This window comes from Desulforhabdus sp. TSK (genome assembly GCF_022836495.1).
Classification (GTDB): domain Bacteria; phylum Desulfobacterota; class Syntrophobacteria; order Syntrophobacterales; family Syntrophobacteraceae; genus Desulforhabdus.
Map to the genome: position 1 here is coordinate 61,514 of NZ_BQXM01000003.1, position 115,343 is coordinate 176,856.

Below are 115,343 nucleotides of genomic sequence, written 5' to 3' on the forward strand. Positions count from 1 at the left end.
CGCGTGAACGAGCACATCGCCTACCTTTATGAACCGTTGCATCCCGCAGTCCTGCGGTTTATCCGGCAAACGGTGGACGCAGCCCATAAGGCGAAAATCCGGGTCTCCATCTGCGGGGAGATGGCGGGTGAATCCCTCTACGTTCCCATCCTGCTGGGACTGCAGCTCGACAGTTTGAGCATGAATCCCCAGTCCATTCCCCGAGTCAAGAACCTCATCTGCCGCTCCAAAATGCGGGAATGCCGACGCTTTGTGGCCAAGGTGCTGCAAATGAGCACGGCCGAGGAGATCAGCGCCGTATTGCAGGAAATGGTGGTCAAGACCTTTCCCGAAGAGTTCAAGGTCTTTGACCCCAGCACTCTGACCATCGATGAAAGCAATTCTTACAAACGGAAGAAGCGCATGAAAAACAAAGTGCGAAAATCTGAGGAAACATCCTGAGCCGGTACGGACCCCTATGACCAAGAAGACCCCCACTGTCAACACTGCAAACCGTCTCGTCTGCCAGAACAAAAAGGCTTACCATGATTATGAAATCATGGAAAAATTGGAAGCCGGAATCGTTCTCCTGGGAACGGAAGTCAAATCCCTGCGAGAGGGACGCGCCAACCTGAAGGACAGCTATGCCAAAATAACCCGGGGGGAAGTCTTTCTCCACGGCCTCCACATCAGTCCCTATTCCCATGCATCCTATGACAACCACGACCCGGAAAGGGTGCGCAAACTGCTCCTCCACAATACCGAAATCAAGCGACTTGTGGGAAAGACTCAGGAACGGGGATTTTCACTCATACCCCTGAAAATCTACTTCAGCCAGGGCCGAGCCAAGGTCGAGCTGGGCCTGGCGCGAGGCAAGAAGCTCTACGACAAGCGGGAAAGCATGAAGCGGAAGGAAGAGACACGCGAGATGGACCGCCTTCGCAAGCAGCGCCGGGAATCCTGAAGGAGAAGGCCATTGTGGGTATCCGGGAAAAGATCAAACGCCTTCAAGAGCTTTACAGTCAGTTTAAAACTGAGGCCCAGCCGTACCTGGCCGCTGCTGTCTGTGCCCCTGGCTGTGCGGATTGTTGTACGAATGTCGGCAGTGTGGATGCCACCACTCTCGAGGCGTGGGTCATTCTGAGGCACCTGCAGTCCTGCCCTCCAGCCCGGCAGAAGGATTTTGCCAAGCGGCTGAAGCAAAACCGCAAGGCAAAAATGGAATCCAAGTATGCGCGCTGTGCCTTTATGGAGAAGGACAACAGGTGCGGCATCTATGCGGTCCGTCCTTTCAGCTGCCGCCGTCTCTATTCCATCAGGAAGTGCGGTGAAACGGGCCCCACCGTGCACCGCCAGGCCTGGGAACTGGCCGAAAACACCGTAACCGCCATTCAATCCCTCGACGACACCGGCTATTCGGGCCACATCTCCTACGTGCTTCAGCTTCTGAATGACACCGCATTTCGGAAGGTTTATCTCGACGATGTGTTTTCCCCCGAAGCCATCCGGGACTATGCCCGGAGTCATGGCCTCGTCATCAACCGATTTGCCAACCTTTCTTCATCACCTGCCCCGCGGTGATTCAATAACGAACCGGAACTCCCCATGCGATCCCTGCAGTTGAAGGCTATTCAACAACTTCGTCTTTTCGAAAGCCCCATTCCCGACCCCGGCCCCGGGGAAGTGCTGATCAAAGTGTCCCATTGCGCGTTGTGCCGCACGGATGCAAAAATGTTGCAGCAGGGCCAGAGGGACCTGGTGCTCCCGAGGATCCTCGGACATGAAATTTGCGGCACCAGCGTGGAAACGGGCGAACGCTTTGTCGTCTGGCCCGGCCAGTCCTGCGGCGTATGTCCACCCTGTACCAGGGGATGGGAAAACCTCTGCTCCCGGATGAAGATCGTCGGTTTTCACACGGATGGCGGCTTTGCCGAGTATGTGAAGGTTTCAAAATCGAGCCTGTTGAAGGTCCCCGAAAGCCTGCCGGATCCCCTGGCCTGCCTGGCAGAGCCCCTTGCCTGTACCCTCAATGCTCTCGAACAGGGCAGGGTGAGCAAGGATCAAACCATCCTGATCTACGGCGGGGGGCCCGTGGGGCTGATGATGGCCATGGCCGCAAAATCTTTGGAGGCAACCCCCTTCGTCGTGGAACAGAACCCGGTGAAATTTCAAAGGAGCGAAAAGTTTCGTGGAGCATTGGGGATCGAGGGCGCCCTGGATGGTTATTCTTTCCGCTCTTCCACCTTCGACGTCGTCGTCAACGCTGCTCCCTCTCCAGGAATCCTCCCCGAGGGAATCCACAGGCTGAAGGATGGAGGATGCCTCTGCCTCTTCAGCGGGTTGACGGGCGATACTGCATATCCCGCATCGCTGCTCAATGAAATCCATTATCGACAGCTGCACCTTGCCGGTGCGTACGGATGCACCCGACGACAGATGGAATGGGCACTGACGGTGCTGAATGCTCTACCGGAGGCGGCTGCCTGCCTCATCGATGGAATCATCGATCTGGAAGAGGTCCCGGCAGCCCTCGAGGCCATTCTTGCAGGAAATGCGATGAAATTCATCGCCAAATTGTAGAAAGGATCACACCCATGGCTTCAGAGGCTCAATTGCGTGAATTCGGGCGCCTCATCTGCTCGGTGGCCGCCGGCAGGCTCATGTCCCGACAAGAATCGGCGGACGCATACCGCCAGGTCATTTTGAACGAACAGCCGGAGTTGCAGCAGGGAGCCTTCCTCATGGCCCACATCACGCGAGGGCCATCCACCGAGGAACTGTCGGGAGCATGGGATGCCCTGGACCTCCATGACACGGCCAAGATCCACGCGCAGGTGGCGGGCCCCGTCTGCGATATCGTGGGCACGGGATCGGACCCTCTCAAGACCATCAACTGCTCGACACCGGCGGCCCTCATTGCCGCGGCCTGTGGGCTGCCCATCGCTAAAAAAGGGGCTCGACTGGTCACCGGTGTCTCCGGAGCCTCTGATATACTCGAAATCTTTGGCATCGATCTCAATGCTCCCCTTTCTCTGGCCGAGAAAGCCCTCAACACGCATGGACTTTGTTACCTCCCCGGAGAGAGCTTTCTCAAATCCGGCTGGGCGAGACTGATTCAGTCCATGCGGTTCACTTCGGCCTTCAATATCATCGGCCCCCTCACCCGGCCCTGCGGCAAGACCAATTCCATCGTGATCGGCGCTTACGCTCCGCATGTCTGCGATCAACTGATCGATGTGCTCAAGGAGATCGCCATGCCGGCGGCCCTGGCCCCTTTCGGCATGGTGGAGGGGATGGATCCGGGCCTCGGCATGGACGAGTTTTCGCTCTCCGGTCCCACACGCGTCGTGGAACTGCGCGGGGATCAAACACAGGTTTACGAGGTCACTCCGCACGACTTCGACTTGAAGCGTGTTCCGTTTTCGCACATTGCAAGCCTTGGAACCGCAGGCGAAAATGCGCGGGCCATCCTGGAAGTCCTTTCGGGCCGATACGATATCCCCCGGGCTGATTTCTTCTGCATGAACGCGGCGGCGGCCCTGTACATTGCAGGGTGCGTCCCATCCTATTCCAAGGGCACGGCACTGGCAAAAGAAGCTTTGGCCACGGGAAAGGCCCTCCAAAAACTGAACGAATTGCGTAAAGTTCAGGGAAAGCATTGAGGGAAGATCGGCAGAGGAAGCGTCAGGCTGGAAGAAATCTTTGCATGGATTGCACTGGAGGGGATCCGGCCGAAGGTTCACGCCCGCTGCCGGCCCGGAAAACTTGAACCCTCACCGGAGCGGACGCATCCTCATGCCTGAAAGGAATTTAAAAGGATGCCGCGATGCGTATCCCACCGAAAACGTGATCAGCGTCTCCATCCCAGGAGGTGGCTTCGATCCGATCGGAAGCCTCGTCCGACAGAGGGAATGCATAGCCGATTCTCGGCGACAGAGTGAGATACTTGCCGACGGGAATATTCAGCGCGGTGGACAGTGTCCCCGCGGTGAACGCGGAATAATCCCCCTCCTTGCCGGATGAATTCAGGAGAGTGTCATCGTCATCGAGGGTCTGATAGCCGAAGCTGGTTCCCAGATCGACGCTCATCCCGCACCAGGGCAGCGGGAAATTTCGGGAAAGATCCAACTGCACCCACCAGCCCGGGAAATGTCCGACTTCACGATAGGCCGTCAGTGCGATGTTCACCCACGGAAAGGCGTAGGAAAGCCCCCCGAAGACTTCAAAGGAATCGTCCCCCACCAGTGAATAATAGACGGTCCCTACGATTCCGTTGATACCCATGAACAACTCATGCGTGTAGGATGCCGTCACATCGGTTTCGTTCCAGTTGGCACCGCCAGTACCCTCTCCAAACCCCTCCGCCTCGTCCGTGTCCAGGTTTCCCCAGAAATTGACCGCAAACCCCTTGTAACTTGCCGTAAAGGACGGCTGGATGACGACGCTGTCTTTGCTGAACGCTACGCCTCTGAAGATGTATTGGCTCAGGGGCCGGCGGCCCCGAATTCAAAGTGAAAAGCCGGGGCTTCCCATCACATTCGCAGGGTGGCCGTCAACCGGAGGGGATGCAGGAGCAGATCCAGCGCATCCGTGATTCGGGAGGCTACCACGTCTGCAGCGAGAAGGGCTTCCACTGCAGCTCCCTCTTCCTGCATGACGATTATACCGAGAGCCGCACGTTTCAGCATGAGCTGGTCGTTGCGACCGTTGCCGATGCAGACACAATGGTCGTAACCCAGGGCTTCCACGAAATCCGCTTTGGCCTCGGCTTGATCTTCCTGAGCAATGACCAGGAGCTCACAGGGAAGATCCGAAAACTGAGAGCGAACGTCGCCAAAAGTATCGGCCGTGAGAACACATATTCTCAGATGTGACGCGAGCTCCCTGATCCTTTCAGGAACCCCCTCCATGAGCGCGCCATCGCACGCGAGTGTTCCATTATAATCCAGAATCAAACAGGACAGCTCCAAAGGCCCATAACCCGGTATGTCGATTCGCAGCATTTCACAACCTCCACCTCTCCACAACAATGCATTCCGTAAAGAAACGCCAGGCAAGAATATCGTGCCCGTCGGTTTGTCCTTCCTCCAGGAAAGGGAGCAATCTTACCATGCATGACGGGCACCGCCCTGTCTTAAAATTTACCACCTCACAACACTTTCCTGAAAATGCCGGCCTAAAGGCTCTTCAAACAATTCCCTTCCCCTGTTATCATGTTTTGGATGCAATATGCTCCAAGTAACTCGAAAATATTTCCTCTCACGGGCCGAAGCCGCTCTGTGCCGCTCCAGCTGTCATCAGATTTCTCTTGACACCCGCGTGAGGGTATTTATAGTGGCGCTCTATTATGTTATTTTTAACATAATAGAGCGCCAGAACCATTAACGCGTGCACTCGAGGCACGCTCCCCCCGGCAATCCACGGGGGTGCCCGCGCCGGCCCAAAAAATCTGGAGAATTCACGACAATGCCTATCGGTACCTACTCTTATGACGAATATTTGCATCTTGTGGAATCATTTCATGGCTATACAGCGCCAGGAGTGATTATCGGCGGATTCATGGTGGATCTGGCCAGGAAACATCTGCCGGAAGGGACTCTCTTTTACGCTATTTCCGAAACAAACAAATGCCTTCCAGACGCCATTCAACTCCTCACCCCATGTACCACGGGGAACGGCTGGCTCAAAGTGATCCATTTGGGACGCTATGCCCTGTGTCTCTATGACATGAACGAGGGCAGCGGCGTACGCGTCTTCATGGATGTCCGAAAAATGGATCAATGGCCGGAAATCAAAAGCTGGCACTTGAAGCTCAAACCCAAAGCGGAGCAGGACAAGGACCGGCTTCTGGATGACATCAGGCGGGCGGGCGAGGAGATTTTGAGTGTTCAGCGTGTGACGGTTCAGCCTCAATACCTCAAAAAACCGAAGGGAAGACGCATCGATGTCTGCCCCTTGTGCGGCGAGCCTTACCCGATTGGAGACGGAGCCATCTGCCGTGGATGCCAGGGAGAGGCCCCCTACCTGAGCACCGATGAACAAACGGCGCAGCCCGCTGCACCTCCCAATTTGAAGCCAGTCCCCGTGGAACAGGCTGTCGGAAAGGAACTGCTCCACGACATGACCCAGATCATTCCGGGAGAGAGCAAAACAGCGGCTTTCCTCCATGGACAGAGGGTTTCCGTTGGAGACCTTTGCCGGCTCCAGCAAATGGGACGGCAGCATGTCTACACTCAGGACGATATTCCCCCGCAAAGTGACTGGGTCCACGAAAACGAAGCCGCCATCGCCTTTGCCGAAGCCATGGCAGGGGAAGGTGTTGCATGCGCGGGCGCACCCCACGAAGGAAAAGTCGCGCTGGTTGCCTCCCGAAAAGGCCTCTTTGTCGCCGAAGTGGAGCGACTGGAGCAATTCAACACGCTGTCGGGCGTCATGTGTGCCAGTCTGAAAAGCTACAAGATGGTGGATGAAAAGCGGGCTCTCGCCGCAACCAGGGCCATTCCCCTCTATCTGCCCAAAACCGATTACCTCCGAGCCATGGCCATCCTTCAGAAGGGGCCGCTCTTTCGGGTTCTGCCGGTACGGAAAGCCAGGGTCGGCATTCTGGTGACCGGGAGTGAGGTCTTCCAGGGATTGGTGGAGGACAAGTTTATTCCCATTATCGGATCGAAAGTCGAAGCATTCGACTGCACAGTGGTTCGTTCAGAGATCGTTCCGGACAGCCGGGAAGCCATCAGTCGGGCGACTCGCGATCTCATCCAGGCCGGCGCAGACCTCGTCATTACGACAGCCGGGCTTTCCGTCGATCCCGACGATGTCACCAGGCAGGGGCTGGTGGATGCAGGAGCCACGGACATGCTTTACGGCACTCCCATCCTCCCCGGTTCCATGACCCTTCTGGCAAGGATCGGAAACGTCCAGGTCATGGGGGTGCCCGCCTGCGCCCTCTATTTCAAAATCACCAGCTTTGACATACTCCTCCCCCGCCTGCTCGCCCGAATTCCCATCCAGCGGGGCGACTTGGCAAAACTCGGGCACGGTGGCCTCTGCATGGAATGCAAGTCCTGCACTTATCCCAAGTGCGCCTTCGGGTACTGAGTACAGGCCTGCGAAAGGCTTCAATCCATAACTTCCCTGGTTCCTGCCTTCAGAGTGGGAGCCAGGGCATCACCAAGGCCTTTCAAGGTGAACTACCTGTCATTGCCGACAGCCACCATCTAAAGACCAACAGCTGAACACTCACGGATGCAGGTGCCCCATTTTGACTCATTTTAATAACATCCTCTATTAACTATAAAAAAAGCTTTAAATATTCCTCTGGAACAGAAATCGTTGTTGCTAAATGACCCATTCGCTCCGGCCACAGACACCGCTTTGGTTCTCAGACTTAGATAATACCTCGATTTTAATACTGAAACATTCAGTGGCGTGAATATGGCAAGCTGCGGGGGTGAGGCGCTTTTCTGTTTAGGAAAACGGCTCTCTGGAGGCTTTTTATTGTGGCAATTTGTGCCAATATTGGCATAATTCAAGCTCATAACAGGCTTTAGAACTGTTGCGGAGCCACGGTGACCCGGTCTGCGCTAACCCACAAAACAGTCAGGAGATGAGGATGGAGAAAAAGGCCCTCACAATCAATGGAATCCCCAGTATGATCATCGCCGATCCGGAGGCCTCGCTCGCGGATGTTCTCCGCAGGCAATTGGGGCTCACGGGGACGAAAGTCGGTTGTGGAACTGCGCAATGCGGCGCTTGTTCAGTTATCATGGATGGAAAGGTGGTCCGTTCCTGCGTCACTAAAATGAAAAAAGTCGAGGAAGGGGCACGGATTACGACGATTGAAGGGATCGGCTCCCCAGAAAACCTGCACCCGATTCAGGTGGCATGGATGGTCCATGGGGGTGCTCAATGTGGATTCTGCAGCCCCGGATTCATCGTTTCCGCCAAGGGGCTTCTGGATCAGAATGTCCATCCGACACGGGAAGACGTGCGCGACTGGTTTCAAAAGCACCGGAACGCCTGTCGATGCACGGGGTATAAGCCGCTGGTGGACGCGGTCATGGATGCGGCCCGAGTGCTGCGTGGAGAAATCAGCAAAGAGGATCTGGTCTACAAGCTTCCGGCGGATGGAAGAGTATGGGGAGGATCTCACCCAAGGCCATCGGCTGTCGCCAAAGTGACCGGGACCTGCGATTACGGCGCGGACCTGGGACTCAAGCTCCCGCCCAATGCCCTTCAGCTGGCGCTGGTCCAGGCTAAAGTCTCCCATGCAAACATTCTTTCCATCGATGCCTCCGAGACGGAAAAAATGCCCGGCGTCTACAAAGTGGTCACCCACAAAGACGTCAAAGGGAAGAACCGCATCACCGGCCTCATCACGTTCCCCACCAACAAGGGTGATGGCTGGGACCGTCCTATACTGTGTGACACGAAAATCTTCCAATTCGGGGACGCTATCGCCATTGTCTGTGCCGACACCATTGAAAACGCCAGAGCCGCAGCGGACAAAGTGAAGGTCGAACTGGAGGAGCTGCCGGCTTACATGAGCGCCCCTGCAGCCATGGCCGACGATGCCATCGAGATTCATCCCGGCACACCCAACATCTACTTCGAACAGAAGATCGCCAAGGGTGAAGAGACCGGCCCCCTCATGGCCCAGGCGGCTCATGTGGTAGAAGATGATTTCTTTGTGGGACGGCAGCCTCACCTTCCCATGGAGCCCGATGTAGGATTCGCGTATTTCGACGACCAGGGACGGTTGACCATCCATTCCAAGAGCATCGGAATTCATCTCCACCACGCCATGATCTGCCCCGGCCTGGGGATCGAGCCCGAAAAGCTGCGCCTTGTTCAGAATGCAGCGGGCGGCACCTTCGGTTACAAGTTCAGCCCCACCATTGAGGCACTCCTCGGAGTGGCCTGCATGGCCACCGATCGGCCCGTCTTCCTGAACTTCGATTACTATCAGCAGATCACCTATACGGGAAAACGCTCGCCCTTTTTCTTGAAGCTCAAATACGGGGCGAATGCGGACGGCAAGATCATCGCCATGGAAAGTGACTGGTCCGTTGACCATGGCCCCTACTCTGAATTTGGAGACCTTTTGACGGTACGGGGCGCACAATTCATTGGCGCCGGCTACGGCATTCCCAACATTCGGGGCATCGGGCGGACCGTCTGTACGAACCACGCCTGGGGGTCGGCTTTCAGATCGTATGGTTCGCCTCAGAGCGAGTTCGCCTCGGAAGTCCTCATGGATGAGCTGGCAGAAAAAATGGGGATCGATCCCCTCGAACTCCGTTACAAGAATGTCTACCGCCCCGGCGACACCACGCCCAGCGGTTGTGCGCCGGATGTCTACAGCCTGCCCGAACTGATCGACAAGATCCGCCCCCTCTACGAGGAAGCATTGGAAAAAGCGAAGAAGGAATCCACTGCGGAGAAAAAACGGGGGGTAGGAGTGTCCATCGGTGTTTACGGATGTGGCCTCGATGGTCCCGACTCATCGGAAAGCGCCGTAGAACTGACGCCGGATGGAATCACGGTTTATAGCTCCTGGGAGGACCACGGCCAGGGAGCCGACATGGGCTGTCTCGCAACCGCCCACGAAGCGCTGCGCCCCATGGGGATTCAGCCCGACAAGATCAAACTGGTCATGAACGATACGGCCATCACACCCAACAGCGGTCCTGCCGGCGGAAGCCGCTCTCAGGTTGTGACCGGCCAGGCGATCCGGGTCGGTTGTGAGATGCTGGTGAACGCCATGAAAAAGGCGGGGGGCGGCTACAGGACTTATGATGAAATGGTGGCCGAAAAGATCCCCCTTAAATACGAGGGCAAGTGGACGGCGTCCGCCTGTACCGCCTGCGATGAAAACGCTCAGGGAAATCCATTTCCCGCATACATGTATGGGGTTTTCCTGGCCGAAGTTGAAGTGGATGTCAAAACGGGGAAGACTCAGGTCCTGAAGATGACCTGTGCCTGCGATGTGGGCAAGATCGCCAACAAGCTGGTGGTGGATGGACAGATCTACGGTGGTCTCGTTCAAGGGATCGGACTCGCCCTCTCGGAAGACTTCGACGATCTGAAGAAGCATGTCAGCCTCGTGGGATGCGGCCTCCCTTACATCAAGGACGCCCCCGATGCCTTGAGCGCCATCTACGTGGAAACGCCACGGGAAAATGGCCCCTTCGGAGCATCCGGAGTGGGAGAGCTGCCGCTGACTTCGCCGCACGCATCCATCATCAACGCCATTTATAACGCCTGCGGCGTGCGCATCACCCGGCTGCCGGCTCTGCCGGAAAAGGTGCTTGCAGGGCTCAAGTCCGCCTGAATCGACTTTTGCCCATATCCTCTGAACAACGACATCTGATCAGGTTTCAGATATTCCAAAATGGAAACCTGATCAGGTGTTTCCGTTTTGGGGAACTGCAGTGACAAACGGATGAGACAATGCCAGTGAATGGGAAAGAAGCATGGACCAAAACGAGCTTCGGGAGCTTGAAAATCGTTGCATCCAGGAGCAGCCGCCGGCTTGCGCCGCCGCCTGTCCCGTTCATCTCGACGCACGGGCCGTCATGGCGGAGGTCGCCCGTGGAGATTTTACCGCCGCTGCCAAAATCCTGAAAAAGAGCATTCCCTTCCCCGGAATCATCAGCCGCATCTGTGACCATCCCTGCCAAGCGGCTTGCAGGCGAGGCGATGCAGGGGATCCTGTGTCCATCAGGGCCATTGAAAGGGCATGCCTGGACCATGCAGGCGAATTCTCTGAAAAATCTCTTCCCCTGCCCGGGAGGGACGGCCGGGCGGCCATCATTGGTGGCGGGCTGAGTGGCTTGACCGCCGCGTTCGACCTCGCTCGCAAAGGCTATTCCGTCGTCGTATTCGAACAAGCCCCTCAGCTGGGGGGGAGCCTGGGAATGTTTCCGGAAGAAATCCTTCCCTCTCACGTCATCGCCAGGGACCTGGAGGTCCTGGCGCAGGTCGGCATTGACATTCGACTTGGTGTGGAAGTAGGGACGGACATCTCACCCGAAACGATCTTTTCCGAATTCGATGCCGTGTACCTGGCTATGGGCGCTGACTTCAACAATAGTTTCGAGCTCCCCCTCAACAGCGCCGGGCTGCTGCCCGTTCATCCCGTCACCTTTGCCACAGGCCGGGAGAAAATCTTTGCGGGTGGGGGAATGACTCGAAACGAATCGGAACGATCTCCCATCCAGTCCATCGCCGATGGACGCCGAGCGGCCATCTCCATGGACCGTTACCTGCAGAAGGTCTCCCTTACGGCGTCCCGCATGGACGCAGGATCCCACTCGACGCGCCTTTATACTCGCACGGAGGGGCTTGTTCCCTCCGCCGCCGTTGTTCCCGAGAACACCTCCCAGGGCTACTCTGATGAAGAGGCCGTGCGGGAGGCCAGGCGCTGCATCCAGTGTCAATGCCTGGAGTGCGTGAAAGTCTGCGAATATCTGAACAGCTTTGGAGGTTACCCTAAGCAGTACGTCCGCCAGATCTACAACAACCTTTCCATCGTCATGGGACACCGGCACGCCAACAAACTCATCAATTCCTGCAGCCTCTGCGGTCTTTGCCGTGAAGTCTGTCCCGAAGACCTGCACATGGGCATGGTCTGCAGGAAGGCCCGGGAGCTCATGGTGGAACAGGGCAGGATGCCTCCCTCCGCCCATGATTTTCCCCTGCGGGATATGGCCTTCAGCAACAGTGAAAAATGCACGCTCATTCGCCATCAGCCCCGCACGCAGCGAAGCCGATTCCTTTTCTTTCCCGGATGTCAATTGAGTGGCTCCTCTCCAGACCACGTGCGGAAAGCATACGAAACACTGACGGAGAAGCTGACGGGGGGCGTCGGCTTGATGCTGCGCTGCTGTGGGGCACCCGCAGACTGGTCAGGAAGAACGGAGGCTTTCCAGGATATTCTGGAGGCATTCTCCGCGGAATGGCGGAGGATGGAAGAACCGGAAGTAATCCTCGCCTGTTCGACCTGCTATGAGATCTTCAAAACGCATCTTCCGGATGTTTCCATTCTATCGCTTTGGGAGCTGCTGGATCGATTCGACCTTCTCCCTGCGTCCGGACTGGAGCAGGGCCGGTCTGTTGCAGTCCACGACGCCTGTGCCACGCGCCATGAGCATCACATCCATGAAAGTGTCCGCAGTATTTTGAAGAAATGCGGACTCCAGGTGGAAGAGCTCCCCCTCAGCCGGGACAAGACCGAGTGCTGCGGCTTCGGAGGCCTCATGTTTTTCGCCAATCCGGAGCTTGCAAAAAGGAGCATCGAACGCCGGGCTGCGGAAAGCAGTGCGGACTATGTCGCCTACTGTGCCATGTGCCGGGATTATCTGGCTTCGAGGGGCAAGCGAACCTTGCACCTGCTGGATCTCTTTTTCGGAGCATCCATGGATGCCGCCGCTGAAAAAAGAGGACCGGGGTATTCCCAGAGACAGGAAAACAGGGTGCGGCTCAAGAGTGCACTCTTAAAAGAGGTCTGGAGGGAATCGCCGGCCCCAAAGGAAGACTACGAGAAAATTCAATTGAATGTGTCGGATCATGTGCGGGAGCTCATGGAAGCGCGTATGATTCTGGAAGACGATATCCGCCGGGTGATCGCTCATGCGGAAAACACAGGCAACAGGCTTTCAGACTCAAAAACGGGTCGTTTTTTAGCCCATCACAAGCCCGACAGCGTCACTTACTGGGTGGAGTATTCCCGAATCGAGGACACCTTCGTCATCCACAACACCTACAGCCATCGCATGGAAATCGTCGAGGACGCAAAGCCATGAAGGAAAACGAGCAGCACCCCCAAGAGAGGAGCTGGACCTGCGCCAGGTGCTCGATTCCCCTCGAGCAGGGAACAGTCAACATCTCCTATCTTGGCAGCATGTTCCCGGTGGAGCTTCTGAGATGCCCCCAGTGCGGTCAGGTCCTCATTCCGGAAGATCTGGCCCTGGGAAAAATGGCGGAAGTGGAAAAGCTCCTCGAAGACAAGTAGCAGGCAATCCAAAGAATGGGCAGGTGCGACAACCCTGGGGAACCATTTGCCACCTTGAGATTGTTCCACAAAAAAGTTACATTCATCGCCAGTTTCGAGGCGGTAAGAAAACTCGAAAAGATTAACATTGGCAGCAGTCTGCTCGAACACACACCCTGGGACAACGAAATCGCCTATGCATACCATGAATCTTTTCCAATCCATTGTGGAGCTCTTGAAAGGCCGGGAGAATTTCGCTCTTGCCACGATCCTGACGCGCTCCGGTTCGGCTCCTCGGGCCGTCGGGACGCGCATGGTCGTCCGTTCGGACCGGTCGATTCTGGGCACCGTGGGGGGAGGCATTCTGGAAGCCCAGGTGCAGAAGCTTGCGGCACAGGTCCTCCTCGACCGAACCACGATCCTCAGGGAATTCGACCTCACGGCGGAAGACGCCTCCAATATGGGCATGATCTGTGGCGGTGATCTCCAGGTCATGATCCAGTTCGTCGATGCAGACGATCCTTCCAACCTTCAGCTCTATGAAGCCGCTGTCAATGCGCTCAAAACCCGCAGGCGATCCTGGCTGATCACCGGCATTCCGACAAACGGCAGTGAAGCCTCTCCCAGGCAATCCCTGGCGACCAAAGATGGCTCCGTGGTCGGGTGGACTGGGGCACCGGACATCGCCTCCCTGACGCCCGCCCCCCTTCAGCCGCAACGCATCCGCCACAACGGGAGCGAATACCTTTTGGAGCCCCTGTGCAGCGGAGGGATCGTGTACATTTTCGGGGCAGGTCATATCTCTCAAAAGCTGGCTCCCCTGACACAGCTTGTCGGTTTCCATACCGTGGTGTTGGACGACCGCCCGGAATTTGCCAACCGCCGGCACTTTCAAGCCGCTGATGAGATCATCGTGCTCCATTCTTTCGAGAGTGCACTGGAGGGATTGGAACTGGATGACGCGAGCTACCTGGTGCTGGTGACCCGCGGCCATGCCCACGACAAGACGGTTTTGAAACAGGCACTCGCGTCCGGGGCCGGATATATCGGTATGATCGGAAGCCGGCGGAAACGGGATGGAATATACAGGGATCTCGCTTCCGAGGGGTTTGATGCCTCTCATTTCAGCCGCGTCCATTCACCCATCGGCCTGGACATTGGTGGGGAAACGCCGGAGGAGATCGCTGTCAGTATTGTGGCGGAACTGATCCAGGTGCGTGCGGGGAAGGGCCGGTGACCCACCCCTCCAAGCTCTGCGCCCTGGTGCTGGCGGCTGGATACTCCTCGCGCATGGGGGCCTTCAAGCCCCTTCTTCCCCTGGGGTCGACCACCCTTCTGGAAAGAGTTGTCAAGCTCTTCCAGTGTGCGGGCGTTGAAGATGTCCGGGTCGTGGTGGGACACAAGGCCGAATCAATCGAGTCTTTCGCGAGAGATCTCGGGGCCAGGGCCATTTTCAATCCTGACTACCCTCAGGGGATGTTTTCTTCCATCGTTGCCGGGGTGAAAGCTCTGGAGGCCGATGTCCGCGCGTTCTTTCTGCTCCCGACGGATATTCCGCTTGTCAGGCAGGCCACCATCCGGGCTCTCACGGAAGCCCACCGCCACCATCCCGGACGTATCATTTATCCCCGATTTCTGGACCTCCGAGGGCATCCGCCACTCATCCCCGTCGATGTCCTTCGTGACGAGCTTTCCGCCAATCCCCGGGGCGGTCTGCGCGACATTTTGAGCCGCCACGAAGGAGAGGCTGTGGATTTGGACGTGATCGATGAAGGAATCCTCACGGATTGCGACACCAGGGCGGACTTTGAGCGGCTTCAGGCGCGGTTGCTGGAGGAGCATTTCCCGTCGAGACGGGAATGTGAAGCTCTGTGGGCCAAATACGATGCTCCTGAAAAAGTCGTGAACCATTGCTGCATGGTGGCCGAATGGAGCCGGATTCTGGCGATTCGCCTCAACCAGGTCGGCCTCCCACTGGATGCCGGCCTCACCGCTGCGGCCGCCCGTGTGCACGACCTGCTGAAAGGTCACAAGGATCATGCTCGCGCTGGAGGCAACATCCTCCGAGAGCTGGGCTTTCCAAGGGTTGCCGACATTGTGGCCTCCCACATGGAGCTCCCATCGAAAGACGGAAGCTCCCGGGCCGAATTTTTGGACGAAAGCCATCTGGTCTACCTGGCGGACAAGCTCATCCGCGGAGACGAATTCGTTTCCCTCGAAGAACGCTTCAGAGGTTCCATCTCCAGGTTCTGCAGCAATCCTGAAATCCTGAGGGCTGTCCTGCGGCGCTACGAAGACGCCCGGAGAATCAAGATCCGCATCGAAGAGCTTCTGCAGACTCCGCTGGAAGATTTGGCCGTCGTGCATGAACGAAACCTGCGTGCCTGCCTTCACGGAAGGCACCGCACGCTTTACCTGGCGCGTCACGGAGCCATCGAGACAAACGGAAGGGGGCGTTCCTACATCGGCCAGCTGGAGCTGCCTCTCAGCGCCGAAGGCACTCGCCAGGCGGAAGGACTGCGGGAAAAACTCCGTGATACGCCCCTCGCGGCCATCTATTGCAGCGACTTGCAACGTTCGATGGATACGGCGGAAATCGTGGCAGAACCCCATGGGATAAAACCCCAGCCCCTGCCCGAGCTGCGGGAAATCCACCTGGGAAAATGGGAGGGGATGGATTTCGAAACAGTTCGCCGAGATTTCCCCGGGGAGTTTGAGGCCCGTGGGCTGGATATCGTCGGGTACCGGCCCCCGGGGGGAGAAAGTTTCCAAGACTGCGCCCTGCGCGTCATACCGGCACTTTACCATATCTTTCACAGCACCCGCGGCGATATCCTCATCGTCGGCCACGCCGGCGTCAACCGCATCATCCTCTCCCAGGCCATGGGAGCCGACCTGAAGGACCTCTTCAAGATCCGCCAGGAATACTGCTGCCTGGACCGGATCCTTTACAACGATCACCAATTTTCCATGGCGTGATTGTTCAGGGAACCGCTGTGGGGAGTCATTCCTGCACGGGCAGCACCGCCGAGGAAGACGCCCGCGCTCACCGGTGAAACCCCGACTTCAATATCTCCAACCAACCTGTTTCAGCACTTGCCCCATCTTTCATTCCTGACCGACCCTCGAAAAATTAATGTCAAAACCTAGTAAATTCCCGAGCTGTATTGGCTCCAGGTCTCTGGTTTAATGCAAATCACGATAAGGGATTGCATTGATCGCCGGAAGGAATGCGAAGGACTCTTACCGTTCGACCGGAAAAGACGCGGACAGAAAAGAGTCCTTCTTACAGCAGGCTGCTCTGAAACATACAGACCCACCCAATGATTACGGAATAGAAACAGAAACAGTGTTGAAAACCTGGAACATCAACGAGGAGAATGGAAAATGAGTGACAACGGCGCCACCAAAGCCCCCATCAAGAATGTCGTGTTCATCATGCTGGACACCCTTCAGTTCAACTACCTGGGCTGCTACGGGAATAACGCGGTCAAGACGCCCAACATCGACCGTTTCGCCCGCAACGGCATTTTGTTCGAAAACGCCTACAGCGAGGGGCTTCCCACCGTACCCGTCCGCCGCGCCCTCATGACCGGCCGATTCACCCTGCCGGTTGCAGGCTGGCAACCCCTGTCCCACGACGACACCACCATCACCGACATCTTGTGGGGCCGCAAAGTACAAACCGCTCTTGTATACGACACGCCTCCCATGCGCCTTCCCAAGTACGGTTATTCCCGCGGCTTCGACTATGTGAAGTTCTGCCCGGGCCATGAGCTCGATCACACCACATACAAGGATGATCCCCTCGATCCCGGCATGCGGGCTATCGATTACACCTCCCCCACCATGGTCTACAACGAAAAGGGCGAGCTCATCGATGACGCCAGCAAGGCTCTGCTGGACGAGATCGACTGTTTCCTGCGCTTCCGGCAGAACTGGCGTTCCGAAGACGACAACTACATCAGTGTCGTGGCCAGAGAAGCCGATCACTGGCTGCGGGAAAAACGCATCAAGAACCGCCCCTTCATGCTCTGGATCGATTCCTTTGACCCGCACGAACCCTGGGATCCACCGTCTGTTTGGACCGGTGAGCCTTGTCCCTACAATCCCGATTATGAAGGGAATCCCATCCTCCTGGCTCCCTGGACACCCGTTGAAGGCCGCATCACCGACGCCGAGGCCGCTCACGTCCGCGCCTTGTACGCCGAAAATATCACTCTCGTGGACAAACAGATCGGCAAGCTCCTGGACTCCATCAGAGACCAGGGCATCTGGGATGAAACCATGATCATCATCACCTCCGACCACGGTCAGCCCATGGGCAAGGGAGAGCACGGGCATGGCATCATGCGCAAATGCCGTCCCTGGCCCTACGAAGAACTGGTGCACGTTCCCCTCATGATGCACATCCCTGGGCTGGATGGAGGAAAGCGCATCAAGGGCTTCGTCCAGAACGTCGACATCGCTCCCACCATCCTGGACGGCCTGGGACTCCTCGAAGCGGAAAGTCTCGACAGCGGGCACGGATTCCCGGTTTACGACGCCATCGACATGCAGGGAGAGAGTCTCTTCCCCCTCATCAAGGGCGAGGTGGACAAGATCCGTGACTACGCCATTGCCGGGTACTTCGGCATGTCGTGGTCCCTCATCACCGAGGAGTACAGCTTCATCCACTGGATCCTCAAGGATGCGAGTCAAAGGGATTACACCAGCATCACCAATCCCGGCAAAGATACCATGAAAGACGAAGCCATGTGGTCCTGCACGGCTGGAGCGAAGCAGGAAGTTCCCGACAGCGACGAAATGTACGACCGCCGCAGCGATCCCTTCCAGCTGAAAAACATCATCAAGGAACAGCCCGAAAAGGCGGAGGAGCTCCTCCGACAGCTGAAGCTGGTCATCGGGGAACTGAAGACATCCTGAAATCCGCCGCCCTTCATGAAAGGGTGGACGACAACACACCATGAAGCTGCAGGCAGGGAAGCACTCCCCGAATCAGGTGCTCGGGCTCCCATGCCCTGCCTGCGGGTTCAACACAGACAACAAAAAGGAGAATCCATGTATCCAGCCGTCACAGACAGCGAATTTTCCTCCACAGTCCAGGCTCTCGACAGCGGAGTTGTCATTTTCGTCAAGAAGCTCTGCCCCCATTGCAAGAACATGCTGAAAATGTTCGAAAAATTTCAGAAAATCGTTCCAGGTGTTTCCATTTACACGGCGGACATCGAGGACTGCCCCCAATCCATGGCCAGCTTGGCGGTGGATCGGGCGCCGACGGTCTGCGTGGTGAAGGGGGGCAAGGTCACGGCCCAAAAAACCGGCCTGATGAACCCCAGGGAAATGGCGGACTTTTACCAGACCGCCTGAGGCATGCGTTTGCAATGAAGAAAGGGCTGAACCATGAAAGAAACCCGTTCCTTTGATGTCGTAATCATCGGGGGTGGCATCGCCGGCATGACGGCGGCCATCTACCTGGCCAGGGCCAATGTCAAAGCCGTCATCCTGGAGAAAGCCATCTGCGGTGGGCTCTGCAATTACACGTACGTAGTTGAAAACTTCCCTTCCTATCCCTCCATCCATGGAATGGACCTCATGCAAAAGGTGCGTGAGCACGTGGACCACCTGGGAGTGCCCGTCGAAGAGGTGTGCGAGATCGAGCGCATGGATATCGCCGGACGTGAAAAAATCATCGAGACGGACGAAGCGATTTACAAAAGCACAGCCGTCATCGTGGCCACCGGGCGAAAGCCCATCATCCTCGATGTTCCGGGAGGCGAAGCGATCCATTACTGCTCCGTCTGCGACGGATTCGCCTATGCAGGCAAACGCGTCCTCGTGGTGGGGGGCGGGAACAGCGGGTTTGACGAAAGCCTGTACCTCCTGCGGATCGGCATCAAGCACCTCACCCTGGTGGAAGTGATGGATCGCTTCTTTGCGGCCCAGTCTGCCCAGGACGAGCTGCTGAAATGCGGCAATGCCGTGGCCCGCAAGAGGACCAAGGTCCTCGAGGTTCTCCTGGAGAATGGCAAAGTGAAAGGCGCCGTGCTGGAGAATGTGGCGACGGGTGAAAAGGAAACCATCGAGGTCGACGGTGTGTTCGTGTTCATGGGCCAGAACCCCACGACGGAATTCCTGAAAGGCATCGTGGATCTCGACGACTACGGGTATGTTCTGGCCAGGGAGGACATGAGCACCAACGTTCCCGGGGTGTTTTCCGCGGGAGACCTCAACCGCAAGCAGTTTCGACAGCTCACGACGGCTATGAATGACGGCACCATTGCTGCCCTGGTTTGCGAGCGCTATGTCCGTGCCAATCAAACATGCAGTGCCTAGTACCACCAGAAGGAATAGTATATGTCGGAAAACGCAACGGCCATCCCTGCTGACGGCAGGATCAAAATGGGCGAGCTCGAAACAACGGCAAGGATGGTCAACAACTATTTTGACGGTATTCCGGTGACCGGTATACACAAGCTCCTTTTCTTCATTATCATGGGGGCCTACTTTTTCGAACAGCTCGACAACTGGAACTTTGGGTTCATTGCTCCGGCCATCGCCCAGTCGTGGAATCTCCAGATGACCGATATCGCCACGATTGTATTTTGGTATTTCGTCGCCATGACCACCGGCGGCTTCCTCGGCGGTGTCATTTCCGATTTCATCGGCAGGCGAAAGACATTTCTCGGCGCCATACTTGTCTTTTCCATTGCCTCCGTTGTAACTGGATTCACCAACAATTTCGTCGTTTTCACCATCTTCAGGGCTCTGACCGGCTTCGGCGTTTTTTGCCTCATGGTCACTTCACAGGCCTACATTGCGGAAATGGCGCCGGCCGAAAGTCGTGGGAAGTGGCAGGGACGCGTAGCGGCAGTAGGCTTTTGCGCGGTTCCCGTGGTCGCCTTTCTATGTCGGATCATCGTCCCCATGTCACCCGAAGCATGGCGCATCATTCTCTATGTCGGCGGCATCGGACTCATCGGTTTCTTTGTGGGATTGAAGTATCTCAAGGAATCGCCGCGATGGCTCGTTTCCCATGGGCGCATTGCGGAGGCCGAGGAGATCATGAGGTTCTTGACTCATAAGAACATCAACCTGTCGGAAGCCTCGAAGAAAGTTGAAACAAAAATAAAGGTCTCCGAGGTACTCGTCGGCATGTTCACGAAGCGCTATATTGTCAGAACACTCTTGCTCATCTTGCTCTTCATCACGATCACACCAGCCGGCTTTCTTTTTACGACCTGGACGACACAGCTCATCAAGATGAAGGGATTTTCAGTCGCTGACAGCCTCACAGCCACGACCATCATCAGCATTGGAGTACCGGTGGGCTGCTACCTCGCATCCCTTGTGTCCGACCTCGGGGGCAGAAAGATCCCTCTCATGGTGATTGGAATCCTCTGCGGTCTTGGGGGATTGACCTTCGCCTACATGGACGGCCTGACGGGTCTGACCGCTGCCGGCTTTACCCTGAGCGTCTTCAACCTCGCCGTTAATTTCATTCTCTTTTCCTACACGGCTGAATCGTATCCCACGAGAATGCGCAACACGGCTACCGGTTTCCACAATGGCCTGGCACGGCTTTCGGTTTCAGCGTCCCAGCCGCTGATTCCCATCATTCATCAATCCTACGGGTTCGCCGGTGTCTTCAATTCGGTGGGCATTCTGTACCTGATTCCCGTCATCCCGCTGCTCATCTGGGGCATGAGGACGGGGGGAAAGAGCCTCGAAGAAATCGAATGAGGACCGCCTGAGGGAATCGTCTTTCTTACTGGAGCGATCCGAGGTTTCCGAAAAAACAGGCTGAAGGGAGAGGCACGCAGGATGCATCTCCCTTCAGTCCATCGCGGCAGCATGGCTTCAACAGATCAATGAACGGTTTCGGTTATGGAAAGGCTGACAGGAATCATGTTTCTCTTTTATCGAATCCTCCTCATCGGCCTGTTCTCGCTGCTTTGCATTTCGCCACTGTCGGCCGCGGAACAACCCTTTGATTCCAAACTGACCAAGCGCGTCGTAGTGCTGTATTCGGGACCTCCCGATTTCCCGGCAACGGAAATGACCGAAAAGGGCATACGCGAAGTTTTCTTTGGAAATCCCACATTCCATATCCAGCTCTTTTCCGAATACCTGGATCTGTCTCGGTTCCGTGACCTCCATCACAGAACGGCTCTTTCGGATCTCCTGCGTCACCGCTATGGGGATGGCGGGATCGATCTCCTCATCAGCGTGGATGTGCCCGCAGCTTTTTTTCTGCTGGAAAACGCGGAAAAAGTTTTTCCCGGGACCCCCATCGTCATGTGCTCCATCCCCAAGTCTCTCGAGGAACGCCTGGACGTCTCCCCCATGAGGGCCAGAACGACGGGAGTCTTTGAACCCATGAACGCCAGAGACCTTGTGGATTTGGCCCTCAACATCAAACCGGCCACCAAGTTTGCGGCTCTCGTTTGTGGTGCCTTCGAAAACGATCGTGTCCGGGCTGTGGGGTTCCGCAAGGCCATCGAGTCCCTGGGCGACAGGCTTGAGCTCATCGATTTAAGCGGGCTCACCCTGGAGGAGTTGATTGAGAGCACCAAAAAATTGCCCCGAGACTCGGCCATTTTTTACTCCACCTTCTTCGTGGACAGTATGGGGCGCAGCTTTATCCCACGGGATGTGCTCAAAATCATCTCCGATGCAGCGGATGTCCCCGTTTTCGGCCTCTATGAAATGTATCTCGGATACGGGATAATCGGAGGGCGGCTGGCCAGCATGAAACTGCAGGGAAAAAAAGCTGCGGAGTTGGGCGCCAGGGTCCTTGAAGGTATTTCACCTGCGTCCATCCCTTTCCATGAGGGTGAGGACACCACTGTCCTTGCCTATGACTGGCGTCAATTGAAGCGCTTCAAAATCAGTGAAAGCGATTTGCCCCCGGGCGGCACGATCCTGTACCGGCAGCCCACGCTGTGGGAGCTCTACAAATCTTATATCATCGGCGCCGTCTCTCTCATTGTCCTTGAGTCCATCCTCATCATTGCGCTGGTGATCAATCTCCAGAAACGGAAAAGGGCTGAAATCGCTCTTCTCGGCAGCCGCGAAGAATTGAAGATTCTTGCCGGCCGATTGATCTCCTCCCAGGAAGAGGAGTTGAGCCGACTCTCCCGGGAATTTCACGATGACCTTGCCCAAAGGCTTGCCGCCGTCGCCATCGAGTCGGGAACGCTGGAACTGCAGTCACCGCACATCGAAGCCACCGTTCTGCAAAAGATCGGGCACATCAAGGAACAGTTGATCAGCCTGTCGGAAGATGTCCATGCCATTTCCAGGGAGCTCCACCCTTCCATCCTCAAGGACCTGGGGTTGGTGAGGGCCATCAGCTCACAGTGCATGAGCTTTTCCGACCGTGAAAACATTCCCGTCGATTTTGACTCCCAGGATATCCCCGAAACGATCCCCAGGGATATCGCCCTGACCATCTACCGCATCATCCAGGAAAGCTTGAGGAACATCGCCAAGCATTCGCGTGCCCAACAGGTCGAGATTTCGCTGAAGGGATTGGGCGATAAAATCCTGCTGAACATCAAAGACGACGGCATGGGATTTGTTCCGCGCTGTGTGCGGCATACACCCGGCATTGGACTGGCGAGCATGCGGGAGAGAGTACAGTTTGTAAACGGGGACTTCGACATACGCTCCGAGCCGGGAAAAGGCACAGACATCAAAGTATCCGTACCTCTCGGAAAGAAAAAGGAATGAAACGAGCAAAAATTCTTTTAGCGGATGATCACCGCATTGTCGCCGAAGGGCTCCGGGGATTGCTGGAACCCGAGTTCGAGCTGGTAGGGATTGTGGAAGACGGGCGGGCAATGCTTGAGGCGGTGGACAAGCTGAAGCCCGATGTCGTCGTGGCCGATGTCTCCATGCCCCTCCTGAACGGGATTGACGCCGTGCGCCTCCTGAAGAAAAAAAACAAGGAGATCGCCGTCGTCTTCCTGACCATGCACCTGGACGTGACCTATGCCGCGAGCGCTTTCGAAGTCGGGGCTTCCGGCTACGTCCTGAAGCATTCCGCTCCTTCCGAGCTCGTCACCGCCATCAACAGCGCCCTCAGAGGAAGGACCTACATCACTCCCCTGCTGGCCGGGGAGCTCCTCCAGTACCACCAGAAAAAGCCGCAAAGCGCGGAGGGTGAAATCGCCAGGCTCACTTCCCGCCAGCGCGAAGTGCTGCAGCTCCTGGCCGAGGGCCACTCGGTGAAGGAAGTCGCCACTATTTTACACATCTCTACACGGACCGTGGAATTTCACAAATACGGCATGATGGAAGTACTGGGGCTGAAGAGCTCTGCGGAGCTGGTGCGCTTTGCAGTCAAGCACGGGCTCATCACCGAGTGAGCGTTGAATCGGCAGGACGTGAAGCACTCTTACACGGAAAGGCAGCTCGTTTCCAGGCGCCTGCTAACGTAATCCACCTGGCGTTTCATTTTGTTGTTCCTGTCCTGCATCTCCTTGTTCAAGCCGTTGACCGCATACAAGACGGAGCTGTGGCTGCGATTGAACATTTTGCCGATGTTCACCAGAGATTCCGTCGTGTACTGGCGGCACAGGTACATCCCGATCTTTCGAGCCATGGCGATCTCCTTCTTGCGCATTGCCGACTTCAGCTCTTCCATGGAAATCTGGAAGCTGGCGCAGATGATCTTTTGAATGTGCTCCACGGTGATTTTCGGCAGCTGATTGAGCATGGTCTGGGTCACTTCCTGGGCCAGCTGCAGGGAAATGGGGATGCCCAGGATGTTGCTCTTGGCCATCATACCCACGAGGCAGCTCTCTATCTGGCGAATGTCCCCATTGATGCGGTCGGCTAGAAATTCCACCACCTCCATGGGAAGACGGACACTCTCCGTGCTGGCCTTCCGCTTGATGATCTCCACCCGGGTCCTGAAATCGGGCCGATCGATGGGGGTCACGAGGATGCCTCCCAGGCGCGACTGTAATTCGATGCTGAGCCTGGGGATATCCTTGGGGTAGGCATTCCCGGTGCACAGAATTTTCTTTCCACGGTCCATGAGCTCATCCAGAGTGTACACCAGCTCATTCTGGACTTTTTCCTTGCCGCTCAGGAATTCCACCTTCTCCAGGAGCAGCACGTCGCACCCACGACGAAACTTGTTCTTGAAGGCCTCGATGCTCCCATGCTTCAAGGAAAAAATCATCTCGTTGGCAAACTGCTCCGCCGTCACGTACTGGACTCTCAGATCCGGTTGCTTCTGGAGAAACAAGTTCCCCACCGCGTGGGAAAGATGGCTCTTGCCGAGACCCGTCTCCGAAAGAACGTAGACAGACTGGTTGTAAAGCTGCTGCCCACTGGCCATGGCCATAGAGGCTGCGTAGGCAAAATGATTGCAATTGCCCACGACAAACTGATCGAAGGTGAAACGGGGGTTGAAGGCAGGTCCGGTACGTTTGATCAAATCATGGAAGGAAATCTGCCGGGGGCCTTCCGTCTCCTCTTGAACCTTTTCCGGCTCAAGTTGAGAGTCCTTGACAATCTGGTACTGGATCTTCTCCACCTGGGGCAGGTGCTTTTGAGTGATCGGGATCAGTTTCTCTTCGAGCTTTTCCCGCACCCATTCGATGTGGAACCGATTCCTACAGCCAAGGATCAGGGAGCCCTCTTCAATTCCCAGGGGATCAATGGTGGACACCCAAAGATCGTACTGCCCCCTGGAAAGAGTCTTTTGGACTTTTTTCTTTATTTCTTGCCATTCCTGGACCATATGAACTCGATTTCCCTTCTCCCACCGGCCTTCGGTGGGCAGGATGTCAAAGCAGGCCGTTCAGAGAGCTCAGCTCTCCCCCCTCGCTTGGAGAATCCAAAGACAAAGAAATCCCTCTGAGAACATTCTGCATGTTCCCATAGCATGAGGGGAGAGGAAAAACATTTTTAACAACTTGAATTTGCAGCAGAAAAAAACGAGAATGAAGCAAAACCGAATGACAGGCTCTGATCCGTTTCCAAAAGTCGTGTGCCTTACATATCCAAGAATCCGGGAGGGGTCAAAGTTGATCTGACGAGTTTCGAAGGAGATCCTTCCCTGAAGGGTGGAGGCAGAAAATCGTCAGGATGCATGGATGTTAGACGTTAAAAATTTCTAACCCCTTGATGCGAGTGATTTTTTCTAAAATCATTTTTACCGTGGCATCTTGGTCACTTGGACCCTCTTGCGGGCTTCGTTCTCCAAAAGCAGATATCTCGAACTTTCATTTTCTCTCCTTTTCTCAAAAAATCATTCCCGCACTTTGGTGCTGCAGGGGTCCCCCTGGAAGCCGCTTGATTCGACAAGATTTTCTTGCAGTGGAGCTCGGCAGATTTTTTTCAGGAGCGTGTGACACCCCGGCAGAACCAAATTCCCAGGCATGGAAATGACAAATTTTTCCCTCATTGACCGTTTTTCCATTCTTTCTCTTGCCAGTACCGTTTTCTTTGAAATATGTTTAATATGTTTCCAACAGTACGAGTCGAACCCAAGAAATAAGGATCGTGATGTACACGCTGGCTACCCCGACGCGCGAACAGTGCCTGAAGCTCATCGCTCAGGTGGAAATGCCTCCTCATATCCAAAATCATAGTTTCATGGTGGCAGAAATCTCTCTCTACCTGGGCCGCTTTCTGAAACAAGAATATCCCTCCCTGGACCTGGATCTTCTCCAGGCATCGGCCCTGCTGCACGACATCGCCAAAGCCCCCAGCCTTACCACGGACGAGAGCCACTGTGAGCTGGGGGCCAGGATGCTGGAAGAATGGGGCTATCTCCACATTGCGCCCATTGTGGAAGAGCACGCCAGCCTGGAGTCCTATCGCCTGCAGGGTCCCCTCAATGAATCCCTCATCGTGAACTACTCGGATAAACGAGTGAAGCACGATGAAATCGTCTCACTGGAAGATCGGTTCTACGATCTCATGGAGCGCTACGGAAAAACCCGGGAACATAAGAGCAGGATCTGGAGGAAGCTCGACCTCTATCGGATGCTGGAGGACAAAATTTTCGCACGTCTTCCCATCAGCCCGGAGGAGAGAGAGCTCATGGAACTGTCCCCCCAAACCTATTCACCCATGGCATGGGAGTCTTATGAGCGGTAAAAAATTGAGGGTTGCATTGCTGGCCGGTGGGAAATCCGCGGAGCGCGACGTTTCCCTGAAGAGTGGAGAACAGGTTTTCCAGGCGCTCGACAAGGATCGATACGAAATCTTCCGGTATGATCCCCGCGACGACCTCCCCCGCCTGGCTCAGGAGGCCGCGGACATCGACGTGGCCCTCATCATCCTGCACGGCCGCATGGGAGAGGACGGCACCATCCAGGGATTTCTCGAATCCTTGGGGATCCCTTATCAGGGCAGCGGGATACTGGGAAGCGCCATTGCCATCAACAAGATCCTGAGCAAAGAACTTTATGAGCGCGCAGGCTTGCCCGTCGCCCCCTACGCCGTGCTGGAACGGGACCGCCCGATTGATCCGGCAGAGGTCGTCGGGCGCCTCGGACTCCCCCTGGTGATCAAGCCCGAGCACGAGGGCTCCAGCATTGGACTGAGCATTGTCAAGACCGAGGCGGAGCTGCCGGAGGCCTTGAAGGAGGGATGGCGATACGATCGACGCTGCATGGTTGAAAAATTCATTCGCGGCGTGGAAGTGACCTGCGGGGTTCTGGGAAACGACACCCTGCAGGCGCTGCCTTTGATCGAGATTGTTCCCGGCGATGCCTATGAATTTTTCGATTACCAGGCGAAGTACACCCCCGGTGCCACAAAGGAAATCTGCCCTGCGCGCATTTCCCCCGCTCTGACCGAGCGGGCACAGGAGCTGGCCAGGCGCGCGCACCAGGCTCTCTTCTGCAGGGGCTACAGCCGCACGGACATGATCGTTGCAGGAGAAGACATTTATATTCTGGAAACGAACACCATTCCGGGCATGACGGCAACCAGCCTCTTCCCTCAGGCCGCAGCCGTCGCAGGTATTTCCTTCTCTCCACTCCTGGACCGCCTCATTGAACTGGCCCTGGAAAAGTAAAGAGGGACATCTGCCGGGTCAAAGGATCTGTTGCACCTGGAGACACTGCAGGGCATAGGCCCCTGACAGGATATCCATGAAGCTCCTCAAGAAGGGACCGTCCGTCTCCACTTGCAGGTGACTCCAGGGCGACTGCTCCTCCAGGGGATCGAAGCGGCGGATCATTTCCGAAAGATGCTGCAGGCGGGCATCCGAAAGGCTGTCTGCCGAGGCCTCCCGCTGTTTGAGGCGTTCCCGCAGGGTTTCTTCGTGGCAGATGCATTCTACGAACACGAGGTTCGTGTCCAAGTCGCGGGCCAATTGCTGTACATCCTCTCTATCCTTGCGTCGTGAATAGGAGGCGTCCAGGATGACGGAGCGCCCGTTCTTCAGCTGCTCCTGGGCCGCGAAGAGCATCCGCGCGTACACCCTGTGCCGCATCTCGGGTCGGTAGATCCCCGCATCCAGAGGAACGACGTGCGATCCCCCGGCCGATTCTCCCATCTCTTCCCTGCGAATACGGTCGGATTGAAAGTGTGGGAGATGGAGGGCTTCGGCGAGCTCCTGAGCCAGGGAAGACTTCCCCGTGGCCGGCAGTCCGCAGAAAACCCAGAGTGTGGGACGACTGAACTGCATGGCATACCGATAGGCGAGCTGTAAGTAGGTTTCAACCAGCTTCCGCCCACCAGCCCATCCTTCGGCCTCCTCCCCTTCTGCGGGGAGACTGAGGCAGGCCACCTTCAATTTCACGACAGCGCGGTAAGCGGCATAGAAGTCGAGGAGGGCATAAAGCCCGGGGTCTCGAGCCCTCTCGGCATAGGCGGACAGAAATTTCCGGCTCATTTCGGCGTGGCCCAGACGCTCCAAGTCCATGTGCAGAAAGGCCAGGTCCACGGCGACGTCTCCGTAGCGGAAGCGATCGTTGAATTCAATGCAATCGATGATCTGAATGCCGTCTGAAAAATAGATGTGCTCTGCCTTCAAGTCGCCATGGCCGTCCCGTATGCGCCCTTCCCTGATTCTTTTCTCGAAAAGATCTCCGGCATTGGCGAAGAAGGCTCGACTGACCTGGCGGATGAACTCCCAGGACTCCCGGGGCACGACTTCCTCCACAAAGGGCTCGATCTGCCTGAAATTCTCTTCCATGTTGAAAGAGATCGCTTCCGCCCGACCGAACCCATCGATGGTATCGCTCTGAGCACACCGGTCATAAAAATCCGCCAGGAGTCGCCCAAGTTCCTGCATGGCCCCAGGAAAGATCTCACCGTGTTGCAGCAGCCATTCCAGGCTGTCGCACTCCCGAAGTTGCTTCATCCTGACGGCATAGTCCAGGATCTTTCCTTTCCCTTCCAGGGAAACGCCTCCGGCTGCATCCTCCGAAAGGCAAACCACCCCGGAATAAACCCCGTGGCTCAGCCGCTGGTTCAGGAGTACTTCCTGTTCGCAAAAATGTTTTCGGGCATCGAGGGATTGGAAATCCAGGAAGCCGAAATTCACCGGCTTTTTGAGTTTATAGGCCCAGAGGCCTGTCAGGAACACGACGGAAATGTGGGTCTCCCGGCGCTCCAAAGCGGAAACCGGGTGGGGATAGAAAGCGGAGTCTGCCATGGCCCGGCAGACCCTCTCGAAAACCTGTCGCGTCTCCATGAGGAGCTATTTCTCTCAAAAACGACTCATTTGAGCCGTTCGATGCAGGCATATGCGCTGTGGTTGTGGATGGATTCGAAATTTTCCACATCCACCTTGAACCACAGGACATTGGCATCGGTTTTCAGGGCTGAGGCGACATCACGCACTACATCCTCCACAAACTTGGGATTTTCGTACGCCTTCTCCGTGACGAATTTTTCGTCGGGCCGTTTCAATACAGAATAGACTTCACAGGATGCGCAGTGCTCCACCAGGTGTACCAGGTCCTCGATCCAGATGAACTTCTTGAAACGGACAGCGAGGCGCACCATGCCTCTCTGGTTGTGCGCCCCATGCATGCTGATCTCTTTGGAACAGGGACAGACGGTTGTTATGGGCACATTCACCTCGAGCACCAGGTCACATTCGTTGCTCTGATCCAGGGACCCCGCCACCCGGCAGCCGTACTCCATGAGGCCGGCCGTGACCGTGATGGGCGAAAGCTTTTTGATGAAGTAAGGAAAGCTGATCTCCAGGTGAGCCGACCCCGCCTGCAGTCGAAGCTGCATTTCCTCGAGAATCGTGGACACCTCCCGCATGTCCAGGTTTCCATGGAATTCATTCAAGATCTCGATGAATCGGCTCATGTGGGTGCCCTTGAACTCACGGGGCAGATTCACATACATGTTGATGCTTGCCACCGTGTGCTGAGCCCCATTGTTCTTGTCCATCACCGTGATGGGGTAGCGGATGTCCTTGACTCCTACCTTGTCAACTCTGATGTTCCTGTGATCCGTCTGACTCTGCACGTCGATCATGCAATCCCTCATGTTTTACGTTTCCCGAGAAGCGGCCACCGTCCTTAGGCTCTGCAGATTCATGGCGATTTCTTCAAAGCACTTACGGGTTTCCTCCCGCAGTTGTTCCGGAAAGATTCCCCGAAGGTCTGCTTCAATGAGGCCGTCGTCGTATGGAATGAACCCCAGGAATCGGTATTCAGGGAGATTTTCCTTGAGAAATTCCCGGTCCTTGTCACCCCGAACCTTATTCCCCACCAGGGCAAAGTTGCTGAGGCCGATATCCATGCCCAGTTCTTTAATGCGAAGGGCTGTTTCGATACTGCGCCGTCCCGGTTCCACGACAACAACGAGGCAGTCCACAGCCTTGGACGTCCCCCGCCCCAGATGCTCGATCCCGGCTTCCATGTCCATGACCACGACCTCGTCACGCCTCAGGATGAGGTGCTGCACGAGATTCTTCAGGAGAACGCTCTCAGGGCAGACACACCCTGTCCCGCCTTTTTTCACTCCTCCCATGACCATCAGGCGAATGCGATCCCCACTGGAAACCGCCAGCTTTTCGGGAAGGTCGTCCACCTGTGGATTCAATTTGAAAAAACCCCCGAAGCTCCCGGGAACGGATTCGGTCCGCTCGGCCACGAGATCTTTCATTTTGGCAATGGGAACGATGTTCGACGCATCTTTGATGCCCAGGCCATGCCCCAGGTTGGCATCCGGATCCGCATCGATGGCCAGTACCTTGTTCCCCTGCTCCGCAAACCACTTCACCAGAAAAGCTGAAAGTGTCGTCTTTCCGACGCCACCCTTTCCACTGACTGCTATCTTCAATGTGTTTCCTCCGACAAAATCGAGCTATCCGTGACAGAGCTCGGAATATTTAAAACAGATCACTCTGAGGGGCTGCAGCGCCTTTCTCCCCAAAGGGTCACTTCACGCTTCCGGCACATGGACTCGGTGCGATGCCGCGCGAAATGCCGGACCAAGAGTTGTTCCGCGTCATTATATGTTTCCGGGTCTCTATAAATCAACCAATAGTTCCGCCAGGAGGGCGGCAACGGTTGCCGCACCGGCTCCTTTCCTTGAAATCCTTCCCAGGGGTGATTAATCAGAATTTTGTATGGCTGCATCGAGCTGCTTGTGGACGGGACACCCGGCAGTTTTCTTCCAGGGGCGCTCATGCTTTCAGAAACCTGAAAGCCGCTTCCATCTGGAGGGAGCGCGGCGCCCGCTTCGGCCGAAAATGTAGATCGAGGGGGAGTGTAAAGACCGATGGAGCAGTGTATCGTATTTCAGAAGGAAATGTTGATCGACCCGATTCATGTCCATGTGGAGGGGAACGAACCGGATTTCTATGATGCCCGACGGGCAGCCGACAGAACAGCTGCCGGCAGAGGGGACGAGCCGATGCTGTTGGCATGGTTTGACCGATCGAAGGGTGAATTCTCTCCACGGGTGGAATGAAGCAGCGCAAAGAAGCCGGGCTGGCTTCTTTATGCGGAATCCCGCGGCGGCAATATCGTAGTGGACATCAACCGCGGTGAGTACGTGTTCATCTACCGGGATGCGTGTGATACGCATGAAAATGAGAAAAAGGAGGATGTGTCGAAGCAATGAATCAAGACAGTATTCTCGTTGGCTGCGCCCATTGCGGGGCCAAGAACCGCGTTCCAGGGAATCGCGTGAGGGAGCAGGCTGTCTGCGGCAAGTGCCGGCGCCCCCTTTCAATGGCGAACCGTTATCCCGACGGGGCCGTAGATGTAATCGACAGGGATTTCAACACACAGATCCTGGCTTTTCCCGGGCCGGTATTTGTGTTTTTTTGGTCTCCCAATTGCGGGTACTGCAGAAGGATGCTCCCCGATGTGGATACCCTGGCGCGGGATTATGCCGGCCGCATCAAGTTCGCCAAGGTTCTGCTGGATCAGAACCCTGTTTCCGGCTCCAACTACGCGGTCCAGAGTGTCCCGACACTCATTTTCATGAAAAAAGGGAGGCAGGTGGATCGCGTTACGGGAGCCCTGCCCCGAATGGAGCTGGATCGCTACCTCAGCAGGCTGTTGTGATTGATCCGCATCTTCTCTGGTTCTGCAGTGTCGATCCCTGGCAGGGCGGGCACCTTCGGTACCCACCTCACCAGGGATATACCGCGCTGCAGGGAAACCATCCATCGTATGCCCTGTCATGGCGGGGCATGACGGCCTGAGCGCATGTGCCAAAGAAATTCAAATTCAACGTCCATGGCTGACACCGAGGCTTTTTCAGCCTCCATGATCATTCGGCTTCCAGCTTCCCCTGGATCTCCAGGAGACGACGAGAAGCGACTTCGTCCGTTGAATAATCCGGCAGAAGGATAGGAGCCACCATAGGATTTTCGACACCCGCTTCGACCAGCTCCTTCTCGTATTTCACCACGTGATCCAGAGTCAACTTCTTCAATTCCACCCCGCCATTGACGTACCTGGCCGCAGCGGCTCCGGAGCGACGCCCGAAGGTGATGACATCCTGGAGGCTGTTGCCCATGAGGCGGTTTTCACCGTGCAATCCTCCTGTGCATTCCCCTGCGCTGTAGAGGCCGGGAATCGTCGTTTCACAGTCGGCATTGATGGCGATGCCGCCGTTTTGATAATGAAGCGTCGGGTAAACGAGCATGGGCTCCTTGCTGATATCGATGCCATGGCGTTCGAATTGGATGAACTTGGCGGGAAGCTCACGACGCACCGTCCCCTCTCCATGGAGCAGGTCGATCATGGGTGAATCCAGCCACAAGCCATAACGACCGGTGGGGGTGATGACGGCCTTTCCGACTTCCAGGGCTTCCTTGATCAACTCGGCGGATTCCACATCGCGAGGCTCCAGGGGAAAGCAGAACTGCTCGCCGTCGATGTTGAGGACGTGGGCCCCCAGACCGCGGACCTTTTCGGTGATGAGCAAACCGACATTCTGTTCGGGATAGGCCACACCGGTGGGGTGGTACTGGGTCGAGAACAGGCAGGTGGAGCCTACCCCCGCACGGTAGCACATGACCACGCCGTCCATGGTGGCGCCGTAGTGGTTGGTGCAGGCAAAGCCTTTGATGTGCAGACGGCCGTTGCCCCCCGTGGCGATGATGGTGGCCTTGGCTTTGGCGATGAAGAACTCACGGGTTTCCATATTGTAGAGGATCGCCCCTGCACACTTCCCGTCTTCGTCGAGGATCAACTCCACAGCCGGGCAGAATTCAAGGATGGTGATCTGATCGCCCCGGTTGCGGGCCTCGTCCCGCAGGACACGCATGATTTCAGCACCCGTCATGTCGCCGGCGGAATTCATGCGCTTGCGGCTGGAACCGCCGAAATGCCGGGAAATGAGCCGGCCGTCGGGGAACTTGTTGAACATCATGCCGAGGCTTTCCAGCCAGGCGATGGAAAGGGGTGCATCATGGGCCAGGGCGGCTACCAGGTCCGACTGGTTGGTGAAGTGGCCGCCACCGATGGTGTCCATATAATGGTAGTAGGGAGAATCGGATTCCTGGACTGCAGCCTGAATACCACCTTCCGCCATCATGGTGTTGGCATCCCCATGGCGCAGCTTGGTCGTCATGATGACGCGGACTCCCGCATCGGCGGCCAGGAGCGCTGCGGAGGTTCCCGCACCACCACCGCCGACGATGAGAACGTCGGTTTCGAAATCGGGATTCGAAAGGTCTACATTTTCAGGGCGCAGCATGGAACGGGATTCCAGCATGGAAGCGATTTCTTCAGGCAGAACCAGTCCTTTGTCGGGACCCGTCCGGATAGGACGTCGGCCTTCTTTTTGATAATCCGGATGAAATTTTTCCAGAACGACAGCCCGCTCTTCCAGGCTCAGTGCAGGGAAGTTCTCGCCGCGGCGCGCCTTTTCCATGCGTGCCGGCCGAGTGGCTTCAACCCGTTTGATCAATTCTTTCATTTCCGGAGTGTAACCCATCTTCAATTCTCCTCATATTCCCAAACAAATTTGAATATTCACCTTGCAAAATCATTCAGGGTTTACGGTAAAAGGGGTGCATCAGAGATACGGATCGTTTGCGGGCAGCCAAGTGCCGTTGGGAGCCATGTCGGGTTCACGTTCCCTCTCCTTGTAGCGCTTTTCCAGTTCCCCATGGCTCATGGTCTGCAGGCTCTTCAGCATTTCGTCGTATTTGCCCGATTCGATTTCCTCAACACGTTTGGCCAGGTGCCGCGCCCTGGGCATGATGGCTCTGCCGTACATGCGGCGCGCCAGCTGAGCAATATGATACTGGGGCAGCTCACCCATGCAGCGACTGGCACACATACCGCACTGGATGCAGTCGAAGGAAATTTCGGCGGCCCGGGCAATGTCCCCCTGCTTCAACGCGGAAATATAGCCCAAGACATCGACGCCCATGGGGCACGCCTTGGTGCAATTGTTACAGGCCACACAACGGAAGAGCTCGGGATAGAGGGAAAAGATGATCTCCGGATTGGGCTCGAGATCCTCGATCTTGTAAGCGGCACGGTTCGCCGGATAGAAAGGGATCTGAGCCAGATACATGTCGGGCTCTACAACAGTTTGGCAGGCTAGGCCGAAATGCAGCTTGTAGTCTCCCGGTTTGCGATAGACTGTCGGGCAGGCCCCGCAAATCCCCCCACGGCAGCCTGCGCCCCGCAGGAATTTGAAGCCCGCATATTCCATGGCTTTCATGATGGTCAGGGTTTCAGGAACTTCGTACCTTTTTCCCATGATATACACCGGGATGGTTGTCGCCCCTTCGGGAAGGATTGCCCGGTCGCCCGTGGCAACCTGGACTTTCTTTTTCTGCTTGGGTTCTTTGCTGTCATGATGATGAGACATTGTTCATTTCTCCTGAAAAAAACTGTGAGTAACTTCACCTGAGCATCAAAATCAATCCCCTGCGCTCACCCATGGCCCTCTTCGGACGGCACGGAATCAAACGGGGAAATTTTTATTCTTCAGCAACTCCACGGAGCACTCGCTGTTGAGGTCAAAGCGGCAGGCTTCCTGTCCCAAGCCCAGGGCCATGGCCAGCAGCTGAGTGAAATAGTAGACGGGAACTTCCCGGGAGATCTTATTTTTCTTTAGGACTTCCGGTTGCTTCTTGGAAAGATTGAATTCGCAGAGCGGGCAGCTGAGCACCATGGCTTCCGCTCCCGCCCGAATGGCGGACTCAAGGATTCTTCCACTCACATCGTGAGCAGCCTCGGGATTGGCCAAAATCTGGTATGAGCCACAGCATGTCGTGGCTTCGGGGAAATCGACGGGAGCAGCGCCAATGGCTTCCAAGAATTCCCCCATGATCCTGGTGTCCCCGATGGGCTCGATGGCGACATTGCGAGGCCGCATCAAGGTACAGCCATAATACATGGCGACCTTCAGCCCATTCAAAGGAACCTTCACGGCGTTGCGGACGGTATCCCATCCCACTTGATCGCGCAAAAAGTTGAGGAAGTGGAGGACTTCCACCTCCCCATGGTAATCCTTTTCTTCATTCATGAAATCATTGATGGTTTTTCTCTTCACCTCATCTTGCCGCATCAGCAGGTTCGCCCGGGCCAGCGTGTTGTAGCACATGGAGCAAAGGGTGACGACCTTGTCGCTGCCCTGCTCCATGGCACGGACAAGGTCACGCACAGGAGCCACCTGGTGAATGAGATCATCATCGGCGAGAGAATGGACGGCACCGCAGCAGTTCCAGCGGGTCAATTCCTCGAAATCCACACCGAGGGCGGCCATCGAGGCGACTGCAGCGTCCTCCAGGTTCTTCGCTTTCGTCTTGAGGGTACATCCCGGATAATAGCTGACTTTCATAATACTCCTCTAACTTGTCAATTTTCTGAAGCAGCTGACCATAGCAATCTGAGGCAAGTCCCGCATCGTCTCGGCATCCAACGATGATGGCTCGAACATATTGACGTTTTTCCGAAGTGTGAGGAGCCGGAGAGCTTCCATGACCTTGGCGATATCCAGCCCTCTCGGGCAATTCACCGTGCAGGAATGGCAGGATGCGCACATCCAGTAGCTCTTGACCTCCTCAAGAGCCTCTTCCATCCCCAGCTGAGCCATGCGCATGATCCTGCGGGGAACGGTGTCCACCTTGTCGGACATGGGGCACGCCCCGCCGCAGGTGCCGCACTGAAAGCACAAATTGATGTCCTGCCCGCTGAGCTTGATGACTTTGTCGATGAAGTCACGCTTGATGGTTTTCTCTGAAATTTCGATCGGCATGTCGTCCCTCATTTTGTATAAATGTTTACTCAAAAAACCGGTCACCCGCTGCTCATGGGGGCTCTGCCCCACCTTCAGGGAATGCTCCCTCGAGATCCCCGTGGGGAGCGGCGCTTCAGGCAACGCATCCCTGGAGATGCATACCCCATGCAGGATGAAAACCAGTCACGTAATGCTTTACTTTGCAGGCAGCTTAACCTATTCCGGCAAACTGAAACACTGCAAGCCGGAAAAAATAGAGAGCCCCTTGAATGGACAGGCGGGATATGATGTGATTTTGCCGAACAAAACAGTGGAAAAAGCAGGGCCGAGGAGACACCGTGCAACCCCTGCATCTGGAAATTCGCATTTTCGCAGGAGGCGCTGGTTGCACAAAAACAAAAATCCGAAACTGACTTGACCACGGACATGGAACCCGGGCTACCCCACTTGGATGGTAAAGCATACCAGAACGTTAAAGAGCTTGCAGCATGAATCGGTCACTATCAGCATGAGCACGAAAGCATCGAACAGTACAATTCGAGCATAGTTTTTTAAGCCATTTTGGGAGGTGTTGTCAATTTTTTTTCATTTTCTTTTGACAGTGAGCTCACAGCGCTCCCCCGAAGTCGCTCAACTTGGGGTTTCAAATTTTAGAAAAATCATTACAATCCCACCTCGCAGTGATACGACCCGATGGCCAATCAGGAGGACAATGTATGCGCACAGGTGTGGGTTCATAGAAGAGGAAGGGATTGCCCATGAAAATAAGAGTGCTCGGCGCATCCGGTTCCGAGCTCCCGGGACACAATTCCCCAGCGTTCCTGGTGGATGATTTTCTCCTCCTGGACGCGGGAACCATCTCTCTTTCCCTCGACCGGGATGCTCAGTGCCGCATCAGCCACATCTTTCTAACCCATGCGCACCTCGACCATATCAAGGCGATCCCTTTTCTCCTGGACAATATTGTTTCCAGCCGGCAGAAGTGCAGGCTGACGATTCTGAGCGGTCAGGATGTCCTGGACGACCTCCAAAAGCATGTTTTCAACAACAGGATCTGGCCGGATTTCAGCCGACTCCCCACCTCCGAAGCGCCCGTCATGCGCTTCCAGGAGCTCTCGACGGAGGGCTTTTTTCAAGTGAAGGAATATAAGATCTACCCCACACGGGTGGATCACCCCGTGCCGGCCTATGGCTACCTGGTAGAGGAGGCCGGGGGCAACGCCTTCGTTTATACCGGCGATACCGGACCGACAGAACAGATCTGGTCACGCATGGCCGGGCACCGTGTCAAAGCTCTCATCACCGAAGTTTCCTTTCCCGATGAACTGCTGGCGCTGGCAAATATCTCGGGGCACCTCACCCCTTCCCTCCTCCAGGCAGAAATCTCCAAGATGCCCGAACTGCCGGAGAAGATCTACATCAGCCACCTGAAATCGTATTATAGAGCCGCCATCAGGAAGGAGCTCGGCCATGTCACGGCCCCTCCCATCATCCTGCTGGAAGACGACATGGTCCTGTGTGTTTAAGCAAGAGGTGGTAAGGAGGCAGTGATAAGGAGGGATTAGGAGGTGGGTCACCGAAAGGTCACCCACCCTGCAGTGACGCAGCCGAGATTACTTCAACAATTCCCGGGCTACGATGAGGCGCTGGATTTCACTGGTGCCTTCATAGATCGTGGTAATGCGTGCATCCCGTGCATGACGCTCTACGGGAAAATCCGCCGTGTATCCATAACCGCCGAGGATTTGAATGGCATCATAGCAGGCCTTGTTGGCCGCTTCGGTGGCGTATACCTTTGCCATGGACGCTTCCTTGGCGTAATGCCGGCCCTGATCTTTCACGAAGGCCGCTCGCATCAGGAGCAACTGAGCTGCTTCCAGTCGCGTATAGTTGTCGGCAATCATCCACTGAATGGCCTGAAGATTGGCGATGGGTTTGTCGAATTGGATCCGCTCTTTGGCATAAGCTGTGGCACAATCCATGGCGGCCAGGCCGATGCCGAGCGCCATGGAGCCGATCCCGATGCGCCCGCCCGCCAGTTCGGCCGCGGCAATACGGAAGCCATCGTTCACTTTGCCCAGAACGTTTTCCCTGGGCACCCGGCAGTTTTCGAAAAGCAATTCATTGGTGGAGGAGGCGTGCTGCCCCATCTTCTTTTCATCCTTCCCCACGGTAAAACCGGGAAAAGACGGCTCCACGAGGAATGCCGTGATGCCCTTGCCCTTTCTCGCATCTTTGTCCGTCACTGCCCAAACGACGAAAACTCCGGCATATTCTGCGCTGGTGATGAAAATCTTATTTCCGTTCAGGATATAATCATTGCCGTCCAGAACGGCGCTTGTCCGCATGGAGGCAGGGTCAGAGCCCGCGCAGGTTTCCGTGAGGCCGAAGCTGCCGGCGGGATATTCGCCGGAGCAAATGGGGGGAATGTATTTTTGCTTCTGTTCTTCGGTTCCCACTACCTGGATCACTTCAGCGACCATATTGGTCACGGAGGTGGTCACCGCAGTGGAGGCACAACCGCGTCCAAGCTCCGTCATGGCAAGGGAAAAAGCGACCGCCCCGGCTCCTGTTCCGCCGTAGGCCGGATCAATGTTGAGGCCCATGAAGCCCAGTTCCGCCAGTTTTTTCAAATTACTTTTGAGAATGTCCCGATTCTTGGTCTGATCCAGCTCTGCAGCCACGGGCTCCAGTTCGCGCTTGGCAAATTTGGCAGCGGTATCTTGAATGATTTTCTGTTCTTCAGTCAGTTCGAAGTTCATTAGAGCTCCATCTTGTTAGCATTAGAAGTCGTATAGAATGAGATTCTCTTGGAAACGAGCGGGAAAACCATCGCTCCGGGACCAGGCGGGGAGTCTGTGACCGGCGATGCAAAGCCTTTCCCCTGAGTGCCCGCTCCCGTCGGCATGGCAGCCCATAAGAACATCCTCCACGCTCCGCCCCTCTCCCCAAAGGGCGAGGGGCGGAACTTTCAGGACAGGCTTTTAATACTCGTAGAAGCCGCGGCCCGTCTTTTTGCCGAGCCATCCCGCCTCCACGTACTTGCGCAGGAGCGGGCAGGGACGATACTTGGAATCACTGAAGCCCTTGTACAGGGTTTCCATAATGGCGAGGCAGGTGTCCAGGCCAATGAGATCCGCCAGTGCGAGGGGACCCATGGGATGGTTCATGCCAAGCTTCATAACGGTGTCGATGGCTTCCCGGGTACCTACACCATGGTAAAGGGCGTAAATCGCTTCGTTGATCATGGGCAGAAGGATACGGTTGGCGATAAAGCCGGGAAAATCGCTCGATTCCGCCGGAGTCTTGCCGAACTTGACGGCGAGGTCCCAGGTCAGTTTGAAGGTTTCGTCGGAAGTCGGGAGGCCCCGAATGACTTCCACGAGCTTCATGACGGGGACAGGGTTCATGAAGTGCATGCCGATGACCTGGGTCGGCCGCTTGGTTTGAGCAGCAATACGCCCGATGGGAATGGAGGAGGTGTTGCTGGCGAGGATGGCTTCGGGACGGCAAATCTTGTCCAAATCCTGGAAAATCTTGAACTTAATGGGTTCGTTTTCCGTAGCGGCTTCCACCACGTAGTCAGCGGCGGCCATGTCCTGGAGGCTGACACTGGTCTTGATCCGACCCAGCACCGCCGCCTTTTCATCGGCGCTCATCTTGCCTTTTTCCACGCTCTTGGTGAGAAGATTGGTGATGTTTTTCATGCCGCGCTGCACGAACTCATCGTTGATATCGTTCATGATCACCTGGAGCCCGCTCATGGCGGCTACCTGTGCGATCCCGTTTCCCATTTGTCCAGCACCGATGACTCCAAACGTTTTAACTTCCATGTGAGTGTAAACTCCTTCCTTAGTATTTGAACGTTAAACTCTTCATCCACTCTCACGACGGCCCCTCCCCCTCCCTCTGCGGGCGCTCCATGCCTCCCGGCCGTCCGGTCTTCCATGGAAACGATCATGAGGACAGAGCATCGGTGCGGTGGGGCCACGTAAATTCCACTACCTCTTGATCATCATGGCCACAGCCTCTCCACCACCCAGGCAGAGTGAGGCCAGGCCGGTCTTCTTGTCCTGGCGGATCATTTCGTACAGCAGGGTTACCAGCAACCTGCAGCCGCTGGCCCCAATGGGATGCCCCAGAGCAACGCTGCCCCCATTGACGTTCACAGTGGCAGGATCCAGCTTGAGCTCACGCAGGGCTGCCACCGTCGATCCGCTGAAGGCTTCGTTGATTTCATAAAGATCCACATCTCCCACTCCGAGCCCTGCCTTTTTGAGGCATTTGGGTACGGCCAGGATGGGTGCAACCAGGACATATTTCATATCGATGCCGGCGGAGGCTTGAGCACCCACGGTCGCAAGGATTTTGCAGCCAAGAGCCACGGCCTTTTCGCGGGCCATAACGACGACCGCCGCGGCTCCATCACTGATGATGGAGGCATTTCCGGCTGTCGTCACCCCCCCCTGTTTGAATGCCGGCTTCATTTTCGCCAGGGCGTCATAAGGGGTGTCCTTCGGACACTCGTCCTGGCTGAAAAGGACCGGCTCCCCTTTGCGCTGCGGGATGGGCACGGGCACGATCTCATCCTTGAACTTCCCGGCCGCCATGGCCGCCAGAGTACGCTGGTAGGATTCGGCAGCATAACGGTCCTGATCCTCCCGGGAGACGTTATACTTCTCGGAGCAGAGCTCATTGGAAATCCCCATATGGAAATCGTTCACGATATCCCACAGGCCGTCGTGGACCATATGATCGTGAAGCTTCCCATCCCCCATCCGGTAGCCGAAACGCGCCTTTTCCAGGTAATAAGGCGCCATGCTCATATTTTCCATGCCTCCGGCGACCACCACATCGGCATCTCCCACCTGTATCGCCTGGGCCGCCAGCATGATGGACTTCAAACCGGAACCGCATACCTTATTGATGGTGAAGCATTCCACTTCGTCGGGCATCCCGGCCTTCACCGCAGCCTGCTTGGCCGGGTTCTGTCCGTATCCGCACGGAAGCACCATGCCCATGATGGCTTCGTTTACATCCGTCTTGGCAATCCCTGCTCTTCGAACCGCTTCCTCAATAACGATCGCTCCCAGTTGAGTCGCGCCGATCCCGCTGAGGGAGCCGTTAAAGCTTCCCAGCGGAGTCCGCACCGCACTTACAATTACCGCTTCTCGCATGTCAGCTTCCTTTCAGAGTTTCCGTTTGATCTTGATGTGTAGGCGCAGAAATTTACAGTGGTCCTTTTATCAAAAGGCGGCGGCTATTACAAAAAAAATATCCCTATATCAAACTTTATTGTACAAAATGACTCAAACGACACCCTCTCGATGCAGCACTTCGCGGATATTTTCCAGCGACAAACCGCGGATCAAGATGCTCTTTTGACGGGATTTGTGCCCCCCGACAATTTCCAGATCCGACTTGGGAATGTCCAGGAGCTCCGCCAGGAATTTGATGCATTCCCTGTTGGCCGCCCCCTCCACGGGGGGGGCTGTCAGCCGAACCTTCAAACACCCGTGATGGATGCCCGCCCATTCATTCCTGCTGGCTCTGGGCTGGACATGGACCTCCAGGACCACGCCCTCCCCTTTTTCATGTAAAAAGGGCAATGAATTCATGGTCGTTTTCTCATGGCAGGCTCATGATCCCATCCGACTGCACCCGCCAAATAAAAAAAGGGCTAAGTCATATGACCTAACCCCTTAAATCCAGTGGAGGCGGCAACCGGATTCGAACCGGTGAATAACGGTTTTGCAGACCGCTCCCTTACCACTTGGGCATGCCGCCGCATTCGACGTTGCACCCTATCTAATGGAAAACAGGGATGCTGTCAAGGGGAAGTTCCAAAAGGCCAACCCATTTCGCCGGAGGAGCTCCCCCTGGCCGATGCGTCTTTATTTTCCAAAAGCCTTCAGACCGGCATAGCAGGCTGCATCTCCCAATTCCTCTTCGATGCGGAGGAGCTGGTTGTACTTGGCGATGCGGTCCGTTCTCGAAAGAGAGCCCGTTTTGATCTGGCCGACTCCGGACGCCACAGCCAGATCGGCGATGGTCGTGTCTTCCGTCTCGCCGGAACGATGAGAAATGACGGCGGTATAGCCGGCTCTCAACGCCATGTTGATGGCTTGAAGCGTTTCGGTGACGGTGCCGATCTGGTTCAATTTGATGAGGATGGAATTGGCGACGCCCTCCTCGATACCCTTGGCCAGGATCTTCGTATTCGTCACGAAGACATCGTCGCCCACGATCTGGATCTTGTTCCCCAGTCGCTGTGTCAGGGATTTCCACCCGGGCCAGTCCCCTTCGGACATCCCATCCTCCAGGGAGATCAGAGGGTACTTGGAGGCCCACTGTGCATAGAACTCGATCAACTCCTCGGGGCTCTTCTGCGGCTGCTGTTCGGCCTCCAGGCGGTAAGCCCCGTCTTTGTAGAATTCGCTGGCAGCCGCATCGAGGGCAATGAAGATATCTTTCCCCGGCTCGTACCCGGCCGCTTCGATGCCCTGCATCAATACGTCCATGGCCTCCACGTTGGAGCGAAGATTGGGGGCGAAGCCACCTTCATCTCCCACGGCGGTGTTCAAGCCCTTGGACTTCAGGACCTTCTTGAGATGGTGAAAGGTTTCCGCCCCCATCCTCAGAGCTTCGGCAAAGGTTGATGCACCGGCGGGGACGATCATGAACTCCTGGATGTCCAGGTTGTTGTCCGCATGAGCGCCCCCATTGAGGACATTCATCAGGGGAACGGGGAGCAGGTAGGTCAACGCTCCGCCCAGGTACCGGTAGAGGGGGAGCTCACTCTCAGCCGCACCCGCTTTGGCGGCAGCCATGCTGACGGCGAGAATCGCGTTGGCCCCCAGGCGGCTCTTGTTCTCGGTTCCATCCAGGCTCAAAAGGAACTGATCCAGTCCCACCTGATCTCTGCCGTCCATACCGATGATCTTGGGAGCAATTTCATTATTGACATTCTGGACCGCCGTCAGGACCCCTTTGCCGAGATAACGTTTGGAGTCACCATCCCTCAGTTCGAGGGCTTCCCTCGATCCAGTCGATGCGCCTGACGGCACCGCTGCCCTTCCTTCGTAACCGCTATCCAGTACCACTTCCGCTTCTACAGTGGGATTGCCCCGTGAATCGAGGATCTCACGCGCCCTGACAAAAAGAATTTCACCCATGGTCCCTTCCTCCTTCTTTGGTAGACATAGTGCATTCTCAACACGAGCCGATAAAGTGATGCCTATCGGTGGAAACAGCATTCCAAAAGACTCTTAACACTGATGAAGAAACTTGACGTATAGCCATACATTTTTTTAGAATAAAAAATTTAGTCGAAGTTATCAATCCGAAAGAGAGGACAAAACCATGGCGACACTGACAACGAGTGATTTACGCAAAGGACTCAAACTGGAAATCGACGGGGAGCCTTACATTATCACGGATTTCGAATTTTCCAAGCCGGGCAAGGGGCAGGCGCTATACCGTTGCCGTCTGAAAAATATGATCACGGGATCACAGTTCGACCGGACCTACCGTTCCGTGGACAAGTTCGAATCTGCCGACCTCGAAGAACAGGACATGCAATTTCTCTATAGCCAGGGCGACAGTTTTCACTTCATGAACACCGCCAACTACGAGCAAATCGAGATGACGAGGGATCAAGTGGGCGATGCCACTAACTATCTCACGGAGAACCTGGTGGTGAGCATGCTCTTTTTCCAGGGACGTCCCATCGGCATCAACCTGCCCAATTTCGTTGTCCTCAAGGTGGTCAAGTCCGATCCGGGAATCAAGGGTGATACGGCTGCAGGCGCCACAAAGCCTGCGACCATGGAAACGGGCTTCGTCATACAGGTTCCTCTCTTCATCGAGGAGGGAGAGGTCTTGCGCATCGACACACGCAGCGGAGCCTACGTAGAAAGAGTGAAAGCCTGACGGAAATGTCTGCCGAGGAAATTCTTGCCGGCAAACGCGCCCATTTGGAGCTCCGCTGCCGCATTCTACAGACCATCCGAAGGTATTTTATAGAAGATGGCTTCATGGAGGTGCAAACGCCCCTCAGGACACCGGCGCCAGCCCCTGAGCCATACATTGAAGCCATCCCGGCGGATGCCCCTTACTTTCTCATCACCAGCCCGGAGCTTTACATGAAGCGTTTGCTCGCCGCCGGGTATGAGAGAATTTTTCAGATAACGCCGGTCTTTCGGCGCGGAGAGCAGGGGCGTTTCCATCACAGTGAATTCACCATGCTGGAATGGTACAGGCTGTACGCAGACTACCGCACCCTCCAGGAAGACTGTCGCAATCTCCTCCTCACCGTCTGCCACGAGGAGGGCAAGGCATCAGGCTGGGATTACCAGGGCCATTGGCTGCAGGTGGAGGGAGAGTGGCAGCACTACACGGTTCGTGAAGCTTTCCGCCGTTTCGCCGGGTGGGAGCCTTCCAGCCATGTGGATCAATACCGGTTCGACGGGGACCTGGTGGAGAAAGTGGAGCCACACCTTGGTTTTCCAACACCTTGTATTCTTTCGGATTATCCTTCCAGCCAAGCTGCACTAGCGCGCCTCAGGCACGACGACCCTTCCGTCGCCGAGCGCTTCGAGCTCTACTGGGCCGGACTGGAACTTGCAAACGGGTTCAGCGAGCTCACCGATGCCGCCGAACAACGCTCACGCTTTCGCGAGGCTCTCCAAATGCGCCGGCAGCAGGGATATGTGCCATACCCCCTGCCGGAGCGATTTCTGGCGAGCCTGGAGGACCTCCAGCCTTGCGCAGGCATCGCCCTGGGCGTTGATCGGTTGATCATGCTCCTGGGGAATGCCGGTCACATTGACGAAATCGTGCCTTTTCCACCTGGATTCGATTGAGCTCCCGCCCCTGTGAGGGCATGCAGGAATGCCGAGAGCCCGCTGCCGGGTGTCCCCCTGTAAGCGATTGACGTCACGAGCAAAATGTGCTAGGGGAAGAGCGTGCTACTTTATTGTTATCAATAATGTTTTCTTCCGTCGATGCCGCAAGGATGATCATGATCTCTCGAAGATTCCCCTGCTTTTTTATTCTGGCCATTCTCTCCCTTTATGGCTGCCTTCACTTCGATTCGCGGTCCAGCCTTCTGATGGGCCAGACCCCCCTTACCCTCCCGGATGAATCTCTCTCCCGCTCCAAAACTTACTATGATTATCTGGTGGCTCAGCATTACCTTCAAGAAAAGCAGATCGACGACGCAACCGCGGCATACGGTGACGCGGTACAAAGAGATCCCAATTCTCCCATTCTGCTGACGGAGCTGGCAGCCCTCTACCTTCGACAGGGAAAGATGGACATGGCCCTCAAACTGATCGGCGAGGCTACCACCTACGATCTGACATATGAACCAGCCTATATGCTCCAGGGGCAGCTCTACACGGCCACCGGCAACAACGCCAAAGCAATCGCGGCGTACAAGCGCGTGATCGAGCTCAATCCTTCCAATGAAGATGCCCACCTTCTACTGGGAGCCCTCTATGCCCAGGAAGGCCGTTTTTCAGAAGCTGTGGAAACCTTCGAGCACCTCCGGGTCCTTATCCCGGACAATCCTGCAGCCATTTACTACAAGGCGCGCGTCTTTCTCGATATGAAATTCTACAACCAGGCCGAGATCATGTACCGCGAGATCCTTTCCATGGACCCCAATTTCGAAAGTGCATTGTTGGATCTTGCATACATTTATGAGGTCACCAACCGTTCCAGCGCCGCCGAAAAAACCTACAAACGCATTCTTGCATCGGATGCATCCAGCACCCAGGCACGGGCACGCCTGGGAAATCTTTATATGCGGGAGAACAGGCTCGACAAGGCCCTGCAGGAGTTTGAACAAATGCTGGTGGTGAATCCGAAGGACGTGGAAACGCGTCTCAAGATAGGTTTGATCCAGCTGCAGCGCAGGAACTATGACGAAGCCATCCAGGCCTTCAATATGCTGCTCAAGGAAGAGCCCCAATATGATCAGGCCCTCTATTATCTCGCATCGGCCTACCAGGAAAAGGACTTGGTCGATCAGGCAATCCGCACCTTCAGGATGATCCCCCCCGAGAGTCCCCTCTGGAGCACCACCCAGATCCGTATTGCCCTCCTCCTGGCCAAGCAGGGGGAATCGGCCAAAGGGGCCGAGGTGCTCGAAGCCGCCCTGGAGAAGCAGCCCGATTTGCCGGATTTTTATCTTTATCTTGCCGTCATTTATGAAGAGCAGGGCAAGTATGAGGAGGCCGTCAAGGTGCTGGACAGGGGGGTGGAAAAGGCAGGAGAGGACCCCGACATCCTTTTTCGTAAAGGCGTTCTCCTGGATAAAAAAGGCAAGAAGGAAGAGGCCATCAAGGTCATGCAGAGGATCCTGGCCATAGAGCCCAAAAATCCAAATGCCCTCAACTACGTGGGGTATACTTACGCGGATATGGGCATCCGTCTCCTGGAAGCCAAGCAAATGGTCAAAACCGCTCTCGAACTGCAACCCGACGATGGTTACATTATGGATAGTCTTGCCTGGGTCTACCACAAGCTCGGACAGGACAGAAGAGCGCTCGAAATTATACTGCAGGCGGTGAAAAGAGTCCCCAACGATCCCATCATCTTTGAGCATCTGGGGGATATCTACTCCAGCCTGGGAAAGAAGAGCAAAGCCCTGGAGGGTTATCGAAAAGCGCTCGAAGCAGGGCACTCCGAGCCCGATACCATCAAGAGGAAGATCGAACGTATCCAATGAGAAGATCAGTGTGCATATTTTTCCTGGGGTTCGCAGCGGTGCTCTTGACCGTGAGCGGATGTTCACGGTTTGTCGGTCCTGCAGAAAGGCCCATGCCTTTGGCGGAAGAAGAGTGGAGGGCCGCCCTCGGAGACCGAGGCAGGCACTGGCAGAAATATACGGCAAGCTTTCACCTCAGGGCCGACAGCGCCAAGGGAAAATATCCTTTGCGCGCCGTCGTCCTGGCCGACCTGCCCGACCGGCTGCGCCTGGAAGCATTCAACCTCTTCGGTCAGACTCTCGGGGTGATCATTTACAACAAGGGGGAATCCAGCCTCTGGGTCCCCAGCGAAAAAACCCTTTACACCGCACGCAAGCCCGAGGTGCTGACCCAGCATTTCCTGGGAGTCTCTCTGCCGTTGAACGTGCTGGGGTATAGCCTGGCGGCGAGTTTGCCTCCCGAACAACTGGAAACCTTCAAGCTTCTCTCGGAACGGTCCCGGTGGGTGGGCCAATCTCAGGCCAGGGACGACGGCTGGCGCTACGAGTGGTCATTTCTGTCTCAACCCATGACGTTCAAAGCCTTTGAAGCACGCCAGGGGCTTTGGCATTACACCGTGAATTACGATCCTCCGGTACCCCTGGAAGTAACGGAAAGCCCTCGCAGAATTGCCTTTCTGTCGTCGGATTGGCAAATGGATGTGACCATTGACCAGATTCAGACCGCATCCCATATGTGGGACGATCTTTTTCTCCCCTCTTTCCCGGGAGGAGTGCGGAGGGTCAGTCTGGACGAGCACCCATGACAGAATCGGGCACATCGGAAAAGCGGTTTGTCGTCGATGTCATGATGGGAAAACTTGCCAAATGGCTGCGTGTTCTAGGGTTTGACACACGCTACCGGCGTTTGGATCGGCTGCAAACCGTAGAGCGTTTTTCAAGGGAAGGCTTTTTGATTCTAACGCGCTCACGGCGATGGTCGGAGCATTCCCGGGTCTCCATTCTTTCTTCCAACGATCCCATGGATCAACTCCGGGAGGTCATGGCGAGGATACCTGTTGCACCCGGGGATGTTCGCCTTTTGCACCGCTGCATTCGGTGCAATGAAAGACTGTCCAAACTGGCCCGCAGTTTGGCCTTAAGCCATGTTCCCGATTACGTTTTCGAAACAAATGTTTCATTTTACCACTGCCCAAAGTGTAATAAAGTCTACTGGTCCGGAAGTCATCCGAGGCGCATGATAGATCGTTTGCAGGATGAACTGGGATGGAGCGTATCGATGAATGAGCAGACAGGAGGGTAAGTATGAGCGGCATCGTCAAGACCATTTTGGATATACTTCAAAAGTCGGGTTACTTTTCCCTGGAGTACGGGCAGATTTTTTCTTCCTATATACTGAAATTTCTTAAGCAGCGCATGCAGAGCTGGAAGAAATGCTCCTTGCATAAAGGGCTGACGAAGGCGCAGGGAAAGCTGGGATCGGAAATTTACGCCCACTATAAACAGGGCCAGACCAACTGGCTGGAAATGCCCGAAGTGAAGCAGGCCCTCCAGCGCGTCGAGGAAGCCGAAGCCTTGTTGTTTCAGGTGGATGAAGTGCTAGCGAACATCGAGAGAAGCCACGAATCCAAAAAGGAAGCGATTCGGGAGAAATATTCGGCCAAGCGGGCGAATATGGGCGGCGACGACGCATCATAAGAGGACATTCGGTTCCCGGGGAGCCGTGCGGCATGGGGGGATTCTTTCCCCCACCGCGGCTCCCGTCACTCCCGGTTCATTCCTCCCCCTGTAGACTATCCCAGCTGCCTCGATTCCAACTGTCAGGCCCTTCCACAGTCCGATGGATCTCCCTGGATCTTTTCCAGTGTGTGTGAGAGCGCCGGCAGGATGACTTCGAGGTTTTCGAGAGCTCCTTTTGGGCTTCCCGGCAGATTGACGATCAAGGTTGCGCCGCGGATGCCGACCACTGCACGCGAAATCATCGCGTGGGGAGTCTTCTGAAGGCCTGCGGCCCGCATGGCCTCCGCCATCCCGGGAATCATGCGGTCCACCACGGATGCCGTGGCGTCCGGTGTGACATCGCGGGGCGATACCCCGGTCCCTCCCGTCGTGATGATGAGAGCTACCTTCTTCTCGTCGGCATACAGGCACAACGTCCTGGATATTTGTGAAACTTCGTCCGGTATGATCTCCCGGTACGGGACATCATACCCTGCAGCCTCCAGGCGGTCGAGGAGCTTGCTCCCGGACGTATCTTCACGCTCCCCTCGCGATCCGCGGTCGCTGACCGTGATCAAGGCTGTCGTCCGACTGAACTGATGGCCACCGGGAGTAAGGCCATGCCCACCGTTGCCATGATGCAGACTCATTCGCGCCTCCCTGTGCGTTCCGGGGATGAAACCCGATGGATAGAACTGGGAACTCACCCAGTACGAACAAGAAGCGGGCGGGGATTATCCCCAGCCCGCATGAATACACATTGATCCGCGCAATCCCGTGGAACACGGGTGGCGGGCTATTTTTCCTCTTCCTTGCTGGCTTCTATAATTTTTTCCTGGAGCTGAGCCGGGACTTCTTCGTAATGGGAAAATTTCATGGTGAACATGCCGCGTCCCGCCGTCATGGAGCGAAGGTCAGGAGCATATTTAAGCACCTCGGACAGGGGAACGTTTGCTTTAACGATTTGTTTCTTGCCCTTGCTTTCCATGCCGAGCACCCTGCCTCGCCTGGAGTTCAGATCTCCAATGATGTCCCCCATGCAATCGTCGGGGACAGTAATTTCCATGATGACAATGGGCTCCAGCAGCGTGGGCTTCGCTTCCATGATCGCCTTCTTGAAAGCCATGGAACCGGCGATCTTGAAAGCCATTTCAGAGGAATCAACGGGATGGAAAGACCCGTCGACGAGATCGACCTTGAAATCCACAACGGGGTAGCCTGCCAGAGGTCCCTCGGGGAGAGCTTCGGCAATGCCTTTTTCAACGGCGGGAATGTACTGCTTGGGAATGACGCCGCCGACGATCTTGTCATAGAATTTGAAACCTTCACCTCGCGGCAGGGGCTCCATCTCGATCCAGCAATCGCCATACTGGCCACGGCCTCCAGACTGCTTTTTGTATTTACCCTGGATGCGCGTTTTACCCTTGATCGTCTCTTTGTAAGTGACCTTGGGGAGCTTAAGGTTCACCTCCACCCCGAATTTCCTCTTCAGCTTGTCGATGGTCGCTTCTATATGAATCTCACCCATTCCCGAAAGGATCATCTCCTTGGTCTCTTCCTTCCGTTCGAGCTTCAGGGTCAGATCCTCTTCCAGCAATCGATAGAGAGAGGAGAAGATCTTCTCTTCATCACCTTTGCTCTTGGGTTCCACAGCGAGAGAATAAATGGCGGGAGGCAGTTCGACGGGGGGAAATACGATGGGATCCTTTTCAGAGCAGAGCGTGTCCTGGGTCGTGGTTTCCTTGAGCTTTGCCACGGCAACAATATCGCCGGGACCAGCCGATTGAATGGGCTCCTGGTTTTTCCCCTTCAACCGCAGCAATTGCCCAAACCGTTCCTTGCTGCTCTTGGTTGAATTCAAGACCGTGGAATCCGGGGTCAATGTGCCGGAAAAGACACGCAAAATAGAAAGCCGGCCGGCGTAGGGATCGCTGATCGTCTTGATGACGAGAGCGCTCAGTGGGGCGTTGGGGTCGGGTTGTCTCACGACTTCAGCATCCCCTTGAGAATTCAAGCCCTTCTTTTCGCCCTGATCCTGCGGAGAGGGGAAACACTCCACGATCAAATCCATGAGAGGCTGAATGCCTATATTTGAAGCGCCGGACCCACACGTGATGGGAATCAGCTTTCCCGAGATGACAGCACCCCGCAGCCCGTTCTTCACCTCTTCCGCGCTCAGTTCACCCTCTTCCAGGTATTTTTCCAGAAGCTCATCACTGGACTCCGCTACCCGCTCGACCACTTCCTCCTTGTACTGAGCTACCTGGTCCGCCAACTCGGGGGGCATATCCTTGACTTCGAACTGACCACTGTCCCCCTTGGTGTAGTAGTAGGCTTTGGCGTTGAGGATATCGACAACCCCCTGGCAATTTTCCGCTACGCCGATGGGAAGCTGAAGCGGCACGCAGGATTTTCCAAAATTGGCCTGGACATCCTGGATCGTTTTCTGAAAGTCTGCCCGTTCTTTGTCTATTTTGCTGACAAAAATGATGCGCGGCTGACCCATCTCGTCAGCAAACTCCCACACCTTTTCCGTTTGAACGCGAACCCCGTCGATGGCATCCGTCAGGACCAGCACGGCATCGGCACCCTGCATGGAGGTTTTGGTCTCTGCAATGAAGTTGAAATCGCCCGGCGTGTCGATGACCGTCAGTTGATGCTTCTTCCAGTTCAGGGTATTGAAAGCCGTGCTGATGGTGATCTTTCGCTTCACCTCTTCGGGCTCATAATCCATGATGGATGTGCCCTCATCCGTCTTTCCGAGCCGAGTCGTCACTCCGGCATTGAACAGCATGGCCTCAGCCAAAGAGGTTTTGCCTGCACCACCATGGGAGATGATAGCGAAAGTTCGAACATTTTTTGTTTCATCTGTCATGTCTCTTCCTTTCTCAGATCAATACGGCCCTTCTCGGCCGGGCTCACTACCGTTGACGACTCCTCAAGACAAAATCATTACACTGGAAACTCCACATCCGAAACCTGGATGATTCTCGCCTGTATGGCATGAATATGAGCAATTTAAGAAGCGGCAGAAGGTCTTCTGCCCGCTTTCTCCAGCCGATCTTTTTCCCTATCCCTCTTTGGTTCAATATTTGGAAATCTCGGGAAAAATCAGTGTGAGAAAATAGGGCAAATTCCGATCTAAAGTCAAGTTAATTCCTGCCATTCCTTCCTTGCCGCCCTTCCAAGGAGACCTCTTACCGCTTACCGCGAAGAAGCTTTCAAAGGATCCCCTTGATGGTATTGCAAACAACTGCCATACCTGCCACGATTCAGAATGACAAGAGCCGGGTGTCAAGAATGACATCCGGCTCTTGCTCGCCAAGAAACATTGGGGAAACAAATCCTGCCATTACATAGGCAATCGATTCAGAATCTCCTGCTCAAGATATTGACCCTTCTTCGCACGGGATCACTGGAGGGGCTGTTTAATTATGATATTAGAGTAAGCTGAGTTTCCATAGGAATTGTACGATCTGACTCGATATCTATAAACTGAATACTTGCTCAGGCCCGTATTTGAAAACGTGTTGATATTGGGTCCAACCGTGGCGATTTGCCTGAAATATGTGCAGGTAGAACCTGTGCAACGTTCGATTTTAAAACCTGTCTCATTGTTGGAATTATCCGCCCATGAAAGATCGATCTGCGTGCTGGAAGACGCCGCTGCACTTAAGCCAGTGGGAGCCACTGGACGGATTGCCGCAGGTGTCTCAGCGGTAGCCGTGTTTGAATAGTTGGAATTGCCACTCGAATTGTAGGCACGCACTCTGTAGGTATACGATGCCCCTCCCGCAAGCCCGGAATTATTGTAAGTCCTGACACCTGCCCCCAGCGTTGCGATTTGCGAAAAGGACGTACACCCAGATCCCTTACAACGCTCGATCTTGAATCCGCTCTCGTTGCTCGAATTATCTGTCCAGGAAAGATTAATCTGGGTGCTGGAAAAAGCCGTTGCACTCAAACCACTGGGAGCCGCAGGACCGGTCGGTACCGCGGGTGTCGCAGCGGTAGCCGCGTCTGAATATTTGGAGTTGCCACTCGAATTGTAGGCGCACACTCTGTAGGTATACGATGCCCCTCCTGCAAGCCCGGAATTGTTGTAAGTCTTGACACCTGCCCCCACCGTTGCGATTTGCGAAAAGGACGTACACCCAGATCCCGTACAGCGCTCAATCTTGAAACCACTCTCGTTGCTCGAATTATCCACCCAGGAAAGATTAATCTGGGTACTGGAAGAAGCCGTTGCACTCAAACCACTGGGAGCCGCAGGACCAGTCAGTACCGCTGGGGTCAAAGCGGTGGCAGTCTTTGAGTAGTCGGAATTGCCACCCGAATTGTAGGCACGCACTCTGTAGGTATACGATTCCCCCCCCGCAAGGCCGGAATTGTTGTAAGTCTTGACACCCGCCCCCACCGTTGTGATTTGGGAAAAGGACGTACACCCAGATCCCGTACAGCGCTCAATCTTGAAACCACTCTCGTTGCTCGAATTATCCGTCCAGGAAAGATTAATCTGGGTACTGGAAAAGGCCGTTGCACTCAGGTCACTCGGAGCCGCCGGTGCAGCTGGAGGAGGGGTGGGTTGATAATAACCTTCATACGCTATGGTATAGAATCCAAAGTGTGTTAAACTTTTAAGTTCATTGTATGAAATTTTAAAATATCCTGCTTCTCCCCAACCGGTACCCCAGCTGTTTTTCACCAGAAAACATTGGGCACTATCATCATAACCCACGAGCAAAACAGCATGCCCCCCCTGATAGGTTCCTGAAGTATAGCTATAAATACCCTGGTGATAATAATAAAAGTCCTCATAGACATCCATAGTAGTGACCAGAGGTCCATAGGTAAATAGCGCATCCTTAAGGATAGATACGGTTGGAGTAGTGTAAGTAACCCAATGCCAGCTCATTATCGCATCTGTACTCTTCTGCCAGTCAGAACACATATAGCCGCAGGAAGTATTGGCTGCAGTGTAATTGAAACAGTTTTCAGTAGGTAAGCCACTACCAGAAGCAGAGATATAGTTTGATGCACGGTCAATATACCCTCCATTGCAGCTTCCCGCACCACTGCACGATACGAGAGTCTGTTCGGCCAAATCCTTGTTGACGCCACCTGTGGCTATGGCTACTTGAGATTCGAGAGCAGCCGTTGTAGCAAAAGCCCAACAGCTTCCGCAAGCCTTCTGATCCTTCACTGGGGTGACATAATTCATTCCATTCGATCGCCAGTCAAAGCTCCCAACAGGGGCAGCCAAGGATATCGGCGCGGAAGCTGTAAGCAACTCCTCATCGTTCTGGGACTCTTGAGCAGTCGGTTTGATGAGGCCAACACGTTTTCTCTTTTGCTCCAGAGGCAATTTCGAAACGGATGTCTCTTCGGCAGACCATCGAGCCCGTTTACCTCCAATTGCCTTTCTTATCCGACCGAGTTCTCCTTCCTCAGCAAAACCTAATGAACTGAAAATGAAGATAGAAAGAATGAAAAGTGCTACTGTACTAAACAAAAATTTTTGCCCTTTGACATCTCTCGGAAGAAGCATTTGGTTCTCCTTTTTGTGAAGATATTTCATAGCCTCCAATGTTAGCGTCCAGCAGGACTTTCCATCATTGACAATTTTTCAGAATGTCTCCAATTTTAGGGCGTCCAAAAAAGACCGGAATCGCCCAGATTCTTTACCCGGTTTTTGGTCTGTCGGAATTTCCGGGAAAATAGCCGCCACATCTTGACTCAGGAGGCTTTCGCCGGGTCCAAAAACCGGGAAACGGCCGAAAGCCGATTTGGACGCCCTACTCCAATTTGTGCGGAGCTCATAAAATTGTTGCAGAATTTTTGTCTTCAAACTCTAGGCAGCAGATACTCTTACTCTAGAAAAACGTTTTCTTCATTTCGTTTCTAAAATTTCCAAAATGAGATTGAATTATTAAAGATTCTAGATAAATTTGTGTCAGCAAAAAGTATACCCCCTTATGAAATGCAAAGAATCACTCGCAGGGGCTAGAGAAATCGCTGCCAACGGATTTGAAATAAATTACGGAATTAAATCAATAAAATCAAAATCGAAATTCCGCCTAACACAAGAGAGATACTTGAAAATGACAAATAGCTGGGATCTCATCGTGATTCCAACACGATCCCCGTTTACGATTCAAAAAGGGACATACTCAGGCACTGGCTGGGAGTGGTAATGGAGCTCCATAAGTGCAATAATACAATTCATCCAAATGAAAATCTGAACTGTGGAGATTATTGGCTCTTTTCTCATTGATTTTTTTCCCTTGTATGTTAGTTAGCTGACTTTTTTGTGAGAATATTTTTCATCTATGTCTTCTAGATCCTGCTAGCTATCTAAATATGTTAAAGAAATAGAATTGAAGTCTTAAGGGCGGGTGAACCACGATGCGACGCTGGATAGATTTAAGGCAATGGTATGTGGGCAGAATGTAGAGAACGCTTTCTCTCTCATCTGCGCTACGAGCGGGGCCTGAGTGAAGAAACCCTTCGCGCCTACGCGGGCGACCTGGCCCAGTTGCAGGAGTATTATGCTGCGAATACGGGAGAGAAGGATGTCGATCTTGACTCGGTGACATCGGAATTCATTCGGGGTTTCTTAGCGTCTCTGCACAAGCGTCTTGAAAAGACGAGCCAGGCGCGGAAACTTTCTACCCTGCGGACATTTTTCCACTACCTCAATGACAATGGGTTGTATGATAAGAACCCTACGGAATGGATCTCCGCCCCCAAAACGACACGGAAGATCCCTTCCTTCATGGGAGTGGACGACGTGTTCCACTTTCTGGACGCCCTGCGGCAGGCTGCCGTCGCCAAAGGAAGCTCCTGGAGGCGCTGTCGCAACTGGGCGCTTTTCGAATCTCTTTACTCGACGGGGATACGCGTTGGAGAGCTCGTCAACCTGGATGAAATGGATGTGTCTTTTGAACGGGGCATGGTCAGAGTCGTGGGAAAGGGATCGAAAGAACGGATTGTCCCCATTGGGAAAAAGGCCCTGGATTCCATAGCGACTTATCAGAAGTCCCTCCAGAGCCAGTTTCCGGCATCACGCCTGCGGGATCGTCCGCTCTTCCGCAATGCCCGGGGAGGGAGACTCTCGGCTCGCTCCGTCCATCGTATCCTCCTAGTGGAAATGAAGCGGTGCGGCCTCTGGCAGCATTTGAGTCCTCACGGGCTGAGGCACACCTTTGCCACGCATCTTCTCAATGCCGGCGCAGACCTTCGAGCCATCCAGGAAATGCTTGGACATTCTTCACTCTCCACAACTCAGCGTTACACGCACGTGCACATGGACCAGCTCATGAAGACTTACGACAGCGCGCACCCTCGCAGCCGAAAGCCAAAATGATGATGCTGCCGGCAGACAGGGTTTGCTGACTTTGGCCGACGGATCCAGGCACAAAATGAACCTTCAAAGGGAGGCCGTGGGATTTCCGGAATCAGCTCGACCAAGCCTTCTGTCACACTATAACTTCACGAAAGGAGACCGATTTCATCATGGCTGAATCCATCATGCACGGGACAACGATTCTTGCCATCCGAAGGAATGGACAGGTGGTGATCGCCGGAGACGGCCAGGTGACTCTGGGCGACACGGTCATGAAGCACCGGGCACGAAAAGTTCGAAAGATGTATAATGATAAAATTCTTACAGGGTTTGCCGGAGCTACCGCCGACGCGTTTACTCTTTTTGAAAAGCTCGAGGGTAAGCTCGAGCAATACAATGGCAACCTGAAACGGGCGGCCGTGGAACTGGCCAAGGACTGGCGGATGGACCGAGCCCTTCGGCGCCTGGAAGCCCTTTTGATCGCCGCAGACCTCAACGACTGTTTTATCCTGAGCGGAACCGGAGACGTCATCGAGCCCGACGATGGTCTGGCGGCGGTGGGGTCGGGAGCGCCTTACGCGCTGGCGGCCGCACGGGCACTGACCTTGCACACGACGCTGCCCGTACGTCAGATCGCTGAAGAAGCCATGAAAATTGCGGCGTCCATCTGTATCTACACCAACACGGAATTTACCCTGGAGGAGCTCTAGTCCGATGCAACAACCCCTGACACCTGCGGAAATCGTGCGAGAACTGGACAAATACATCATAGGCCAACGGGATGCCAAGCGCATGGTGGCCATCGCTCTCCGGAACCGCTGGCGGCGTCAGCAGGTACCGGAGCATTTGAGGGACGAGATTGCCCCCAAGAACATCATCATGATCGGCCCCACAGGAGTCGGGAAAACAGAGATCGCTCGCCGTCTCGCGCGGTTGGCCCAGTCCCCCTTTCTCAAAATCGAGGCGAGTAAATTTACAGAAGTGGGATATGTTGGCCGCGATGTGGAATCCATGATTCGGGACCTCATGGAACTGGCCGTCAGTATGGTGCGCACCGAAGAGATGGAGGCGGTCAAAATGCGGGCGGAGGAGATCACCGAAGAAAAACTCCTGGATATTCTCCTGCCCCCCAAGAGACAGGCTGAATCGCGGGAGTCGGCATCCGATCAGACGGAAAATCTCAGAGCAGCATTGGAAGAATCCGAACAAGCCGATTCCACCCGGGAAAAGCTCAGAAAGCTCCTGAGGAAAGGGGCCCTGGACGACCGCTATGTCGACCTGGAAGTCCCAGACCGCAATGTACCCATGGTGGAAATATTCGCGGGAGCCGGCATGGAGGACATGGACTACAACTTCCGGGAAATGCTCGGTTCCATGATGCCCCGACGGACCAAGAGGCGGAAAGTCAAAATTCCCGAAGCGCGTGAGATTCTCGTTCAGGACGAATCCCAGCGTCTGATCGATATGGACAAGGTCATCAAGTCCGCCGTCGAGCGCGTGGAGCATTCCGGCATCATCTTTCTGGACGAAATCGATAAAATCGCAGGCCGTGAATCCACCAAGGGCCCTGACGTTTCACGCGAGGGCGTGCAGCGCGATCTTCTGCCCATCGTGGAAGGGTCCACCGTGACCACCAAATACGGCATGGTGAAAACCGACCACATCCTCTTCATTGCCTCGGGAGCGTTCCACATTTCCAAGCCTTCGGACCTGATCCCCGAGCTTCAGGGAAGGTTCCCCATCCGCGTGGAACTGCAGTCCCTTACGAAGGAGGACTTTCTGCGCATTCTGAAGGAGCCCGAGAACGCCTTGATCGTTCAATACGAATCGCTCCTGGCGACAGAAGAAGTAAAGCTCGTTTTCCATGAGGACGCCATCGAGGAGATCGCCTCCATCGCCTACCAGGTCAACAGCAGGACGGAAAACATTGGAGCGCGGCGTCTGCACACGATCATGGAGAAGCTTCTGTCGGAAATTTCCTTCAATGCCCCCGACCTCAAGGGACAGGAAATTCCCATCACCAGCGCGTACGTCCGGGAAACCCTGCAGGAAATCGTTAAAGACGAAGATCTGAGCCGATACATTCTCTAACCGGCAGGAGCAGGCGGCTTGACCCGGCCGCAGCGTTCTACGGTATTTTCAAGAGGTGGCGTATGATGGAAAAAGCGAATATTTTAATCGAAGCACTCCCCTATATCCGCCGTTTCTACCAGGAAACGGTGGTGATCAAATACGGCGGCCACGCCATGGTGGCTGAAGATCTGAAAGAGTCCTTCGCCAAGGACATCGTGCTCATGAAGCATATTGGAATCAATCCCGTGGTCGTCCATGGCGGTGGGCCTCAGATCGCCCAGATGCTGGAGCGCATCGGCAAGCAGAGCGACTTCTGCGGTGGGATGCGTGTGACCGATCCCGATACCATGGACGTCGTGGAGATGGTCCTGGCGGGAAAGATCAACAAAGACATCGTTTCCATGGTGAATCGGCACGGAGGACGCGCCATCGGGCTCAGCGGCAAGGATGCAAAGCTTATCGAAGCACGCAAGCTTCACGTGTTTCGCTATCAGGGGGATGACAGGCCGCCCGAGATCATCGACATCGGAATGGTGGGCGAAGTGCAGCGCATCAATGTGGAAATCATCCAGGCCCTCGAAAGAAGCAACATCATTCCCATCATTGCCCCCGTGGGGGTGGGGGAGCACGGCGAGACGTACAATATCAATGCGGACCTGGTGGCCGGCCATATCGCGGGAGCTTTGAAGGCCAAGAAGCTGATCCTCATGACGGATGTTGAAGGAGTCCTCGACAAAGAAGGACGACTCATTCCCAGCATGACCCTGGCGGAAGCCGCTGATGCCCTCCAGGACGAGACCCTGAAAGGCGGCATGATCCCCAAAGTCCAGTGCTCCATGGATGCGGTGCAGGCAGGGGTCAAGAAAGTGCATATCGTGGACGGGCGCATTCCCCATGCGGTGCTCCTTGAAATGTTTACGGACGCGGGCATCGGCACCGAGATTTTCAAAAAGCGCCCCAAAGAAAAGAAATCATATGAGTGAAGCATGAGCACTCCATAGCATAACGGAATGAAAGCCATGGACGACGCTCCCGGTTCCGGTTCGGTGCCGGTGTGCGTTTGTGGTGAAGGACCAAGGAGCAATTTGATGGAAAATATACAGGCAGCCTGTCAGGAGCACATTTGCAATACCTACGCAAGACTTCCCGTCGTCTTTGTCCGGGGAGAAGGATGCAGGTTGTGGGATGATACGGGCAGGGAATATCACGACTTTTTGGCTGGAATCGCCGTCTGCAACCTGGGGCATGCGCACCCCGTTCTCGCGGACATCCTCTGCCGGCAGGCCAAGACTCTGATCCATGTGTCGAATCTTTTTTTCACGACGCCTCAGGTGCGACTGGCGGCGGAATTGACACGACATTCTTTTGCAGATAAGGTGTTTTTTTCCAACAGTGGAGCCGAAGCCAATGAAGCGGCCATCAAGATCGCCCGCAAATACAGCAAGGACCGCCACGGTCTGGGGCGTTTTCACATCATCACCATGAAAGACTCGTTTCATGGCAGGACCCTCGCCACACTGTCGGCCACTGGACAGGAAAAGGTTCACAAAGGGTTTGAACCCCTTGTAGAGGGATTCACTTTTGTCGACTTCAATTCGCTGGAAGCGGTGGAAGCCGCCATAACGGACAAGACCTGTGCCGTCATGGTGGAGCCCATACAGGGAGAGGGGGGCATCAACATTCCGGATCCCGGCTACCTGAAGGAGCTGAAAGCCCTCTGCGAGAGCCGTGATCTCCTGCTCATTTTCGACGAGGTCCAGGTGGGGATGGGACGGACAGGGACGCTGTTCGCCTACGAGCAGGAAGGTGTTTCGCCGGACATCATGACTCTGGCGAAAGCCCTGGGAAACGGACTTCCCATCGGCGCCATGCTGACAACGGAAGCGGTGGCCAGGACATTTGTCCCAGGCAGTCATGCCACCACTTTTGGCGGGACTCCCCTGGTGACTTCTGTTGCTCTGGGGGTTCTCGAACACATAGCGGAGGCTTCTTTCCTGGAGAGAGTGAACCGGACAGGGCATTATTTCATGGATCGCCTGAAGGAGCTCCAGGCACGACACAGCGTGATCTACGACGTCCGCGGGCGAGGACTCATGGTAGGGCTGGAGCTCACCCGACCCGGGCAGGTCATTGTGGAAAAACTCTTGAAGAGGGGTTTTGTCATCAACTGCACCCATGAAAAGGTGCTTCGATTTGTCCCCCCCCTGATTGTGACTCAGCAGGATATCGATCGGCTCATCGAGGCGTTGGACGCGGTGCTGAAAGAGGAGACGGCATGAAGCGCGATTTGTTGACGATTCGGGATCTTTCACCCCCGGAGATTCTCCGGTTGATTTCCCGTGCCGGGGAAATGAAAGCACAATGGTCTCAGGGATCCTTTCAGCCGACGCTCACGGGGAAAGTTCTCGGGCTCGTTTTCGTGAAGCCTTCCACCCGAACCCGCGTTTCTTTCGAATCCGCCGTGTACCGTCTGGGAGGTCACTGCATCTTCATGACCGCCAATGACACTCAGATATCCCGCCAGGAGCCCCTTGCGGACATGGCACGGGTTTTGGCACGGTACGTGGACGCCATCGCCGTGCGCACATACGCTCACACGGACGTGGAAGAGCTCGCACGCTACGCATCCATCCCCGTCATCAACGCCCTGACGGATCTTTACCATCCCTGCCAGATATTGAGCGATCTGCTCACCATCAAGGAGAAGCGGGGAAGCCTGGACGACCTGTGCGTGGCATGGGTGGGGGATGGCAACAACGTGGCTCATTCCTGGATCAATGCGGCGGCGGTGCTGGGCTTTACGCTCTACCTGGCCTGCCCCAAAAATTACGAGCCAAGGGCCGAAATCCTGGAATGGGGACGCAGCCAGGGAAAGGGTAAGATCATTTCCGTAAACGATCCCGTGGAAGCGGTTCGCCAGGCGGATGTGCTCTACACGGACGTGTGGGCCAGCATGGGCCAGGAAGCCGAGGCAGAGGCCCGCAAAGAAATTTTCCGCCCTTACCAGATCAACAAGGATCTTCTCGCAGCGGCTCCTCCCCACGCCATGGTGCTCCACTGCCTGCCGGCGCATCGGGGAGAAGAAATCACCGAGGAGGTTCTGGAAGGGCCGCAATCGGTCGTGTTCGATCAGGCGGAAAACAGAATGCATCTGCAGATGGCGCTGCTGGAGTGGCTCATCCAGGAGAACAGGCGCCCCTGACCCCGCTCCATCCCGACAGTTCAAGAACCAGTGAGGAGACATTCATAAACATGAAGGTGAAAAAGGTTGTATTGGCCTATTCCGGCGGTTTGGATACGTCCATCATTTTGAAGTGGCTCATCGAAACCTATCAATGTGAAGTCGTGGCTTTCGCTGCGGATCTCGGCCAGGCCGAGGAGCTGACAGGCCTCGAAGCCAAGGCTCTGGCGACGGGAGCCGTCAAGGCCCGCATCGTGGATCTGCGCGAGGAGTTCGTCAGGGATTTCGTCTTTCCGGCTTTCAGGGCCAATGCCATTTATGAAGGCCACTATCTTTTGGGGACCTCCATCGCACGCCCCCTCATCGCCAAGCAGCAGATCCAGATCGCCCGGGAGGAAGGGGCCGATGCGGTAAGCCATGGCGCAACGGGCAAAGGCAATGACCAGGTCCGCTTTGAGTTGACCTACATGGCGTTGAATCCGGGCATAAAGGTGATCGCCCCCTGGCGTGAATGGGATCTCAGATCGCGGAACGCATTGATTGCCTTCGCCAAAGATCGGGGGATCCCCGTGCCCGTGACGCAGGAAAAACCCTACAGCTCCGACCGCAATCTTCTGCACATCAGTTATGAAGGGGGAATCCTCGAAGATCCCTGGCTGGAGCCGGATCCCAGGATGTTCACGCTGTCCGTCAATCCCGAAGACGCCCCCGATGAACCTGAAGTCATCGAAATCGACTTTGAGAAGGGAAACCCGGTGGCCATCGATGGCATGCGGTACAGCCCTGCCGATCTCCTGGCTCGCCTGAACACGCTGGGTGGAAAGCACGGTATTGGACGGGTCGATCTGGTGGAAAGCCGATTCGTGGGCATGAAGTCACGAGGGGTTTACGAAACACCGGGCGGGACGCTCATGCGGGCAGGACATCAGGCGGTGGAATCCATCACCATGGACCGTGAAGTCATGCATATTCGCGACTCGCTGGTGCCGCAGTATTCACGCCTGATTTACAACGGCTTCTGGTATTCCCCCGAAATGCGGCTCCTGCAAAGCACCATCGACATGACCCAGGAGAATGTGACGGGTACGGCCCGGCTGAAGCTCTACAAGGGAACCTGCCGCGTCATAGGGCGCAAGGCGGACCATTCCCTGTACCAGCCGAGCTTTGCAACCTTCGAAGAAGATGACGTCTATCAACAAAATGATGCCACCGGCTTCATCCGACTCAATGGTCTGAGGCTTCGCATCGAATCTCTCGTCGGCAAACAGAACTAGGAATCGGACGGGGAGAGTGGAGCCGGCACCTGAAGTCCCCACAGACTCTTGCGGTTGCCGCGTTTCCCGTTCCGCTTTCACCACGATCATGGCAGGGAGAATCATCCATGACGGAAAAGCTTTGGCAGGGCCGCTTCGAGCAACCCACCAACAAGCAGGTCGAAGAATACACGGCATCCATTCACTTTGACAGCAGACTGTATCGCTACGATATCGAAGGAAGCATCGCCCACTGCCGAATGCTTGGAGAATGCAACATTATCTCCCATGAAGACGCCTCTCTCATCGTGGAGACCCTGGGACAAATTCTGAGAGAGATCGAGCGGGGCCAGGTGGACCTTTCCTCTTCTCAGGAAGATATCCACATGGCCATCGAACAGCGATTGATCCAGAAGATCGGTGAAGTCGGGGGGAAGCTCCACACGGCAAGAAGCAGAAATGACCAGATCTGCCTCGACATGCGCATGTACCTGCGAGACGTGATCCTCCAATGCCGCGCCCTGGTTTTGGAAGTACAGAAGGCCCTCGTGCACGTGGCGGAACAGAACATGGGCGTCATCATGCCTGGATTCACGCACCTGCAGCATGCTCAGCCCGTTCTCCTTTCGCACCACATGATGGCTTACTACGAGATGTTTCTGCGCGATGACGAACGGCTTCAAGGGTGCTACAAGCGGACCAACGTGCTTCCGCTGGGAAGTGCCGCCCTGGCCGGCACGACGTTTCCCATAGACATGGAATACACGGCCAGGTATCTCAAGTTTGACGGAGTCGTCTCCAACAGCATGGATGCCGTCAGTGACCGGGATTACCTCATCGAATTCAATGCCACGGCAGCGATCCTCATGATGCATGTCAGCCGGATGGCTGAAGAACTGATCCTGTGGTCTACGAAAGAATTTGCCTTCATCGAAATCAGTGATGCCTTTTGCACAGGCTCCAGCATCATGCCGCAGAAGAAAAACCCCGATGTACCGGAGCTGATGCGCGGGAAGACCGCTCGAGTCTATGGGAACCTGATGGCCCTGCTGACTCTCACCAAGGCATTGCCTCTCGCCTACAATCGTGATCTTCAGGAAGATAAAGAGCCCGTTTTCGATACGGTGGACACCGTAATGAGCACTCTGCGGCTCCTGGCCAGATTGCTTCCCGAAATTCGATTCCACCGCGGACAGATGGAAGAAATGGCGAAGGAGGGGTTCACTCTGGCCACGGATCTTGCCGATTACCTGGTGCGCAAGGGCATCCCCTTTCGGAAGGCACACCATATCGTGGGGCAGATCGTTCATCATTGCATCGGAGAGGGAAAAGAACTGGACCAGATCCATCTCGAAGTTCTGAAAAGTTTCCACAAAGCCTTTGATGCAGATGTCTTTCCATTCATCCAGATGAATGCGGTGGTGGATCGAAGGACTTCCCTCGGGGGAACAGCGTCATCCAGGGTCAAGGAAGCCATGGCCAAAGCCCGTGCCGATATGGAAAGAAGAGAAGCGTATTTAAAATCCTGAAGAGAAGCGTGGATGAGAGCCCTATGAACAGACGGATTCGCTGTATCGCCCGATCCCCTTATTTCGCCGGTCTTTTTCCACTCCTGATCCTCGGCCTTCTCTTGACCGGCTGCGGGAAGAAGACTTCTCCCAAACCCATGACTCAGGAACTGCCGCCGCAGGTACCGGATTTCCATCTTCAGGTACGCCCCAGAGGTGTTGAGCTCAGTTGGTCTCTGCCCGATCGCATGAAACCCGACCCCAAAAAGCCGCCGCTCCATTTCACCGTCATGAGATCTGACATCAGCTGGGAGGATCGAAATTGCATGAATTGCCCTCCGGTCAATCAGAGAGAGATTCAGCGCATCGACCCGTCGGCTCCACCAGCCGGAGCGATCGACGGGCAGAAAGTGGTATGGACGGACACGGCCGTGTCGATACAGCATGCCTACCGTTACCAGGTGCTCATCCAGGATGAGAAGGGGCGATCTCTTTCCTCTTCGTCTATCCTTACAGCACGGGTCATCCCTGCGCCGGCCCCTCTCAAGAGACTGGGAGCAGCCAAGGATCCTCAGGGTATCCTGCTGGAGTGGAAGGCTTCCGCCAAAGATCAGAGGGGCAGGAATCTCCCGGGAGAGCTTCAGTTCATCATTGAACGTCAGTCATCCAAGGGAGGCTGGGATGAGATTTCCGTGCTCCCGGTAAAATCAAAGAATTTCCTGGATGCATCCGTGGTCTCCAACCAGAGCTACAACTACCGCGTCACGCCATTCCTGGTGTTCGAGCAGACGCGGGTATTGGGCGATTCGGCCGTCATCGAGCACGCCATGGCCCCCGGGGCACTGCCGCCGCCTCCCCCCGGCACGGTATGGGTCATCCCGGGAAAGGGAGTGCTCGAAGTCCAATGGACTCCCAGCGACGGGGAAGTGGGCGGGTATCACGTCTATCGCAAAGAGGGGAAGGAAATCATTCGCCTGACCGCATCCCCTGTTCAAAATCCTCCTTATGTGGATCGTTCCGCCAAGCCCAACGCCGTCTATTTTTATGCCGTGTCGTCTGTAAGTGCTCCTCCAGAGCAACAGGAAGGTCTCCTGTCCAAATGGGCTGAAATCAGGAATCTTATCTTTCAGCAATGAGTCAGTGGAAGGGGAATCGTGCATCGGGGAACGGGGAAGCCCGTTCCCTTTTTCCTGTTTTTGTATCCCCCGATCTCGTACACAGCCACACCAGAATGAGGTAGACCGTCATGCACCATTTTCAGTATAAGAACGAAGAACTATACTGCGAAGACCTCCCCCTCCGTAAGCTTGCCGAAGAAGTCGGGACCCCCTGTTATGTGTACAGCCATTCCACCCTGCACCATCATTTCAGCGTCTTTGACCAGTCCTTTGCAAGCATCCCCCATCTGACGTGCTATTCGGTCAAGGCCAATTCCAACCTGGCCCTTCTGAAGCTGTTCGCCTCCCTGGGCGGCGGCGTGGATATTGTCTCCGGCGGAGAGCTCTTCCGGGCAAGAAAAGCCGGCATTCCACCGGAGCGGATTGTCTATTCGGGAGTCGGCAAGACTGTGGACGAAATCGATTTTGCCCTCAAAGAGGGCATCTTGATGTTCAACATTGAATCCACCGAAGAGCTGAAGGCCATCAACTCCCGGGCGGGGGTTTTAGGGTGCAGGGCAAGAGTCGCCCTGCGGGTCAACCCGGACGTGGACCCTAAAACCCACCCTTATATTTCCACCGGCATGAAGAAGAGCAAGTTCGGGATCGCCGCGGACAGCGCCCTCCAGGCCTATGACGAGGCCAGGAGCCTCGACCACATCGAAATTATGGGGGTGGATTGTCATATCGGCAGTCAGTTGACGGAGATCTCTCCTTTTGTGGACGCATTGAGACGACTGCGCGCCCTCATCGACCAACTCAATGCCATGGGCATCTCCATTCGCTACCTGGATCTGGGGGGAGGACTCGGCATTCCCTACGACCAGGAAGCCCCGCCGCATCCAAGGGATTATGCACAGGCGATTTTGCAGGAACTGCAGGGACTTTCTTGCACCTTGATTTTCGAACCGGGTCGCGTTATCGTGGGCAATGCTGGAGTCCTCGTCACCCGGGTGCTGTATACCAAAAAGACTGAGATGAAAAACTTCGTCATTGTGGATGCGGGAATGAACGATTTGATCCGCCCCAGTCTTTATGGCTCCTACCATCAGATTCAGCCGATTCAAAAGCGAACTGCCGAAACCCAGGTGGTGGATGTCGTGGGGCCCATCTGCGAATCGGGTGATTTTCTCGCACACGATCGAGCCCTCCCTGTGGTCGGTGGGGGGGATCTTCTGGCAGTCATGAGCGCCGGGGCCTATGGATTCACCATGTCTTCCAACTACAATTCCCGGCCGCGGGCGGTTGAAGTCCTGGTGAAGGGAGACCGCTACCACATCATTCGCAAACGTGAAAGTTGGGAGGATATGGTGCGCCTGGAGGCAATTCCGGATATTTTTTGATGAGCATGAAGGGCTGTTCTGACGGTCGAGAGGCATCGACAGGGTTCAGGATGGCTCAGTGAATCAGTTTCAAAGCGGTTGAATGGAGTCACCGTGAGCATGGAAATGCAATCTGAAGGGCGAATTCATTTTACAAAGATGACCGGCAGCGGGAACGATTTCATCATCATCGACAACCGTGGCGGGGCGATCGATGCCGACAACTGCCGGGATCTCGTGAGCCGCGCATGCCGGAGAAAGCTTTCCGTGGGGGCCGACGGCCTCATTTTGATCGAAAATGATCCCGAGGTCGATTTCAAATGGCGCTTTTTCAATGCCGACGGCGGTGAAGCGGAAATGTGCGGGAATGGAGCACGCTGCGCGGCGCGATTCGCTCACCTGCAAGGGATCGTGTCAAAGCCCTTCATGGCCTTCCGCACCCTGGCCGGCATCATAGAAGCAGAGATCCGGGAGGAAAAGGTCAAAATCCGCGTCACAGAACCTCACAGCCAGGAACTGGATCTCTGCCTGGATGCGGAGGGCCAGACCCATTGTCTTCATTTTATCAATACGGGTGTCCCCCATGTCGTGATTTTCCAGGACAAGGCTGCGGGGTTGGAATCCGCCGACGTATTTCACCTGGGACGCACTTTCAGGCATCATCCCCGCTTCCAACCTGCGGGATCCAATGTAAACTTCGCTTTTGTGCAGGATCCTCATCATGTGTCTGTGCGCACCTATGAGCGCGGGGTAGAGGATGAGACACTCGCTTGCGGCACCGGTTCCATCGCCACCGCCCTCTTGGCCTCGGCCAAAGGTCTTGCCTCTTCCCCGGTGCATGTCGCAACTCGGAGCGGCGAAACCCTCACTATCCATTTCGAAGCATTCTCAAACCAGGGCGCAATGCAGTTCCGGAAAATCTACCTGGAAGGTGATGCCAAGGTGGTTTATGTGGCGGAACTTTGGGATGAAACTCTAAGGCAGTAGGGAGAAAATCATGTTTCAAGGCGCTATGGTGGCGATCGTGACGCCATTCAAAAACGGTCAGGTCGATGAGAAGGCCCTCCGGGAATTGATCGAATTCCAGATTGCCAACGGCACGCACGGCATCGTGCCCTGTGGAACCACCGGAGAATCGGCAACCCTGTCTTTCAAGGAGCACGAACGGGTCGTTGAAATCACCGTGGAGCAGGTGGGAAAGCGGGTGCCCGTGGTGGCGGGAACAGGCTCCAACAACACGGAAGAAGCCATCCGTTTGACCAGGCATGCCCGGGACGCAGGTGCGGATGGGGCCCTCATGATCTGCCCCTACTACAACAAGCCCACACAGGAAGGTCTCTTCAAACATTTTGAAAAAGTGGCGACCTCGGTGGACATCCCCATTGTGCTCTACAACATCCCCGGCAGGACCGCCGTCAACATGGCGCCGGAAACCATCGCACGCCTTGCCAAAATCGACAACATCGTGGCTGTCAAGGAAGCGGCGGGAACCATGAAGCAAATCACGGACATCATCGCACTCTGCGGCGAGGACTTCGCCGTTTTGTCGGGAGAGGACTATCTCACCTTCCCGCTTCTCTGTGTCGGCGGGAAAGGCGTCATTTCCGTGGTCTCGAATATCGCTCCGCGGGACATGGCAGACCTGTGCAACCTCTATTTTGAAGGGAAGCTCACCGAGGCACGTCGACTCTACTATCGCCTCCTGCCCCTGTGCCATGGACTTTTCTGCGAAACAAACCCCTCCCCCGTCAAGGCGGCGCTTGCCATGATGAAAAAGATCGAAAGCGAGGAGGTGCGCCTGCCCCTGGTCTCCTTGATGGAAGCCAGTCGTGCGGGCTTGAAGCGCATTCTGGAAGCCTACGGACTCATCTGAGAGATCCGATGGTGAGCACGCGTCGGTCACGGTCAGGCTTGACCGCTTCGGCTCCGCCGACGGAGAGAAACTGCTCCGACACCGCCCTGTCCACAGGACATCGCACTGATTTTACGGGGAGGACATCATGGTCCGCGCAGTTGTGGCCGGCATAGCCGGTAGAATGGGTTCACGTATCGCCCAGCTCATCCGCGAAACGGAGGGCATCGAGCTCGCGGGGGGATTCGAGCACCCGCAGCACCCCCAGGTGGGGAAAGAAGTTTCGCAAATCCTCGGGGGCAATCCCACCGGCCTGACGGTGTCAGGCACCATGGACGATGTGCTGGGGGCTGCCGATGTCGTCATCGACTTCACCAGCGCCGCCGTCTCCTTGAGCCACCTTCGCGCTGCTTCCCAGGCAGGAAAAGCCATGGTGATCGGTTCGACGGGCTTTACGGCCGAGCAACTGGCTGAAGCCCGTCAGCTGGCTGCCAAGACGGCCTGCGTACTCACACCCAACATGAGCATGGGCGTGAACATCTTGTTCAAACTGGTCGCCGATGCCGCCCGCCTTCTGGGAGACAGTTTCGACGTCGAGATCATCGAGGCCCACCATCGGCTCAAAAAAGATGCCCCCAGCGGCACAGCCTTGAAGCTTGCTCAGGTTGTCGCTGAATCCCTGCAAAGAAACCTGGAGGAGGTGGGCGTCTATGCCCGACATGGACTCATCGGGGAAAGAACCCCCAAGGAAATTGGGATCCAGACGGTGCGGGGTGGAGATATCGTGGGAGAGCACACCGTTCTGTTCGCAGGGATGGGTGAGCGCATCGAGCTCTCGCACCGGGCTCACAGCCGGGACAATTTTGCCCGGGGAGCCATTCATGCAGCCCAATGGGTGGTGAAGCAGCCCGCCGGGCTCTACGATATGCAGCAGGTCCTTGGGATTCAATGAGCGAGGACGCCGCTGATCTTTAACCCGTTCAATGCAGTCGAGTAGGTTTGCAAAGTTCGAACTCTATGGGAGAGGTACTGATGGCATTTGAGAAGGCAGAACGACTGAAACAACTTCCTCCTTATCTTTTTAAGGAAATCGACCGGTTAAAAGCAGAGGTCATCGCCAGGGGCGTGGATGTGATCAACCTGGGAGTAGGCGATCCGGATCTTCCCACCCCGAAGCATATCATCGAAAAGCTCGAGGATGCCGCTCAGGATCCCTCGAACCATCAATACCCCTCCTACTCCGGCATGAACGATTTCAGGGTCAGTGTTGCAGGCTGGTATCAGCGGCGTTTCGGCGTAGAGCTCGATCCGCTGAGCGAAGTCATCACACTCATCGGTTCCAAGGAAGGCATTGCACACCTTCCCCTGGCTTTCATCAATCCGGGAGATCTGGCCCTGGTTCCAACGCCGGCATACCCTGTCTACCATGTCGGAACCATGTTCGCCGGAGGGGAATCTTATTTCATGCCGCTGGTGCGGGAAAACCGGTTCCTTCCCGACCTGGACGCCATCCCTCCCGACATAGCGCGCAGAGCGAAGCTCATGTTCATCAATTACCCCAATAACCCGACCGGAGCCACCGCGGAACGGGACTTCTACGAGAAGGTGATCGAGTTTGCCAGGCAGTACGACGTCATGATCTGCCACGACGCCGCCTACACGGAAATGGGGTTCGGAGGCTATACGCCCATGAGCTTTCTCGAGGTTCCCGGGGCTAAAAAGGTAGGGATCGAATTCCACTCCCTTTCCAAAACCTACAACATGACGGGGTGGCGTCTCGGGTTTGCCGTCGGCAACGCGGAAATTTTAGACGGTCTTGGCCAGGTCAAGAGCAACATCGATTCCGGAGCATTCAACGCGGTTCAGTATGCAGGAATCGCTGCCCTGGAAGGGGATCAAAGCTGCGTGCACGAGATGCAGAGCATCTACCAGGAACGGTTGAATGTTCTCATTGCAGGCATCCAAAAGGCGGGGCTCCAGCCGGAAATCCCCAAGGCGACCTTTTATGTATGGTGTCCCACCCCCCCGGGTTATTCCTCCAAAGACTTTTCAGCCCTTCTCCTCGGAAAAGCCGGTATCGTCACCACACCCGGGAGCGGATTCGGTGAACCGGGTGAGGGCTATTTTCGTATAGCACTGACTGTATCCAAGGAGCGCATCCAGGAGGCGGTCGAAAGGATTCAAAAGCTGTCTTTTTAGGAATCCTCAGTGGCTGTCTTGAAAGTGCGGGAGATTGAGTCATCGCTACAGAACGGGTTTTGATGGGTTTTGGAAGCAATCAGGGGGAATCCGTGCGCATTTGCATGGAGGCCATCGAATGCTTTCGAAACCATCCCCACATCAGCGTCTTGAAGGTATCTGCCCTTTACCGTACAAATCCTGTCGGCTTGATCGACCAGGGATGGTTTGTTAATGGGGCGTTTCTCTGTGAAACCCGGCTGAGCCCTCTCGAACTGCTTGATTTTTGTCTCCAGGTAGAGAGTCGGTTCGGCCGTGTCCGCCAGGTCCGCTGGGGTCCGCGGACCCTTGACCTGGATATTCTCTTCTTCGGTCAGCAGGTGATCGATCTCCCTCAACTCCAGGTTCCTCACCCCAGGCTTCATGAACGGCGTTTTGTCCTGGTGCCTCTCTCAGAAATTGCCCCTTTTTGGAAGCACCCTCAACGACAAATGAGCATTACTCAGATGCTGTCGGACCTTTCCCCCCGGGAAGAGGATCAAGAAGTCATTCGGATGGATACACAATGATTCGTCTTTTGATTTATGGCTTATTCCTATACGTGATCTATCGGCTCATCAAATCCAAGGGAATTTCTTTTTCAAAACAGATGGGCATGGACAGGAGACCGTCCTCGTCGGCAGACGAAACCGAATTGATTCAGGACCCCCAATGCGGAGCCTACTTCCTGAAGCAAAGCGGTGTCGCCGGGGAGAGCAAAGGGCAGATGCTGTATTTTTGCAGCCGGGAGTGTAAAGACAAGTACATGAAATCCCATGAATCATAGTTGATATGGATGCCTTGGTGGAAGCCAGCCCCGCAGCTCCCTGTCTTTGATTGTTTATCTTGTGAGCTGATTGTGTCATATTCCTCCAAGCTACCGACACGGGAGAATGATCGGCATGAAATTTTTCATCGATACCGCAAATCTTGACGAAATCAAAGAAGCGCATAGTTTGGGGATTCTTGACGGCGTAACGACGAACCCATCCCTCATTGCCAAGGAAGGGATTTCCAATCGTGAAGCCTTTGAAAAACATATCAAAACCATCTGTGAGATGATCCAGGCTCCGGTGAATGCTGAAGCCGTGAGCCTGACCGCCCCGGAAATGTTTGCCGAGGGCAGGAGCCTCTCGCAGATTGACCCTCACGTGGTGGTGAAGATTCCTATGACCACCGAGGGTCTGAAAGCCGTGAAGCAACTCACGGAGCACGGCATCAAGACAAACGTTACCCTTGTTTTTTCACCATTACAGGCACTCATGGCGGCCAAAGCCGGAGCATCCTACATCAGCCCCTTTGTGGGGCGACTGGATGACATCGCCCACGACGGAATGGCCCTCGTGGAACAAATCATCGATATTTTCTCCAATTATCTGTTTGAAACCGAAATCATCGTGGCCAGTGTCCGAAATCCCATCCATGTGCTTCAGGCAGCCAAATTCGGCGCGGACATTGCTACCATCCCTTTCAAGGTGATTGAGCAACTGGCCAGGCATCCACTGACGGATATCGGTTTGACCAATTTTTTAAAGGATTGGCAAAAGGTTGAAAAGTGAAAGTGCTGATGGCCTTTCAGGCGGCCGCCCATACAAGGAGGACATACTGTGAGACTCTTGGCGTGCGCACCCGGTAGGTTTCTGTTGGCGATCCTCGTGTTCTCTGGTACTTTTCTTTTACACCCTGCGACATCTCGTGCGGAGATTTACAAGTATGAAGACAGGGACGGCGTCATTCACTTCACCAATGTGCCCACGCAACCCGACTTCAAAACCCTGCCTTCATTTCCCTTGAGCGCCTATCCTCCCAGGGGGCGGCAGGCCAAGTACACAAAAATTCCTCCGACACGAGGACTCTCTGCGGGTTGTGACATTACCAAGCAGTCCAGCTACGATCGGCACATCTTTCTCGCCTGCAGGCGATACGACGTCAACCAGAACCTGGTCAAAGCGGTGATTCGGGCCGAATCGGCCTTCGATCCCTTTGCCATTTCCCCCAAAGGCGCCATGGGATTGATGCAGCTCATGCCCGGGACCGCACGGGATCTCGGAGTCAACGACCCCATGGACCCCTACCAGAACATCGACGGGGGGGTCAGGTACCTGAGGTTCTTGCTCGACCGTTTCAATGACGATATGATTTTTGCTTTGGCGGCCTACAATGCCGGCCCTGAAAATGTTCAAAAGCACGGTGGCGTGCCCCCCTATGACGAGACGAGAACCTATGTTCAGCGCGTCATGGACTATTACTCCCGGTACAGTCAATAGAGGGGATCCGGAACGGCCGGAGAAATTTCTTTTTCCCAAAGGTTGAAGGACCTGATGACTCGAAGTGACTTTTCACGACAAAGTCTTACAACTCTGCCCAACGTGCTGACGTATCTCAGGATGGCGGCCATCCCCGTCATCATCGTTCTGCTCGTTTCACCGGCGCCGGTGAAATCCCTCAACATCGCCTTTGTGCTTTTCGTTGTAGCCTCCATCACCGACTATTTTGACGGTATTTTGGCAAGGCGTCATAATCTTGTCACTTCCTTCGGCAAGCTCATCGACCCTCTGGCGGACAAGCTCTTGACCTCCGCCGTGCTCATTATGCTGATTCCACTGGAGAAAGTTCAACCCTGGCTTGTCTTTCTCATCATCGGTCGTGAAATCACCATCACAGGCTTGCGGTCAGTAGCGGCCAGCCACGGGCTCATTTTGAATGCCAGTCGCATGGGTAAGAACAAAATGATTTCCCAAACGGTCGCCCTGAGCCTCCTTCTCCTCTCTATTCCCTCCATGCAGGGATTCCTGGATGGTCTGGGTCTTTTTGTACTCTGGGTCTCGGTCGTTCTGAGCTACTGGTCCGGGATGGACTATTTCATGAGCTTTTACCAGGAGGCCAAACGACAGGAGCATCAGGGGAATTGAAGGGAAGAGCACGAGGGAGACGGATCAATATACCGATTCATGGTCGATCCGTCTGTCGGACTTTGCAGCAGACAAGCTGGGAAGTCGAGACTCCCAGACAGCACGCCCCATTTTGACGAACGTTCAGGACTTTATTGTTACCCTCAGCAGGGGACTTGTAGAAAGGTGCGGCTGATGCCCGGGTTCCTTCAGGAATCTTGAGCATCAGTGCCATTTGGAAAGAGGGGAAAATCGATTTCGCCGTTTTCTCCGTTCTCTTTGATCACCAGAATCTCTTCCTTGATGGACAGAAAGGCATCCACGACGGCCGGGTCGAAGTGAGTCCCCCGTGAATGCTCGATGATCGCAAAGGCTTTCTCCAGGGAGAAAGGCTGCTTGTAGGGCCGCATGGATGTCATGGCATCGAAAACATCTGCGATGGCCGTGATGCGACCTACCAGTGGGATTTGCCTGCTGTGCAGTCCGTTGGGATAGCCGTTTCCATCCCACCTTTCATGATGCGTCAGTGCGATGATTGCCGCCAGACTGATAAAGCCCCCGGAAGAACCCTCCAGTATCCTGGCGCCAATGAGGGTGTGCTGCTTCATGATTTCCCATTCTTCCTCTATCAGCTTACCGGGCTTCAGGAGTATTCGATCGGGAATCCCGATTTTTCCAACGTCGTGCATTGGCGCCGCATAAAGGATCCCTTCCACCGTTCTCTCGTTCAGCCCCATTCGCCGTCCCACTGCAGCAGCGTATTCACTCATGCGCTTGATGTGGCCGCCGGTGTTTTCATCCCGGTATTCAGCCGCTCGGCAAAGACGATAGATGGTATCCAGAGAGGCCTCTTTGAGCTTGCTGTGAGCCTCGTGGAGCTTTTTTGTCGCCCGCCTCAACTCCTGGGTGCGCCTGTTGACCTCGTCTTCGAGCTGCCGCTGGTGGTGGAGCATATGGTCATGATAGGCTTTGACCTTGACGAGAGAGCGAACCCTCGCCTTCAATTCCATCCAGTCAACAGGTTTTGTGAGAAAATCGTCCGCCCCCAGATCCAGCGCACGAACACGATGCTCCAGCTCCCCCTGCCCTGTCACCATGACGATGGGAGTGAATTTTGTCTCTTCCTGATTCCGCAGCCGTGTCAAAACCTCAAATCCGTCCATCCCCGGCATGTTGATGTCGAGCAGGACGACATCGTAGTGTCCCTCCCGAGCCATTTGAATCGCCTCGCTCCCTTCGCCGGCAATACTGACCCGGTACCCGAGGGGGACCAGGAAGTCGTGCATCAAAAACAAGTTTTGATACTCGTCGTCCACAACGAGGATTTGAGGTACTTTATTCATTGTCTCCTCACTCCCGGGAACTCCGGCCGAGAGAAATCCGACGGCTGCCAGGGAATCGACAAGGGTCTTCATTCCGGCAACCTGATCTGCTGCGGAGATTTGCCTGCCAGAACGCGTTGGACGCTCTCTGCCAGCGTGCGAAATATGATGGGCTTTTGGAGAATTTCTCGTATGCCGATAGCTCTGGCTTTCAATAGAGTTTTTTCATCGGCCAGGCCCGTACAAAGTACGATGGCTATACCGGGTCTGATGCGAAGGCATTGCGTCGCCATATCAAGACCTGTCATTTCCGGCATGGCCAGGTCCGCGATGATGAGATCAAACTCACCCGGTTGCTCGGTGAACATCTTCAAGGCCTGGACGCTGCTGTTCAGCCCCAAAACACGATACCCCAGGTGCGTCAGCATCTTTTTCCCAATATCCACCAGGGCTGGTTCATCATCCACCAGGAGAATGCGCTGCGAGCCGCTTGGGAGCGGAGTCGTCGCTGCCCTTTCCAACTCGGCAGCAGGTAAAATCCTGGGCAATACCACGTGAAAAGCGGCTTTCTGATCCAGCGTATTGTCCGCACGGATATCTCCGCCCAGACCCTTTGCGATCTCAACCGCTTCATCAAGTCCAACTCCCATCGAGCAGTAGTCTTCCACGTCGATACGCCCGGGATCAAAGCCTCCATCGAGCAGATCGAGATCGGCTCGATCCCCCGGATAGGTGAGCGTCATCTCCAGATAGAGCCCTTCAGGCAGGCCGGGGTAGAGGAAAGAGAATTTTTCATTGTAACGAACCTCGTCGAGGCCAATCTGCAGTGCCCCCCCCTTTTCACACATGGAGTCCGCGGCGTAAGAGCACAGAATCATGAGCAACTGGTGAATTTGAAAGGGGGAGGCCACCACGGTGTCCCATCCCGTGGGAGTTGCCTTGAGCTTTTCGTGGATGGGAATATGGGAGGGAATGGATGCCCTCAGGAACTTGAGGATTTCTTTGATGATGGGTATGAGCTGAATGGGCGATGAAGTCTCTTCACCCTTGCGACTGAAGGTCAAGATTTGTTTTACCAGATCCTTGGCTCGATAACCGGCTTTGAGAACCTCCTCGAGGTTCTGATGGAGGGAGGATCCCTCGGGCACATTCATGAGGGCCATTTGAGTATAGCCAAAAACAGCCGACAAAATATTATTGAAATCATGAGCTATTCCTGCCGTCATCGTTGCAATGGCCTGCATTTTGTTGACAGCTTGAAATTGTTTCCGAAGGCGCTTCTCCTCTGCCGCATCCCTGACGATTCCTTCAAAGCCCACGATCCTGCCGGATTCGTCTTTAACGGCTACCGCATTTTCTTCGATCCAGATTCTGTGGCCGCTGTTGTGAGTCCACAAAGTTTCAAAACTGAATACCTGCCCTTCCAGTTCCATCTGCTTCCACCAACCCTCATTAGAGGTTGAATCCGCGTTGAGACTGAAGCGGTTGACATTCAACAGGGCGCCACGGTTCTCGTAGCCGAGCAATTTGATCAGGGCATCATTCACGTCGCTGAAGCGGCCCTCACCATTCGCGCGATAAATCCCCAAGGGAGCACGCTGGAAGAGATCCGTGAATCGCCACTCGGTAGGCAAGGCAGAGTGCGGGGAATTGGAGGGAAAAGATTGATCAGCAACTTCTTTTTGCATTCGAAGTCCTTATGCCTGGCCCATTCGGTGCGGCGAGGACACGCTCTTCCCCCGATGAACGAAAGGTCCACGGCATTCTCATCAAGTCAGCAAACTTGCATCTGAGGCCATAACAGCCAGAAATATCCCTGCTATGCATGCCCCAAGATGCGCGAGCTTCCTCTTGCCTTCGGCAATCGAACGAAATTGCTTAAATCAAAATTGGTGCCGGGATGGAGGCGAAGATCACATGAAACCTCCAACACCCGCTAACAGGTATTTCCATGATGTCATTTTTCGAATTCCGTTCCAGCTTCCCCCTGCAGTGCGGACTGGATGTCTTCAATGGAGGCAATGACAGCGCGTTTTCCTCCGTTTTCCAGGAATTGGATGGCGGCTTCGACCTTTGGCCCCATGGAACCTTCCGGAAATTCACCTTCCGTCAAATACCTGCGAGCATCCTGCAATCCAAGGCGCCGGAGAAAATGCTCCCCGGATTTGCCATAGGACAGGGCAACCCCCGGTACATCCGTAGCCATGATAAACAGATCGGCTCCGATTTCCTCCGCCAGCTTTGCACTGGCAAGATCCTTGTCGATCACCGCATCAATCCCGTGAAACATGCGGCTTTCCTTGATCACGGGGATTCCACCGCCTCCACACGAGATGACGATGAAGCCCATTTCGATGAGGGCATCGATTTCACGTTTTTCCACGATGCTGATGGGTTTCGGAGAAGCGACAACCCTTCGATAGCCCTTGGATGTTTTTACCGTGAGGTAAGGAAGTCCGGCCGCCACCTCTTCTGTAAAAGCCGGTCCAATGGGCTTTGAGGGATGCTGAAAAGCGGGATCATGCTCATCGACCAGAACGTAGCTGAGGACCGTCAGGAACCGTTGTTCGATATCCAGGCCAAGCTTCATGAGCTCATTGTCAAGGGTCGATTCTATCATATAACCGATTTGACCCTGAGTCTGCGCCACCAGGATCTCCAGGGGAAGACGGGGAAGGGCATCGCAGCATTCCTGCTGCAGCAGAAGGTTGCCCACCTGGGGGCCATTGCCATGGGTAATGACAATGCGATAGTCACGCGAAAGATGAGCGACCTGGCTCAGTGGAATTCTGAGATTCTTGAACTGCTCCTGGACGCTACCCACCTCTCCCTTGCGGATCAGCGCATTGCCACCCAGGGCCACCACCAAAATATCTTTCTTCGACGGACTGTGGGCAGGCCTTTTCATGAGATGATCCCACAAAGACTGTTCCGGCTGTCTTTAACCGCGCCGGCCGCTCAACTGTTCCAGGGCCAGCATGAGGGCCTGGGTGCCGCTCTTCCCGTGCCCCTGCGCTTTGACTGCCAGATAGAGTTGATGCACCAGGGCAAGGCCCGGGAGCACGATTCCCATGGCTGCCGCCTCTTTCAGAGCGATGCCCATATCCTTGATGAAGTGCTCCACGAAAAAACCCGGATTGAAATCTCTCCTGAGGATACGGGGAGCCAGGTTATCCAGGCTCCAGCAACCCGCGGCACCGCCTGCGATGGAGCGAAGGGTCTGATCCAGATCCAGTCCCGCCTGGTGTCCATAGAGCAACGCCTCGCACACACCGATCATCGTTCCGGCAATTACAACTTGATTGCACATTTTTGTATGTTGCCCCGTTCCCGGAGCCCCTTGGAAGACGATATTTTTCCCCATTGCCTGGAGCAGGGGCAAAACCCTCTCAAAGGTTTCCAACTCTCCGCCAACCATGATGGAAAGTGAGGCATTGCGTGCTCCGACGTCCCCCCCCGATACCGGAGCATCCAGAGCATGCACCCCTTTTTGCCGGGCGACCTGGTAAATTTCACGGCTCAGGGCCGGTTCCGTGGTCGTCATGTCCACGAGGATATCCCCCGCCTTTGCCCCCTGCAGAATGCCCGACTCCCCCAGATACACTTCCCGCACATCCTGAGGGTATCCCACCATGGTGAAGACAACGGAAGAGCTCCTGGCCACCTGGCAGGGAGATTCCGCCCACATCCCCCCCGCAGAGAGGAGAGGTTGAGCCTTATCCCGGGTGCGGCTGTACACCGTGAGCCGGTAGCCCTCCTGCAGGAGATGCGCGCACATGGAAAGTCCCATGACGCCGGTCCCAATCCAGCCGATAGGGGTATTCTGTGTCACTGATCCTCGTTTTGGAGCTTCATCGGTCATGGTGCGATCCTTTGGTAATTTGCATTAGAAGGCTCCCTGAGCCCGAATCCGCCTCAACAGAACCTCCTCCAGAAAAGGAGAAGAATGATCCTTGTATTCGTATCGTACTCTCAGTGTCGGCTTGTTGATAGTCAAAAGATGCCCCAGATGGATAGGAGTCGCAAAAAGGACGAGATCGCAGGACGCGGCATTGACTGTTGCCTGCAGGTCGGCGACCTGCCGACTGCTGTAACCCATGGCGGGAAGGGCGTTCTGGATGTGAGGATACTGCTGCAGGACCTCGCCGATGCTGCCTTGAGCGTATGGGTGTACATCGACGATCTCGGCGGCTCCAAATTGACGCGCTGCAATCGTTGCGGCGCCAAAGGGCATTCCTCCGTGGGTCAAAGTCGGACCATCCTCCACTACCAGGACCCTCTTGCCCTGGATCTGATCCGGATTGTCCACAGAGACAGGGGATTCAGCCAGGACGATTTCGGCCTTTGGAGCGAAGCGCTCGATGTTCTTTCGCACCTCTTCCACATCTTCAGGCAATGCAGTATCGATCTTGTTGATGAGGGCGATATTCGCCATCAGCAGGTTGGTTTCTCCGGGATAGTAGAGCAGTTCATGCCCCGCACGGTGAGGGTCGAACACGACCACATGAACGTCCGGGTAGAAGAAGGGCGTATCGTTGTTCCCCCCGTCCCACACAATGACATGGCAAGGGCTTTCCTCCTCGGCCGACCTGAGGATCCGCTCATAATCCACCCCCGCATAAACCACAATTCCCATGTCAATGAGGGGCTCATATTCTTCCCGCTCTTCAATTGTACAGTGATGGAGATCGAAATCGTCATACGATGAAAACCGCTGAACCACCTGTTTTGTCAGGTCTCCGTATGGCATGGGGTGGCGAACCACCACCGCCTGTTTTCCATGCTTTTGCAAAATACGGCAGATCTTGCGGGTAGTTTGGGATTTTCCGCAGCCGGTACGCACGGCGCAAACGGCAATGACGGGCTTCTTTCCTTTGAGCATCGTATAGGTGGCGCCCAGGAGAATAAAGTCCGCCCCCTCGGACATGGCAATGGAGGCCTTGTGCATCACTTCAACATGAGAAACGTCGCTGTAGGAAAAAGCAACCAGGTCCACGCGGTTGTCGCGGATGATCTTCGCCATTTCTCTTTCGGGGTGGATGGGAATGCCTCGAGGATACAACCTGCCGGCCAGTTCCGGGGGATAGAAACGTCCTTCGATATCCGGTATCTGAGCGGCTGTGAAGGCCACAACCTCATACCGCGTATTTTCTTTGAAATAGACATTGAAATTGTGGAAATCTCGGCCGGCTGCGCCGACGATGATCACCTTTTCCACCATGACTGTCCCCTTTCATTGAAGAAACCAGGCAGAGCAGCACTTGCATGACCAGGAGCATTCTACAGGAAAGATAACATGTTGCGACGGGGTATTTTCAGAATGATGGGAAGAGGTGGAACCCTGTCCCGGCCCCGTCAGGAGGGCTCACGGGAGGAGCCGTATCTCCAGGGAGGTGATTGATCCAGTGATCTTTCAAGGCGCAGCAGGAATTCTTCCCTGGGGATTTCACGAGCGCCGAGACTCTGAAGATGGGATGTGGTTACCTGGCAATCGATCAACTCGAACTGAAGATCCTGGAGATCCCGCACCATTTGCACGAAGGCTACCTTCGAGGCGTCCGTCTTTTCCGTAAACATGGATTCCCCAAAAAAGACCTTTCCCAGGACAACTCCATAGAGCCCTCCCACAAGTCGCCCTTCATGCCAGCTTTCCACAGAATGAGCATACCCCATCTTGTGAAGCTGGTGGTAGGCCTGAATCATCTTCGGCAAAAGCCAGGTGTCCTCCCCCTTCTTCGTGCGCACATCGGCGCAGCGCTGGATGACCTGTCGAAAGGCTTTATCCCACGTCACGTAAAAGGTCCCCTTCCTTATGACGCGCTGCAGGCTCCTGGCGATTTTTAATTCTTCGGGAAAAAGAACCAGCCGCGGGTCGGGGGACCACCACAAGATAGGAGCTCCCTTGGAAAACCAGGGGAATATCCCCATACGGTAGGCAAGAATCAAACGCTCTGGAGATAAATCCCCCCCCACCGCCAGCAAGCCATCCTGCTCTGCAAGCTCACACGGTGGAAAGAGAAGCTCCTCACTCAAGCGAAAAACCGGCATGATCGTTCACTCAGGGATCAGGCAGGAGCCGCAGCGGTGGGTGCGCTCTTTGCCTTCACCGGCTCATTTCTTGACTTCACAAACTCAAAGGTGAGGTTTTGGCTCTTCACGACCTCTTCGCCGAGACTCGAAAAATCCTCGGGACGGTCAATACGCACGGTACCCCCTTCCTGCAACAGACCGAAAAGAATTTCTTCCGCCAGGATGTCCTTGACCTCCGACTGGATCAGGCGCGCCAGGGGACGAGCGCCGAAAACCGGATCGTAACCCTTCTCGGCAAGCCAGAGCCGGGCTGCAGGAGTCAGCTCCAGGCGGACCTTCTTTTCCGTCAACTGTGTCTCCATCTCCTGGATGAATTTGTCGACAATCTTTTCCATGATGTCGATGGAAAGACCGTTGAAGGATATGATGGCGTCGAGTCGGTTCCTGAATTCGGGACTGAACAGGTTTTCTACCGCTTTCATGCCCTTGCTCGCACGGGTGTCCGTTTCATCGGCACTGAACCCGATGGACGCACTGGACATTTCACGAGCGCCGGCATTGGAGGTCATGAGCAGCACAACGTTGCGAAAATCCGCCTTTTTCCCATTGTTGTCCGTCAGGGTGGCATGGTCCATGACCTGGAGCAGAATACTGAAGAGATCCGGATGGGCCTTTTCGATCTCATCCAAAAGCAGCACGGTATAGGGTTGTTTACGGATGGCGTCCGTCAGCAGTCCCCCCTGGTCGAAACCGATATAGCCGGGAGGAGCGCCGATGAGTCGGGCCACGGTATGCTTTTCCATGTACTCGCTCATGTCGAACCGCAGGAAGTTGACTCCCAGCACCCGCGCCAACTGCTTGGCCACCTCTGTTTTCCCAACTCCCGTCGGCCCGATGAGGAGAAATGATCCAATGGGTTTTTCAGGGATTCTGAGCCCAGCCCGGGAACGTTTTATGGCCCGTGTCAAAGCTTCCACAGCTTCCTCCTGGCCAAAAACACTCCGGGTCATCTCCTCTTTCAGGTTCTGCAGCCTCAACTGATCCGACGACGATACACTGCGGGGAGGGATCTTGGCGATGCGCGCCACCACCTGCTCGATGTCCTTGGGCCCCACCACGCGCCTCAAACGCTTGTCCTTCTTCAACAGAAGGCTCGCTCCCGTTTCGTCGATCACGTCGATAGCCTTGTCCGGGAGGTAGCGGTCGTTGATGTGCCGATTCGACAGTTCGGCAGCGGCACGCAGCGCGGCATCGGTGTAGCGGACGTTGTGATGCTTCTCGTAGGATGCTTTCAGCCCCAGGAGGATCTGGTAGGTCTCGTCCACGGAAGGCTCGCGGATCTCGATGCGCTGGAACCGGCGGCTCAAGGCCCGGTCCTTTTCAAAGTGGTTCTTGTACTCCTCGTAGGTCGTAGATCCTATGCAACGGAAACCGCCCACCGCCAGAACCGGCTTCAGAATATTGGAGGCATCCATGGACCCGCCGCTCGTGGCTCCAGCCCCCACGACTGTATGGATCTCGTCAATAAAAAGGATGGCTCCAGGCTTTTTCTTCATCTCCTGGATCACCCCTTTGAGGCGCGCTTCAAAATCACCCCGGAACTTGGTCCCGGCCAGAAGGGCCCCCATATCGAGAGCGTAGATCTCCACTCCAAGGAAGACCTCGGGGACCTTCCCCTGGTGAATCCTCAATGCCAGGCCCTCCGCGATGGCTGTTTTCCCGACGCCGGGATCCCCAACAAAGATGGGATTGTTCTTCGTGCGCCGTCCCAGGACCTGCAGTGTTCTCAAAATCTCATCTTCACGCCCGATGAGGGGGTCGATCAATCCGTCAGCGGCCTTCTGAATGAGATTCACCGTAAAGCTCTCCAGGGCTCCGGCTTTGCGCGTCTCCTGCGGATTGCCCGGTCCGGCGGGAGGTGGAAGCCTTTCCTCGAAATCCTCTTCCTCCGGCTCACCCATTTTGGAAATTCCATGGGAGATATAGGTGAGGATGTCCAGCCGGGAAATCCCCTGGGATTTCAGAAAATAAACCGCATAGGAATTGTCTTCATAGAACATGGCGGCCAGGATGTCACCGGCATCCACTTCCTTCTTTTCTGCCCCATGCACATGCATGATGGCGCGCTGGAGCACCCTCTGCACCCCCATGGTCTGGATGGGATCCTGTGTTTTGCCTTCCGGAAGGATTTCGACTCGTTCGGCGAGATATTGCTCCAGTTGGGCCTTCAGCTTGTCCAAATCCGCACCACAATGATGCAGAATGCGCCTCCCCGTCTCATCGTGCAGAATGGCGTAGAGAATATGCTCCAGGGACAGGAATTCATGCCGCCGACTCTTGGCTTCTTTTATGGCTGCCGCAAAAGCGAGCTCTAGTTCTTTGTTGATCATTTATGCTTCTTCCATGCTGCATTGTAATGGGAATCCATTTTTCCTTGCCAGATGATGCACCAGCTCAACTTTCGTTTCGGCAATTTCCGCCGGGAAGATTCCGCAAACTCCCGTTCCATTCTTATGGACCAACAACATGATATGTGTAGCCTCCGATGGGGATTTGTGGAAAACCTTCTGGAGAATCTCCACTACAAATTCCATCGTCGTATAGTCATCATTATGAAGCAGAACCTTGAACATGGGAGGCTCTTCGAGCTCTTCCTCCAGGCCGCTTTGAAGCTCTTCCCCAAAATCCGGATGATGCTCGCTCATCCTTTTCCCCCCTTGCCATGATACTTTATGCTGCTGACTCGATCTGCTTCTTGACCTTTTTCTAATAATCAAGAATAACTTTTTCCACTAAACTGTCAAGTTAGGGTCCTTCATGGCACCCTGCCGCAACACGCGTGGCCAGGAAAGTTCGAAAGGAGAAATATATCCATGCCCGGCAACACATTCGGCCATCTCTTTCGCATCACCACCTGGGGAGAATCTCATGGTCCGGCTCTCGGGGTCACGGTGGACGGATGCCCCCCCGGCATTCCCCTCGCCGTCGAAGACATCCAGAGGGACCTGGAGCGCCGCAGGCCCGGAAAACAGCTCACGTCCCCCCGCAAGGAGCCCGACCAGGTGGAAATCCTTTCAGGTGTCTTCGAGGGAGTCACCACGGGAACACCCCTGACGCTCATCATCTTCAACCGGGATGTGCGCAGCAAGGATTACAACGACATCGCACGCCTCTACCGACCGGGTCACGCGGACCGCACCTATCAGCAGAAATACGGGATCAGGGACTGGCGGGGTGGCGGGCGCAGCTCGGCCAGGGAGACCGCTGCACGGGTTGCAGCGGGAGCGGTAGCCCGAAAATTTCTTCAAGACCGGGATATTTCCGTGAAGGCCTATACCCTTGCCTTGGGAGGCATCCACAGCCGGGAATTCCACTGGGAAGAAATCGACCGCAACCCGCTTTTCTGCCCTGACGCCCTGACTGCCGCGGCCATGGAAGAACGTCTGAAGGAAATAAGGGCCGAAGGAGATTCGGCGGGAGGCATTGTGGAAATTTGCGCCAAAGGATGCCCCGCCGGGCTGGGTGAGCCCGTGTTCGACAAGCTCGACGCCCGCCTGGCCATGGCGCTCATGTCCATCGGGGCCGTCAAAGGCGTGGAGATCGGCGAGGGATTTGCCGCAGCGGACTTGAGGGGAAGTCAGAACAACGACCCCATCACTCCCGAGGGTTATGCCGGCAACCATGCCGGAGGAATATTGGGAGGAATATCGACAGGCATGGATATCGTGGCGCGGGTAGCGGTGAAGCCCATCCCGTCCATTGCAAAGACTCAGCAGACGGTGGACAAAGACGGCAACCCCGTCCCCATCTCCATAAAAGGCAGGCACGATGTCTCGGCCATTCCTCGAATTATCCCCGTCTGTGAAGCCATGGTGCTTCTGACTCTGGCCGATTTCATGCTCTACCCGTCTCTGGATCCAGCAGGTGGATGGGGTTCAGGTCGGTACGGTTCATGAGTCATCTATCATCGATGCCGATGAGATTCCGACTTTAGTACTTGAGCAGAAGTTATTTAACATTTTTGAGCCTTGTTGATTACGTCATTCCGGCATGCTTTTAGCCGGAATCCAGTCTCTGCGCTGACATGGATTCCGGCTTAAGGGTCATGAACACGCTGGTGTTCGCCCGCATCAAATGAAATCCCCCCTGCCCCCCTTTGCCAAAGGGGGGAAAGGCAAGTCCTCTCCCTTTATCAAAGGGGGATTGAGGGGCATTTTCATAGTAAAAACTGCCGAAATGACGTAGAAGTTTTCGAAAACATGTGTTTGGACCACTCAAATCTTGATCTGCAACTCATCCAGCATCTTATCGGCAAACTGGAGGATGTAATCCCTCTGTGCGGGGTTTGCGTAGGCGATGCAGCTGCAGCGCATGATCTCACGGCTTCGGATGAGAAATTCAAACGCGACTTCGTTCATTGTCAGCTGGACGGCAAAGTAGAACGGTCGACACCGGGTGTGCTCCGCTTGAATCGGATTGTAGAGGCTTTCCGGAAGATTGACCCAATAAATCTCGTCCATTATGCTTCGGTCGGCATGCTTGTTGAGATATTCCTTGATGCGCTCGTAATCGGATTCGCGCAACTGATCCAGAACATATTGCTTCATGATGCATGAGGTCCTTTCCGCGGTACAATTCCCCGGGAGTGCGTGCTCTTTTTGTTCAGGGTCATGAGCTTTCAATCCTTCAGGAAAACAATTCTTTTTCAGCCCTGAAGGTACTTTGAATGCCTTCCAGCAATTCCTCCAGGTCATCGGCCCCCAGGCCAAGTGCCCTGGCGCTTCTGAGTTGGCCCACATCGAGATCGGGCTGCTTGATAAAGCCGATTTCCAGCTTGTGGCAAATGGCGTTTCCAAGGCTTACCATGTGGCAGAGCCGCGGGAAGATTTGAGCTTTCTCGGGAGAGTGGTGCTTACCGATGGCTTCCACGATTTCTTCGGCAAAATTCCATTTGCGTGCTACCAACTCCCCGACCTGAGCATGGTCGAACCCCAGCAGTTTCCGTTCCAGCCCTATAAAAGTTGTTCCCGGATTATGGTAAACTTCCTGCACGATCAGCAATATCTTTTTGGGCAACTTCATGTAAAGAACCACTTTTCCCACATCGTGCAGCAGACCGGCCAGGAAGGCCTCTTCGGTTTTTGGAAACTTGAGCTTCTGAGCGAGGACACGGCAGGTCAACCCACACCCCAGGGAATGCTCCCACATGAGCTTTTCGGCAAGTCCGAATGTCTTGAAGAAATCACAGAGCGCTGCAGAAATGACAATGGATTTGATGGTATTGAAACCGATGGTGATGACAGCGTCCTTGACAGTCAGAATGGCTCTTCGTCTCGCATAGCAGGCTGAATTGGCAATGCGCAGGATTCTCGCCGTAATGGCCTGATCCCTGGAAATGATTTCATGAAGGTCCCTCGCTGAAGCTTCGGGATCCGAGAGCCTCTGCATTGCCTGGCTGGCGATATGAGGCATCGTGGGGAGATCCTGCGTCGTCAGGGCAATCTTCTGTGCACTTTCTTGATTCATAATTCCCTCATTAAGCTGCGAATTGAGTGAGCCATGCACGACCGGCAGGCGGTCTTGGATGTCCCGGTCAGGATGCAGAGGCGAAGCTCGGCAGAGCTCCATCAAATCACCGATGACGGCTTTCGGGTCAAAAACTATCGGTCGGCTGCAACGTCTTCAGGTGCAACGAAGCGCAGCATCCCGTCGGTGTCGGAAACCCATTGAACTTTTCCATCGCGGAACAGGACAGTGGAAGATCGGTAAAACCAGAGATTTCCTTGAATGCTTGTCGGTGCCCCCTGGGCGGCAACCACATCATCCTGCGTCGATCCAATGGTGAAATAATCTTTCGGAACGGAAGAATCTGCCGGTTTGGCGGGTTTGAAAGGAGCCGCAGGTACGGCGAAATGATCGAAGAAATTGTCGTAGCCGATGAGGCGCCCCTCCTTGAAACGGACTTCGCTGAACCCGTAGTACCAGCGATTCCCCGAGATACGGGAGGGCGTCCCCAAAAGCCGCAGGACATCGTCTTTTGTGGCGCCGATTGTCAAGAGAGGCAGGGGCCCTTCCCCGGATGATCCGGAGGACGGCAGAAGCCGCACTTTGAGAGTCCCGTCAAAATTGTTGTATCGCACCACTCGATTGTCCCTGAACTGAACTTCCGACAGCCCATAGGACCAGGTACTCCCCTTGACCTTGGACGGTGGACCCTGCACGCGCTTCACATCCTCGGGGGTGGAGCCCAGGGTAAAATATGAGTGTGAGGCAACAGCACCAGGCGCTTCGGTGGCTAAGGAAGACTCTGCAGAGGGTTGGGAAGGGCTTTCCCTTTCGCCCTGCTGCGAAGACTCAGTGACAGCCGATTCGAACCGATCGAACGGGGGACGGTTCACACTGATGACCTCAGATCCTGTGGAGGGCGGCGAAACGCTCCTTGTGGCTTCCAGCCACCAATACAGGTTTATGAAAATAAAAAGCGCCACGAGGGCACCACCAGCGAAAAGATGCAGAGAAGCAGAACGCTGCTTCCACCCCGCCACGAGCAGCGGAAACTTTCGCAAGAACGAGAGGAGGAAAATGATCCTGTCAGCCCATTCCCGGCTCCTGCCCCTTTCCTGCCGTGTGGCGACCCCGTTTCGGCTCCCGTCAACCGGCGGGTTTGTCCCCGGCGCTTCCCCCCTGCGGGAATTGTCCTGTACAGTCCCCTCTTTCCATGCCGACATGGCGCGCTGGTACGCCACCGTAATTTCCTTGAATTTCTCCTCCGCCACACGCCGTTCCCAGACGGAGGCCTGCTGGAAACGGTCAGGGTGCCATTGCTTCACCAAATCCCGATAAGCCTTCTTCAAGTCGGCGCGGGAAGCATCGGAAGACACCTTCAATAACTCATAATCTGCAGGAAAAGGAGGATCACATTTTGACGACATGACGTTTCAGGCAAGCCCCGGCACGGTTGCATAAGAATCGCTCAAGAATTTTTGCACAACATCCGCCTGGAACAATCATCCAAGGCTGGAGGAAACATTGAATCCATCGGAGTTTCAAGACGATATCTCAAAAAAAACGAATTTCCAAGAGCGGACCGTTCAACAAGAATACATTCAAGTTTCCAGCCTGTATCTCCGATTCCTCCAGCGTATTCTTTCCCAGACCGACGGACAGTCTGCCCGCCCCTCCTTGCCTCGCCCCTCTCTCCCAAGGGGCGAGGGGCTTTTTCGGACAGGCCCCGGAAAGCCTGAGGAAAAATGGTGGGACGATTTTCGTCTCGGGAGATTTACCCAATACACTGGATGGGTCTAACCGGTTCATCCGCCCAAAATGCTTTCCTTCCCTGAGAGGGATTTGTTACCATGAACGTGCATTTCTCGTTGACATTTTCCGGAAAATATCTTGGGCCGTCGAGCAAATGCCGGTGTATCCTCTGATGGAGAAGGCGATGGAAGCACTTCCATCCCTGCTATCGTGCAATCCGCAACTGAATATTTCGGGAAGGGAGCGGCTGAAAAGGTATGCTGGTTCTCACAAGAAAGGTCGGGGAGTCCATTCGTGTGGGTGATGACATTGAAATCGTCATCACGGAAATCGATCGCAAGAAGGTCAAGATCGGGATCCGCAGTCCGAGACATATACCCATTCATCGCTCTGAGCTCTACGGAAGGATTCAGCAGGAAAATCGTGAAGCAGCCCATATGGAGGCCGAAGACTTGAAGGATATGGTCCTCCTGCTTTCCAGGCAAGGACATCGGAATCCACCGGAAAACCAGGACCTTTGAAGCAGATTGGAAACAAGACCTATGCTGATTGAAACGACGCGCTTCGGTAGCTTGGATGTGGAAGACAGTAAATGCATCGATTTTCCCTGGGGCATTCCCGCTTTTGAGAACCTCAAGCGCTTCATTCTATTGCAGCACGGCGAGGGGCCCATCCACTGGCTTCAGGCCGTGGATGATCCTTCAGTGGCTTTCGTCGTCTGCCCCCCTGAAGTACCGGGGGTGAAATACCGCATTCCACCGCAGGAAAAGGAGCCCTTGAAGCTTCAAAACGATGAAGATCTCCTCATCCTGAACCTGGTCTCATCCCTTCCGGACCGAAACCTGCTGAGATTCCACGTGCGCAGCCCTCTGCTTTTCAATACGCTGCTGCGCTGCGCCTACCAGTGGAGCATCGATCCCGAGGACATTGACAAGTATCTGGACCTGCCGGAGGGCACCGGCTTGAAACCCGACGTGGACAATTCCTCAGGACCCGAGTCCTTCATCTATTGGATGCGGTGATGGCCTGCGGAGACGATCGCCGAGCCACAGATCCGTGAGATCTATTTCGACTTCAGGGAAAGGCTCGGCCCGCACCTTGTCGTCTTCGACATAGAGGCCGGAAACCACCCAGAGACCGTCTTTCAGACGAAACACGTCCAGCGTCTTGGCATCCATGGCAATCTTTTTATGTTTCCTTCTACAAAACGGCATTCCCCCAAGTTTGGCCGGCATCCTCCGTCACCCCAAAAAATTTCATGCTGTGAGCGCTAAAAACCGATTATCCCACTGAGCGAATCCTCGGTGTGGAACCCTTTTGACTGTTAAGGAGCAGGTGTCATGGAAGCAAAAATATCGGAAATTCGTCCTCTCATTTCTGAGCAGAGAGAGAGGCTGGTTGATCTGCAAAACCAAGCCCCCATATTGCAGCAGGTCCAGTCGGCGGCGAAGAGCGAGGGGGGTGGCCTCCAGCAGTTGGCAAGCAGCTTCAAAGAGAATTACGGCCCTAATAGCGTCACCGGGAAAAAGCGGGAGCAAGGTGAGCTCGAGGGCGTGGTCAAAGACGTTGAAGATTACCTGTCCGAAATGAGCATCAAATTGAGCTTCAAGATCCACAAGGAAACGGGAGACGTTGTCGTCCAGGTTTTGAACGAAAAATCCGGCGAGGTCATACGACAACTCCCGCCGGAGGACGTGCTCAAGCTCCGCGAGAAGCTGGAAGATTTGAAAGGCGTTCTGTTCGATGGGAAAAGTTGACGGTAAAGTGCTTCCATGTGCGGCATAGCCGGTATTTTCAATCCCCAGGGCTTCGACAACCATTGCCTCTACGCCCAACAGATGATCCAGGCCATACGGCACCGTGGACCCGATGGCGAGGGTATCCATGCAGAGGAAAAAGTCCAGCTGGCCTCCTGCCGCCTCAGCATCATTGACGTCAATGCGGGGCCGCAGCCCATTTGGAGCGAGGACCGCGCCGCGTGCCTTGTTTTCAACGGCGAAGTCTACAATTACCGGGAGCTTCGCGCTCAACTGAGAGGCTATGGGCATTCATTCAAGACGCAAACGGACACTGAGGTGGTTCTCCAGGCCTACCGCCAGTGGGGAGAATCCTGCGTCCAGCGCTTCAAGGGCATGTTTGCCTTCTGCATCTGGAGCTCTGAAGAAAAAAGCCTCTTCCTGGCGCGTGACCACTTCGGCATCAAGCCCCTCTACTATTCCTGCCTGCAGGACGGGACTTTCCTTTTCGCGTCCGAAATCAAGGCCATCCTCACTCACCCCCGCATGGGCCGGGAAGTCCGCCCCGATGCCATCGACAATCTCTTCACCTTCGGGTTCAACCTGGCGCCCCACACATTCTTCCAGGGTATCGAAGAACTGCTCCCGGGGCACACTTTGAAGATAGACCGCCACGGAGGCAGGCGGGTGGCTCCTTATTGGGACATCCGCGGGGACAGGCCCTTTCAGGAGGACAGTGAAAGGAACCTCGTCGAAAGGTTCCGTGAAAGGCTGACGGAAGCCGTCCGCCAGGGCGTGGTTTCAGACGTTCCTGTAGGCGTCTATCTCAGCGGGGGCATCGATTCCTCGACGGTTGCTTCCCTCTATTCCCGGTCTACACAGCACCCCATCACGACGTTGAGCATCACTTTCGACGAAGCCGAATACGATGAACGGGAATTCAGCCGGAGCCTTGCTTCCGCATTGGGAGCGGAGCATCTCGAATTCAAATGCTCCATCGGGGCCGAAGATATCGTGCCCATGGTCCGAGCCCTCGAAAACCCTATCGTTTCCCTCCTTCACCTCCCCCTCTATCTCCTTTCCGGAAAGGCGAGGGACCTGGGTCTCAAGGTGGTGCTTTCGGGTGACGGATCCGACGAAATCCTCGGGGGCTACGATTATTTCAAGCAGCTGAAGTGTATGGAATTCATGGACCGCGGCGGGCCCTGGAGGCGGCATATTCTCAAGAGGCTTTACCCCACCCTCCAGGACGCTCAGCTGCCCCTCATGCAGGAGCACCTGGCACGAGCCGGCTCGAAATTCCCGGTGCAGCACCCGGCGATGCCTTATCGCTACCGGGAATTTCAGTTCAAGGATCAGCTCTACGCCCGGCCGTTTGCGGAGCAGCTCTGCAGGCTGGATCGCGCTCCCCTTCATCTCACCAACATCCAAAGCTTCGAGCATCGCCCCCTTTTCGATCAGGCCGTGTACCTGGAAATGAAGCTGCGGCTTCTCAATCTGACCCTGCCCCTGGCGGACAAGATGGGCATGGCCCATTCCGTGGAGGTGCGTCCCCTCTTTCTGGATCACGAACTGGTGGAGCTCCTGTTCCAGATTCCGCCGCACCTCAAAATGCGGGGACTCAATGAAAAATATCTCCTGAAGGAAAGCACACGGGGGATCGTGCCCGAAGCCATCCGCGTCCGGCGAAAACAGCCCTTCAATCCCCCCGCTCCCTGGTTCTTAAAGAACGTCGACGACCTGGTGATGGAATGCCTCTCCCCCGCTCGCATCCGCGAGGCGGGATACTTCGATCCCCATTTCGTCCAGGAGTTGCTGGCGCAGCACCGCAAGGGCGGGGGACCGGACCTGTCCGGCCTGATGGTGGTGGTCTTTTTCGTTCAGATGTGGCACGAGGTGATCGTTCGGGGAAGGGATGGGCTTTGATCCAGCAGACTTAGATGTAACACCTTCTGAAGGATGTGTGGGGTCTTACCAAACGGTAGCGCCGTCTTCCATGGCGGCGCACTTAAGTACCCAAGCAAAAGTTTTCTAACAAAACGAACCGTTCGCCCTGAGCCTGTCGAAGGGCATGTCTGGTTGTGCCCTTCGACAGGCTCAGGGCGAACGGACAGCAAGACAAAATGTTAAGAAATATACGCTCAGGTACTTATCTCCGGCGATTTGCTTCATGAATGTAAGCAGCGGCACAGCTCTTTTGTCTTTCTTGAAGGCTCATGAGCTCCAGGCTGTGGTTTCGACAGGATTCCAATCGACTTACGACGGTGCGAACTTCTTCCCAGACACTTTTCACCAAGGGCAGGATTTGTGGATCCTCGCTCAGCCCCGCCTCAGCTAAAGCCTTATTCAAAATGGCGTGCTCCTCGACCAGAGCACGCAGGGATTCGACATCGGCAGTACGCGACTGCTTGCTCTTTTGGAAATCAACCGAGAAGGCAACGTCCTCATGCCCCAACCCTTTCAGCATGGCTTCGATACGCCGGGTCACGCCCAAGAGCCTCTTCAGCAGGTCTTCGTGTCGTTCAGACCCATTTTCATACGGCATAGCTCAATCTCCGGGTCGGAGTTGCGGGTCCAGGTACCCCGGGCATAATCTCAGAAGGCACCGTCCGCTGAGCAACGACGGGAGAACCGATCGATTTTGCCGCGCCTTCAAACCCCTCTTTTAGTTCGAACACGACGGCCTCGACCTCGCTCAGCGCCTTGAGGTCACTATGAAGATTGGCTTTGGTGAGGTGCTTCATCATCCAGTCGTAAAGTCTGCCAAGATTGTCCACGAGCTCTCCACCGGTCTGCCGATCCAGGGCGCAGTCCAGTTCAGTTATAAGGGCGATGGCGCTGGATATGGCCTCTCCTTTACGCGCGACATCTCTTTCCTCCATTCCCAGCCGGGCCTGCCGCAGAAAGTCCACGATACCTTCAAAAACCATAACCACTAGGCGTTCTTTCTCAAAAATAGCATTCACCGCGGTCTTCTGATATGCATGATGAGCATAAGGGGTCATAAGATCCACTCCTCCCGAACCGTTGCGTTTCGCCTTATTATTCTGCCTGTCCCTAAAATGACACCCTAATACAACAAAAGATCGATCAGCAGCCGATCGCTGAACAATCACGTGTAAAGCTCTTATCTCTTGTTCATGTTCTGCAGTGCTTCTATCTGTTGCGTCATGAAATCCGAGGTCTTCTGGTATTGTCCCAAAAGCTTCTCAAGATGCTGAAATTGCGTTTGAAGTCTAGTCGTTATATTGGATGTCCGCTTCTCGTATCGAGCAATATCCTTCTGAATACGGTCCACGCTGGACTGAAAGCTATTGGTCTTTTGGGCTAGATCGCCCCGTGTCTTGTTCAGCATCGTATCCAGAGTATTCACCAGCCGAACACCGAATCCCTTGCTTTCTCCGGTGTCAGTGGCAAAAAAGGTACTCACGTCATCGAACCGGTTCGTGAGAGCATCATTGAGAGTGTTAGAATCCACAGTGAGCTTTCCTTCCTTGTCCATGGCGACGCCAAGGTCGGAAAGCCTGGACAAGCCGCTTGACGCGCCAGCCACCGCTCCCCCAATGAGACTGTCGAGGCGTTTGCGAATCTGCCTAGCAGTACTGTCACCTAGCAATTCCCCAGCCTCCTGAGTCTTGGGATCGTAACTTTGGGCGTCGATGAAGAAATCGCTTACAGAATTGTAAGCCTCCACAAAGGCATTCACTTTGGAAGCCAGGGCTGTGGTGTCCCTTGAGACAGTCAGCGTTTCGGGCTTGTTGAGCGCCGTTGTTCCTTTGAGGGTCAGAGTGACCCCTTTGATCACATCGGCCACCATGTTCGTAGAGCGATGAATGCCCGCGACCCCATCCACCGTCAAGACGGCGTCCGAAGCTCCCTGGGTCTGAGTCAGCCGATTGTTCTCGCCCCCCTGGATGTAACGTAGGCGGGACAGACCCATGTTGTCCGTGACATCGCCAGGATCCGGCGGGTCGGCTGGAGGGGTGGGGGGGGTCTCTTCCGTCACCTCCAGGCGTATGGTGTTGGCTTCGCCCGTACGTTGACCGGTGAGCAAGAGATAAGATTGGTCGCCGTTTGTGATGACGGAGGCTTGAATATCCTTTTGGCTTTCATTGATCCGATCAGCGATGGTCGAAAGCTTTTCCGTTCCATCCGTGGTGATTTCCACGGCCGTTCCCGTACCGAGCTGCAGGGTGAATTTTCCGGCGCCGATGGCCTCATCCATATTGAAAGCGGCGCTTTTGAGCTTTTGCACCTGTGCCAGGGATTCCACCTCAATACTGTAAGTGCCGCTTTTGGCCGTAGAAAAAACGGACGCAGTGAACGTTCCGGAGTTACTCGATACACCGGTAAACTGGTTAAGGTCCGTACGGTTATCCAGGGCGGAAGACGCAGTTTTCAAACCGGAAAGAACACTACGAAGGCTCCCATAGGCGGTCAGCTTCACCTGGTAGGCGGCTTCCTTTTGTTGAAGCTTTACAATAGGCTGCCGTTCGACATCGGTGAGCTGGCTGATGATGCTCTCCGTGTCCATGCCTGAAACGAGTCCACCCACTGAAAATGCCATGACTGATCTCCCATTGCGTGTACATTCATCCCTTTCCCTCAAAGGATGAGGGAAAGGGATTTCTTTCAGGATGAACTAGGCTCTGTACGCAAAGTCTTCCGCTTCTCCAGAAGATTGATGTTCCGTCATCCCGGCGAAAGCCGGAATCCAAGGTTCATGCAGTTTTCTGGACCCCGGCTTCCGCCGGGGTGACGCTCGTGATATGAGCAATTGAGGTTTGCGTACAGACCCTAGAACTCAGCCGTGGTTAGCCCTGAAGCAGACTGAGGACCGTCTGGGGCAACTGGTTGGCCTGTGCCAGCATGGCGACGCCCGCTTGCTGCATGATCTGAAATTTCGTCATGTTTGCAGTTTCCGCCGCAAAATCCGCATCCAGGATTCGCCCCTGCGCCGCCGAAAGGTTTTCACTGACATTGGTCAAGTTGTTGATGGTTGAATCAAAACGGTTTTGGATGGCGCCGAGGTTCGCACGCATGTCATCCACCTGGCCCAAGGCCGCGTCCAGTGCCTTGATGGCGTTCTGAGCACCCTTGAACGTCGAGATGTTGATGTTGGCCACTGTGCCGATGTTGGTCTCGATTCCCGCAAGGGCCTGCTTTCCACCGGAAATGTCGTTGACCACAAAACCTTCGCGTGCTTCCAGCGAGATAGTACCTTTGGACATGACATCATTGTTGGAGGATGTGTCGAAGTTGCCAAGGAATTGGGTGCTGCTTTTATCCGCCTTGACGGCAACCCTGATGTTCCGCCCATCGTCGGCGGTGATCAAAAGCTCTCCATTCTCATTCACAGAGGCAACAAGCCCCTTGACATCTTCGCTGCCCCCTGCAAAAGCAGAGTTCAAGCTACCCACCAGGTAACCGGTTGCATCGCCCTCTTGGATATTTTTGTCCAGGGTTATACTTAGGCCCCCGGTGTCTGTGTCTCCATCACCAGTACCCTGAAATCTTATGGCGAGCGAATCTGCCGATGCATCATAACTCGAGATCTTCCCCAGATTCATGACCGTCTTGGCCGAGGCCGTGATTTGTTCCTTCAAACCATCAGTGTTGTTGATAGCGCCTGCAATGAACATGGCGCTTGCGGTTCCGGAATCGCTCGATTTCTCAAGCGTGGAGGCTGATGTCACTTGTGCCGAGAAAGAGCTGAAGTCCACCGCAAAACCATTCAAAGTAAGGTCCCCATTCGAGAGGGACGAAAACGTTGTATCGGCTGTTGCAGCCGCGCTCTCTAGAAGTTTTTCGCTCGTTGCCGTTACCTTTTGTTCCGTCAATCCAGCCACACTGGGATTCTTGCCGGCAATTCCAAAAGTTTCGTTTGAATAAAGCGATACACTGCCTCTAACAACTATATCCTTCTGGCCGGCAGTGGCATTGTCCGGTTGGATTTCAACATTTCCGCCCACAGCTTTAAAATCTGCAGCTACCGCCGTGGCTCCGGTCGTAATAGTGATGTTTCTACCATCGCCAGCTTTAAGAGTGATCTCATCGGTATTGGCCACCACGGCGCTCACACCAGTGAGGTGAGCTTGATCGTTAATGGCCTTGGCCAAGGCGGTCGCATTGGCAGCAGCATCACCAGCATCGGCCACGGCACCAATGTTCACCCCATTGATCTTGAAATCACCATCCCCGAGAGCCGTGGCATCCGTAGTCCCAAAAGTGAGCGTCGTGGCATTGGCAACCGCCCGCACCCCCGTTTCATCAGCGGAGTCGTTGATCGCTTTGGCAATAGAGATGGCGCTGCTTGCATTGTCGGAATAAGAAACGGTATCGTCCCCGGAAGTTGTCCCTCGGATATTCTTGTCATTGATGCTCAGATCGCCGGCGGTCATGGCGGCAAGTGTTCCGGTCGTTCCGATAGTCTTCGAGCTGTCTTGCTTCGCCAATTGATAAGCACCGCTAGCTACGCCCCCGCTTGCACCCAATGCACTGGCCTTGGCGCTGTTCAGGCCAAAGGATATCGTCTGCCCCGCTTCCGACCCTACCTGAAAGCTCGCTTTGCCGAAAGTGCCGTCAAACAAAGTCTTACCATTATAACTGGTACTGGTGGCAATCCGATCCATTTCCTGCAAAAGCTGACCTACTTCGAGCTGCAAAGAAGCCCTGTCTTTATCCGTGTTGCTGTCGCTCGATGCCTGGACCGAAAGCTCCCGAATGCGCTGGAGGATCCCCGTGGTTTCCTGAAGAGCGCCTTCAGCCGTCTGCGACAACGAAATACCGTCGTTGGCGTTGCGAACGGCCTGATTCAATCCGCGAATCTTTGCTCCCATGCGGTTGGAAATGGCCAGACCAGCCGCATCGTCCTTGGCGCTGTTGATGCGCAGTCCAGAAGACAGTCTTTCCATGGATTTCTGCAGAGATGCCTGTGACTTGTTCAGGTTCTTCTGCGCGCTCAGTGCCATATTGTTGCTATTGATGGTAAGTGCCATGAGAATTCCTCCTTGAAGGTTTGGATACGGACATCCATGTCCATATGCTCATTGAACGATAAACTACGACAGCTACTTACTCCTTAAAGGCTTTGTAAAACGAATTGCGGTGCCACCTTTTGTCCAATCTCTTCTCAGCCCCTCCTTGTCTATGAATTTTGTTTCCCTGTAAACATTGCCGAATCCATCGGTAATACTTTCAGCATACTTAAAGAAAATATCGCCCTCCCTTTTTCCTTTACCTTCGGGCCCTCGATCACACGAACCCATGGAGCATCGCATCGGCAAGGTTCTCGCACGACTTGTGGGGAAAGATCGTTGGTGCTTCACACCCACAGCGCATGCGGTTCAGGGCTCAGAGGCCCTGGAGACCTCTTCATTCCACCGAAGACCCTGCTTGCTGCCTGGTAGAATAGGCAAGACATGTGCCATGCAGCGGGCAGAGCCGGTTTCTGCGTTCAGAACGGAGGAGGAATGGCCACGGCCAAAAGGTCCTCAAGCCCACAACGCATGGGAATCAAGGAATGATTTTGCGTATGCACAAGGAAGAATGGGGGGCTTTTCCTGGAAGGCGTGTCGGTGGAGATAAGCATAAAAGAGGAAAAACTTTCCGGGAGGGGCGGCAAAAAGGTCGGGCCAACATTCTCCCATGGATTGTCAGGAAATACGGTCCCGAGGTGATCTCATCTGCGGGGTAAGGCCATCTCATTCACGTTGCGTCCTGTAAGGTTTCCAGATGGAGACCGGCTCTGTGCCATGCAGGGCTGGATCAAATAAATGGTCAAGGATTGAGGGCTGGCATCCGACAGATAAAAATGTGCGAAACAACAGGTGAATTGTATCCGCCAGCCTTGGGTTTCTCTAATCCAGCGGCGTGGCGATCCTCCACTGCCAGGTTCAGGGAGTTCTCCGGATCGAATGAATTGTCCATTCCAAAGCTTGCTTCACGGCTGCCATGGCCGCACGCTTTGTCGGCAGTGGGAGCGAACATTGATGCCTCTCCTTTTCCTCCTGGTCCTGCTTGCCCTCCCCGGCTGCATTTCCATGCTGAACGTGCACTCTCCGGCGATGATCACGGTCCGCCCCGTGGATGTGTTCGTCCAATCGAGCGCCCTCCTCAATCCCTCCCGTGCCATGGGCATCACGCTGTTTGCCGGCCCTTCCCATTTTCCGGAAGCCGGCGCGGAGGTCGCCACCATCGTTCAGCAGGAGCTTCTCAAGGGATCTGTTTTCCGGCAGACTTTGATCATCCCCCGCACGGTTCAATCGGGGGAAGAAGGGGTCTACTGGGGCCAGAAGGAGGGATGCGACCTGGTGATGCTGGCCGGCATTCCGGATGTTTTTGACGGTTCGGGGAATTTGACGACCCGCTTGACGCTGCAGGTGGAAATCTGGGATGTGCGCACGTCGAGCCGGCTCTGGTATTTCCAGCAGGAGGCATTTTCTTCGCCGGGTGCCGACGTCGATTTCTATTGGACGACCATAGCCGGCGATTCCGCGGTACGGTACAAGGTGCTTGCCAGAGAGCTGGGCGCACAGATGGCGGACCTGCTGACGGTCCCCCCGGAGCCCTCCGGCATGATGCCATTGTGTCTTTAACTGGTTGAAACTATTTATTGTATTCCTAAAAAGGACAAAACGTGGGGCCCCAACTGTGAGGGGCCCACATCCATCGCCAAAACCGACAGCCGGAGGGAAATGTGACAGCGTCCATAAAGATACTCATTGCCGATGACGATGATATGTGCCGGGAAGTCCTTCGCGATGCCATACAGGGGAAGGACGTTTCCATCAGGATCACGGCCGACGGCGTGGAAGCCCTGGAAGCCCTCGAAGCCGCTTCTTATGACATCCTCATTGCAGACCTGAACATGCCCCGCATGGATGGACTCTCGTTGCTGGGGCATGCCCGTGAGCTCCATCCTCATATCCTCACCATCATCATCACGGGGTTCGGAAGCCTGGAATCAGCTATCGAGGCCATTCGCCGCGGCGCGTATGACTACGTGCAAAAGCCCTTCAAGCTGGAGGAAATTTCCGTTGCCATCAGAAATGCCAAGGAGAAAATCATCATCCTCCGGGAGAAAAAACAGTTGCTGCTCGACCTGGAGGAAGCCCATCGAAAGCTGCAGCGCTATGCCGCCGCCGGACCTGAACAAGCAACCGACGCGGAAGACGACAACAATAAGGTAGAGGATGAGGATGCCGGTACGTTTTATCTTTTTCCGCGGCACACCCTGCCTCTCTCTTTTCTGCAGGCGCCCGCCGTAAGTACCGAGCGCATCCTTGCAGAACTGGAACGGCTCAAGAAACTGAAGCAGGAACGGATCATCAATGATGTGGAGTTCGAACGGATCAAAGGCCTGATCATGGAAAAAGCCGGTTTTGGCAATTCATGAACATCTCTACTTGAAAATGGATGCTGCAGGGGAGTATCGTTGTACGCATTAAGGATAGAAAACTTCATTTTTGTAGGAGCGGCATCCTGCCGCGACTGGCTCATTGTCGCGGCAGGATGCCGCTCCTACAAAAGACAGCGAGCTATAAAATCGATAGGTTTTGTACCTGATCGAGTATAGATCAAATCTTTTTGGTACATTGGAATGGATTCGCTCGAGATCGAAATGAATGATGAAAATGGACAAGGCCATTCAGCAGGAAGAGGACATCCTGGAGAATCTGCCCGAGGAATACCTGGAGCTGCTCTTCCAAAAAGACCGCCAGGGGCAATGGGGACAGTGGATCCACGGGCTGATCCACAACATCAATGGCCCCCTCCAGAATATCTCCATCCTGGGGGAAATGCTGGTTCAGGGGCAGGCGCGCATAAATCAGCCGCCCCCGACCGCCGATTCCCCGGAGCTTGTGGCATGGCGGCAGGCTGCCGAAAAACAGGCGCATCGTTTGAAACAGTTGAATCAGCAGGTGGGCCTGCTGGGAGAAATGCTCCAGGATTTCATGCAGCTCCACCAGGTCGAGCAGTCTGATTCCGAGGTGGACTTGAAGTTCGTCATCGGTAAGCTGGTGCGTGTCTTCCGTGCGGACCCTTTCTTCAAGCACCAGGTGAAGCTCGAGCTTCAGCTCAACGAGACCCTGCCTTTCGTACGCATCCGAGGCCGGGACCTGGTTCCCGCCCTCGTCCACATCATCGACAATGCTCTTGTTGCCATGAGGCAATCCCCGGAAAAGAGACTGACCATCCAGAGCCGCCTCAAAGACAAACACATCCAAATCATTATAAAGGATTCAGGCTGCGGACTTCCTGAAAAGAGCGGAGGGAGGCGTCTGTTCGAGCTTTTTCATTCTCAGTGGCATCCCTCCCTGGCACAGACTCGGGCAAATGAAAAACACTTCGGCCTCGGGTTGTTTGCCGCTCAGCGACTGCTCAGCCGTTACGGAGTAGAGGTTTCCCTGCATCATGACGGGGAAGGCACCTCCACTGTGCTCACCATCCCTCTTCCCACCTGATACAGTCTGGCCAAGGTTTTCATCCCGTGGGACAGTGAGATTCCTCCCCTGGGCCGCTCCTGCAGCCGAAATCAACAACTCATCCATTCCTCAAAGCATGCCACCTTGCCTCAGGTCATGGGGTAACTTTTTCCCTGTCCCGGAAACCTTTTCCGCCCGAAGCGGGAGTGCAGACCTCCCGGAAGCCAAACTTGGAAGACCAACACTCTGTATTTTATAACAAAACGGCCAGAGATCCTGCGGAAGGTTTTTTTGGCAGACCCTTTGCTCTACTGACGGGTAGAAATCATACTTCATGACTCCAGGAGCTTTGAAATGAAGATTCAACAACTACCCGGCACCGAAGGTTTGACCGACTCGAAAGGGCCTGTGGAAAAGGAAGGAGTTGAGCGGAGTGCTGCTTTTTCCACCTTACTGGACCGCGAAGTAGCGGCAAACCAAACGAGACCTCAGAATATAGAGTCGCCAGCCTCCGCCGCTTATCCCATAGATTGTATGGGAATCATTCCGTCAATTCTGCCGCCTGAAAGAGAAGATCAACAGGCGCTGGAAGACCTCGAGACCGTCATGGGGCATTTGGAGGGCCTGGAGCATGCCCTGGGAGACGACAAAATGGATTCCCAGGCGATCAAGGCTTCTTTGGACAAACTGTCCCAGTCCCTGCCTGACCTTCGTGAAGAGTTAGCGCGGCTCCCCGAGGAGCATCCCCTCAGGCTCATCGGTGAAGAGATGAGCGTACTCTGCTACGTGGAGTCTGCCAAATGGAACCGGGGCGACTACACTGTATGAAGAGAAAAACGGATGAGCATGGAGACGAAATGACGCATCGAGAGAGCTGCAGCTGTCAGCATGCCGCACGATCCACTTGCCCAATGGTGATGCTTGCGGCTGCCTTGTTGGTAGGAATTTGCTTTCAGCCGCCCATACTTCGGGGAGAAATGTTCGAGGAAAAGGACAGAATCATCTACAAGAGTGTTATGACCGACCAGGAACGGCAGGCAAGAGAAATGGAAGAGATATCCCAGAAGAACCTGTCGCACCGGATGCTCGAAAACATCATCATCGAAGTACCCCCCTATCCCAAAACCGAGTCCAATCCTCGAGAGCCTTCGCCCAGGCGGTAAAACCTTCCCGATCCTCAGATTGCAGACACATCCAGAGACCCCGCAGCATCATGGCAGAATCAAATTGTTAAAGGGGCAGCCGCCATTGGCCGAATATAGGCTTGAAAATTAAGAGGTCCCTCCGCTCTCCCTCATTGCGGGCAGGGAAAGATTCAAACCGCAGGCATCGGCTCCAATGGTCTCAGACGGCGTAAAGGCAACAGCGATGGAATTGTCACTCTCGGATGGACTTTTTCGCAAATTCAGCGACATGGTGTACGAGCACTGCGGCATCAATCTGCACGATGGAAAGAAAGCTCTTCTCCAGGCACGGTTGAACAAACGGTTGAGGGTTACGAAAGTTACATCTTATGAAGATTATTATCGTTATCTGACAAATCCCCATAATGATGGAGAGCTGACACACTTCCTGGACTGCATCTCTACCAATCTGACCTATTTTTTTCGAGAGTCTCAGCACTTCGACTTCCTCAAACAAAAATTGTTGCCCGAGCTCATCGAGCTCAAGCGCAAATCACGCACCAACCGCATTCGCATCTGGAGCGCCGGATGCTCCACGGGAGAAGAGCCTTACAGCCTGGCCATGTACTTCGCGTCGCAAATAGAGGATCTGCCCAAATGGGACTTACGGATTTTGGCAACGGATATTTCCACGCGCGTCCTGGCGGTGGCTTCAAAAGGGATTTACAGCCGGTCGAAAATCGCGGGCATCCCGGAGTCCATGCGGCGCAGCTACTTTCAGCCATGCTGCCGGGATAAGGATTGCTCCGACTTCCAGATCGTTTCTCCCATCCGCAACCTTACGACCTTTCGACGCCTCAACCTGAAGGATCCATACCCTTTCAAAGGTCCATTCGACTTCATTTTCTGCCGAAATGTCATGATCTATTTCGACAAACAGACACAGGAAGCTCTGATTCAACGCATGGCCTCCTACCTGGACACCGGGGGGTACCTCTTTGTCGGTCATGCCGAAAGCCTGACAGGGCTGAATCACCCGCTCAGCTATGTCCGTCCCGCTGTTTACCGCAAATGAAGCAGCGGGAAGATTCGTCCTGGAGGTGAGAAGCCATATGCGAAAAGTCATTGGAGTAGCGGATCTCGGCGTCAGCAATCAACCCGACGAAATTCTGATCACTTATTCCCTCGGATCCTGCATAGCGGTCATGCTCTACGATCCCATAGCCAATGTGGGAGGCCTCCTGCACTACATGCTGCCGGAATCCTCCATGGATCCTGAAAAAGCCAGAAGCAAGCCGGCCATGTTCGCAGACACCGGCATCCCTGCCCTCTTCAAACAGTGTTATCGTTTGGGGGCCACAAAGCGTAATCTCGTCGTGCGGATTGCGGGTGGATCCCAGATCCTCGACGAAAACGGCGTCTTCAACATAGGGAAACGCAACTATCTGGCATTGCGAAATATTTTCTGGAGGAACAACGTACTGGTGACGGCGGAGCATGTCGGGGGCACCGTGAATCGAACCGTTCGCATCGAAATGAGCTCGGGGCGCGTGTTTTTGAAGGTCTCCGGCTCAGGCGAAACGGAAATGCCTTGAGTCAAAACCTGCACGGCACTGCACTTGACAAGGAAAGAGACAACAATGGCCTACAATGTTCTCATGGTGGATGATTCAGGCTCCATGCGAAAAATCCTCAAGAAGATCCTGTTGGTTTCCGGCTTCGATCTGGGAGAATGGTGGGAAGCTGAAAACGGCCTTGCTGCACTGAAAGTGTTGCAAGATCATTGGATCGACCTGGTGCTGTCCGATCTGCACATGCCGTTGATGAACGGCCTCGAGCTTCTGCAAACGTTGAAAAAGGAAGAAAAATGGCGTGATGTACCGGTGGTCTTCATCACCACCGAGGCCAATCAAGACCGGCTCAATGCGTTGCTGGCACTGGGGGCCAAGAGCTACATTCGCAAGCCCTTCCGCCCTGAAACGATCCACGTCCAATTGTCTCAGATCATGGGAGCTCCCAATGCACAAGGAATGTCACTCAGCGATGAAGGATGCGATTTCTGAGGTCTTCGAAACCATGTTCTTTGTCATGGTGGATTTTCCAGCTGATGCCCTGGAAATAGAAAAGGATGTGTGAGTCGCGCATCGGCCTGTACCGGGAAAAGGTCAGGCAACAGGAAATCGCTTTTCGATTCCACAAAGACTTCGCTCGAATGCTGACGGCAAATCTTCTGAGCAAGCGAGAAGACGGAGTTGCTGAAGACGAGCTCGAAGATGCCATGAAGGAGCTCGCCAACATGGTGGGGGGAAGCTACCTGTCACGGCTGCACCAAGACGCCTGGGAACTGGGAATTCCTCATCTCCTGTCCCCCGGAAAGGAGACAGATGAAGGCCTCCGACAACTCTCGGTGTCATACTTTGGAGCCCCGGCAGGTGAAATTCGCATTCACTCCAACGCGCCATGCCAGGACCGATTGTCCCTTTTGCCCCCCAAAGGCTTGCAGCAGGTATAGGGCCGGCATGACGATGGTCTTTAAGCTCCATGCAGGGCACCATGCTCCTTGATCAATGGCAAAGCGGGAAGCAGAGGAAAAGATGAAACCCATCAAAGTATTGATTGTCGATGATTCCGCCATTGTGCGCAAGATTTTCACACAGGAGCTCTCCAAGCATGAGGACATCGAGGTCGTGGGCACGGCCCCCGATCCATACATAGCACGCGACAAGATCGTCAAGTTGAGACCGGACGTCCTCACCCTGGATATCGAAATGCCCCGCATGGATGGGTTGAGCTTCCTGCGAAAGTTGATGAAATACTACCCTATCCCGACGATCATTGTCAGCTCCCTCACGCCCAAGAACAGCGAAATGGCCCTGGAAGCCATCGAAGGCGGCGCTCTGGAAGTGCTTGCCAAGCCCGGGGGCGCCTACAGCGTAGGAGACATGAGCATTCAGCTGGTGGAAAAGATCCGTGCGGCCGCCAGCGCCAGGCTGACGCATCAGCCGTCCGCCCGGAATACCCAGCCTCAATGGACTGGCAAGGCTGGTTTTTCCGCTGCTCTCAAAGAAACCACCAATAAGGTGATCGCCATGGGAGCGTCCACCGGTGGAACCGAAGCCCTCAAGCGAGTGCTCACCCAGATGCCTCCCAACAGCCCGGGGATAGTCGTCGTGCAGCACATGCCACCACGGTTCACGACGGCCTTTGCCGACCGCCTCAACGGACTTTGCCATATCGAAGTGAGGGAAGCCAAAGACGGGGATTCCGTCGTCCCGGGATTGGCCCTCATTGCTCCCGGCAATTACCACATGCTGATGAAGCGGAGCGGAGCGCGCTATTACGTGGAAGTCAAGGGGGGACCATTGGTGTGCCATCAGCGGCCTTCGGTGGATGTCCTGTTCCATTCCGTCGCCAAGTACGCGGGAGCAAACGCCCTGGGAGTGATCATGACAGGTATGGGAAGAGATGGAGCCAAGGGCCTGCTCGAGATGCGTCATGCGGGAGCACACACTATCGCTCAGGATGAAAAGAGCTGCGTCGTTTTCGGCATGCCCAAGGAAGCTATCAAGGAGGGGGCAGTGGATCGGATTGCGCCGCTGGAAGCAATCCCCGATGCAATCTTCGCCTCCCTGGCTTCCGGGGCATGACATTAGAGGCGGAGACCCGCTTCAGGCACACATGAGTCTGCCGCTGGAAGGTGACACGGCCTCATTGGGACGAAACCTCGAAACGATCTTTTGGATTTATTTTCAAGCATACCTTCACTCATCGAAGAGGAGTAGACGATGGCATACAAGGACATGACGGTCCTCGTCGTAGATGATTTTTCCACGATGCGACGCATTGTGCGGAATATCCTGCGGGACCTCGAATTCAAGAATATTCTCGAAGCTGAAAATGGATCATCCGCCCTCGATATTTTGAACAGTCAGGACGTAGATCTCGTGGTTTCCGACTGGAACATGCCCAAGATGACCGGGCTGGAGCTCCTGAAGAGCGTGCGGGCGACGGACAGGTTGAAGAACATTCCGTTTCTCATGGTGACTGCCGAAGCACAAAAGGAAAACATCGTGGAAGCGGTGAAGGCCAAGGTCAGCAACTATATTGTGAAACCGTTTACGGCAGCCACCATGGCGGAAAAACTGGCCAAGATACTGCCCCCCAACTGATTTCCCCGTCAGCTCTTTTTCCGTGGCTTGAAGATTGACCCCAAGGTGGTTTGAAGAAGCAAGCCCCACCTTCCGTTTCTCTCCCCGTTTCCAAAGTGCTCGATCATGAGTACTGCATGAAGCACGATAGTCAGCTTGCTTCGGGCTCAGGAGGGACCTCAGACACGGCGGCACCGGGAACAGAGCAGGAGTGCAAGGATAATGAAATCCGAAGAATCTGTGCTTTCCCTCAATGATCTCAGGGATCTGCTGTCCAACGGAGTCATTGCTGGCGTCGATGATCTCATGGGTATGGGCGAATGCCTCAACCTCCTGGAGCTTGCAGAAGAAGCATCAGACCTGCCCGAACCTTCACGCGGGCAGATAGGCCGAATCAAGGAAATCATCAACAGGCTGATCCTCCAGGAATCCGAGGACCAGGATTCCGATTGGAACGCCATTCAGCATTTGTTGAACAATCTGCTCCTGCCGACCCCTTTCGAAGGTTCCCCTTCAGAGGCAGACTCAGAGGCAGACCTGGCGATTTTCCAGGAATTGGATACGAGCGATCCAGAAGCCGTCCATGGCGATGCCATGCTCGCCCTTGAACTGCCCGAAATATACGACCCTGAGCTTCTCAGCGATTTTATCGAGGAAGCGAAAGAGCATCTGGCGTCCATCGAACTGAACATGCTCGCCTTGGAAGCCAATCCCCTGGACATGGAAGCCATCAACGCCGTCTTCCGACCTTTCCACAGCATCAAGGGAGTCGCAGGTTTTTTGAACCTGGGTGATATTCATCACTTGAGCCATGAAGTCGAAAACCTGCTGGACGCCGCCCGCTCCGGGCATATTGTCGTCACGGAGCAGATCATCGATATCGTCTTGAACGCTGTGGACATTCTCAAAGCACTCCTGCGGGAACTGGAAAAACCACCAACCAGTCCATCAGCGGTGAGTGAGGCAGCCTCCCTGGTAGCTCCCTTCCTGGAAAGTATCAGGCGCATCCAGAAAGCGGAAACGGGGGAACGGGAACCTCTACCGAAGAAATTGGGGACTATTCTGGTAGAGCAGGGCGTTGTGGACGAGGAGGTGATCGAAGCGGCGGTCAAGGCCAGTATTTCCAAGGGAACGCGGCTGGGGGAAGAGCTGGTTTCCATGGGAGCCGTCTCACCCGCCCAAGTGTCCGAGGCTCTCAATGAACAACAGACCACCAAGGAGAATGTCTCTTCGGTTCGCATCGATACCCAAAAACTCGACAATCTTGTGGACATGGTGGGAGAGCTGGTGATTGCCCAATCCATGGTGCTTCTGAACCCGGATGTTCAAAACATCAGAGATCAGAAGCTCCAAAAGGATATCGCTCAACTGGGACGCATCACCGCCGAACTGCAGCGCATCAGCCTCTCCATGCGGATGGTTCCCATCAAGAGTACTTTTCAAAAGATGATTCGCCTGGTTCGAGACCTGTCGAAAAAATCGGGAAAGAATGTTGCCCTGGAAATGCGGGGAGAGGAAACAGAAATCGACCGCAATATGGTGGAGGAGATTTACGAGCCCCTCGTCCACATGATTCGAAATTCTGTGGACCACGGCATCGAGACTCCGGGGGAAAGGACAATTGCCGGCAAAAAGCCTCAGGGAACGGTCTTCCTCTCAGCCGAGCAGAAGGGTGGAAACATTCTGATCCACATCCAGGATGACGGCTGTGGACTGAATGTCGAGAAGATCCGCGCCAGGGCTGTGGAGCACGGGATCATTTCCACACATGAGATTTTGGAGGAACGGGAAATCTACGAGCTCATTTTTCATCCAGGCTTTTCCACCAATGAACAGGTCACCGAAGTCTCAGGTCGGGGCGTGGGGATGGACGTCGTGAAAAGAAGTGTCGAGAGGCTCCGGGGAAAAATCGAGATATCCAGCTCCCAGGGCTGCGGCACCCAATTCAATCTCAAGCTCCCCCTCACCATGGCCATCATCGATGGAATGATCGTCCGCGTCGGCGAAGAAAGGTTTGTCGTGCCCACCATCGCTCTCAATGAATCCCTGCGCCCATCGAAGGACGCTTACGTCACGGTCCAGGGAAAGGGGGAGCTCATCAGAGTGAGGGAAAAGCTCATGCCCCTCATCAGGCTGCATGAAATTTTCGAAGTGCCTCCGCGCCATTACGACCCATGGGAGGGTTTGCTGCTGGTTGTCAATGAGGATAACCGATCCTACTGCCTGCTGGCCGACGAAATCATCGGACGCCAGGAAGTGGTCATCAAGAGTCTGGGGTCAACCCTCCGCCTTCTAGGAGGGATCTCGGGAGGAGCCATTTTAGGGGATGGGAAAGTGGCATTGATCGTGGATGTCAAAGGCATCGTGAGTCTTTATGAGGATAATGGAAAATGACCTTAACCATTGAAAACGAAGACTGGACCGAACTGATTCAAACAGTGAAGGACGTCCGTGAAAAATCAACCGCGTGGGTCGGTTCCGGAGGATCTTCAGAACAAATTGCCGAATCCCAACAATTGTTGCAGTCATTCCATATTACGGCGGCCATGTTGGGATTGCAGGAGTTGGAAGAGGCCGGGCTACATTTGGAAAAATACCTCCTGGAATCCATAAAGCACGGCAGTAACGGCAGTTCTGTCAGCTCCTTCAATGCGGCGTTGGACACCCTCCTGGAACGTTTGGAAACACTCCCGGAAGCCAACCATCACGGGTCGTCTCTACTGGAAGAGGTCTCGGCCGCCTTGAATGGCTCCCGGAGAATAGAAGAGACGCCCATCCAGATCCACGAGGGGGCATCCGAACAATCCGGACATCTCAGCACACAGCAACAAGACTTGGAGGAAGGAACCGCGCTGGAGGAGGTTTGTAATTTTGCCTTGGACGACCTCCAAGGCCTGGAAAGCATCGTCTCGAAGCTCGGAGGCAAGATGGTCTTTTCCCCTGAATTCCTGAACGAGGGGGGGGGAGGGAGCTTCCAGCTCCATTTTCCCGGCAATCCATCCATTCTGAAGCGCCTGGGAACGCTGCTGGCGCCCTGTGATCCCGACGCACAGTTCGCGTCCCATCTCGTGCACCATGATGTTATGATCGAGCGAATCCTCCAGAGGATCAAGGAGTTCATGAATGCACTTTCCTCGGGTAACCTCGCCGACGCGCAGGAGATCCTGCTCACTTTCCATGAAAAGCAAAGTGATGCGGGCCTCTTTGTGGAGATCGGGACCCTGGCGAGAGACCTGCATAATTCCCTCAAAGGCTTCATGAATACCATGGACCCTGCTTTGAAGGACCTGGTCACTGACAATCTGCCGGATTCAGGAAATCGGCTGGAGCATATTCTGCGTCTCACGGAGAATGCCGCCACCACGACCCTGGACCACGTTGAATCCCTGCAAAAGCGCAATCAGATGGACCAGGCAAAACTGGAAGAGCTCCAACAGCTCTTCTCAGGGTTGAAGGCCATCGGGGGAAGTGCACAAGACCGACTGTCTGAGGGTCGTGAGCTCCTGCACGAATTGAATGCCTCAGCGGTGCAAACTCGTGATGACCTCGTCACCATCCTGACGGCCCAGGATTATCAAGACCTCACCGGACAGATCATTCTGAAGATCATCAATCTCCTGAACGATCTTCAGCTGAAGATGGTCAATCTCATCCGGACTTTCGGAGTCTCCATCGAGGATCACAAGAAAGGCCAGACGAACGAGCTCTACGGACCGGCTCACCAAGGGAAACTGGACGCCCTCCACAGCCAGGACGATGTGGACAACCTTCTGGCGGAATTCGGCTTCTGATGTAAGGGGAAATCATTGAAAACAGTGCCCGGCACCGGCTGTGCTGCATTACAGGAAGTGCAGCCCGCCGAGCACCGGCCTTTGTCAGGGCATGACAGACCGGCCGGGATGAAGCGGCTGGCGGCAACGATTACAAGAGAAAGGGCCCAAGGGTGACCGGAGTGCAGAAATGGGCCCTTTCAAAATGATTTCATCATAAGGAGGGAGTTATTTTATGCGGCTTTCAGAGCGAGAGACAGTTCGTCAGCCGTCAGCACGCGATCGATATCCAATAGAATCTTGACGTGCCCTTCGGTTTTCGCCATACTCAGGATGTACTCGGTGTCCAGTTTGGCGCCGAATTTTGGGGTTTCCTCTATGTCATCGCCTCGGATTTGCACCACTTCCGACACAGAATCGACGACGATGCCCATCATGGTGGAACCGGAGGGTCCGGATATCTCCACGACAATGATACAGGTCCTTTCAGTATAATCATGACAGGTCATTCCAAATTTCAGCCGTAAATCCACCACAGGAATCACCTTACCCCGCAAATTCACTACACCTTTAACAAAATCAGGCGTCTGAGGCAGCGTTGTGATGGGCATCATTCCAATGATCTCCTTGACCTTCAGGATCTCAATTCCGTAGTCCTCATCCGCCAGTGTGAAGGTCAAGTACTTGCCTCCCTTATCGATCCTTATGTTCTGATTTTTTTTTTCCATCATGATCCCTTCGTCAACGCAGGTCCCTTGTTTTGTGCAATACAGCCCTTTACCGGTGGAATATTCGGCTGCTTCATGAGAATTCTTTAATACTCTCGACCACGCTCACCCTACCCTTGTGCCTCGGAGCGGCCTCCTCCCAGCATGGCCAGTGCCATCCCTTTCTCATGCGTGAATCTTGCCTGAACAGCTGCACGAACTTGTGGATTCGAGAGTCCAAATTTCGTAGCCCTGACTGCATAAACATTCTCTATCAACTGCTTGTCTGTCATTTCTTTCCCAGAAGATTGGATCCGCTGCACAGCTTCATCGAGCACATTGGCTGCACCGTGGGGACCATGTTGAACGGCTGTGCTCCACACGACCTGCTGCAAGACACTGGAATGTTTGCTGACATCCAAACCAGTCTTTTGCTGGATCTCGGCGAGTGCTGCGTCGTAATGAGACTCTCTGATGAAGTCCTCCTGGAGCTTCTCGAAGGAAACAGGATCCTCTTGTGCAATACGACTCCATTCCCTGGGCATGCCACCCTGCGCGCTGCCCGTATCGGAGGGCCCAGCCGATTTCAGTCTCGCTGCCCACTGCGGTGCATGCCTGTCGAGAAAATCCAAAAAAAGCTTCATGGTACCCTGACGTGAAGATATCTGGAAGATGCCGTAGGATGTCCCGCCATTTCTGTCGTAGCCAATGGCCCCCGCCCCTGCATCGGCCGATTCAAACTGTGCCGACAACGCTCCAATTCGATCGCTGTCCTCCCCTCTCGGAATCGCCGGGGAACGTTCCCTCCACCTGGAAGGAATATCCAACTGGGGTTTGGGAGAAACGGCCATCGATTCTGCCGGCATCTCCCGGCCGGGAATGCTCGCCAGTCGCCCAGCCATTTCATAGGCATGCAGGGCCATGCCTCCACTGGAATGGGCCATCGCCTGCAGAAAAACCGAAGCGGCAAGGCCTTCTAAACCGCTCATAGGGGCGCCCATGGGGCTTGAGCCCAAATCCCAGGGCAGCGCAGAGGGTTGCAGGAGCGATCCAGGAGGGGAATCAGGAATGAGGGGAAGATTCAATGACGGCAGGTTTCCACTCAGATGGGACCGCGCCATATTCAGAACGGCATCAAACTGCTGTTGCCTCGCAGAATTCAGCCAAGAATTCCTGGCCTCCTCTATTTCATCCGGCAGGGATGTTTGGCCTTGAATTGCAGTCGTTTTAAACTCCATCGATGCCTCCTTCACACACCATTGATCCGGCCTGATGCAGCTCAACCGTGGACTTCATTCTTCTCATCTGAGAAAGGGAAATCCGAGCCTGACTCAGAAGCTCTCTGAAAACTCCCTCTCCCTCGAGAGAGAGGGTAGAGGTATGCGTCATTCTCGGACAGCCTCTCAAAGACCGAGATGCCGGAATCGTGCCTAAAAAACCGTTACGGTATTCCGCCCTGCAGATTTTGCCGCATAAAGTGCCTTGTCCGCGCGGTTGAAAACTTCTGTCCCGCTCTGATCTCCGGTTTCGATCTGGGTTCCCCCCACGCTGACACGAATGGGTATTTGCTTTCCCTGGTATAAAAATCGTGTCCGCTCTATGGTCGAATGGATCTTCTCGGCGACCACCTTCATTTCTTCCCGCCCGGTCCCGGGGAGGATAACGACCATCTCATCACCGCCAAGACGGGCCAGGAAATCCGGCACACGGAGAAGCGACCCCACCCTCTGAATGACTTCACGGAGGCAGAGATCGCCTGCAGAGTGCCCGTAGCGATCGTTTACGTTCTTGAAATTGTCCACATCCAAGAGGAGAAGAGAGAAGCTTTGCCCATACCTCTGATAGCGTTGGAATTCCTCCTTGAGCCTTTGCTCATAGGCACGCCGATTGTAGCTGTTGGTGAGAGGGTCGATGAGGGCCTGCCTCTCGAGATTTCGGGCCCGATCCTGCACCTGCTCGATCTCTGTTTTGACTTTTTCGATCGTCCCCTGCAGATCCCCCACCTTTGCATTGGCTTCATGCAGCCGCCTTTCATCCTCCTGACGTTTCTCTTCCAGAGCAAGACAGATGGTACTTATCTTCGTGACCACCAGGTTCTTGAGCTCTCCCAGCGTGGTGGTGTGAGTCACCGACTGTTTCATGTCGGCCATTTGGACTTCGATGATAGTGTTGAAGTCCTGATTTGCTTCATGAGAGCGGCGGTTGGAGTCCAAAGAATTGAAAAGGTGACTCTCCATGCGAATCAGATTCTCACCAATCTCCGAAACAAATGCTGTGAGCTGTTTGCGCTCCTCGGTAATGTTCTTGATGGAAGATTCGATGAACGCAAGGAACTCTTTACGGATGGCATTCAGCTGCGCAGGATCTGAAACTGCTTTAATTTTCTCCTGCAGTCCCGAAAGGCTTGTGAGATCCGCTGAAACAGAATCCGCTGCAATCACGTCCAAGACTTCAAGATAAACCTCCTGGAGCTGCGTGATGTTTTGAGGGGCAAACGCCGCCGGTTCAGGGGAGAGCCTTTTATTCTTGAGCCATTTGCCCCATGAAGAACCGGGGCCCTCACGTGCCTCTTTCCCCGAGCCCTCTGTACCGTTCTGATGCGCCAATTCCTCCGAGATCGTGTTGAGAGACTGCTCCAGATCCCTCAAAGAGGTGTCTTTCATCAATGAGATTTTGAAATCATTAAGAGATCCGGGGGCAGGCTCCCGTCCTGAGGACTGAATCCAGTTCAGCAGGGTCAATAAGGAACGTTTGTAGAAGGACTGGAGGTTGAGCTTCTCGTCCTGGAGCTCCACAACATGGTTGAAGAATCGTTCTTTTTGGGATCTCAGGATGCCATTTTCCTGTTGGAGGGCCTGCAGTTCAAATGCTCCGGCGTCTGAATGGGGGGAAGAACCGTTGCCTCGCCGAATCGCAGAAACGAGGTCGAGAAGATCTTGCCTCTGCCGCAGTGCATCACACAATGATGAAGACGCAAGTACACGTCGTTGTGAGGATATTTCCTTCAGGGCTTCAATCACAATGTCTGACAATCGTCCCAGATCAATGCCAACTTCTTGACGATTACTGACCTGCTGCATTTCGACGTCCTCATTGAGAAATTATTGTTTTTCCTCAGGATCACATGAATATCATTGCCCCATTCCCAACCACCTCTTCTGTCCCTCATTCCTCAACGTGACGGCCATCGCCTTCCAACTCCTGGCTGCGCCAGCCTGGAACTGAGCGTTCTTGGGAACCGCTCTCCAGGGAGTGGGAATTTTGTCTCCGGCGGAGTAAAATTGACAAATGATTCGCCCATGAGCCACATTATTCAAATCATCGCAGCTGATGCCATCCATTGTTCTCAGTATTGTCGAGCTTCACTCCTCATGGGGGAGGACATTAAGTACCTGAGCGTATATTTCTTAACATTTTGTCTTGCTGTCCGTTCGCCCTGAGCCTGTCGAAGGGCACAACCAGACATGCCCTTCGACAGGCTCAGGGCGAACGGTTCGTTTTGTTAGAAAACTTTTGCTTGGGTACTTAAGTCAATATCGTTGCCGTCATCCTCCTCCCCGCTGATACTCTGTCAACTTTGCTCCGCAGGGTACCCACCGTTGATTCCCCCTTTGAGGGGGTCAGGCGGGTGTTGTCGTGCCGGCACAACGAACTTGACGGAACACCAGGTGAGGGGCGTTCTCCGGCAGGCATCAAGTGGCACTGACCTGTCAGATGGAATCCTTTTTGAAAGGTTTCGGCTCAAAAAGCTGGCAGGCCATGCCCGATGCGCCATGAACTAATGTGTCGGGATATTGATGCGCTCGCACCCCCCAGGCTTTGCATCCGTAGGGCAGACTGCGTTCCCAGGTAATGAAAAAGTGCCTGCACTTTAAACATGTTATCTTTTTCATGACGCTCTTTTCGTTGGAAGCCTTGAAGAGTGATGGAGAGTGAAGAAAGCCGATGCCCTCCCGACGATTCAGGTTTCTTTAAGCTATTTTCGTGCCATAAATGACAAATTCCAGGAATTCTCATGGGGTGGCGCTGCGGAGAATTACAGACAACTATGCATGCAGCCTTCAGGCGTTTGAGTTTATTTTTCTCAAGTTTTAAGAGTGCATGCCGATAGTAGGTGTGAAGGAGGAGCTGACATGATCACAACGGATTACCAGGTCAAAAGCGGGCTCCGCACGTACAGCAGGCAATTACAGCGGGCAAGGCTGACGGCAAAGCGTGATGCACCTGGGAACGCCCCTAAACAAGCGTCCTCTGAAAATGTCAGCATATCCCAGGAGGGGCGCCAGCGACTGAATGTGGAGCAACTGGCTGACCGGGCAAAAGAACCGACCCATAACCCAGGAACAGATGAAGGCAGACCCTAGTGCATGTTGGCGAGAGTTTTCACCCTGTGGGACAGGGTGATTCCCCCAAGGGGAGGAGGGGGGTATCAACGTCGCGCCACATTCAGCTTCATCCGCCTTCAAAGGGAGACTTCAGAACATTACGGACCAGGCGATGACTTTCGCTGCAATATACTCATGCATGGACTTCCAACATCTTTGGATTGAGATACCATAGAAAATGGGTAATCTAGTTAAAATAAAGATTTTCATTTCACGAATGAAGCCTGTGTGGACAGGTAGAAAGAGGCAGCTGCGAGCCCTCATGAAGCATAAAGGGCTGACAGGCGAGAAAAGAGTTTCCCTTGCAATGATGCAGCGGCTTCCCTGCGGCGCATGGAGCTCCATCCGTGCTTCCATTACGAAAAAGACTGTAAAGAGGTTTTACGAAATGGACATTAAAAAGATCAACATCTATGCCGGTCAACCGGTGCAGCAGCCCCAGGAAAATTCTCATCGGCTGAGAACCGAGCAGAATGACGCTGAGACCAGGCCAGCCACACTGGACCGGGTGGAGCTCTCCGGCAAATACAAGGAAGTGAATGAATTGACCAAAATCTCCATGCAGCGCGACGAGATTCGTACCGAACTTGTAGAGCGTTTCCGAAGTCTTATCCAGAACGACCAGTACAGCATCGATCCTGAAGAGATCGCCGACAAGATGTTGTCGGAAGTGTTTTGATCCCTGTCAGTTTTATGTCTCTCCCGGCACGACGGAATACCTGCATGGATCCGGTTGACGCACCGGCGAAACTTTTGGAGATGCTGATTCAGGAACAAACAGTTTGACATTTTTCCCCCCTTCCCCGCTTCATCCTGTCTTTGATTTGAGATCCCAGCCTGAAATTCGGGAACAGTCGGTGGAGGAAGATGCCCCTGTTCCCTTTTCCATTTCTTCAGGCCGCCGCTTCCCCGACATGGACTGCCGATGGAGGGGAAGAGGGGGAGCGCACGGTCTCCCCCGGTGCCAGGAGGTTGAAGGAGGTCAAGGTTGGTGTAAGGGTGCTCTCAACGAAGAGCGGTGAGTGGTTCCCGTGCGCTTTGAACCACCTGTTGAAGAGGCTGGAAGAAGCTTCCGAGCATTCAACTTGGATATCTTTATCACAAGAACTGTGCCAGGTTCATCCCGTCCATCATGGCCGTTACGCGCAGCGCAGCCTCAAACGAGGTTTGCTTCTGTTGAAGCTGCGTGACGATTTCCACCAGATCCGCATCCTCCACGTCCGAAAGCAGCGTGGTCTGTTGGATTTCCAATGCGTCCAGAGCACTCTGGCGGCGCTCCAAGCCCGACATGCGTATTCCAACCCGGGAGGTTTGCCTGGAAAAGTTCTCCAGGGCAACGTCAATGTACCCCATTTCCTTTTCGATGGCTTTCGTATCGTGCACCTCTATGGCCTTCCTGAGACTCACCAGGTGCTGCAGGCTGTTCTTTTCCTCGCCGCCAGCATCCAGGAGGAAGGTCTCCCTCCCATTGACGTTGACGGTCTGATCGGCGGATTTTCCGACGCGGACCGTCAGAGCTCCATCCAGGTCACTTCCCTCGGCAAGCGGGTAGTCCGCATGTCCTGCGTTG

General features: G+C 54.9%; 104 protein-coding genes, 1 tRNA gene and 2 pseudogenes (2 of these 107 running past the window's edge). 67 read left to right on the forward strand and 40 right to left on the reverse strand.

Translation table 11 applies throughout. The features are described from left to right. The 5 genes in view from ptsP to trpD are tightly spaced (at most 24 nt apart) and all read left to right on the forward strand, a layout consistent with a single transcriptional unit that may run on beyond the window. On the forward strand, positions 1 to 441 hold the 3' end of the coding sequence (gene ptsP, locus MWC30_RS02715; RefSeq protein WP_244082615.1) for a phosphoenolpyruvate--protein phosphotransferase. It extends 1,413 nt beyond the left edge of the window; only the last 441 of its 1,854 coding nucleotides appear in the window; the start codon falls outside the window, past its left edge; the stop codon is at positions 439 to 441. A 16-nt stretch (positions 442 to 457) separates the two neighbouring features. Further along, positions 458 to 943 (forward strand): SsrA-binding protein SmpB, encoded by a 486-nt coding sequence (smpB, locus tag MWC30_RS02720; RefSeq protein WP_244082616.1) that lies wholly within the window; start codon positions 458 to 460, stop codon positions 941 to 943. Positions 944 to 957: 14 nt separating this feature from the next. Next, positions 958 to 1,560 (forward strand): YkgJ family cysteine cluster protein, encoded by a 603-nt coding sequence (locus MWC30_RS02725; protein WP_244082617.1) that lies wholly within the window; start codon positions 958 to 960, stop codon positions 1,558 to 1,560. A 24-nt stretch (positions 1,561 to 1,584) separates the two neighbouring features. Continuing rightward, positions 1,585 to 2,559 (forward strand): alcohol dehydrogenase catalytic domain-containing protein, encoded by a 975-nt coding sequence (locus MWC30_RS02730; protein WP_244082618.1) that lies wholly within the window; start codon positions 1,585 to 1,587, stop codon positions 2,557 to 2,559. 14 nt (positions 2,560 to 2,573) lie between these two features. Continuing rightward, positions 2,574 to 3,641, forward strand: a complete 1,068-nt coding sequence (gene trpD / locus MWC30_RS02735; protein ID WP_244082619.1) for an anthranilate phosphoribosyltransferase — start codon at positions 2,574 to 2,576, stop codon at positions 3,639 to 3,641. Positions 3,642 to 3,789: 148 nt separating this feature from the next. Here trpD and MWC30_RS02740 read toward each other — a convergent pair whose 3' ends face one another. Together MWC30_RS02740 and MWC30_RS02745 are read right to left on the reverse strand one after the other, a co-directional pair. Continuing rightward, complete coding sequence (locus MWC30_RS02740; protein ID WP_306423193.1) at positions 3,790 to 4,485, reverse strand: TorF family putative porin; 696 nt, start codon at positions 4,483 to 4,485, stop codon at positions 3,790 to 3,792. A 26-nt stretch (positions 4,486 to 4,511) separates the two neighbouring features. Further along, entirely contained in the window at positions 4,512 to 4,982 is a 471-nt protein-coding gene (locus MWC30_RS02745) for an HAD family hydrolase (protein ID WP_244082621.1), read from the reverse strand. 463 nt (positions 4,983 to 5,445) lie between these two features. Here MWC30_RS02745 and MWC30_RS02750 point away from each other — a divergent pair, with 463 nt between their 5' ends. The 12 genes and pseudogenes from MWC30_RS02750 to MWC30_RS02805 all read left to right on the forward strand — a co-directional run bounded on the left by MWC30_RS02750 (position 5,446) and on the right by MWC30_RS02805 (position 23,346). Then, positions 5,446 to 7,077 (forward strand): FmdE family protein, encoded by a 1,632-nt coding sequence (locus MWC30_RS02750; protein ID WP_244082622.1) that lies wholly within the window; start codon positions 5,446 to 5,448, stop codon positions 7,075 to 7,077. A 514-nt stretch (positions 7,078 to 7,591) separates the two neighbouring features. Further along, entirely contained in the window at positions 7,592 to 10,312 is a 2,721-nt protein-coding gene (locus MWC30_RS02755) for a molybdopterin-dependent aldehyde oxidoreductase (protein WP_244082623.1), read from the forward strand. A 133-nt stretch (positions 10,313 to 10,445) separates the two neighbouring features. After that, positions 10,446 to 12,785: pseudogene (locus MWC30_RS22835) on the forward strand (pyridine nucleotide-disulfide oxidoreductase/dicluster-binding protein); the annotation flags it as partial. Continuing rightward, positions 12,782 to 12,994 (forward strand): DVU_1557 family redox protein, encoded by a 213-nt coding sequence (locus MWC30_RS02765; RefSeq protein ID WP_244082625.1) that lies wholly within the window; start codon positions 12,782 to 12,784, stop codon positions 12,992 to 12,994. The pseudogene MWC30_RS22835 and the gene MWC30_RS02765, both read left to right, overlap by 4 nt. Before the next feature lie 175 nt (positions 12,995 to 13,169). After that, on the forward strand, positions 13,170 to 14,210 hold the full coding sequence (locus tag MWC30_RS02770) for an XdhC family aldehyde oxidoreductase maturation factor (RefSeq protein WP_244082626.1): 1,041 nt from the start codon (positions 13,170 to 13,172) through the stop codon (positions 14,208 to 14,210). Then, entirely contained in the window at positions 14,207 to 15,952 is a 1,746-nt protein-coding gene (locus MWC30_RS02775) for a DVU_1551 family NTP transferase (protein ID WP_244082627.1), read from the forward strand. Before MWC30_RS02770 ends, MWC30_RS02775 begins: the two co-directional genes overlap by 4 nt. Before the next feature lie 408 nt (positions 15,953 to 16,360). Next, a complete protein-coding gene (locus tag MWC30_RS02780; RefSeq protein ID WP_244082628.1) occupies positions 16,361 to 17,899 on the forward strand; it encodes a sulfatase in 1,539 nt (512 codons plus the stop codon). A 135-nt stretch (positions 17,900 to 18,034) separates the two neighbouring features. After that, positions 18,035 to 18,343 (forward strand): thioredoxin family protein, encoded by a 309-nt coding sequence (locus MWC30_RS02785; RefSeq protein ID WP_244082629.1) that lies wholly within the window; start codon positions 18,035 to 18,037, stop codon positions 18,341 to 18,343. Positions 18,344 to 18,376: 33 nt separating this feature from the next. Beyond that, entirely contained in the window at positions 18,377 to 19,309 is a 933-nt protein-coding gene (locus MWC30_RS02790; RefSeq protein ID WP_244082630.1) for an NAD(P)/FAD-dependent oxidoreductase, read from the forward strand. A 66-nt stretch (positions 19,310 to 19,375) separates the two neighbouring features. Then, a complete protein-coding gene (locus MWC30_RS02795; RefSeq protein ID WP_368860790.1) occupies positions 19,376 to 20,716 on the forward strand; it encodes an MFS transporter in 1,341 nt (446 codons plus the stop codon). A 144-nt stretch (positions 20,717 to 20,860) separates the two neighbouring features. Next, positions 20,861 to 22,708, forward strand: coding sequence for an ABC transporter substrate binding protein (locus MWC30_RS02800; protein WP_244082632.1), 1,848 nt, complete (start codon positions 20,861 to 20,863; stop codon positions 22,706 to 22,708). Beyond that, positions 22,705 to 23,346, forward strand: a complete 642-nt coding sequence (locus MWC30_RS02805; protein ID WP_244082633.1) for a response regulator transcription factor — start codon at positions 22,705 to 22,707, stop codon at positions 23,344 to 23,346. The genes MWC30_RS02800 and MWC30_RS02805 overlap by 4 nt, the downstream gene beginning before the upstream one ends. 29 nt (positions 23,347 to 23,375) lie before the next feature. Here MWC30_RS02805 and dnaA read toward each other — a convergent pair whose 3' ends face one another. Continuing rightward, positions 23,376 to 24,731: a chromosomal replication initiator protein DnaA gene (gene dnaA, locus MWC30_RS02810; protein ID WP_244082634.1), complete on the reverse strand. Its 1,356-nt coding sequence runs from the start codon at positions 24,729 to 24,731 to the stop codon at positions 23,376 to 23,378. 767 nt (positions 24,732 to 25,498) lie between these two features. Here dnaA and MWC30_RS02815 point away from each other — a divergent pair. Both MWC30_RS02815 and MWC30_RS02820 read left to right on the forward strand, forming a co-directional pair. Beyond that, on the forward strand, positions 25,499 to 26,095 hold the full coding sequence (locus tag MWC30_RS02815) for an HD domain-containing protein (RefSeq protein WP_244082635.1): 597 nt from the start codon (positions 25,499 to 25,501) through the stop codon (positions 26,093 to 26,095). Then, positions 26,085 to 27,020 carry a D-alanine--D-alanine ligase gene (locus tag MWC30_RS02820; protein WP_244082636.1) on the forward strand — a complete coding sequence of 312 codons (936 nt, stop codon included), beginning with the start codon at positions 26,085 to 26,087 and terminating at the stop codon, positions 27,018 to 27,020. Before MWC30_RS02815 ends, MWC30_RS02820 begins: the two co-directional genes overlap by 11 nt. Before the next feature lie 18 nt (positions 27,021 to 27,038). On the opposite strand, the gene MWC30_RS02825 is transcribed toward MWC30_RS02820, so the two are convergent. Genes MWC30_RS02825 through MWC30_RS02835 form a run of 3 tightly spaced genes read right to left on the reverse strand, consistent with a single transcriptional unit; the run spans position 27,039 to position 30,256 of the window. Then, positions 27,039 to 28,646, reverse strand: a complete 1,608-nt coding sequence (locus MWC30_RS02825) for a bifunctional aminoglycoside phosphotransferase/ATP-binding protein (protein ID WP_244082637.1) — start codon at positions 28,644 to 28,646, stop codon at positions 27,039 to 27,041. Between the two features lie 26 nt (positions 28,647 to 28,672). Beyond that, entirely contained in the window at positions 28,673 to 29,446 is a 774-nt protein-coding gene (gene folE2 / locus MWC30_RS02830) for a GTP cyclohydrolase FolE2 (protein ID WP_244082638.1), read from the reverse strand. Positions 29,447 to 29,461: 15 nt separating this feature from the next. After that, on the reverse strand, positions 29,462 to 30,256 hold the full coding sequence (locus MWC30_RS02835) for an AAA family ATPase (protein WP_244082639.1): 795 nt from the start codon (positions 30,254 to 30,256) through the stop codon (positions 29,462 to 29,464). Between the two features lie 471 nt (positions 30,257 to 30,727). On the opposite strand from MWC30_RS02835, the pseudogene MWC30_RS02840 reads away from it, so the two are divergent. Both MWC30_RS02840 and MWC30_RS02845 read left to right on the forward strand, forming a co-directional pair. After that, a pseudogene (locus MWC30_RS02840) lies at positions 30,728 to 31,042 on the forward strand (AF1514 family protein). Next, positions 31,039 to 31,491 carry a co-chaperone YbbN gene (locus MWC30_RS02845; protein WP_244082640.1) on the forward strand — a complete coding sequence of 151 codons (453 nt, stop codon included), beginning with the start codon at positions 31,039 to 31,041 and terminating at the stop codon, positions 31,489 to 31,491. Before MWC30_RS02840 ends, MWC30_RS02845 begins: the two are co-directional and overlap by 4 nt. Positions 31,492 to 31,699: 208 nt before the next feature. Here the strand turns inward: MWC30_RS02845 and MWC30_RS02850 are convergent, their stop codons facing one another. The 4 genes from MWC30_RS02850 to MWC30_RS02865 all read right to left on the reverse strand — a co-directional run bounded on the left by MWC30_RS02850 (position 31,700) and on the right by MWC30_RS02865 (position 35,653). Then, entirely contained in the window at positions 31,700 to 33,373 is a 1,674-nt protein-coding gene (locus MWC30_RS02850; RefSeq protein ID WP_244082641.1) for an FAD-binding protein, read from the reverse strand. An 81-nt stretch (positions 33,374 to 33,454) separates the two neighbouring features. After that, positions 33,455 to 34,261 carry a 4Fe-4S dicluster domain-containing protein gene (locus tag MWC30_RS02855; RefSeq protein ID WP_244082642.1) on the reverse strand — a complete coding sequence of 269 codons (807 nt, stop codon included), beginning with the start codon at positions 34,259 to 34,261 and terminating at the stop codon, positions 33,455 to 33,457. Between the two features lie 96 nt (positions 34,262 to 34,357). Then, complete coding sequence (locus MWC30_RS02860) at positions 34,358 to 35,236, reverse strand: CoB--CoM heterodisulfide reductase iron-sulfur subunit B family protein (protein ID WP_244082643.1); 879 nt, start codon at positions 35,234 to 35,236, stop codon at positions 34,358 to 34,360. A gap of 9 nt (positions 35,237 to 35,245) precedes the next feature. Next, positions 35,246 to 35,653, reverse strand: a complete 408-nt coding sequence (locus MWC30_RS02865; protein ID WP_244082644.1) for a 4Fe-4S dicluster domain-containing protein — start codon at positions 35,651 to 35,653, stop codon at positions 35,246 to 35,248. Between the two features lie 740 nt (positions 35,654 to 36,393). Here MWC30_RS02865 and MWC30_RS02870 point away from each other — a divergent pair. Beyond that, on the forward strand, positions 36,394 to 37,161 hold the full coding sequence (locus tag MWC30_RS02870) for a 3',5'-cyclic-nucleotide phosphodiesterase (RefSeq protein ID WP_244082645.1): 768 nt from the start codon (positions 36,394 to 36,396) through the stop codon (positions 37,159 to 37,161). Positions 37,162 to 37,248: 87 nt separating this feature from the next. On the opposite strand, the gene MWC30_RS02875 is transcribed toward MWC30_RS02870, so the two are convergent. From MWC30_RS02875 to eno, 6 genes are all read right to left on the reverse strand, one after another. After that, positions 37,249 to 38,397, reverse strand: a complete 1,149-nt coding sequence (locus tag MWC30_RS02875) for an acyl-CoA dehydrogenase family protein (RefSeq protein WP_244082646.1) — start codon at positions 38,395 to 38,397, stop codon at positions 37,249 to 37,251. Between the two features lie 222 nt (positions 38,398 to 38,619). Continuing rightward, entirely contained in the window at positions 38,620 to 39,468 is an 849-nt protein-coding gene (locus tag MWC30_RS02880) for a 3-hydroxybutyryl-CoA dehydrogenase (protein ID WP_244082647.1), read from the reverse strand. Between the two features lie 168 nt (positions 39,469 to 39,636). Further along, positions 39,637 to 40,812: an acetyl-CoA C-acetyltransferase gene (locus MWC30_RS02885; protein WP_244082648.1), complete on the reverse strand. Its 1,176-nt coding sequence runs from the start codon at positions 40,810 to 40,812 to the stop codon at positions 39,637 to 39,639. A gap of 132 nt (positions 40,813 to 40,944) precedes the next feature. Continuing rightward, positions 40,945 to 41,253, reverse strand: coding sequence for a DUF167 domain-containing protein (locus MWC30_RS02890; protein ID WP_244082649.1), 309 nt, complete (start codon positions 41,251 to 41,253; stop codon positions 40,945 to 40,947). Positions 41,254 to 41,347: 94 nt separating this feature from the next. Further along, a tRNA-Cys gene (locus MWC30_RS02895) sits at positions 41,348 to 41,422 on the reverse strand. Positions 41,423 to 41,529: 107 nt separating this feature from the next. Beyond that, positions 41,530 to 42,810 carry a phosphopyruvate hydratase gene (eno, locus tag MWC30_RS02900; protein ID WP_244082650.1) on the reverse strand — a complete coding sequence of 427 codons (1,281 nt, stop codon included), beginning with the start codon at positions 42,808 to 42,810 and terminating at the stop codon, positions 41,530 to 41,532. A gap of 187 nt (positions 42,811 to 42,997) precedes the next feature. Between eno and efp the strand changes: the two genes are divergently transcribed. The 6 genes from efp to MWC30_RS02930 all read left to right on the forward strand — a co-directional run bounded on the left by efp (position 42,998) and on the right by MWC30_RS02930 (position 48,047). Further along, the gene (gene efp / locus MWC30_RS02905; protein WP_244082651.1) at positions 42,998 to 43,567 is read left to right on the forward strand and encodes an elongation factor P; all 570 of its coding nucleotides are present in this window, start codon (positions 42,998 to 43,000) and stop codon (positions 43,565 to 43,567) included. A 5-nt stretch (positions 43,568 to 43,572) separates the two neighbouring features. Further along, the gene (gene epmA, locus MWC30_RS02910) at positions 43,573 to 44,499 is read left to right on the forward strand and encodes an EF-P lysine aminoacylase EpmA (RefSeq protein ID WP_244082652.1); all 927 of its coding nucleotides are present in this window, start codon (positions 43,573 to 43,575) and stop codon (positions 44,497 to 44,499) included. 158 nt (positions 44,500 to 44,657) lie between these two features. Further along, positions 44,658 to 46,370 (forward strand): tetratricopeptide repeat protein, encoded by a 1,713-nt coding sequence (locus MWC30_RS02915; RefSeq protein WP_244082653.1) that lies wholly within the window; start codon positions 44,658 to 44,660, stop codon positions 46,368 to 46,370. 8 nt (positions 46,371 to 46,378) lie between these two features. Next, a complete protein-coding gene (locus tag MWC30_RS02920) occupies positions 46,379 to 47,155 on the forward strand; it encodes a lipoprotein insertase outer membrane protein LolB (RefSeq protein ID WP_244082654.1) in 777 nt (258 codons plus the stop codon). Next, positions 47,152 to 47,652 carry a Mut7-C RNAse domain-containing protein gene (locus MWC30_RS02925; protein WP_244082655.1) on the forward strand — a complete coding sequence of 167 codons (501 nt, stop codon included), beginning with the start codon at positions 47,152 to 47,154 and terminating at the stop codon, positions 47,650 to 47,652. The genes MWC30_RS02920 and MWC30_RS02925 overlap by 4 nt, the downstream gene beginning before the upstream one ends. Positions 47,653 to 47,654: 2 nt before the next feature. Then, positions 47,655 to 48,047: a hypothetical protein gene (locus MWC30_RS02930; RefSeq protein WP_244082656.1), complete on the forward strand. Its 393-nt coding sequence runs from the start codon at positions 47,655 to 47,657 to the stop codon at positions 48,045 to 48,047. A 122-nt stretch (positions 48,048 to 48,169) separates the two neighbouring features. Here MWC30_RS02930 and MWC30_RS02935 read toward each other — a convergent pair whose 3' ends face one another. From MWC30_RS02935 to MWC30_RS02945, 3 genes are all read right to left on the reverse strand, one after another. Next, positions 48,170 to 48,718: a molybdenum cofactor biosynthesis protein B gene (locus MWC30_RS02935; RefSeq protein ID WP_244082657.1), complete on the reverse strand. Its 549-nt coding sequence runs from the start codon at positions 48,716 to 48,718 to the stop codon at positions 48,170 to 48,172. Positions 48,719 to 48,864: 146 nt separating this feature from the next. After that, positions 48,865 to 50,943, reverse strand: a complete 2,079-nt coding sequence (gene fusA, locus MWC30_RS02940) for an elongation factor G (RefSeq protein WP_244082658.1) — start codon at positions 50,941 to 50,943, stop codon at positions 48,865 to 48,867. Between the two features lie 537 nt (positions 50,944 to 51,480). After that, a complete protein-coding gene (locus MWC30_RS02945) occupies positions 51,481 to 53,616 on the reverse strand; it encodes a C1 family peptidase (protein WP_244082659.1) in 2,136 nt (711 codons plus the stop codon). Between the two features lie 888 nt (positions 53,617 to 54,504). On the opposite strand from MWC30_RS02945, the gene MWC30_RS02950 reads away from it, so the two are divergent. The 19 genes from MWC30_RS02950 to pgsA all read left to right on the forward strand — a co-directional run bounded on the left by MWC30_RS02950 (position 54,505) and on the right by pgsA (position 72,888). Beyond that, positions 54,505 to 55,434 (forward strand): tyrosine recombinase, encoded by a 930-nt coding sequence (locus tag MWC30_RS02950; protein ID WP_244082660.1) that lies wholly within the window; start codon positions 54,505 to 54,507, stop codon positions 55,432 to 55,434. A gap of 149 nt (positions 55,435 to 55,583) precedes the next feature. Then, entirely contained in the window at positions 55,584 to 56,123 is a 540-nt protein-coding gene (gene hslV, locus MWC30_RS02955) for an ATP-dependent protease subunit HslV (RefSeq protein ID WP_244082661.1), read from the forward strand. Between the two features lie 4 nt (positions 56,124 to 56,127). Then, positions 56,128 to 57,504: an ATP-dependent protease ATPase subunit HslU gene (gene hslU, locus MWC30_RS02960; RefSeq protein WP_244082662.1), complete on the forward strand. Its 1,377-nt coding sequence runs from the start codon at positions 56,128 to 56,130 to the stop codon at positions 57,502 to 57,504. Positions 57,505 to 57,566: 62 nt separating this feature from the next. Then, positions 57,567 to 58,469: an acetylglutamate kinase gene (argB, locus tag MWC30_RS02965; protein WP_244082663.1), complete on the forward strand. Its 903-nt coding sequence runs from the start codon at positions 57,567 to 57,569 to the stop codon at positions 58,467 to 58,469. 105 nt (positions 58,470 to 58,574) lie between these two features. Beyond that, on the forward strand, positions 58,575 to 59,765 hold the full coding sequence (locus MWC30_RS02970; RefSeq protein WP_244082664.1) for an aspartate aminotransferase family protein: 1,191 nt from the start codon (positions 58,575 to 58,577) through the stop codon (positions 59,763 to 59,765). Beyond that, positions 59,762 to 60,688 carry an ornithine carbamoyltransferase gene (gene argF, locus MWC30_RS02975; RefSeq protein WP_244082665.1) on the forward strand — a complete coding sequence of 309 codons (927 nt, stop codon included), beginning with the start codon at positions 59,762 to 59,764 and terminating at the stop codon, positions 60,686 to 60,688. The genes MWC30_RS02970 and argF overlap by 4 nt, the downstream gene beginning before the upstream one ends. A gap of 50 nt (positions 60,689 to 60,738) precedes the next feature. Beyond that, the gene (locus tag MWC30_RS02980; RefSeq protein ID WP_244082666.1) at positions 60,739 to 61,941 is read left to right on the forward strand and encodes an argininosuccinate synthase; all 1,203 of its coding nucleotides are present in this window, start codon (positions 60,739 to 60,741) and stop codon (positions 61,939 to 61,941) included. A gap of 107 nt (positions 61,942 to 62,048) precedes the next feature. Further along, positions 62,049 to 63,449, forward strand: a complete 1,401-nt coding sequence (argH, locus tag MWC30_RS02985) for an argininosuccinate lyase (protein ID WP_244082667.1) — start codon at positions 62,049 to 62,051, stop codon at positions 63,447 to 63,449. Positions 63,450 to 63,472: 23 nt separating this feature from the next. After that, entirely contained in the window at positions 63,473 to 64,564 is a 1,092-nt protein-coding gene (locus MWC30_RS02990) for a hypothetical protein (RefSeq protein WP_244082668.1), read from the forward strand. A gap of 110 nt (positions 64,565 to 64,674) precedes the next feature. Then, positions 64,675 to 65,928 (forward strand): diaminopimelate decarboxylase, encoded by a 1,254-nt coding sequence (lysA, locus tag MWC30_RS02995; protein ID WP_244082669.1) that lies wholly within the window; start codon positions 64,675 to 64,677, stop codon positions 65,926 to 65,928. 99 nt (positions 65,929 to 66,027) lie between these two features. After that, the gene (gene dapF, locus MWC30_RS03000) at positions 66,028 to 66,894 is read left to right on the forward strand and encodes a diaminopimelate epimerase (protein ID WP_244082670.1); all 867 of its coding nucleotides are present in this window, start codon (positions 66,028 to 66,030) and stop codon (positions 66,892 to 66,894) included. Positions 66,895 to 66,904: 10 nt separating this feature from the next. Continuing rightward, complete coding sequence (gene dapA / locus MWC30_RS03005; RefSeq protein WP_244082671.1) at positions 66,905 to 67,780, forward strand: 4-hydroxy-tetrahydrodipicolinate synthase; 876 nt, start codon at positions 66,905 to 66,907, stop codon at positions 67,778 to 67,780. A 127-nt stretch (positions 67,781 to 67,907) separates the two neighbouring features. Then, positions 67,908 to 68,711, forward strand: coding sequence for a 4-hydroxy-tetrahydrodipicolinate reductase (gene dapB / locus MWC30_RS03010; RefSeq protein ID WP_244082672.1), 804 nt, complete (start codon positions 67,908 to 67,910; stop codon positions 68,709 to 68,711). A gap of 80 nt (positions 68,712 to 68,791) precedes the next feature. Continuing rightward, positions 68,792 to 69,958 (forward strand): LL-diaminopimelate aminotransferase, encoded by a 1,167-nt coding sequence (locus tag MWC30_RS03015; protein ID WP_244082673.1) that lies wholly within the window; start codon positions 68,792 to 68,794, stop codon positions 69,956 to 69,958. 62 nt (positions 69,959 to 70,020) lie between these two features. After that, entirely contained in the window at positions 70,021 to 70,506 is a 486-nt protein-coding gene (gene folK / locus MWC30_RS03020; RefSeq protein ID WP_256461207.1) for a 2-amino-4-hydroxy-6-hydroxymethyldihydropteridine diphosphokinase, read from the forward strand. After that, positions 70,503 to 70,763, forward strand: a complete 261-nt coding sequence (locus tag MWC30_RS03025; RefSeq protein ID WP_244082675.1) for a hypothetical protein — start codon at positions 70,503 to 70,505, stop codon at positions 70,761 to 70,763. The genes folK and MWC30_RS03025 overlap by 4 nt, the downstream gene beginning before the upstream one ends. A gap of 115 nt (positions 70,764 to 70,878) precedes the next feature. Continuing rightward, complete coding sequence (fsa, locus tag MWC30_RS03030; protein ID WP_244082676.1) at positions 70,879 to 71,535, forward strand: fructose-6-phosphate aldolase; 657 nt, start codon at positions 70,879 to 70,881, stop codon at positions 71,533 to 71,535. Between the two features lie 48 nt (positions 71,536 to 71,583). Beyond that, a complete protein-coding gene (locus MWC30_RS03035; RefSeq protein WP_244082677.1) occupies positions 71,584 to 72,243 on the forward strand; it encodes a lytic transglycosylase domain-containing protein in 660 nt (219 codons plus the stop codon). A gap of 54 nt (positions 72,244 to 72,297) precedes the next feature. Continuing rightward, the gene (pgsA, locus tag MWC30_RS03040) at positions 72,298 to 72,888 is read left to right on the forward strand and encodes a CDP-diacylglycerol--glycerol-3-phosphate 3-phosphatidyltransferase (RefSeq protein WP_244082678.1); all 591 of its coding nucleotides are present in this window, start codon (positions 72,298 to 72,300) and stop codon (positions 72,886 to 72,888) included. A 188-nt stretch (positions 72,889 to 73,076) separates the two neighbouring features. On the opposite strand, the gene MWC30_RS03045 is transcribed toward pgsA, so the two are convergent. From MWC30_RS03045 to clpS, 8 genes are all read right to left on the reverse strand, one after another. Then, the gene (locus MWC30_RS03045; protein ID WP_244082679.1) at positions 73,077 to 74,282 is read right to left on the reverse strand and encodes an HD domain-containing phosphohydrolase; all 1,206 of its coding nucleotides are present in this window, start codon (positions 74,280 to 74,282) and stop codon (positions 73,077 to 73,079) included. After that, positions 74,279 to 75,877, reverse strand: coding sequence for a response regulator (locus MWC30_RS03050; RefSeq protein WP_244082680.1), 1,599 nt, complete (start codon positions 75,875 to 75,877; stop codon positions 74,279 to 74,281). The genes MWC30_RS03045 and MWC30_RS03050 overlap by 4 nt, the downstream gene beginning before the upstream one ends. A gap of 269 nt (positions 75,878 to 76,146) precedes the next feature. Continuing rightward, complete coding sequence (arcC, locus tag MWC30_RS03055) at positions 76,147 to 77,097, reverse strand: carbamate kinase (protein WP_244082681.1); 951 nt, start codon at positions 77,095 to 77,097, stop codon at positions 76,147 to 76,149. 33 nt (positions 77,098 to 77,130) lie between these two features. Next, positions 77,131 to 78,051, reverse strand: a complete 921-nt coding sequence (locus MWC30_RS03060; protein WP_244082682.1) for an NAD(P)-dependent oxidoreductase — start codon at positions 78,049 to 78,051, stop codon at positions 77,131 to 77,133. Positions 78,052 to 78,075: 24 nt separating this feature from the next. Further along, complete coding sequence (locus tag MWC30_RS03065; RefSeq protein ID WP_244082683.1) at positions 78,076 to 79,410, reverse strand: cyclic 2,3-diphosphoglycerate synthase; 1,335 nt, start codon at positions 79,408 to 79,410, stop codon at positions 78,076 to 78,078. Between the two features lie 134 nt (positions 79,411 to 79,544). Continuing rightward, the gene (gene aat / locus MWC30_RS03070) at positions 79,545 to 80,237 is read right to left on the reverse strand and encodes a leucyl/phenylalanyl-tRNA--protein transferase (RefSeq protein WP_244082684.1); all 693 of its coding nucleotides are present in this window, start codon (positions 80,235 to 80,237) and stop codon (positions 79,545 to 79,547) included. Positions 80,238 to 80,254: 17 nt separating this feature from the next. After that, positions 80,255 to 82,609: an ATP-dependent Clp protease ATP-binding subunit ClpA gene (gene clpA, locus MWC30_RS03075; protein WP_244082685.1), complete on the reverse strand. Its 2,355-nt coding sequence runs from the start codon at positions 82,607 to 82,609 to the stop codon at positions 80,255 to 80,257. Continuing rightward, the gene (clpS, locus tag MWC30_RS03080; protein ID WP_244082686.1) at positions 82,610 to 82,924 is read right to left on the reverse strand and encodes an ATP-dependent Clp protease adapter ClpS; all 315 of its coding nucleotides are present in this window, start codon (positions 82,922 to 82,924) and stop codon (positions 82,610 to 82,612) included. It abuts the gene before it with no gap. 168 nt (positions 82,925 to 83,092) lie between these two features. Between clpS and aroC the strand changes: the two genes are divergently transcribed. Then, positions 83,093 to 84,175, forward strand: coding sequence for a chorismate synthase (gene aroC / locus MWC30_RS03085; RefSeq protein ID WP_244082687.1), 1,083 nt, complete (start codon positions 83,093 to 83,095; stop codon positions 84,173 to 84,175). A 318-nt stretch (positions 84,176 to 84,493) separates the two neighbouring features. Here the strand turns inward: aroC and MWC30_RS03090 are convergent, their stop codons facing one another. From MWC30_RS03090 to MWC30_RS03100, 3 genes are all read right to left on the reverse strand, one after another. Then, complete coding sequence (locus MWC30_RS03090) at positions 84,494 to 84,826, reverse strand: hypothetical protein (RefSeq protein WP_244082688.1); 333 nt, start codon at positions 84,824 to 84,826, stop codon at positions 84,494 to 84,496. Positions 84,827 to 84,905: 79 nt separating this feature from the next. Beyond that, the gene (locus tag MWC30_RS03095) at positions 84,906 to 85,745 is read right to left on the reverse strand and encodes an HDOD domain-containing protein (protein ID WP_244082689.1); all 840 of its coding nucleotides are present in this window, start codon (positions 85,743 to 85,745) and stop codon (positions 84,906 to 84,908) included. Positions 85,746 to 85,879: 134 nt separating this feature from the next. Beyond that, positions 85,880 to 87,151, reverse strand: a complete 1,272-nt coding sequence (locus MWC30_RS03100) for a DnaJ domain-containing protein (protein ID WP_256461209.1) — start codon at positions 87,149 to 87,151, stop codon at positions 85,880 to 85,882. Positions 87,152 to 87,733: 582 nt separating this feature from the next. Between MWC30_RS03100 and csrA the strand changes: the two genes are divergently transcribed. Continuing rightward, the gene (csrA, locus tag MWC30_RS03105; RefSeq protein ID WP_244082691.1) at positions 87,734 to 87,997 is read left to right on the forward strand and encodes a carbon storage regulator CsrA; all 264 of its coding nucleotides are present in this window, start codon (positions 87,734 to 87,736) and stop codon (positions 87,995 to 87,997) included. Positions 87,998 to 88,018: 21 nt separating this feature from the next. Then, entirely contained in the window at positions 88,019 to 88,498 is a 480-nt protein-coding gene (fliW, locus tag MWC30_RS03110) for a flagellar assembly protein FliW (protein ID WP_244082692.1), read from the forward strand. Here the strand turns inward: fliW and MWC30_RS03115 are convergent. Beyond that, on the reverse strand, positions 88,463 to 88,654 hold the full coding sequence (locus tag MWC30_RS03115; protein WP_244082693.1) for a hypothetical protein: 192 nt from the start codon (positions 88,652 to 88,654) through the stop codon (positions 88,463 to 88,465). The genes fliW and MWC30_RS03115 overlap by 36 nt on opposite strands. Before the next feature lie 162 nt (positions 88,655 to 88,816). On the opposite strand from MWC30_RS03115, the gene MWC30_RS03120 reads away from it, so the two are divergent. Both MWC30_RS03120 and asnB read left to right on the forward strand, forming a co-directional pair. Then, entirely contained in the window at positions 88,817 to 89,233 is a 417-nt protein-coding gene (locus MWC30_RS03120; RefSeq protein WP_244082694.1) for a flagellar protein FlaG, read from the forward strand. Between the two features lie 15 nt (positions 89,234 to 89,248). After that, positions 89,249 to 91,138 carry an asparagine synthase (glutamine-hydrolyzing) gene (gene asnB, locus MWC30_RS03125; RefSeq protein ID WP_244082695.1) on the forward strand — a complete coding sequence of 630 codons (1,890 nt, stop codon included), beginning with the start codon at positions 89,249 to 89,251 and terminating at the stop codon, positions 91,136 to 91,138. Between the two features lie 223 nt (positions 91,139 to 91,361). Here asnB and MWC30_RS03130 read toward each other — a convergent pair whose 3' ends face one another. From MWC30_RS03130 to MWC30_RS03155, 5 genes are all read right to left on the reverse strand, one after another. Next, the gene (locus MWC30_RS03130) at positions 91,362 to 91,757 is read right to left on the reverse strand and encodes a hypothetical protein (RefSeq protein WP_244082696.1); all 396 of its coding nucleotides are present in this window, start codon (positions 91,755 to 91,757) and stop codon (positions 91,362 to 91,364) included. Continuing rightward, on the reverse strand, positions 91,747 to 92,217 hold the full coding sequence (fliS, locus tag MWC30_RS03135) for a flagellar export chaperone FliS (RefSeq protein WP_244082697.1): 471 nt from the start codon (positions 92,215 to 92,217) through the stop codon (positions 91,747 to 91,749). Before fliS ends, MWC30_RS03130 begins: the two co-directional genes overlap by 11 nt. A 122-nt stretch (positions 92,218 to 92,339) precedes the next feature. Further along, on the reverse strand, positions 92,340 to 93,779 hold the full coding sequence (fliD, locus tag MWC30_RS03140; protein ID WP_244082698.1) for a flagellar filament capping protein FliD: 1,440 nt from the start codon (positions 93,777 to 93,779) through the stop codon (positions 92,340 to 92,342). Positions 93,780 to 94,026: 247 nt separating this feature from the next. Continuing rightward, positions 94,027 to 96,210, reverse strand: coding sequence for a flagellin (locus MWC30_RS22645; protein WP_269467775.1), 2,184 nt, complete (start codon positions 96,208 to 96,210; stop codon positions 94,027 to 94,029). Between the two features lie 781 nt (positions 96,211 to 96,991). Continuing rightward, a complete protein-coding gene (locus tag MWC30_RS03155; protein ID WP_244082699.1) occupies positions 96,992 to 97,201 on the reverse strand; it encodes a hypothetical protein in 210 nt (69 codons plus the stop codon). Between the two features lie 2 nt (positions 97,202 to 97,203). Here MWC30_RS03155 and MWC30_RS03160 point away from each other — a divergent pair, with 2 nt between their 5' ends. The 13 genes from MWC30_RS03160 (at position 97,204) to MWC30_RS03220 (ending at position 108,702) form a co-directional block, all read left to right on the forward strand. Continuing rightward, positions 97,204 to 97,809 carry a hypothetical protein gene (locus tag MWC30_RS03160; protein WP_244082700.1) on the forward strand — a complete coding sequence of 202 codons (606 nt, stop codon included), beginning with the start codon at positions 97,204 to 97,206 and terminating at the stop codon, positions 97,807 to 97,809. Between the two features lie 101 nt (positions 97,810 to 97,910). Then, complete coding sequence (locus MWC30_RS03165) at positions 97,911 to 98,609, forward strand: response regulator (protein WP_244082701.1); 699 nt, start codon at positions 97,911 to 97,913, stop codon at positions 98,607 to 98,609. 238 nt (positions 98,610 to 98,847) lie between these two features. Further along, a complete protein-coding gene (locus tag MWC30_RS03170) occupies positions 98,848 to 99,678 on the forward strand; it encodes a sensor histidine kinase KdpD (protein WP_244082702.1) in 831 nt (276 codons plus the stop codon). Positions 99,679 to 99,993: 315 nt separating this feature from the next. Continuing rightward, positions 99,994 to 100,467, forward strand: a complete 474-nt coding sequence (locus tag MWC30_RS03175; RefSeq protein ID WP_244082703.1) for a hypothetical protein — start codon at positions 99,994 to 99,996, stop codon at positions 100,465 to 100,467. Positions 100,468 to 100,616: 149 nt separating this feature from the next. After that, positions 100,617 to 100,802 (forward strand): hypothetical protein, encoded by a 186-nt coding sequence (locus MWC30_RS03180; protein WP_244082704.1) that lies wholly within the window; start codon positions 100,617 to 100,619, stop codon positions 100,800 to 100,802. A 205-nt stretch (positions 100,803 to 101,007) separates the two neighbouring features. Then, a complete protein-coding gene (locus MWC30_RS03185) occupies positions 101,008 to 101,838 on the forward strand; it encodes a protein-glutamate O-methyltransferase CheR (RefSeq protein WP_244082705.1) in 831 nt (276 codons plus the stop codon). 37 nt (positions 101,839 to 101,875) lie between these two features. Next, the gene (locus tag MWC30_RS03190) at positions 101,876 to 102,358 is read left to right on the forward strand and encodes a chemotaxis protein CheD (protein ID WP_244082706.1); all 483 of its coding nucleotides are present in this window, start codon (positions 101,876 to 101,878) and stop codon (positions 102,356 to 102,358) included. Between the two features lie 45 nt (positions 102,359 to 102,403). Continuing rightward, a complete protein-coding gene (locus MWC30_RS03195; RefSeq protein WP_244082707.1) occupies positions 102,404 to 102,826 on the forward strand; it encodes a PleD family two-component system response regulator in 423 nt (140 codons plus the stop codon). 65 nt (positions 102,827 to 102,891) lie between these two features. Continuing rightward, positions 102,892 to 103,275, forward strand: coding sequence for a chemotaxis protein CheX (locus MWC30_RS03200; protein ID WP_244082708.1), 384 nt, complete (start codon positions 102,892 to 102,894; stop codon positions 103,273 to 103,275). 82 nt (positions 103,276 to 103,357) lie between these two features. Further along, positions 103,358 to 104,410 (forward strand): chemotaxis response regulator protein-glutamate methylesterase, encoded by a 1,053-nt coding sequence (locus tag MWC30_RS03205; RefSeq protein WP_244082709.1) that lies wholly within the window; start codon positions 103,358 to 103,360, stop codon positions 104,408 to 104,410. A 138-nt stretch (positions 104,411 to 104,548) separates the two neighbouring features. Continuing rightward, on the forward strand, positions 104,549 to 104,932 hold the full coding sequence (locus tag MWC30_RS03210; protein WP_244082710.1) for a response regulator: 384 nt from the start codon (positions 104,549 to 104,551) through the stop codon (positions 104,930 to 104,932). A 201-nt stretch (positions 104,933 to 105,133) separates the two neighbouring features. Further along, positions 105,134 to 107,305 (forward strand): chemotaxis protein CheA, encoded by a 2,172-nt coding sequence (locus tag MWC30_RS03215; protein WP_244082711.1) that lies wholly within the window; start codon positions 105,134 to 105,136, stop codon positions 107,303 to 107,305. Then, positions 107,302 to 108,702 carry a protein phosphatase CheZ gene (locus MWC30_RS03220; protein ID WP_244082712.1) on the forward strand — a complete coding sequence of 467 codons (1,401 nt, stop codon included), beginning with the start codon at positions 107,302 to 107,304 and terminating at the stop codon, positions 108,700 to 108,702. Before MWC30_RS03215 ends, MWC30_RS03220 begins: the two co-directional genes overlap by 4 nt. A 212-nt stretch (positions 108,703 to 108,914) precedes the next feature. On the opposite strand, the gene MWC30_RS03225 is transcribed toward MWC30_RS03220, so the two are convergent. From MWC30_RS03225 to MWC30_RS03235, 3 genes are all read right to left on the reverse strand, one after another. Continuing rightward, a complete protein-coding gene (locus MWC30_RS03225; RefSeq protein WP_244082713.1) occupies positions 108,915 to 109,412 on the reverse strand; it encodes a chemotaxis protein CheW in 498 nt (165 codons plus the stop codon). Positions 109,413 to 109,519: 107 nt separating this feature from the next. After that, complete coding sequence (locus tag MWC30_RS03230; protein ID WP_244082714.1) at positions 109,520 to 110,377, reverse strand: hypothetical protein; 858 nt, start codon at positions 110,375 to 110,377, stop codon at positions 109,520 to 109,522. Positions 110,378 to 110,818: 441 nt separating this feature from the next. Then, positions 110,819 to 112,468, reverse strand: coding sequence for a GGDEF domain-containing protein (locus MWC30_RS03235; protein ID WP_244082715.1), 1,650 nt, complete (start codon positions 112,466 to 112,468; stop codon positions 110,819 to 110,821). A gap of 1,053 nt (positions 112,469 to 113,521) precedes the next feature. Here MWC30_RS03235 and MWC30_RS03240 point away from each other — a divergent pair. Together MWC30_RS03240 and flgM are read left to right on the forward strand one after the other, a co-directional pair. Beyond that, entirely contained in the window at positions 113,522 to 113,752 is a 231-nt protein-coding gene (locus MWC30_RS03240; RefSeq protein ID WP_244082716.1) for a DVU0524 family FlgM-associated protein, read from the forward strand. Positions 113,753 to 113,990: 238 nt separating this feature from the next. After that, complete coding sequence (flgM, locus tag MWC30_RS03245) at positions 113,991 to 114,452, forward strand: flagellar biosynthesis anti-sigma factor FlgM (RefSeq protein WP_244082717.1); 462 nt, start codon at positions 113,991 to 113,993, stop codon at positions 114,450 to 114,452. 419 nt (positions 114,453 to 114,871) lie between these two features. Here flgM and MWC30_RS03250 read toward each other — a convergent pair whose 3' ends face one another. Further along, positions 114,872 to 115,343, reverse strand: the 3' portion of a protein-coding gene (locus tag MWC30_RS03250) for a flagellin (protein WP_244082718.1). 443 nt of this gene lie beyond the right edge of the window; 472 of the gene's 915 nt are visible here — the last part of the coding sequence; its start codon lies off the right edge, out of view — the gene reads right to left on this strand; its stop codon occupies positions 114,872 to 114,874.

Excerpts from the sequence above, each read along its gene's own strand:
- smpB (WP_244082616.1), top strand. The coding sequence starts at position 458 with ATGACCAAGAAGACCCCCACTGTCAACACTGCAAACCGTCTCGTCTGC.
- MWC30_RS02730 (WP_244082618.1), top strand. The coding sequence starts at position 1,585 with ATGCGATCCCTGCAGTTGAAGGCTATTCAACAACTTCGTCTTTTCGAA.
- trpD (WP_244082619.1), top strand. The coding sequence starts at position 2,574 with ATGGCTTCAGAGGCTCAATTGCGTGAATTCGGGCGCCTCATCTGCTCG.
- MWC30_RS02745 (WP_244082621.1), bottom strand. The coding sequence starts at position 4,982 with ATGCTGCGAATCGACATACCGGGTTATGGGCCTTTGGAGCTGTCCTGT.
- MWC30_RS02750 (WP_244082622.1), top strand. The coding sequence starts at position 5,446 with ATGCCTATCGGTACCTACTCTTATGACGAATATTTGCATCTTGTGGAA.
- MWC30_RS02755 (WP_244082623.1), top strand. The coding sequence starts at position 7,592 with ATGGAGAAAAAGGCCCTCACAATCAATGGAATCCCCAGTATGATCATC.
- MWC30_RS02765 (WP_244082625.1), top strand. The coding sequence starts at position 12,782 with ATGAAGGAAAACGAGCAGCACCCCCAAGAGAGGAGCTGGACCTGCGCC.
- MWC30_RS02770 (WP_244082626.1), top strand. The coding sequence starts at position 13,170 with ATGCATACCATGAATCTTTTCCAATCCATTGTGGAGCTCTTGAAAGGC.
- MWC30_RS02780 (WP_244082628.1), top strand. The coding sequence starts at position 16,361 with ATGAGTGACAACGGCGCCACCAAAGCCCCCATCAAGAATGTCGTGTTC.
- MWC30_RS02785 (WP_244082629.1), top strand. The coding sequence starts at position 18,035 with ATGTATCCAGCCGTCACAGACAGCGAATTTTCCTCCACAGTCCAGGCT.
- MWC30_RS02790 (WP_244082630.1), top strand. The coding sequence starts at position 18,377 with ATGAAAGAAACCCGTTCCTTTGATGTCGTAATCATCGGGGGTGGCATC.
- MWC30_RS02795 (WP_368860790.1), top strand. The coding sequence starts at position 19,376 with ATGGGCGAGCTCGAAACAACGGCAAGGATGGTCAACAACTATTTTGAC.
- MWC30_RS02800 (WP_244082632.1), top strand. The coding sequence starts at position 20,861 with ATGGAAAGGCTGACAGGAATCATGTTTCTCTTTTATCGAATCCTCCTC.
- MWC30_RS02805 (WP_244082633.1), top strand. The coding sequence starts at position 22,705 with ATGAAACGAGCAAAAATTCTTTTAGCGGATGATCACCGCATTGTCGCC.
- dnaA (WP_244082634.1), bottom strand. The coding sequence starts at position 24,731 with ATGGTCCAGGAATGGCAAGAAATAAAGAAAAAAGTCCAAAAGACTCTT.
- MWC30_RS02815 (WP_244082635.1), top strand. The coding sequence starts at position 25,499 with ATGTACACGCTGGCTACCCCGACGCGCGAACAGTGCCTGAAGCTCATC.
- MWC30_RS02820 (WP_244082636.1), top strand. The coding sequence starts at position 26,085 with ATGAGCGGTAAAAAATTGAGGGTTGCATTGCTGGCCGGTGGGAAATCC.
- MWC30_RS02825 (WP_244082637.1), bottom strand. The coding sequence starts at position 28,646 with ATGGAGACGCGACAGGTTTTCGAGAGGGTCTGCCGGGCCATGGCAGAC.
- folE2 (WP_244082638.1), bottom strand. The coding sequence starts at position 29,446 with ATGATCGACGTGCAGAGTCAGACGGATCACAGGAACATCAGAGTTGAC.
- MWC30_RS02845 (WP_244082640.1), top strand. The coding sequence starts at position 31,039 with ATGAATCAAGACAGTATTCTCGTTGGCTGCGCCCATTGCGGGGCCAAG.
- MWC30_RS02850 (WP_244082641.1), bottom strand. The coding sequence starts at position 33,373 with ATGGGTTACACTCCGGAAATGAAAGAATTGATCAAACGGGTTGAAGCC.
- MWC30_RS02855 (WP_244082642.1), bottom strand. The coding sequence starts at position 34,261 with ATGTCTCATCATCATGACAGCAAAGAACCCAAGCAGAAAAAGAAAGTC.
- MWC30_RS02860 (WP_244082643.1), bottom strand. The coding sequence starts at position 35,236 with ATGAAAGTCAGCTATTATCCGGGATGTACCCTCAAGACGAAAGCGAAG.
- MWC30_RS02865 (WP_244082644.1), bottom strand. The coding sequence starts at position 35,653 with ATGCCGATCGAAATTTCAGAGAAAACCATCAAGCGTGACTTCATCGAC.
- MWC30_RS02870 (WP_244082645.1), top strand. The coding sequence starts at position 36,394 with ATGAAAATAAGAGTGCTCGGCGCATCCGGTTCCGAGCTCCCGGGACAC.
- MWC30_RS02875 (WP_244082646.1), bottom strand. The coding sequence starts at position 38,397 with ATGAACTTCGAACTGACTGAAGAACAGAAAATCATTCAAGATACCGCT.
- MWC30_RS02880 (WP_244082647.1), bottom strand. The coding sequence starts at position 39,468 with ATGGAAGTTAAAACGTTTGGAGTCATCGGTGCTGGACAAATGGGAAAC.
- MWC30_RS02885 (WP_244082648.1), bottom strand. The coding sequence starts at position 40,812 with ATGCGAGAAGCGGTAATTGTAAGTGCGGTGCGGACTCCGCTGGGAAGC.
- MWC30_RS02890 (WP_244082649.1), bottom strand. The coding sequence starts at position 41,253 with ATGAATTCATTGCCCTTTTTACATGAAAAAGGGGAGGGCGTGGTCCTG.
- eno (WP_244082650.1), bottom strand. The coding sequence starts at position 42,810 with ATGGGTGAAATTCTTTTTGTCAGGGCGCGTGAGATCCTCGATTCACGG.
- efp (WP_244082651.1), top strand. The coding sequence starts at position 42,998 with ATGGCGACACTGACAACGAGTGATTTACGCAAAGGACTCAAACTGGAA.
- epmA (WP_244082652.1), top strand. The coding sequence starts at position 43,573 with ATGTCTGCCGAGGAAATTCTTGCCGGCAAACGCGCCCATTTGGAGCTC.
- MWC30_RS02915 (WP_244082653.1), top strand. The coding sequence starts at position 44,658 with ATGATCTCTCGAAGATTCCCCTGCTTTTTTATTCTGGCCATTCTCTCC.
- MWC30_RS02925 (WP_244082655.1), top strand. The coding sequence starts at position 47,152 with ATGACAGAATCGGGCACATCGGAAAAGCGGTTTGTCGTCGATGTCATG.
- MWC30_RS02930 (WP_244082656.1), top strand. The coding sequence starts at position 47,655 with ATGAGCGGCATCGTCAAGACCATTTTGGATATACTTCAAAAGTCGGGT.
- MWC30_RS02935 (WP_244082657.1), bottom strand. The coding sequence starts at position 48,718 with ATGAGTCTGCATCATGGCAACGGTGGGCATGGCCTTACTCCCGGTGGC.
- fusA (WP_244082658.1), bottom strand. The coding sequence starts at position 50,943 with ATGACAGATGAAACAAAAAATGTTCGAACTTTCGCTATCATCTCCCAT.
- MWC30_RS02945 (WP_244082659.1), bottom strand. The coding sequence starts at position 53,616 with ATGCTTCTTCCGAGAGATGTCAAAGGGCAAAAATTTTTGTTTAGTACA.
- MWC30_RS02950 (WP_244082660.1), top strand. The coding sequence starts at position 54,505 with ATGTGGGCAGAATGTAGAGAACGCTTTCTCTCTCATCTGCGCTACGAG.
- hslV (WP_244082661.1), top strand. The coding sequence starts at position 55,584 with ATGGCTGAATCCATCATGCACGGGACAACGATTCTTGCCATCCGAAGG.
- hslU (WP_244082662.1), top strand. The coding sequence starts at position 56,128 with ATGCAACAACCCCTGACACCTGCGGAAATCGTGCGAGAACTGGACAAA.
- argB (WP_244082663.1), top strand. The coding sequence starts at position 57,567 with ATGATGGAAAAAGCGAATATTTTAATCGAAGCACTCCCCTATATCCGC.
- MWC30_RS02970 (WP_244082664.1), top strand. The coding sequence starts at position 58,575 with ATGGAAAATATACAGGCAGCCTGTCAGGAGCACATTTGCAATACCTAC.
- argF (WP_244082665.1), top strand. The coding sequence starts at position 59,762 with ATGAAGCGCGATTTGTTGACGATTCGGGATCTTTCACCCCCGGAGATT.
- MWC30_RS02980 (WP_244082666.1), top strand. The coding sequence starts at position 60,739 with ATGAAGGTGAAAAAGGTTGTATTGGCCTATTCCGGCGGTTTGGATACG.
- argH (WP_244082667.1), top strand. The coding sequence starts at position 62,049 with ATGACGGAAAAGCTTTGGCAGGGCCGCTTCGAGCAACCCACCAACAAG.
- MWC30_RS02990 (WP_244082668.1), top strand. The coding sequence starts at position 63,473 with ATGAACAGACGGATTCGCTGTATCGCCCGATCCCCTTATTTCGCCGGT.
- lysA (WP_244082669.1), top strand. The coding sequence starts at position 64,675 with ATGCACCATTTTCAGTATAAGAACGAAGAACTATACTGCGAAGACCTC.
- dapF (WP_244082670.1), top strand. The coding sequence starts at position 66,028 with ATGGAAATGCAATCTGAAGGGCGAATTCATTTTACAAAGATGACCGGC.
- dapA (WP_244082671.1), top strand. The coding sequence starts at position 66,905 with ATGTTTCAAGGCGCTATGGTGGCGATCGTGACGCCATTCAAAAACGGT.
- dapB (WP_244082672.1), top strand. The coding sequence starts at position 67,908 with ATGGTCCGCGCAGTTGTGGCCGGCATAGCCGGTAGAATGGGTTCACGT.
- MWC30_RS03015 (WP_244082673.1), top strand. The coding sequence starts at position 68,792 with ATGGCATTTGAGAAGGCAGAACGACTGAAACAACTTCCTCCTTATCTT.
- folK (WP_256461207.1), top strand. The coding sequence starts at position 70,021 with ATGGGTTTTGGAAGCAATCAGGGGGAATCCGTGCGCATTTGCATGGAG.
- MWC30_RS03025 (WP_244082675.1), top strand. The coding sequence starts at position 70,503 with ATGATTCGTCTTTTGATTTATGGCTTATTCCTATACGTGATCTATCGG.
- fsa (WP_244082676.1), top strand. The coding sequence starts at position 70,879 with ATGAAATTTTTCATCGATACCGCAAATCTTGACGAAATCAAAGAAGCG.
- pgsA (WP_244082678.1), top strand. The coding sequence starts at position 72,298 with ATGACTCGAAGTGACTTTTCACGACAAAGTCTTACAACTCTGCCCAAC.
- MWC30_RS03045 (WP_244082679.1), bottom strand. The coding sequence starts at position 74,282 with ATGAAGACCCTTGTCGATTCCCTGGCAGCCGTCGGATTTCTCTCGGCC.
- MWC30_RS03050 (WP_244082680.1), bottom strand. The coding sequence starts at position 75,877 with ATGCAAAAAGAAGTTGCTGATCAATCTTTTCCCTCCAATTCCCCGCAC.
- arcC (WP_244082681.1), bottom strand. The coding sequence starts at position 77,097 with ATGAAAAGGCCTGCCCACAGTCCGTCGAAGAAAGATATTTTGGTGGTG.
- MWC30_RS03060 (WP_244082682.1), bottom strand. The coding sequence starts at position 78,051 with ATGACCGATGAAGCTCCAAAACGAGGATCAGTGACACAGAATACCCCT.
- MWC30_RS03065 (WP_244082683.1), bottom strand. The coding sequence starts at position 79,410 with ATGGTGGAAAAGGTGATCATCGTCGGCGCAGCCGGCCGAGATTTCCAC.
- aat (WP_244082684.1), bottom strand. The coding sequence starts at position 80,237 with ATGCCGGTTTTTCGCTTGAGTGAGGAGCTTCTCTTTCCACCGTGTGAG.
- clpA (WP_244082685.1), bottom strand. The coding sequence starts at position 82,609 with ATGATCAACAAAGAACTAGAGCTCGCTTTTGCGGCAGCCATAAAAGAA.
- clpS (WP_244082686.1), bottom strand. The coding sequence starts at position 82,924 with ATGAGCGAGCATCATCCGGATTTTGGGGAAGAGCTTCAAAGCGGCCTG.
- aroC (WP_244082687.1), top strand. The coding sequence starts at position 83,093 with ATGCCCGGCAACACATTCGGCCATCTCTTTCGCATCACCACCTGGGGA.
- MWC30_RS03090 (WP_244082688.1), bottom strand. The coding sequence starts at position 84,826 with ATGAAGCAATATGTTCTGGATCAGTTGCGCGAATCCGATTACGAGCGC.
- MWC30_RS03095 (WP_244082689.1), bottom strand. The coding sequence starts at position 85,745 with ATGAATCAAGAAAGTGCACAGAAGATTGCCCTGACGACGCAGGATCTC.
- MWC30_RS03100 (WP_256461209.1), bottom strand. The coding sequence starts at position 87,151 with ATGTCGTCAAAATGTGATCCTCCTTTTCCTGCAGATTATGAGTTATTG.
- csrA (WP_244082691.1), top strand. The coding sequence starts at position 87,734 with ATGCTGGTTCTCACAAGAAAGGTCGGGGAGTCCATTCGTGTGGGTGAT.
- fliW (WP_244082692.1), top strand. The coding sequence starts at position 88,019 with ATGCTGATTGAAACGACGCGCTTCGGTAGCTTGGATGTGGAAGACAGT.
- MWC30_RS03115 (WP_244082693.1), bottom strand. The coding sequence starts at position 88,654 with ATGGATGCCAAGACGCTGGACGTGTTTCGTCTGAAAGACGGTCTCTGG.
- MWC30_RS03120 (WP_244082694.1), top strand. The coding sequence starts at position 88,817 with ATGGAAGCAAAAATATCGGAAATTCGTCCTCTCATTTCTGAGCAGAGA.
- asnB (WP_244082695.1), top strand. The coding sequence starts at position 89,249 with ATGTGCGGCATAGCCGGTATTTTCAATCCCCAGGGCTTCGACAACCAT.
- MWC30_RS03130 (WP_244082696.1), bottom strand. The coding sequence starts at position 91,757 with ATGCCGTATGAAAATGGGTCTGAACGACACGAAGACCTGCTGAAGAGG.
- fliS (WP_244082697.1), bottom strand. The coding sequence starts at position 92,217 with ATGACCCCTTATGCTCATCATGCATATCAGAAGACCGCGGTGAATGCT.
- fliD (WP_244082698.1), bottom strand. The coding sequence starts at position 93,779 with ATGGCATTTTCAGTGGGTGGACTCGTTTCAGGCATGGACACGGAGAGC.
- MWC30_RS22645 (WP_269467775.1), bottom strand. The coding sequence starts at position 96,210 with ATGGCACTTACCATCAATAGCAACAATATGGCACTGAGCGCGCAGAAG.
- MWC30_RS03155 (WP_244082699.1), bottom strand. The coding sequence starts at position 97,201 with ATGTTCGCTCCCACTGCCGACAAAGCGTGCGGCCATGGCAGCCGTGAA.
- MWC30_RS03160 (WP_244082700.1), top strand. The coding sequence starts at position 97,204 with ATGCCTCTCCTTTTCCTCCTGGTCCTGCTTGCCCTCCCCGGCTGCATT.
- MWC30_RS03170 (WP_244082702.1), top strand. The coding sequence starts at position 98,848 with ATGGACAAGGCCATTCAGCAGGAAGAGGACATCCTGGAGAATCTGCCC.
- MWC30_RS03175 (WP_244082703.1), top strand. The coding sequence starts at position 99,994 with ATGAAGATTCAACAACTACCCGGCACCGAAGGTTTGACCGACTCGAAA.
- MWC30_RS03180 (WP_244082704.1), top strand. The coding sequence starts at position 100,617 with ATGTTCGAGGAAAAGGACAGAATCATCTACAAGAGTGTTATGACCGAC.
- MWC30_RS03185 (WP_244082705.1), top strand. The coding sequence starts at position 101,008 with ATGGAATTGTCACTCTCGGATGGACTTTTTCGCAAATTCAGCGACATG.
- MWC30_RS03190 (WP_244082706.1), top strand. The coding sequence starts at position 101,876 with ATGCGAAAAGTCATTGGAGTAGCGGATCTCGGCGTCAGCAATCAACCC.
- MWC30_RS03195 (WP_244082707.1), top strand. The coding sequence starts at position 102,404 with ATGGCCTACAATGTTCTCATGGTGGATGATTCAGGCTCCATGCGAAAA.
- MWC30_RS03200 (WP_244082708.1), top strand. The coding sequence starts at position 102,892 with ATGTGTGAGTCGCGCATCGGCCTGTACCGGGAAAAGGTCAGGCAACAG.
- MWC30_RS03205 (WP_244082709.1), top strand. The coding sequence starts at position 103,358 with ATGAAACCCATCAAAGTATTGATTGTCGATGATTCCGCCATTGTGCGC.
- MWC30_RS03210 (WP_244082710.1), top strand. The coding sequence starts at position 104,549 with ATGGCATACAAGGACATGACGGTCCTCGTCGTAGATGATTTTTCCACG.
- MWC30_RS03215 (WP_244082711.1), top strand. The coding sequence starts at position 105,134 with ATGAAATCCGAAGAATCTGTGCTTTCCCTCAATGATCTCAGGGATCTG.
- MWC30_RS03220 (WP_244082712.1), top strand. The coding sequence starts at position 107,302 with ATGACCTTAACCATTGAAAACGAAGACTGGACCGAACTGATTCAAACA.
- MWC30_RS03225 (WP_244082713.1), bottom strand. The coding sequence starts at position 109,412 with ATGATGGAAAAAAAAAATCAGAACATAAGGATCGATAAGGGAGGCAAG.
- MWC30_RS03230 (WP_244082714.1), bottom strand. The coding sequence starts at position 110,377 with ATGAGCGGTTTAGAAGGCCTTGCCGCTTCGGTTTTTCTGCAGGCGATG.
- MWC30_RS03235 (WP_244082715.1), bottom strand. The coding sequence starts at position 112,468 with ATGCAGCAGGTCAGTAATCGTCAAGAAGTTGGCATTGATCTGGGACGA.
- MWC30_RS03240 (WP_244082716.1), top strand. The coding sequence starts at position 113,522 with ATGATCACAACGGATTACCAGGTCAAAAGCGGGCTCCGCACGTACAGC.
- flgM (WP_244082717.1), top strand. The coding sequence starts at position 113,991 with ATGAAGCCTGTGTGGACAGGTAGAAAGAGGCAGCTGCGAGCCCTCATG.